Source organism: Leclercia sp. G3L (assembly GCF_021117075.1).
Classification (GTDB): domain Bacteria; phylum Pseudomonadota; class Gammaproteobacteria; order Enterobacterales; family Enterobacteriaceae; genus Enterobacter; species Enterobacter adecarboxylatus_C.
The window spans coordinates 286,061-401,403 of sequence record NZ_CP088265.1; the positions used below are offsets into that span (position 1 = coordinate 286,061).

Below are 115,343 nucleotides of genomic sequence, written 5' to 3' on the forward strand. Positions count from 1 at the left end.
CCAGGTACGGAGGGCAAGCATTCCCCAGAAGAAAGGAACGATGGTGAACAGCCCAAAACAGAGACGCAGTATTTTCGAATTACGCCATAGCGATGCAGAGCCGGGATAGAAGAGCACCAGCAGCAGCGCTACCAGCCACCATCCCAGCGAAAGCCAGAGCGAACCTGCGATTATCGGCTGATGAATATTGTGATGGTATTCCGGCAGCATAAAGAGCATCAGCGCCAGCATCAGGCCGCACAGCACCGCCAGCCATACCCGCTGAGAACGCGAGGTAAAGCCGCTAAGCTGCCCCCATTCCCACGCCGCCAGCATGCAAACGACCAGTGTGACAATAGCAAATCCCACCGGAGGCAGTAAAAACAGCGCCGCGATGACAACAGGTATTAAAACAAACGCGGAAATCAGGCGATACTTCAGCAAAAGCTACCCCCATCAGGCGTTGTCGCCACCAGGCTCGGTACCACCGAAACGACGCTCTCGATTAGCAAAGGCATGCAGCGCACCTTCAAAGTCTTGTTCATCAAAATCGGGCCAAAGAACATCTGTAAAGTAAAGTTCGGCGTAGGCAATTTGCCATAGCAAAAAGTTACTGATGCGATGTTCTCCCCCTGTCCTAATTACTAAATCCACGGGTGTCAGTTCACTCATGCAGATTTGCTGACTCAGCGCCTCTTCATCAATCTGGTCCGGCTGTAATAGCCCTTCCTGAACCTGTTCAGCCAAATGCCGTACACCCTGGACAATATCCCAACGTCCGCCATAATTCGCCGCGATATTGAGCGTTAAACCGGTATTTTGCCCGGTCAGCGCTTCCGCTTTACGAATGCGTTCCTGCAGACGTGAGTTAAAACGACTGGTATCCCCGATAATACGCAGGCGAACGTTGTGGCGGTGCAGGCTTTTTACTTCGCTGTCGAGCGCCCACACGAACAATTCCATCAACGCGCTAACTTCCTGCGCAGGTCGATTCCAGTTTTCACTGCTGAAAGCATAGAGCGTTAACGCGTCAATGCCGTTATTGGCGGCAAAAGAAACGGCGCGGCGAACAGATTTCGCCCCAGCTTTATGCCCAAAGGCTCGGATCTTCCCTTGTCTTTTCGCCCAGCGGCCATTGCCATCCATGATGATTGCGACATGACGACAGCCATGTGCTGGCAAGTTTTCGCTTATTGGTTGATTCGCAGACAACATAACGCGTTTTTGGTCCCTGAAAGGATTTAACGGTACTCAGGAATACTGAAGCCTTTACGTAAAAAAGCCGTGTCATACCACGGCTTACCTGACCACATAACGTCAACTACCCGCAATCAGGTGGCGCAGACTATATCACTGAAGCCCAACGCTAACAAATAGCATGACCACCCACGGCTGGATTATCACCAGCTTGCGAGGTGCGTCACCGCTTTTTGCGCCGTGAGCCTGGCTTTCGCATCGACGGTCAGCACATCATCCACACTTTGCGGCTCGCGCAAATCCATCGTCTCAAGAACAGACAGGTTCAGCGCAGCGATATCCGTAAAGCGGATCCGCTGTTCGAGGAAGGCGGCGACAGCAATTTCATTCGCCGCATTGAGGGCGGTAGTCGCCGCTTGTCCCTGCTCGAATGCCTCCATCGCCAGCTTCAGGCACGGATAGCGCTGATAATCTGGCGCACTGAACGTCAGCGCACTTAATTTGCAGAAGTCGAGCGGCTTAACGCCGGAGACCACGCGGTTTGGCCACGCCATCGTATGGGCGATAGGTGTACGCATATCGGGTTCGCCTAATTGCGCCATCACGCTGCCATCCCGATAACGGACCATGGAGTGGATCACCGACTGTGGGTGAATTAACACTTCCATCTGCGCTGCCGAGGCGTTAAACAACCAGCGGGCTTCAATGTATTCCAGACCTTTATTCATCATGGTGGCAGAATCCACGGAGATTTTACGCCCCATCGACCAGTTCGGATGACGACATGCCTGATCCGGGGTCATTGAGACCAGATCAGACAACGGCGTATCACGGAACGGGCCACCAGACCCGGTGAGCAAAATAGAAGAGACGCCATTCTGCTCCAGATCAGCGTACCCCAGGTTTTGCTGAAACGGTTGCGGTAAACTCTGAAAAATAGCGTTATGTTCGCTATCTACCGGCAAAAGTTGCGCGCCGCGCTGCTTTACCGCCTCCATAAACAGGCGTCCACAAGTCACCAGCGACTCTTTGTTGGCCAGCAACACCGTCTTCCCGGCATCGATCGCCGCCAGCGTTGGCAGCAGTCCTGCTGCGCCCACGATTGCCGCCATCACCTGGTCTACGTCATCCAGGGCGGCCATGTCGCAGGCAGCCCGTTGACCGCTTAATACCTCGGTCCGGCTGCCGTGCTCGGCCAGCAATGCTTTTACCTGGCGAGCACTCTCCTCGTCGTCCATAACCGCATAGCGTGGCGCAAACTCGAGACACTGCTCAACCATCCGCTGAACGTTTTTCCCGGCGACAAGCGCGGTCACGGTGTAGTGTTCAGGATTGTGGCGAACGACGTCGAGCGTGCTGCAACCGATGGAGCCGGTTGAGCCGAGGAGTGTTAATTGCTTCATGAATTATCCAGAAGTAGTGAAACCAGCAAAGCAAAACGCCGCCAGCAAAGCCCATCGGGCCTTCTGTACGGCGTTTTATCAGATTACGTCAGAAATCAGAACTGCATCAGTTCCGCTTCTTTTTCTGCCAGCGCCGCATCAAGTTTCTTGATTGCCGCATCGGTCAGTTTCTGCACGTCGTCCTGAGAACGGCGATCGTCATCTTCGCTGATCTCTTTGTCTTTCAGCAGCGCTTTCACTTTATCGTTCGCGTCACGGCGAACGTTACGCACGGCAACACGGCCCTGCTCTGCTTCACCACGTACCACTTTGATCAGATCTTTACGACGCTCTTCGGTCAGCGCAGGCAGTGGAACACGGATATCCGTGCCTGCGGAGCTTGGGTTCAGACCCAGATCGGATGCCATGATGGCTTTCTCAACGGCCGGGCCCATTGAACGATCGAAGACGTTAATTTTCAGCGTACGGGTATCTTCTACCGTCACCTGCGCCAGCTGACGCAGAGGGGTTGGCGTACCGTAGTATTCCACGACGATGCCATCCAGCAGGCTTGGAGAAGCACGGCCAGTACGAATTTTGCTGATTTGGGTTTTGAACGCTTCTACGCATTTGTCCATGCGTACTTCAGCATCTTTTCTGATGTCGTTAATCACGTTACGAATCCTTGGAAACTTGTCTCAGGCAGACTATCCACCAGCACATCGCTACAGGTGTGCTAAGTATAGTCGCGTTTAATTCATGACAACGCCAAAGGCGCGTCCAGGTAAGATATCACTACAAAGTAAAGCGGAATCTTACCTGTATTTATCGTCGACGGAAATTATTCCGTGATCAAAGTGCCTTCTTTTTCACCCATGACCACGCGACGCAGCGCGCCAGGCTTGTTCATGTTGAAGACACGGATCGGCAGTTTGTGGTCGCGAGCCAGCGTGAAGGCGGCAAGATCCATCACTTTCAGCTCTTTATCCAGCACTTCGCTGTAGGTCAGCTGATCGTACATGGTGGCAGCAGGATCTTTTGCCGGATCGGCAGTAAACACGCCATCTACTTTGGTCGCTTTCAGTACCACATCGGCTTCGATCTCAATACCACGCAGGCAGGCCGCGGAATCGGTGGTAAAGAACGGGTTACCCGTACCGGCGGAGAGGATCACCACGCGGTTGTTGCGCAGCAGGCTGATGGCTTCGGCCCAGCTGTAGTTATCGCACACGCCATTCAACGGAATAGCGGACATCAGGCGTGCATTCACATAGGCACGATGCAGTGCATCACGCATAGCCAGGCCATTCATGACCGTTGCCAGCATACCCATGTGGTCGCCCACCACGCGATTCATGCCTGCTTTTGCCAGACCCGCGCCACGGAAAAGGTTACCACCGCCAATGACTACGCCAACCTGGATGCCCAGTTCAACCAGTTCTTTGATTTCCTGCGCCATGCGGTCAAGGATGCTTGCGTCAATACCGAAGCCTTCCGACCCTTGCAGCGCTTCGCCACTCAGCTTAAGCAGAATGCGTTTGTAAACGGGTTTTGCATTGGTAGCCATATTTCTTTCCTGGGACTGTCAACGATTAAGATGGGGTTAATTCTGGCGACATGATATATCGCATCTCAACACAGACACTATAGGCGTCTGGCTGATTTACACATAACGTACACAAAAAGAAGCCGCCCTCAGGCGGCTTCTTTTCGCTGATTAAGACTGCTTGGACATTGCAGCAACTTCTGCTGCGAAGTCAGTCTCAACTTTCTCGATGCCTTCGCCCACTTCGAAGCGGATGAAGCCAGTTACGTCAGCGTTGTGCTCTTTCAGCAGCTGAGCAACAGTTTTGCTTGGATCCATAACGAAAGGCTGGCCAGTCAGAGAAACTTCGCCGGTGAATTTCTTCATGCGGCCTTCAACCATTTTCTCTGCGATTTCTTTTGGCTTGCCAGACTGCATGGCGATGTCCAGCTGAACCTGGTACTCTTTCTCTACAACTTCAGCAGACACGTCTTCTGGCTTAACGAATTCTGGCTTGCTTGCAGCGATGTGCATTGCCAGCTGTTTAACCAGCTCTTCGTCAGCGCCTTTAGCCGCAACCAGAACACCGATACGCGCGCCGTGCTGGTATGAACCCAGTACTTCGCCTTCCAGGGAAGAAACGCGACGGATGTTGATGTTCTCACCGATTTTAGCAACCAGGGCAACACGCTCTTCTTCGAACTGTGCTTTCAGAACTTCAACGTCGGTGATTTTGCCAGCAACAGCTGCGTCCAGAACTTTGTTAGCAAATGCCTGGAAACCGCCATCTTTAGCAACGAAGTCAGTCTGGCAGTTAACTTCCAGAATGATGCCGTAGGTGCCGTCGATCTTAGTGATGATCACGCCGTCAGCAGCAACGTTGCCTGCTTTCTTAGCTGCTTTGATCGCACCGGATTTACGCATGTTTTCGATTGCCAGCTCGATGTCGCCGTTCGCTTCAGTCAGCGCTTTTTTGCAATCCATCATGCCTGCGCCAGTACGCTCACGCAGCTCTTTTACCAGGGATGCGGTAATTTCAGCCATTCTTAAATCCTCGGGAGATGTGAACTGCCCGGCCAGAAGCCAAACAGTATAAATTGAAAAAAGGGGCCGATAATTGGCCCCTATTCATACACGGTACTAATAAGGGGTAGAACCTTATTATTCAGCTTCTACGAAGCTTTCTTCCGCCTGAGAAGCCAGATCCTGGGAACGGCCTTCACGAACGGTAGCAGCTACAGCGCTCAGGTACAGGCTAACAGCACGGATTGCATCGTCGTTACCCGGGATAACGAAGTCAACACCGTCCGGATCGGAGTTGGTATCAACGATTGCGAATACTGGGATACCCAGGTTGTTAGCTTCTTTGATTGCGATGTGCTCGTGGTCAGCATCGATAACGAACAGCGCGTCTGGCAGGCCGCCCATATCTTTGATACCGCCCAGGCTGTTTTCCAGCTTGTCCAGCTCACGAGTGCGCATCAGCGCTTCTTTTTTGGTCAGCTTTTCGAAAGTACCGTCCTGAGACTGGGTTTCCAGATCTTTCAGGCGCTTGATAGACTGACGAACGGTTTTCCAGTTAGTCAGCATACCGCCCAGCCAGCGATGGTTCACGAAGAACTGGTCGCAGCTGTTAGCAGCTTCTTTCACAGCTTCGCTTGCAGCGCGCTTAGTACCAACGAACAGAATCTTACCTTTACGGGAAGAGATCTTGTTCAGCTCAGCCAGGGCTTCGTTGAACATTGGTACAGTTTTCTCAAGGTTGATGATGTGAACTTTGTTACGTGCGCCGAAGATGAAAGGCTTCATTTTCGGGTTCCAGTAACGGGTCTGGTGACCGAAGTGAACACCAGCCTTGAGCATGTCGCGCATGGAAACAGTTGCCATGTTTTAAAACCTCTATTTAAAAGTTGGGGTTATGCCTCCACGTATCCCATATTACCGACCCCAAAGGGCACCCCGGAATATGTGCCGATACGTGTGTGTTGTTACACAAAGTGAGATTTGTCGCTCCCGTCCATCCTGTGTATCTGAAATGGATCGGAAGTCCGGCGCGCTTTATACCACAAAATGCTACCCGAAACCAACAATTGTTGGCGGTGTGTGCGGTGAAGGAATCTCAATTTGGCAGCATGTGCGCCAGACTGATACCATTGACAACACTTAGACTAGTATTGTCGAAAAAAACGACACTGATGGACAGATTACATGGCTATCTCTATTAAGACACCTGAAGAAATTGAAAAAATGCGCGTCGCCGGTCGTCTGGCCGCTGAAGTGCTGGAAATGATCGAGCCATTCGTCAAACCGGGCGTCAGCACCGGCGAGCTGGATCGCATCTGTAATGATTACATCGTGAACGAGCAGCAGGCAATCTCCGCTTGCCTTGGCTACCACGGCTTCCCGAAGTCAGTCTGCATCTCTATTAATGAAGTGGTCTGCCACGGTATCCCGGATGACGAAAAGCTGCTGAAAGATGGCGACATCGTTAACATCGACGTCACCGTCATTAAAGACGAGTACCACGGTGACACCTCTAAGATGTTCATCGTCGGCAAACCGACCATTCTGGGCGAGCGCCTGTGTAAAGTGACCCAGGAAAGCCTCTACCTGGCACTGAAGATGGTCAAGCCAGGCATTCGCCTGCGTACCCTCGGTGCGGCTATCCAGAAATTCGTTGAAGCAGAAGGTTTCTCCGTGGTGCGCGAATACTGCGGTCACGGTATTGGCCGCGTCTTCCATGAAGAGCCACAGGTTCTGCACTATGATGCAGACGACGGCGGCGTAGTGCTGCAGGCGGGCATGACCTTCACCATCGAGCCAATGGTCAACTCGGGCGACTACCGCATCCGTACCATGAAAGATGGCTGGACGGTGAAAACCAAAGACCGGAGCTTGTCTGCCCAGTATGAGCATACTATTGTGGTGACCGACAACGGCTGCGAAATTCTGACGTTACGCAAGGATGACACTATCCCGGCGATACTCTCGCAAGACGCATGATAAGAAGCCGGCAAATGCCGGCTTTTTTAATGGCTATCGTTTTTTCTTATGGGTGGCGCGCAATGAGTAACCTTTTACCCGAACAGTATGCCAATACGGCCCTCCCCACCCTGCCTGGCCAGCCGGATAACCCCGGCGTCTGGCCGACGGCCGAGCTGACCTGCGCCGGCATCAAAGCGCATATCGATACCTTCCAGCGCTGGCTGGGTGACACCTTTGACAGCGGGATCTCCGCTGAAGCGCTTATCGAAGCGCGTACGGAATTTATCGATCAGCTCCTGCAGCGCCTATGGATTGACTACGGTTTTGGTCAGCTGGGCGATGTGGCGCTGGTCGCAGTCGGCGGCTATGGCCGCGGCGAGCTGCATCCCCTTTCAGATATCGACCTGCTGATCCTGAGCCGGAAAAAGCTGCCTGACGAACAGGCGCAGAAGATCGGCGAGCTGCTCACCCTGCTGTGGGACGTTAAGCTTGAAATCGGCCACAGCGTGCGCACCCTGGAAGAGTGTCTGCTGGAGGGGTTATCCGATCTCACCGTCGCCACCAACCTGATTGAATCGCGCCTGCTGATTGGCGACGTGGCCCTGTTCCTTGAGCTGCAAAAGCACATCTTCAGCGACGGCTTCTGGCCCTCGGAGAAGTTCTTCGCCGCCAAGGTCGATGAGCAGCAGGTGCGCCACCAGCGCTACCACGGCACCAGCTATAACCTGGAGCCGGATATCAAAAGCAGCCCAGGCGGCCTGCGCGATATCCATACCCTGCAGTGGGTGGCCCGCCGCCATTTCGGCGCCACCTCGCTGGATGAGATGGTCGGTTTTGGTTTTCTCACCGAAGCCGAACGTACCGAGCTGAATGAGTGTCTGCATCTGCTGTGGCGCATCCGTTTTGCCCTGCATCTGGAAGTGACCCGCTACGATAACCGCCTGCTGTTTGACCGTCAGTTGAGCGTCGCCCAGCGCCTGCACTACAGCGGCGAGGGCAACGAGCCGGTCGAGCAGATGATGAAGGACTTCTTCCGCGTCACCCGTCGGGTGGGTGAACTGAATCAGATGCTGTTGCAGCTGTTCGACGAGGCGATCCTGGCTCTCACCGCGGATGAAAAACCGCGCCCGATAGATGATGAATTCCAGCTGCGCGGCACCTTAATCGATCTGCGCGACGAGACGCTGTTTATCCGTAAGCCGGAAGCGATCCTGCGCATGTTCTACGCCATGGTGCGTAACAGCACCATCACCGGGATCTACTCCACTACCCTGCGCCACCTGCGCCACGCCCGCCGCCATCTGACTCAGCCTTTGTGCTACATCCCGGAAGCACGGTCGCTGTTCCTGAGCATGTTGCGCCACCCTGGCGCGGTAAGCCGCGGGCTGCTGCCGATGCACCGTCACAGCGTGCTCTGGGCCTATATGCCGCAGTGGTCGCATATCGTCGGCCAGATGCAGTTTGACCTGTTCCATGCTTATACCGTTGACGAACACACCATCCGCGTAATGCTGAAGCTGGAAAGTTTCGCCCAGGAGGAGGTGCGCAGCCGTCACCCGCTCTGCGTTGAACTCTGGCCGCGCCTGACCAACCCGGAGCTGATCCTGATTGCCGCCCTGTTCCACGATATCGCCAAAGGGCGCGGCGGCGACCACTCAATCCTCGGCGCGGAAGACGTGCTGAAATTTGCCGAGCTGCATGGGCTCAATTCGCGCGAAACGCAGCTGGTGGCCTGGCTGGTTCGCCATCACCTGCTGATGTCGGTCACCGCTCAGCGGCGCGATATTCAGGATCCCGAGGTCATCAAACAGTTTGCCGAAGAGGTGCAGACCGAGAATCGCCTGCGTTTCCTGGTCTGCCTGACGGTGGCGGATATCTGTGCCACCAACGAGACGCTGTGGAACAGCTGGAAGCAGAGCCTGCTGCGCGAACTTTACTTCGCCACCGAGAAGCAGCTGCGTCGCGGCATGCAGAGCACGCCGGACATGCGCGAACGCGTGCGTCATCACCAGATGCAAGCCCTGGCGCTGTTGCGGATGGAGAATATAAATGAAGAGGCGCTGCATCTGATCTGGGCGCGCTGTCGCGCCAACTATTTTGTACGCCACAGCCCGAACCAGCTGGCCTGGCACGCCCGTCATCTGCTGCAGCACGATCTGACCAAACCGCTGATCCTGCTCAGCCCGCAGGCAACCCGCGGGGGAACGGAGATCTTTATCTGGAGCCCCGATCGCGCTTACCTGTTTGCCGCGGTCTGCGCCGAACTCGACAGACGTAACCTCAGCGTACACGACGCGCAAATCTTCACTACCCGCGACGGCATGGCGATGGATACCTTTATCGTGCTGGAACCGGACGGCAGTCCGCTGTCCGCGGATCGTCACGAGCCGATTCGCTACGGGCTGGAGCAGGCGATCACCCAGCACAGCTGGCAGCCACCGCAACCGCGTCGACAGCCGGCGAAACTGCGCCACTTTACCGTCGATACCGAGGTCAATTTCCTGCCGACGCATACCGACCGGAAATCCTTCCTCGAGCTGATCGCCCTTGACCAGCCAGGGCTGCTGGCCCGGGTCGGGCAGGTGTTTGCCGATCTGGGAATTTCGCTGCATGGGGCCAGAATTACAACCATTGGCGAGCGAGTAGAAGATTTATTTATAATCGCCACAGCCGACCGTCGTGGGCTTAATAATGCCCTGCAACAGGAAGTGCAACAACGGTTGACAGCAGCCCTCAATCCAAACGATAAAGGGTGATGTTTTTTTTTACCTGGAAAGAGTTGAACTATGCAGCAGTTACAGAACGTTATTGAGTCCGCTTTTGAGCGTCGCGCCGAAATTACTCCGGCAAATGTGGATACCGTGACCCGCGAGGCGGTCAATCAGGTGATTTCTCTGCTTGATTCCGGCGCGCTGCGTGTAGCCGAAAAGATCGACGGTCAGTGGGTCACTCACCAGTGGCTGAAGAAAGCGGTACTGCTCTCTTTCCGTATTAACGATAACCAGGTTATCGACGGTGCGGAAAGCCGCTACTTCGATAAAGTCCCGATGAAATTCGCTGATTACGACGAAGCGCGTTTCCAGAAAGAAGGTTTCCGCGTGGTGCCACCGGCAGCCGTTCGTCAGGGTGCGTTTATCGCCCGCAATACCGTGCTGATGCCATCCTACGTGAACATCGGCGCTTACGTTGATGAAGGCACCATGGTGGATACCTGGGCAACCGTGGGTTCCTGTGCGCAGATCGGTAAAAACGTACACCTCTCCGGCGGCGTGGGTATCGGTGGTGTTCTGGAGCCGCTGCAGGCGAACCCGACCATTATCGAAGACAACTGCTTCATCGGCGCGCGCTCCGAAGTGGTTGAAGGCGTGATCGTGGAAGAAGGCTCCGTGATCTCCATGGGCGTTTATATCGGCCAGAGCACCCGTATTTACGATCGCGAAACCGGCGAAGTGCATTACGGTCGCGTACCGGCGGGTTCCGTAGTGGTATCCGGTAACCTGCCATCAAAAGATGGCAAATACAGCCTGTACTGTGCGGTGATTGTCAAAAAAGTCGATGCAAAAACCCGCGGCAAAGTTGGCATCAACGAACTGCTGCGTACCATCGATTAATCGGGTATAACAAAAAGCGGGGGCAACCCCGCTTTTTTTATATCTCAGGGTGGCGAAAATAGATTTTTTCGTGAATTATTCATGGGTTATGTTGAGATCAAGGGTACCGCTATGTACGATAATCTGAAAAGTCTGGGCATTACTAATCCTGATGAAATTGACCGTTACAGCCTCCGTCAGGAAGCCAACAACGATATCCTGAAAATCTATTTCCACAAGGATAAGGGCGAGTTCTTCGCCAAGAGCGTGAAGTTCAAGTACCCGCGCCAGCGTAAAACTGTCGTTGCCGATGGCATCGGTCAGGGTTACAAAGAGGTGCAGGAGATCAGCCCGAATCTGCGCTATGTGATTGATGAGCTGGATCAGATTTGCCAGCGCGATCGCACTGAGGTGGATCTGAAGCGGAAGATCCTGGATGACCTGCGTCATCTGGAAAGCGTCGTTGCCCACAAGATCACGGAAATCGAAGCGGATCTTGAGAAGTTGACCCGTAACAAGTAATCCGTCGCTGTGTGCCGGGTGGCGGCTTCGCCTTACCCGGCCTACATTCGTGGTTTTGTAGGCCCGGTAAGCGCAGCGCCACCGGGCGATTCACTCACCGCTGCTCATCCAGTTGCAACGCCACATACAGCAACAGCCGGTCGTCAAAATTCCCCAGATCCAACCCCGTTAGCTCCGAAATACGGTTCAGGCGGTACTCCAGCGTATTGCGGTGAATAAAAAGTGCCTTTGACGTGGCCAGCGGCTGCACGTTATGACGGAACCACGCTTGCAGCGTACGCCGCAGCAGGCCGTTGTTATCCATCGCTTTCAGACGTACCAGCGGACGGGCTAGTTCGTTGGCCTGCCAGCCGCCGCGCAGGCTGTCCAGCAGCACCGGCAGCATCAGATCCTGATAAAAATAGCTGCGGTTTTCCGGCATACGCTGCTTGCCGACCATCATTGTGGTACGGGCCGTACGCCAGGAGCGGGCAATGCTGCCCGGGCCGGTAAAGTAGTTGCCTAATGCCACCCGGAAACGCAGCTGTCCGTTCTCTTTCATCCGCGCAATCAGCTGTTCCACGCGCCGACGGTGATCTTCCGCATCCCAGCGCCCAAACTGGTTTAACGCCGGTTTGAGTACCACCATCTCGGTCAGCGAGACGATCGCCACCAGGTTATTGCGCTCCGGCGTCGCCAGCGCGTTCTGCAGCTGCTGTAGCTCAACCATCGCGCTATCGACTCCGAGCTGACCACTGTCGACCTCAATCACCGCCACCACGCGGGGCTGGTTGAGATCGATGCCCAGCCGCTGCGCCCACTCGGTCAGCGCCGGGGTATGCTCTTCCGCCTGGATCAGGTTCATGACCAGCTCTTCACGCAGGCGGCTGTCCTGCGCCAGAAGGTGCATCAGGCGGGATTGTTCCAGCATCATTTCTGCCGTCATACAGACCAGCTCACCGTATTTGCGCAAGGACTCCGGCTCACCGGTCAGACCGATCACCCCGACAATCTCGCCTTCCAGACGCAGCGGCAGGTTGATCCCCTGGCGCACGCCATGCAGATGCCGCGCCACCGCGTCATCAATATCCACCACGCGCCCCTGAGAGAGCACCAGCAGCGCACCTTCGTGCAATTCCCCAATACGCTCGCGATCGCCACTGCCGATGATCCGGCCACGTGCGTCCATCACGTTGATATTGGTGTCGATGATGCGCATTGTTCGCGCCACGATATCCTGCGCCATTTTGGTATCAAGATGCCAGCCAGCCATGTCGCCCTCCTCTGAGCAGAGCTCAAGCATAAGGAAGATCAATCAGGGCCGCATTGTGCGAATGCACAAACTGTGAAGGAGAAGTATGGACTTGTGGAAAGGTTCACAGAAAGGAATGAAAAAGCCCCTGTTTCCAGACAGAAACAGGGGCAGAACAGATTACTGCATCAGCAGATAAAGAGAGGTGTCGCCACGCTGGATATTCAACGCCAGCACCGATGGTTTGCTGTCGAGAATTTTGCGCAGTTCAGCGATGTTCTTAACCGGCTGCTGGTTGGCGCCGATAATCACATCCCCTTTCTTCAGGCCAATACGGGCAGCCGGGCTGTTGGCTTTGACGTTATCCACAGATACGCCTTTATCCTGCCCTTTGTTACTCATATCCGCACCTTCGATACCGCTGAAGATGGTGCCGGCATCCACCTGGTTCTGGCTGCTCTGCTGCAGTTCCAGCTGCACGTTCACCGGTTTACCTTCACGCAGCAGACCCAGGCTCACTTTGCTGCCCACCGGCATAGAGCCGACTTCTGCACGCAGTGCCGCGAAGCTGCTCACCGGTTTGCCGTTCAGGGTAGTGATCACGTCCCCGGCCTTGATCCCCGCTTTCGCCGCGGAGGAGTTTGGCATCACCTGGCTGACAAAGGCGCCGCGCTGGGCATCAACCTTCATCGCTTTCGCCAGCTCGGAGTTCAGCTCGGTGCCGAGAATCCCCAGCTCGCCGCGTTTCACCTGGCCAAACTCGACCATCTGTGCGGTCAGGTTTTTCACCATGTTGCTTGGGATCGCAAAGCCAATCCCGATGTTGCCGCCGTCCGGGGCGAGGATCGCGGTGTTAATCCCGATCAGCTCACCGTTCAGGTTGACCAGCGCGCCACCGGAGTTACCGCGGTTTATCGCCGCATCGGTCTGGATAAAGTTTTCATAGTTTTCCGCATTCAGGCCGCTACGACCGAGGGCAGAAACGATACCGGAGGTCACCGTCTCACCCAGACCAAACGGGTTACCGATTGCCACGGTGTAATCCCCGACGCGCAGGGCATCAGAGTCGGCCAGCTTAATTGCCGTCAGGTTTTTTGGATCCTGAATCTGTATCAGCGCGATATCAGAGCGCGGATCCTTCCCGACGATTTTGGCATCAAGCTTGCGCCCGTCGCTCAGCTGAACCTTGATGCTGCTGGCATTGTCCACCACGTGGTTGTTGGTGACCACATAGCCTTTGGCCGCATCAATGATCACGCCGGAACCCAGCGCCATAAACTTCTGCTGCTGACCGCCGCCGTTGCCATCACCCGCCCCGCCCTGGCAGAACGGTGAGCTCTGGAACGGGGAACCTTCCTGGCAGAACGGCGAGTTATCACCGAAGAACTGCTGGAAGTTACGCGGCATGCGCGGCGTGTTGACGGTGGTGCTGCCTTCAACGTTGATACTCACTACCGACGGCATCACTTTTTCCAGCATCGGTGCCAGGCTTGGCATCTGTTGCGCAGTGGCTGCGGAAGAGACGGTCTCTGCTGCGCTGGCAGACAGAGGGGATAACGCTAAACCTAAACTCAGAGCCAGTGCACTCATTGCTAAAGTGGTTTTTTTCATGTTTCTTAATCTCGATTTACAGGTCACGCACAATTGCTGTGTATATCAGATTCGTTTCGACGCGCTTAGTTCCGGCATTAAGTTTCTGGAAAAAGTAAAAATTTATTGGCCGTCTTTACAAAACTCCGCCTTATTCCACCGCCATCAACTTGCGGTATTCATCCCAGGCATATAAGTCTGTCATTCCGCTGATATAGTCCTGAATCAGGCGACAGCGATAATAAAACTCCAGTACCGGCCAGTCTGGCTGCTGGCGATTAAATTTACTGACCGACTCAACATAAGCCAGCCGATGGCGCGGTGAAAGTTTGTGAAATAGCCGGGATTCAATCGGAAAACGGCGGACCCGCTCTTTTTCTACCAGTTCGCTGAACTCCTCGGCGGATAATTGCAGCAGTGGACGGTAGATCTCCAGCAGGCCGGTTATCACCCGATAGCCCTGTAATTCCAGCTGTTCGACCTCCGGATGGCTGAACACATGCCGCATGGCGACATTTTTATAGAGTTCAAGCAGTTGGCTAAAACTGCTGTCATCTTCCAGCAGCGCATGATTAAACTCGCCATGGTAAATTTGTTCAATGTTGTCGATAAAGCGCTCAGCCGCGTAGGGCACCAGTTTATTTAATGTATTGACGCGTAAATACATAAAGAACTGATCTTCGGTGCTACGACTGAGGGAATTGGAGCGCGATTTCTCCCAGGCGTTTTCGACAACCTGTGAGAACAAGGACCCTTTCTCGTGGTTACTCCAGGCATCATAAAGATGCTGATAAAGCCCCTCGACGCTGAATATTCTTTTTTCAACCGCATCTTCCAGATCGGCCACACAATAGGAAATATCGTCTGCCGCTTCCATAATCCAGGTCAATGGAAAACGGGCATACTGCGTGAGGGAAAGTTCCTGCCGGAGCCGCTCGATATACGCCTCTTCCGAGAAATAGTAGCCCGGTTTTTTCATTAAATAATTGTGCGTCGCGGGAGGTTCACCCTGCCACCAGGCGGGACGGGTATATTTCAGGATGCACCCTACCTGCGCCCAGGTAAGATTCATGCGCATCAGGGAGTGTACCAGACGGATGCCCTGCGCATTGCCTTCAAAATGACACAGATCCTGACGCACCTTGCGCCGCAGCCCGTTCAGGGTCTCTTCGCCATCACGCAGCCGCAGAGCCTGAACCACGCAGCGATCGTCGCTCAGCGGCTGGCTGGCGGCATCCGAGGGGAACAGGCGCTGGCGGAACCAGTCATTGATGGCCGCTTCGCCAAAATGACCAAAGGGGGGATTGCCGATGTCGTGCATCAGGCACGCCATCTCAACGATACTTTCGAACGGCCCGGTCAGCTCATCCAGCCCGTAGGTTTCCAGCAGGCGCTGCTCCTTGAGGCGGCTTAAGATCTCTTTGGCGATATAGCGCCCAACCTGCTGCACCTCCAGCGAATGGGTCAGGCGGGTGCGCACGGCGGCGTTGCGTTCGAGGGGAAAGACCTGCGTTTTTTGCTGCAGGCGGCGGATCGCCGGCGAGTTAACGATACGTCCGCGATCGCTTTCGAAAATCCGCAGGATCTCATGTTCGTTCTTGTTCCCCTGCGGAGAGCGGTACCGGCGATGCCAGTTAATTTTGGTGCGAAAATCGATTGGTGCCATATGCTCCCCCGCGTGAGAATGCGTTTCCCCTAAATCGCATGATAGACTATGCATCTTAACAAGGCACATCGCGAGTAAATCTATGAAAATCGGTATTATTGGAGCAATGGAAGAAGAAGTTACGCTGCTGCGTGACAAAATTGAGAACCGCCAGACCCTCTCTCTGGGTGGTTGCGAGATTTATACCGGCACGCTGAACGGTACAGAAGTTGCTCTGCTGAAATCCGGTATCGGTAAAGTCTCCGCCGCGCTGGGCGCTACCCTTCTGCTGGAGCGCTGCAAACCAGACGTGATCGTTAACACCGGCTCTGCGGGCGGCCTGGCGCCAACCCTGAAAGTGGGCGATATCGTGGTTTCTGACGAAGCGCGCTATCACGACGCCGATGTGACCGCCTTCGGTTACGAGTACGGCCAGCTCCCGGGCTGCCCCGCCGGTTTTAAAGCCGACGAAAAACTGGTTGCCGCTGCAGAACGCTGCATCGCGGAACTGAACCTTAACGCCGTGCGTGGCCTGATTGTCAGCGGCGATGCCTTTATCAATGGCTCCGTGAACCTGGCGAAAATCCGTCATAACTTCCCTCAGGCGATTGCCGTTGAGATGGAAGCAACCGCCATTGCCCACGTCTGCCATAACTTCAGCGTGCCCTTCGTGGTAGTTCGCGCCATCTCCGACGTCGCGGATCAGCAGTCTCACCTGAGCTTCGACGAGTTCCTCGTGGTCGCAGCCAAACAGTCCAGCCTGATGGTTGAGACCCTGGTGCAGAAACTGGCGCGTGGCTAAGCCGCTCCTCAGGGCGCTGCTGGCGCTGTTTCTGCTGACACCGGCGTGGCTTCTGGCCGCGCCGCGTGTTATCTCCCTCTCCCCAGCCAATACCGAGCTGGCCTTTGCCGCCGGGATCACCCCCGTCGGGGTCAGCAGCTTTTCCGACTATCCCCCTGAGGCGGCAAAGATTGAGCAGGTCGCTACCTGGCAAGGCATGAATGTCGAACGTATCGTCGCCCTGAAGCCCGATCTGGTGCTGGCCTGGCGCGGCGGTAATGCAGAACGTCAGGTGAACCAGCTGGCCTCGCTGGGGATAAAAGTGCAGTGGATCGATGCCACCAGCATTGAACAGGTCGCGCAGGCCCTTCGCGATCTCGCCCCCTGGAGCCCGACGCCAGACCAGGCCCGACAGGCCGCACAGCAGATGCTCAACGATTATGCAGCCTTAAAAGCCACCTACGCCACCCTGCCGAAAAAGCGGGTATTTATCCAGTTCGGCCAACAACCTCTGTTCACGACCAGCCAGGGCTCCCTGCAACATCAGGTCATTGAGCTCTGTGGCGGGGAAAACATTTTTGCCGCCAGCCGTGTTCCCTGGCCCCAGGTGAGCCGCGAGCAGGTTCTGGCTCGCCAGCCTCAGGCGATTGTGGTAGGCGGTTCGGCGGGCGATATTCCTAAAATAGAACAGTACTGGCAAAGCCAGCTAAAAATACCCGTGATTGCGCTGAACAGCGACTGGTTTGAGCGCGCAAGCCCGCGTATTATCCTCGCCGCAAAACAACTCTGCTCTGCGCTGTCGCAGAGCCACTCATTTTCCCGAGGATGATAATGCTCGTTTATTGGCTGGATATTCTTGGCACAGCCGTTTTTGCGATCTCCGGCGTTCTGCTGGCCGGTAAATTACGCATGGATCCGTTTGGCGTGCTGGTGTTAGGGGTGGTCACCGCCGTGGGCGGAGGGACGATCCGCGATATGGCGCTCGATCATGGCCCGGTATTCTGGGTCAAAGATCCTACCGATCTGGTGGTCGCTATGGTCACCTGTATGTTAACCATTATCCTCGTCCGTCAGCCGCGTCGCCTGCCGAAATGGCTGCTGCCGGTGCTGGATGCGGTTGGCCTCGCGGTGTTTGTCGGTATTGGCGTCAACAAAGCCTTTATGGCCGGCACCGGCCCGATGGTGGCGATCTGTATGGGAGTGGTCACCGGCGTGGGCGGCGGGATTATTCGCGATATTCTGGCGCGCGAAGTGCCGATGATCCTGAGAACGGAAATCTACGCCACGGCCTGCATTCTGGGTGGGATCGTTCACGCTACGGCCTGGTACACCTTTCACGTTCCGCTGGAACAGGCGGCGATGCTGGGAATGGTAGTTACTCTGGGGATCCGCCTGGCGGCAATCCGCTGGCACCTGAAGCTGCCAACCTTTGCGCTGGATGAGAATGGAAGATAGCGAACAGGCCCGGTAAGCGAAGCGCCACCGGGCATTACAGTCAAATGCTGAACGACGATCCACACCCGCAGGTGCTGGTTGCGTTCGGGTTGGTCACCACAAAGCGGGAACCTTCCAGACCTTCGGTGTAGTCCACCGCGCCGCCCACCAGATACTGCAGGCTCATCGGGTCAACGACCAGCGCGACGCCCTGCTTCTCAATGGTCATGTCGCCGTCGTTAACCTGATCGTCAAAGGTGAAACCATACTGGAAGCCGCTACAGCCGCCGCCCGTAATGTACACACGCAATTTCAGCGCCGGGTTGTCTTCATCGGCAATCAGGTCTTTTACTTTTTTGGCTGCTGCTTCGGTAAACTGCAACGGCAGCGCTACGTCATCACTCATCTTATGCTCCCATGAATACTGCTAGTGGGTAAAAATCACCCAATTCTTGTTGTCATTATCTAATACCCTGGTAATTCATTCAAGTATTCTGCTTCGCCAGGGTACGGGCAAGAATGGTGGAGTATAGCGGTTTTCCGCCGAGAAACTGGGCTAATAGTGTGGCCCCCAGGCAGGTAATGATCATTGGCAAAATGAGCTGGTAATTGTCGGTCATCTCCAGTACCAGCACGATGCCGGTCAGCGGCGCGCGCAGCGATGCCGCCAGTAGCGCCCCCATTCCGGCGATGGCAAAGGTGCCAGCCTCAAGATGATACGCCGGGAAACCTGCGGCAGCGGCCATGCCAAAGGCCGTACCCAGCAACGTGCCTAATGCCAGCATCGGGGCAAAAATGCCGCCAGGGGCGCCGGAAGAGAAGCAGAGTACGGTGGTGATGACCCGGGAGATAAACATAAACAGCAGCAGGCCGATGCTGAAATTACCCGCCGCCGCAATGGGGATCAGGCCAAAGCCACCGCCAGCCGCGTTGGGTTCGATAAAGCCCAGCACGCCGCACACGCCCCCGAGCAGGCCGCCCACCAGCACCCATTTGGTCGTATTGCCGCCGTGGATCCGCTGAAACATATCCTGAGCACGAATAATAAGGGCATTAAACAGCGGGCCTACAATGCCAAAAACCATGCCAAGGATCAGATACAGCCACAGCGTATTAACCGGCGCGTTGGTCAACTTGCCTACCTCAATGACCGCCCCTTCGCCATTGAAAAGCCGAAAGACAATGCTCGACATAATTACGCCGGTAAAGACCGCTTTAATCGAGATCAGGTTATAGCGAAACTGAGCGCGCATCTCTTCGATGATAAACAGGATCCCCGCCAGCGGGGCATTAAACGCGGCGGAAAGCCCCGCGGCGGCACCGGTTGCCAGCAACGTATGGCGTGCTTCCGCGCTGCGCATTTTGAACAGGTCGCTGACCATACGGCCAACGTTACCGCCCAGCTGTACGGTCGGCCCTTCCCGCCCGAGCACCATCCCCGCACCAAGCGTTCCCATCCCGCCGATAAACTTAACGGGAAGGACGCGCCACCAGCGGACCGGACGCAGCTCTTCGAGCGCCCCTTCTATCTCAGGGATCCCCGACCCGCCCGCTTCCGGAGCGAATCTACGCACCAGAAAATAACCGACCATCGCGAACAGGGCAGATAAACCAAGGGCCAGGATCCAGACCAGCCCTTCACGATCGGCATAACCCGCAACGGTGCCAATACGCCAGTTAAGCACGCCATTGACGGCCTTTTCGAATGCGACGCCTACCAGGCCCGCCAGGGTGCCGACAACGGCTGCGCCCAGCAAAATCGCCAGCGGTGTTTTATCGCGGTTGAGCAGCCGTCGGACGCTGATACGGTATCGCGCCCGCGCAAACTGTTGTTCTTCAAATGAGGGAGAATCTGCTTTCATTGCCTGTTATCTTTCGTCATACAAATAGCCGCAGGGATTTTACCAGAGACCGCCCAGCCGTCTCCTGAAAATTGCTTAACAATTGTTAATGCATTACCAGGGTAAAAATTTCATAACCTTCAACGAATCACTTAGAATAGTGGGCTTAATCATTTTATACGAGCCAGGAACGACGCCATGAGCAAGTCTGAAAACCTCTACAGTGCAGCCCGCGAGCTTATCCCTGGCGGTGTTAACTCCCCGGTCCGTGCCTTTACCGGCGTGGGCGGTACACCGCTGTTTATCGAACGTGCCGATGGCGCCTATCTGTACGATGTGGATGGCAAAGCCTATATCGATTATGTCGGCTCATGGGGCCCGATGGTGCTGGGCCACAACCACCCGGCGATCCGCAACGCGGTGATTGAAGCGGCGCAGCGCGGGTTAAGTTTCGGTGCACCGACCGAGATGGAAGTGAAAATGGCGGCGCTGGTGACCGAGCTGGTGCCGACCATGGATATGGTCCGCATGGTGAACTCCGGTACCGAAGCGACCATGAGCGCCATCCGTCTGGCTCGCGGTTTTACCGGCCGCGACAAAATCATCAAGTTCGAAGGCTGCTACCACGGCCACGCGGACTGCCTGCTGGTGAAAGCCGGTTCCGGCGCGCTAACTCTCGGCCAGCCGAACTCCCCGGGCGTGCCGGCAGACTTCGCGAAGCACACCCTGACCTGCACCTATAACGATCTCGATTCGGTGCGTGCGGCATTTGAACAATATCCGCAGGAGATCGCCTGCATCATCGTCGAACCGGTGGCAGGCAACATGAACTGCATTCCACCGCAGCCTGGCTTCCTGCAGGGGCTGCGTGCGCTGTGCGACGAGTTCGGCGCGCTGCTGATCATCGACGAAGTGATGACCGGTTTCCGCGTTGCCCTGGCGGGTGCGCAGGCGTATTACGACGTGGTGCCGGACCTGACCTGCCTGGGCAAAATCATCGGCGGCGGCATGCCGGTAGGCGCCTTTGGCGGCCGTAGAGAGGTGATGGACGCGCTGGCGCCAACCGGTCCGGTCTATCAGGCCGGTACGCTCTCCGGTAACCCGATTGCCATGGCGGCAGGTTTCGCCTGTCTGAACGAAGTAGCGCAGCCGGGTATCCATACCACCCTCACCGAGCGCACCACGCAGCTGGCAAACGGCCTGCTGGACGCGGCTGAAGACGCAGGTATTCCGCTGGTGGTAAACCACGTTGGCGGCATGTTTGGCATCTTCTTCACCGAAGCGAAAACCGTGACCCGCTATCAGGATGTGGTGAAGTGCGACGTTGAGCGCTTCAAGCGTTTCTTCCATCTGATGCTGGAGGAAGGTGTCTATCTTGCACCGTCAGCGTTTGAGGCAGGCTTTATGTCGGTCGCGCACAGCGAAGAGGATATCAACAACACCATAGACGCGGCGCGTCGGGTGTTTGCGAAGCTCTGATGACGTTGTTTGCCGGGTGGCGGCTTCGCCTTACCCGGCAAACAAAAATCTTCGGACCGTAGGCCGGGTAAGCGTTAGCGCCACCCGGCATTTTTTTACCGGCTCTGTTTCCGCAGCAGATAGATAAAGTACGGCGCACCGATAAAGGTGGAAAGCAGCCCCGCCGGGATCTGATACGGGAACAGCACCATCCGGCCGCACCAGTCGGCGAACACCAGCAGGATCCCCCCCGTTAGCGCCGACATCACAATGTGCGGCATCGTCCGGCGGAACCCCATCATCCGCGCGATATGCGGTGCCATCAGCCCAATAAAGCTCAGCGGACCAATCGTCAGGGTGGCAGTGGCCGTCAGCGATGCCGCCAGCAGCAGCAGGCCGATGCGCGAGGCGCTCAGCGCCATTCCCACCGAACGGGCAGTATCGCCCCCCAGCGGCAGCACCGTCAGCCAGCGACGGCACAGCGGCACCAGCGCCAGCAGGACAATCATCGCCAGCCCGGTGCTCACCACCTGTTCGGTGGTGGCGTTATAGGTTGATCCGGCAATCCAGGTCAGGATCTGCGCCATACGCGGATCGCCGCTGGCCTGCAGCATCATCAGCAGCATGGTGAAGGCGGTGCTCAGCGCCATCCCCGCCAGCAACATCCGGTGCGGCGAGAAGCCACCTCGTCCGGCGGCAATCATAATGATCAGCAGCGTGACCGCCGCACCGATACTGCCTGCGGGCATCAGCCAGCCGAAGGCATTACCCGGCACGAAAAAGAGCATCAGCACCACGCCGAACGCCGCCCCGGAGCTGATCCCCAGCACTTCCGGGCTCGCCATCGGGTTGCCGGTCAGTCGCTGGATAATGCACCCGGCGACCGCCAGCATCACCCCGGCAATCAGCGCGGCGAAAATACGCGGCGCGCGCCACGGCAGCAGCTCATCAAGCATCGCCCCGCTCGCCCAGTGCCAGCCCTCTGCATCCCGGCCAAACGCCAGCGCCGCAATCACCACCAGCAGCAGTACCGCGCCGCCCGCCAGGGCAAACCACAGCACGTGGTGACGCTCCGCCTGTACTTTATCTCCGGCGTTCATCGCCGGGGCACTCATGCTGCGCAGGCGCGGCAGCAGCCACAGCAGCAGCGGCGCACCGATCAGCGCGGTCACGGAACCGGTAGAGACTTCCATCCATACGCGCGTCAGCCAGAGGATCACCTGGTCAGAGAGCCAGAGGATCAGCGCACCAATCAGCGGGGCGAGGATCAGGCGGGAGAGCAAGCGCCGCGCGCCGAGCATTTTTGCCAGCAGCGGCGCGAACAGGCCGATAAACCCGATGATGCCCACCGCATTTACCAGCAGGGCACTGATGACAATCGCCAGCGTCAGCGCCGCCAGACGGGCCAGCGACAGCGCCAGGCCGAGATTGCGCGCCACGCCATCGTCAAGCCCCATCAGGGTCAGCGGGCGCAGCAGCAGCAGGGTCAGCAATACGCCGCCGAGCAGCTGCGGCCACAGGCGCTGAACGATGCTCCAGTCGGTCTGCGTCAGCGTCCCGGTGCTCCAGAGGAACATGCTCTGCAGCTGGTCGTGATGGAAAATCACTAAAAGCTGATTAACCGCCCCGCAGTAGAGGCTGACCACCAGGCCTGCCAGAATCAGCGTGACCGGCGAGAGGCGTTTACCCCAGGCCACGCCAAAGACAATCGCCCCCACCACGCAGGCGCCCACCAGCGCGGCAAACTGCGGTGCCAGTGCCCCCGGCAGCGCCCACAGGGTGATGATGGTCATCCCCAGCTGCGCCCCGGTTGCCACCCCCAGGGTGGTCGGTTCCGCCAGCGGGTTACGCAGCACCTGCTGGAAGAGCACACCCACCAGACCCAGCCCGGCACCCACCAGCAGTGAGATCGCCAGCCGCGGCAGCAGGCTGTAGTGGAACAGCATCTGTTGAATATTATCGATATCCGGGGCGACCAGCGCGCTGCCCCACTGGCTGCGCGGCAGCGCAATGTTCAGGTTCCACCAGGTTAAGCCCAGCGCAACGATCAGCAGCAGTGCCATTAGCAGCGCCGGGAAAAAGGCTATCCGTGACCTCATGCCTGGCCTCCCAATGCGCTATCCAGCACGCGGGCAAAGTGCATGGCCGACAGGGTCGCGCCGTAGAACCACACCGCCGGCACGCGCTTCACGCGCTGCTGGCGGGCAAAGGGCATCGCCTGCCACAGCGGCGTCGCCATCAAGGCCTGCATCTCGCGCTCGTTGCCGTGATCGAAGCACAGCACGTCCACATCGCGGAACATGGCCAGACGGTCGATACCGACGGCGGTGCTGCCCCAGAAGGTCATCTCCCCTTCCCAGGCGTTTTTAATCCCATAGCGATCGAGCACTTCCTGGAACAGACAGTTATTGCCAAACACCAGCATATGGCGGGCATCGAGCAGGGTCACCATCAGCAGCGGGCGATCGCCGCGGCCGGCAAAACGGGGTTTGTAGCTGTCAATCACGCTGTCGAAATGATCCAGATGCTCGCGGGCCGCCGCTTCCATATTCAGCAGCTGCGCCATCTCGCTTAAGGATTTGCGGGCGTTGGTGAGCGGTTTTTTGCCGTCGCTAAAGGCGAACCCGCGCCCCGGCGCAATCCGCGCCAGCTTCTCTTCCGACGGACCGTACCCGGCCGACCAGACCAGATAAGAAGGTTTCATCTGGGTGAGCAGTTCGAGGTTGGGCTCGGTACGCAGGCCAATGTCGATCACCGATTCCGGCAGGCGAGGCTCGTTTACCCACAGGGTGTAGTTAGGAATGTCGGCCACGCCGTAGGGGGTAACGCCGAGCGCCAGCAGCAGCTCGACCGGCAGCCACTCGAGGGCCACAATCCGATGGGGATCGACGGCGGCGGCATGCGCCGTGCCCATTTTCCACAGCAGCGGCGAAAGGGCCATCGCCGTCAACAGTCGACGACGGCTAATGTGTGTTAACTCAGGCATCAATAGACAAAGCTCACCGGTGCCGCTCCGGCAGGATGCGGCAGAATACCCATTGGAATTCCGTAAATATGTTCCAGCGTTTCACTGCGCATCAGCTCGGCTGGCGTGCCCTGGGCGATCATCTCGCCACCGCGCAGCGCCACCAGATAGTCGCAGTAACGCGCCGCCATGTTGATATCATGCAGCACCGCAATCACCGTGAGGCCGCGCTGCTGGCTTAAGCGATGCACCAGCGCCAGCACGTCCACCTGATGGGCAATGTCCAGCGCCGAGGTCGGCTCATCCAGCAGTAAACAACGGCTGTCCTGCGCCACCAGCATGGCAATCCACGCCCGCTGGCGCTCGCCGCCGGACAGGCTATCCACCAGACGATGAGCCAGCGGCTTTAAACCCACCAGCGCAATCGCCTCTTCCACTTTCTCGCGATCGGCTACGCCGAAGCGGCCCAATGCACCATGCCAGGGATAACGCCCTATCGCCACCAGTTCGCGGACGGTCATGCCCTCCGCCTGCGGCAGCTGCTGCGGCAGATAGGCCACCTTGCGGGCAAAGGCTTTGCTGTTCCAGCTCTCCAGCGGCTGTCCGTCGAGCAGAATATCCCCCTCGGACGGCGACTGATGGCGGCCAAGCATTTTCAGTAAGGTGGATTTGCCGGAGCCGTTATGGCCAATCAGGCCTGTCACCTGGCCTGCGGGAAAGGTCAGCGAAAGCGGATGCAGCAGCGTGCGTCCGGGAACGCGAAAGGAGACGCCATCAAGCGCAAAAGTGGTATCGGATTGCGGGTTGTTTTCCTGCATGTTAGCCAACTTAAGTAAAGAAAAGGGCACGAAAATCGTGCCCAAGTTTAAAGGTTAGAAGCGGAAGGTCGCGGTCGCAACAACCTGGCGTTCTGCACCCCAGAAGCAGCCATAGGTGTTGAAGCAGCTGGCGACGTATTCACGATCCAGCAGGTTGTTCACGTGCAGCGCCACGTTCGAGCCCGCCATACCAACACGCGCCAGATCGTAACGGACCAGCGCATCCATGACCGCATAGCTGCCCACCTTGAAGGAGTTCGCCGGATCGCCATAGCTGGAGCTGGAGAAGCGACCGCCGGTACCCAGGGTCAGGCCGGAGAGTGCGCCATCATAGAAGGTGTAATCACCCCACAGAGAGGCCATGTGCTCAGGCACCTGCGCTGGCGTGTTGCCTTTGTAGCTGGTGTCAGTGGTGTATTCCACGTCGGTATAGGTATAAGAACCGACCACGTTGACGCTGGCAGACAGGGCTGCTTTAGCTTCGATTTCCACACCACGGGCGCGGATCTCGCCGCCTTCAACCGAGAAGAACGAGCCCGCAGGATCGGCCATCAGGTTGTTGGTTTTGGTCAGCTGATACAGCGCACCGGTCAGAACGATCGGACGATCGTTCGGCACATACTTCACGCCCACTTCGTACTGCTTGCCTTTCGACGGGGCAAACGGCTTGCCTTGTGCGTCGGGCTGGGAAGACGGTTCAAAGGATTCGCTGTAGCTGAAGTAAGGGGTAATGCCGTTGTCGAACAGGTAGTTAACACCGCCACGCCAGGTGAACTGATTGTCATCACGCGACGCAGTGGTACCCGCAACACGGTTAATGGAGTCCTGTTCGGCCCAGTCGTAACGGCCGCCCAGGGTGACCAGCACTTTATCCCACTGCGCCTGATCCTGAACGTAGAGGCCAGTTTGCTTCTGCTTGTTCATCACCTGATAGGGTTCTAACGCCCCAGGATGCGCACCGAAATCAAAATCGGTGTATACCGGGTTGTAGAGATCCAACGGCGGGACGGAACCGTCATAGCCAAACCAGGAGTTGATGTCATTACGCATACGCATAAAGTCAACGCCGGTCAGCAGGGTATGGTCAACCTCACCGGTAGCGAATTTGCTCTGCAGCTGGGTATCCACGGTGAAGTTTTGCAGCTTCTCATCGTCAACGACATATCTACGTGCCAGGTAGTGGCCTTTGTCCGCAGGTGACAACGCATTACACAGGGCGTTGCCGCTGTTGGCCGCATCGGAGCAGACGCCGTAACCATATACGCTGTTCTGCGAGGTTTTGTTCTCGGCAAAACGCAGGTTCTGACGCACGGTGAAGGTGTCGTTAAACTCGTGATCGAAGCTATACCCGACCATTTTCTGGTTACGGGAATAGGTATTGTTTTTCGCCCCTTCGTTGAAGTCGGTCGACAGACGATCGCCGTTTGGCAGCGGATCAACCGTCCCCTCTTTTGGCAGCCAGCCGTAGTAACCGGTTTCCGGTTCGTTCTGGAAATAAGAGAGGAAGGTGAAGTTCGTTTTATCAGATGGACGCCATGAGAAGGACGGCGCAATGGTATAACGCTGCTCTTCCGCACGCTCCTGCTGGGCGTTGTTGGAACGCGCCAGGCCCGTCAGGCGATAAGAGTAGACGCCGTCATCATCCAGCGCATCGCTGAAGTCAAACCCGGTCTGGAACAGGCTGTCCGTTCCGACCTTGAACTGGATCTCTTTCAGCGGTTCTGTCAGCGGACGTTTGCTGACCATGTTCAGCAGGCCACCCGGGCTGCTTTTTCCGTACAGAACGGAGATCGGCCCGCGCATCACTTCCGCGCGCTCGATCATATAAGGATCAATTACCGCGTCGTTATAGAAGTTGCCCTGCATCTTCATGCCGTCGAGGTAGTTGTTCTGGCTTTGGCCATCGGCAGCAAAACCACGAATAATCAGGTAGTCATAGGTGTTAGACGCACCGCGGGTACCCACTGCCACCCCTGGCGTGTAGCTCAGTGCTTCTTTGACCGAGCGTGGCTGGTGCAGGGCCATCTCTTCTGCGGTTACCACGGAAATCGACTGCGGTACCTTCTCAATGGAGGTATCGGTCTTGGTCCCGGTGGCGGACTGGCGTGCCGCGATAGTCGCTGCAGGACCCCAGGCGCTCTCCTGCGGAGCAGGCGCTGCGGTTACGGTGATGGTTTCTTCTTTTTTAGGGGTGTCAGCAGCCTGGGCATAAGCAGACATGCCGCTAACCGCTGTGGCTACAACGACTGCGATTTTACGCAGCGAAGATTGCATTGGCTGAGCAGTTTTTGAAAGCGCCATTGGTATGTCTCTTTGAAAGAGTGAATGATAACGTAAACGAGAATTATTATTATGACCGCAGCATATTATGCGAAACGCAGACGGCATAGCAAGTGATATGCGGCCCTACAGGAATTGAGGGTATAAGAATTAAACAACGGAAAATGCAGGGTTAATAAACGGAGATTTTACTGTTGGAGGGATGTTTAATTGAGGTGAAAATCCCCCCTCCCGCAGGAGAGGGGATTTTGATTAGTTACCGCCGAACATATCCTTGATCCAGCCCGCGACGCCGTCACTGTCCTTCTTCTCATTCTGCTGCTGCGGCTGTTGCTGTTGCTGCGGCTGCTGCTGAGGAGAAGACTGCTCAAACGGGTTACCCGTCGGCTGCGGCGCTGGCGCCTGGCACAGGGAGTCCGGGTTGGTGGTCCAGACCGGAACGCTACGCATCCCGCCGCCACACACGAAGGTACCCGACTCATCCACGCCCATATCCACGATATCTTCCGGTGGCGTCAGGGTTAACGGAACCGGCGACTGGTTCGCCAGATAGCGCTGGTAAATCGACATCGCCCCGCTGGCGCCGTACAGTTTCGTCGGCTGGTTGTTGTCGCGGCCTACCCAGGTGATCACCACTTCACGTCCGTCGATGCCTGCAAACCAGGTATCGACGTTGTTGTTGGTGGTCCCGGTTTTACCCGCCAGATGCAGCCCCGGATACTTCGCGCCAAGCTGACGACCAGTTCCGCGCTGCACGACCTGCTGCATGGTCCACAGCGTCATGTAAGCTGCCTGCGCCGGAACGGCACGCTCCGCCTGCGGGAAGCTCTGGTACAGCGGGGTGCCATCTTCGGCAATCACCGAACGCAGCGCAGAGAGCGGCGCACGGTTACCGCCGCTGGCGATGGTCTGGAACGCCTGCGCCACTTCAATTGGCGTCAGGTTCAGGGCACCTAACAGCATGGCCGGCACCGGATGCAGCTGATCTTTCGGCACGCCCAGCTTCAGCCAGGTATCGGTGACCGCCGGCAGACCCAGCGCCATCCCGAGGTTGACCGTCGGCACGTTCATGGAACGCGTCAGGGCGTCCACCAGCATCACCTGGCCGCTGTACTGTTTGTCGTCGTTCTGCGGCGACCACACCTGGCCATTCGGCTGGCGCAGGGCAATCGGGGCATCGGCGATCCAGGTATTTAGTCGATACTGGTTCGGCTGGCTCAGGGCGGTGAGATAGGTCGCCGGTTTTGCCAGAGAACCGATCGAACGGCGTGCCTGCATGGCGCGGTTATAGCCCGCAAACTGCGGCTCTGCCCCGCCGACCATCGCCCGTACTTCGCCGCTCGTACGATCGACCACCACCATCGCGGTTTCCAGATCGCTCAGCTTACGCTGCTTTTTCAGGGCCGGAATGCCTTCCACCGCCGCTTTCTCTGCGGCGTCCTGCGCCACGGAGTCAAAGGTGGTGAAGATCTTCACGCCGGAGAGATCTTTAACCTTGTCGCCCAGTTTGGTCTGCAACTCCTGACGCACCATCTGCATAAAGGCAGGCTGCGGGGAGATCACGCCGCCGCGCGGCTGCACGCCTAACGGACGCGCGCTGAGCATGTCGTACAGCTCCTGGTCGATCACCTGCTGCTGTTGCAGCAGACGCAGGACCAGATTACGACGCTCCAGGGCCAGTTTCGGGTTACGCCACGGGTTGTAGATCGACGCCCCTTTCACCATGCCCACCAGCAGCGCCTGCTGGTCGAGACTCAGCTCTTCCACTGGACGGCCAAAGTAGTAGAGACTCGCCAGCGGGAAGCCGCGGATTTCATTGTCGCCGCTCTGCCCGAGGTAGACCTCGTTCATATACAGCTCAAGAATGCGATCTTTGCTGTAGCGGGCGTCCATCAATACCGCCATGTACGCTTCGTTGGCCTTACGCCAGTAAGAGCGTTCGCTGGAGAGGAACAGGTTCTTCACCAGCTGCTGGGTCAGGGTACTTGCCCCCTGCACCGTCCGTCCGGCGGTCAGGTTCGCCAGCACCGCACGACCGATGGAGTACAGGCTGACGCCATCATGCTCGTAGAAGTGACGGTCTTCGGTCGCCAGCAGGGTATCCACCAGCAGATCCGGGAAGCCGTTACGCGCGACGAACAGACGCTGCTCGCCGTTTGGCGAGGAGAGCATGGTGATCAGGCGCGGATCGAGACGGAAGAAACCGAACTGGCGGTTGTTATCCATGTTCTCGATGGTGTCGATATGATCGCCGTCGAAGGTCAGACGCGCGCGCACCTGCCCCTCTTTGCTGTCCGGGAAGTCAAACGGACGGCGGATCATCTCGATGCTTTTCGCCTGCACCGTAAACTCGCCGGGACGCGTCATCTTCGTCACCTGGCGGTACTGGGTGGCCTCCAGCAGTTTGACCATCTCGTTCTTGCTGATGGTCATTTCCGGCTCGAGGTTGACCATCCGGCCATACACTGCCGCAGGCAGCTGCCAGACTTTTCCGTCGATACGGCTACGGATCTTCTGATCCAGATAGACGCCGTAGATCGCCAGTAAAACGACGAAAACAATAAACAGCTTCAGCAGCAGCCAGAACCAGCCGCGCTTGCCACGAGGTTTACCTTTTTTGCCTTTTCCTTTACGTGGCACGGACGCTTCATCCTCATACTCATTATCAACGTCGTCATACTCCTCATCTCTGAGGCGACGACGGCCTGCCTTTTCTTTCGCCGGACGTGTAGGCTTTCCTTTACGTCCAATTGGCTCGCGGTCATTCCCCGCCATGCTCTCTCTCCGCAACTATCAGGCGCAAGGGCCCGATTCTCAGTTCTTCCCCCTGATGGAGGAAGAAGAAATCTCTCAAAGTTACCCTCTCAACGAGGGCTTTTGCCGGGTGGCGCTGCGCTTACCCGACCTACAACGGCTACGAATACTTCTTCGTGCGCCGGGTTGGCGCGGTATTCGCCGGATCGTCCGGCCAGACATGTTTGGGATAGCGCCCCTTCATCTCCTTTTGCACCTCGCGGTAGCTTCCGGCCCAGAAGGCACCCAGATCGCGGGTGATCTGCAGCGGACGCTGGGCCGGCGACAGCAGCTCCAGCACCAGCGGCACGCGGCCCTGGGCAATGGCAGGCGTGGTCGCCTCGCCAAACATCTCCTGCATCCGCACCGCCAGCGCCGGAGGATTATCCTCATGATAACGAATGGCTATCCGGCTGCCGGTGGGCACAGTGTAATGCCCCGGGAGCTCGGTATCCAGACGTTGGCGTAACGACCAGTCGGTTAAGTTCTGTAACGCCGCCTTAACATCCAGCGCCTTCAACGCGCGCAGGGAGTGTACGCCACTCATTTGCGGCAGTAACCAGTTTTCCAGATTTGCCAGCAGCGACGCTTCATCCACCGCCGGCCAGTCAAATTCCGGCAGCCATTGTGCTGCGCAGTGCAGGCGGATCCGGTACTGCTCCGCCTCAGGCGTCCAGTTCAGCACGCTGAGCCCTTTATCGCGAATGCCGTTGAGCATCGCCTGGTGCAACTCCTCTTCCGAGGGTTTCGCCAGCGGTTTGACGTTCACCGTCAGGCGACCAATCTGTGCCCGGCGAAAGGCCTTCAGCGTGCCCTGAGCATCATCCCATTCGACGGTGTCAGATTGTTCCACCAGGCCTGGGGCGGCGGCGATCAGGGCTTCAATGTCCACGGCTAAGCCCAACAAAATGCGGGCATCCGGGGACTGGCTGCCCTGCAACAGCAGCGGCGCAATTAACCACTGGTGGCGGGTCATGGCATCGTCGCTCTGCAGCATCGCCCCCATACCGTTCGCCAGCTGATAGCGCCCGTCAAGCCCGCGGCGGCGGGCAATCCGATCGGGAAACGCCTTTGCCAGCAGCGCGGGTACGCGGTCGCTGTCCGGGGCTCCACCCCGGCTGTTGAGCCGCGAACTTAACTGTCGGGCGCGCTGTTGCCACTCCGGCTGATTGCGGGAGAAGGCCTGGGCCAGATCGCAGCTGCCGCCTCGCGGGGGCTGTTCAAGGATAGCCGCCAGTTTTGCCGCCGTCGCAATTTCGTCTTCGCCCATGGCGCTGGCCAGCATCGCCGCCAGCCGCGGATCGTTGCCGAGCTTCGCCATCTTCTGACCAAAGGCGGTGAGTTGCTCCCCCGCCAGCGCCCCAAGCTGAGTTAACAGACGGCGGGCCGCAGCAAGGTTAGTCGCAGGCGGCAGATCCAGCCAGTTCAGCTGGGCGGGATCCCGGCAGCCCCACTGCAGTAGCTCCATCAGCAGGCCGCTGAGATCGCTTTGCAAAATTTCCGGCGTGCCCTGCGCCGCCGCGCGCTCGGCCTGCTCAAAGGGCGTCAGGTGCAGGCAGATACCTGGCTCCAGACGGCCGGCTCGTCCGGCCCGCTGGGTCATCGAGGCCTGGCTGACCCGCTGGGTGAGCAGGCGGGTCAGGCCGGTGCGCGGATCGAAATTCGCCACCCGCTCCTGGGCCGAATCTACCACCAGCCGGATGCCTTCGATGGTCAGGCTGGTTTCGGCGATGTTGGTCGCCAGCACCACTTTGCGCTTCCCTGCCGGGGCGGGCAGGATCGCCTTACGCTGCTCGGTCAGCGACAGCGCGCCATACAATGGGCAGAGCACCACGTCGTCGGCCACGCGACGGGCCAGCTGCTCCTGCACGCGCTGGATCTCGATCACCCCCGGCAAAAACAGCAGCAGCGAGCCGGACTCCTGGCGTAGCAGTTCGGCGGTAGCGACCGCCACCGCTTCGTCGAAACGCTGCTGGGTGGAGAGCGACTGATAGCGCCGCTCAACCGGAAAGGTGCGACCCTCAGAGACGATCGCAGGGGCCTCCGGCAGCAGACGCTGGAGCCGGTCATTATCCAGGGTCGCGGACATGATCAGCAGCCTGAGATCCTCGCGCAGCCCCTGCTGGACATCCAGCAGCAGCGCCAGAGCCAGATCCGCCTGCAGGCTGCGCTCGTGAAACTCATCGAGGATCACCAGCCCCACGCCGGTCAGCTCGGGATCCTGCTGCAGCATCCGGGTGAGGATCCCCTCGGTGACCACCTCCAGTCGGGTATTCGCTCCCACGCAGGTTTCGGCGCTCATCCGGTAGCCGACCGTTTCTCCCGGCTTTTCCCCCAGCAGATCCGCCAGCCGCTGCGCCACGTTGCGGGCAGCGATCCGTCGTGGTTCGAGCAGAATAATTTTGCCGTTAATCCCTCCCTGCGCCAGGATCTGCAGCGGTAGCCACGTCGATTTCCCGGCACCGGTAGGCGCAGTAAGCAGAACCTGGGGGGCGTGTTGTAACGCGAGGAGAAGTTCAGGAAGGACAGCGGCGACCGGCAACAGGGACACGAAAGGCTCCAGAGGGTTAACTTTAGACGGCGTACATTGTAGCATCGCCACAATTCATTACCGAGTACCCCGTATGTCTGAGTCGAAAAGGCTGTTTTTTGCCATTGAAATGCCTGCCCCGATCCAGCGCCAGATCGTGCGCTGGCGCGCCGACCATTTTGCCCCGGAAGCGGGCCGCCCGGTGGCCGGGGCCAACCTGCACCTGACGCTGGCGTTTTTAGGCGATGTCAGCGATGAGAAACGTCAGGCGCTGGCGGCGATGGCCGGACGCATCCGCCAGCCGGGGTTTACCCTGACGCTGGACGATGCCGGACAGTGGCTGCGCTCGCGGGTCGTCTGGCTCGGCACCCGCCAGCCGCCCCGGGGATTATTGCAGCTGGCTAACATGCTGCGGGCCCAGGCGGCGCGTAGCGGCTGTTACCAGAGCCCGCAGCCGTTTCATCCGCATATCACCCTGCTGCGCGATGCCAGCCACGCGGTGGCCATTCCGCCGCCGGGTTTTCAGTGGGCGTTTCCGGTGAATGAATTTGTGCTTTACGAGAGCCGTTTTGCCGGCGGGCGCACGCGCTATACGCCGCTCCAGCGCTGGCGGCTTACCGAATAACAAGGAATCTGTATGCAGTTTATCCCTGCCCTGCAACCCGCCACGCTCGTGCAACGCTACAAGCGTTTTCTGGCCGACGTGGTAACGCCGGAGGGCGTTGCCCTGACCCTGCACTGCCCGAATACCGGGGCGATGACCGGCTGCGCCACGCCCGGCGATACGGTGTGGTACTCCACCTCCGAAAATACCAAACGTAAATACCCCCATACCTGGGAAATAACCCAGACTGCCGACGGAGAATATATTTGCGTTAATACGCTGCGGGCAAACCAGTTGGTCAAAGAGGCGATTAGTCTGGATTTAATTCCAGAACTGCGCGGCTACAACGCCTTAAAAAGTGAAGTGAAATATGGTGCGGAAAACAGCAGAATCGACTTTATGTTGCAGGCAGAGGATCGACCCGAGTGCTATATTGAAGTGAAATCAGTGACGTTAGCTGACAGGGATTACGGCTACTTTCCGGATGCGGTCACGCTGCGAGGGCAGAAGCATCTTCGGGAGTTGATAAGTGTGGCGGCGGCAGGCAAGCGCGCCGTGCTGTTATTTGCGGTATTGCACAGCGCAATTGGACGATTTTCACCCGCCCGCCATATTGACCCTAAGTACGCGCAACTGTTGAATGAGGCACAAAAGCAGGGGGTAGAGGTTTTGGCTTATAAAGCGGAACTTTCTGCCGATAATATGACTCTGAGATCCGCTCTTCCCGTCACGTTATAAAAGGGGTTGAGTGTTGTTTATTAAGTGTTCTGGTCGTGTGCGCAAATACGCTTTTCCTCACAGGCTTGTCAAGTGTTACGTTTAGATAATTGCCATACGGAAAAGCATCTGCTATTTATAGCGGCCTGATTTTTCCCCCAACACGGGGATCGATAGTGCGTGTTAAGGAGAAGCAACATGCAAGAAGGGCAAAACCGTAAAACATCGTCCCTGAGTATTCTCGCCATCGCTGGGGTGGAGCCGTATCAAGAGAAGCCGGGCGAAGAGTATATGAACGAAGCCCAGCTGTCGCACTTCAAGCGAATTCTTGAAGCATGGCGTAATCAACTCAGGGATGAAGTCGATCGCACCGTTACTCATATGCAGGACGAAGCTGCTAACTTCCCGGATCCGGTAGACCGTGCCGCCCAGGAAGAAGAGTTCAGCCTTGAACTGCGTAACCGTGACCGCGAACGCAAACTGATTAAGAAGATTGAGAAGACGCTGAAAAAAGTCGAAGACGAAGATTTCGGCTTCTGCGAATCCTGCGGTGTCGAAATCGGTATTCGTCGTCTGGAAGCCCGTCCAACAGCCGACCTGTGCATCGACTGCAAAACGCTGGCAGAAATCCGCGAAAAACAGATGGCCGGTTAATCCCGACCCTGTCGTAACGCTATCACAGGCGGGAGTCTTCTCCCGCCTGATTACTTTCTGCGCTGTGTAATTATGCCTGTTGACTACATTGGGCGCTTCGCGCCATCCCCCTCTGGCGAACTGCATTTTGGCTCGCTCATTGCCGCCCTTGGCAGCTATCTGCAAGCCCGTGCCCGTCAGGGTATCTGGCGCGTGCGTATCGAAGATATTGACCCCCCGCGTGAAGTTCCCGGTGCAGCAGCGACCATTCTGCGTCAGCTGGAACATTACGGCCTGCACTGGGACGGCGAGGTGCTGTGGCAGTCCCAACGTCACGATGCCTATCGCGAACGTCTGGCCTGGCTCCACGCCCAGGGACTCTCTTACTACTGCACCTGCACCCGCGCGCGCATTCAGAGCGTCGGCGGGGTTTATGACGGCCATTGCCGCACGCTGCATCACGGCCCGGAAAACGCTGCGGTACGCGTGGTGCAACAGCATCCGGTCACCCGGTTTACCGATCGGTTGCAAGGCGAACTCCATGCCGATCCACGGCTGGCGGACGAGGATTTTATTATCAATCGCCGGGACGGGCTGTTTGCTTACAATCTGGCGGTCGTGGTGGACGATCATTTCCAGGGGATAAACGAAATTGTCCGCGGGGCCGATCTGATCGAACCTACCGTGCGGCAGATTTCGCTCTACCAGCTGTTTGGCTGGCCGGTGCCGGACTATATCCATTTGCCGCTGGTGGTGAATGAAAAAGGGATGAAACTCTCGAAACAGAATCATGCCCCGGCATTACCGACAGGCGATCCTCGCCCTGTTCTTATCAATGCTTTACAATTTCTAAACCAGGATGTAACACATGAGTGGCAGGATCTGCGAACCGAAGAATTACTGGAAAAAGCGGTGGCCCAGTGGTCGCTAAACCGCGTGCCGAAAATCGGTGATGCTGCCAACTTACTGATTTAGTGTATGATGGTGTTTTTGAGGTGCTCCAGTGGCTTCTGTTTCTATCAGCTGTCCCTCCTGTTCAGCTACTGACGGGGTGGTGCGTAACGGCAAAAGCACTGCCGGACATCAGCGCTATCTCTGCTCTCACTGCCGTAAAACATGGCAACTGCAGTTCACTTACACCGCTTCTCAACCCGGTACGCACCAGAAAATCATTGATATGGCCATGAATGGCGTTGGATGCCGGGCAACCGCCCGCATTATGGGCGTTGGCCTCAACACGATTTTACGTCACTTAAAAAACTCAGGCCGCAGTCGGTAACCTCGCGCATACAGCCGGGCAGTGACGTCATCGTCTGCGCGGAAATGGACGAACAGTGGGGCTATGTCGGGGCTAAATCGCGCCAGCGCTGGCTGTTTTACGCGTATGACAGGCTCCGGAAGACGGTTGTTGCGCACGTATTCGGTGAACGCACTATGGCGACGCTGGGGCGTCTTATGAGCCTGCTGTCACCCTTTGACGTGGTGATATGGATGACGGATGGCTGGCCGCTGTATGAATCCCGCCTGAAGGGAAAGCTGCACGTAATCAGCAAGCGATATACGCAGCGAATTGAGCGGCATAACCTGAATCTGAGGCAGCACCTGGCACGGCTGGGACGGAAGTCGCTGTCGTTCTCAAAATCGGTGGAGCTGCATGACAAAGTCATCGGGCATTATCTGAACATAAAACACTATCAATAAGTTGGAGTCATTACCCGAAAATCCAGCATTCTCAAATGCGTCTCGCTGAGCTATGATTAGCCGCTATTTTTTGTCCTGAATTCTGAAACACACACTACCGAGGTGTATTATTTTTACCCGAGTCGCTAATTTTTGCCGTAAGGTGCTGAGCCGCGATGAGAGCATGGCGGATGACGTCATTGTTCAAAATACGATGTCGGTTATTCCGCGCGAGCAGCATGCTATTTCCCGCAAAGATATCAGTGAAAACGCCCTGAAAGTCCTTTATCGCCTGAATAAAGCCGGCTATGAGGCGTATCTCGTTGGTGGCGGGGTGCGTGACTTACTGTTGGGCAAAAAGCCAAAAGATTTTGACGTGACCACCAGCGCCACGCCTGAGCAGGTGCGTAAATTATTCCGCAACTGCCGCCTGGTCGGTCGTCGCTTCCGTCTCGCCCACGTCATGTTTGGGCCTGAGATCATCGAAGTGGCAACCTTCCGTGGTCATCACGAAGGCACGCCATCAGACCGTACGACCTCTCAACAGGGTCAGAACGGCATGCTGCTGCGTGACAACATCTTTGGCTCTATCGAAGAAGATGCCCAACGTCGCGATTTCACCATTAACAGCCTCTATTACAGCGTGGCTGACTTTACCGTCCGCGATTTCGTGGGTGGGGTACCGGATCTGAAAGCCGGTGTGATCCGCCTGATCGGCAACCCGGAAACGCGCTACCGTGAAGATCCGGTGCGTATGCTGCGCGCCGTGCGTTTTGCCGCCAAGCTGGATATGCAGATCAGTCCCGAGACCGCCGAGCCGATCCCGCGCCTGGCGACGCTGATCAACGATGTGCCGCCGGCGCGTCTGTTTGAAGAGGCGCTGAAGCTGCTGCAGGCCGGCCACGGTTTTGCTACCTATCAGCTGCTGCGCGAATACAGCCTGTTCCAGCCCCTGTTCCCGACCATCACGCGTAACTTCACCGAAAAAGGTGACAGCGCGATGGAACGCATCATCGATCAGGTGCTGAAGAATACCGATAACCGCATTCAGAACGATATGCGCGTTAACCCGGCGTTCCTGTTTGCCGCGATGTTCTGGTATCCGCTGCTGGAAACGGCGCAGAAGATTGCCCAGGAAAGCGGCCTTGCCTATTACGATGCCTTCGCCTTAGCCGCCAATGACGTGCTGGATGAAGCCTGCCGCTCGCTGGCGATCCCGAAACGCATTACCACGCTGGTGCGTGATATCTGGCAGCTTCAGCTGCGGATGTCCCGTCGTCAGGGTAAACGCGCCTGGAAGTTAATGGAGCATCCAAAATTCCGTGCGGCTTACGATCTGATGGCCCTGCGTGCCGAAGCGGAAAACAACCGCGAGCTGCAGCTTCTGGTGCAGTGGTGGGGTGAGTTCCAGGTTTCTGCACCGCCGGCGCAGAAAGACATGCTGGGCGATCTGGACGAAGAGCCGGCACCGCGTCGCCGTCACCGTCGTCCACGCAAGCGCGCCCCGCGTCGCGAAGGCGCGGCATGACGCTGGCGTATATCGCCATCGGCAGCAACCTGGCTTCTCCGCTGGAGCAGGTCAATGCTGCCGTCCAGGCGCTGGGCGATATCCCGCAGACACGCGTTGTCGCCCTCTCCTCGTTTTACCGCACGCCTCCGCTGGGCCCCCAGGATCAACCCGACTACCTGAATGCTGCTATCGCGCTCGACACGGCGCTCAACGCCGAGGCGCTGCTGGACAACACTCAGCGCATCGAGTTGCAGCAGGGTCGCGTGCGCAAAGAAGAGCGCTGGGGACCGCGCACCCTCGACCTGGACATCATGCTGTTTGGTGATGCGGTGATTAACACCGAGCGCCTGACGGTGCCGCATTACGACATGAAGCGCCGCGGCTTTATGCTCTGGCCGCTGTTCGAAATTGCCCCTGACCTGATCTTCCCCGATGGCGAAAGCCTGAGCGCCCTGCTGGCGCAGCTTAACGCCGAAAAACCTGCCCGCTGGTAACAGCAAAATTTTATTGATTAACCACAAAATATTTGTGGTTAACCGGTTGCCTAAAATCATTGTTCCCTCGAATGTTACTGTTAGAATGCGCAAAGATTCGCTTTGGGCTATCAGGAAACAGTATGAAACCAACCACCATCGCCACCTTGCAGAAATGCAAACAGGACAAGCAGCGCTTCGCCACTATTACGGCCTATGACTACAGCTTCGCCAAACTCTTTGCCGAAGAGGGTATTAACGTCATGCTGGTGGGCGACTCGTTAGGGATGACGGTCCAGGGACATGACTCCACTCTGCCGGTGACGGTAGAGGATATTGCTTACCACACCCGGGCGGTGCGTCGCGGGGCCCCCGCCTGCCTGCTGCTCGCCGATCTGCCGTTTATGGCTTACGCCACGCCGGAACAGGCGTTTGAGAATGCCGCCACGGTGATGCGCGCCGGGGCCAACATGGTCAAAGTGGAAGGCGGCGCCTGGCTGATCGACACCGTACGCATGCTCACCGAGCGCGCGGTGCCGGTCTGCGGCCATCTGGGGTTAACCCCGCAGTCGGTCAATATCTTTGGCGGCTATAAGGTGCAGGGGCGCGGTGACGCCGCCCAGACGCTGTTTGATGATGCGCGGGCTTTAGAAGCCGCGGGCGCGCAGCTGCTGGTGCTGGAGTGTGTGCCTGTCGCGCTGGCGAAACGTATCACCGAGGCCCTCTCCATTCCGGTGATCGGCATTGGGGCCGGTAACGTCACCGACGGCCAGATCCTGGTGATGCACGATGCGTTTGGGATCACCGGTGGGCATATCCCGAAATTTGCGAAGAATTTCCTTAGCGACGCAGGCGACATGCGCGGCGCGGTCAGGCAGTATATTGCCGACGTTGAATCGGGTGTTTACCCGGGTGAAGAACACAGTTTCCAGTAAGGAGTCTTGTTGTGCTAATCATTGAAACCCTGCCGCTGCTGCGCCAGCACATCCGCCGCTTGCGCCAGGAAGGTAAACGTATCGCGCTGGTACCCACCATGGGCAACCTGCATGATGGCCATATGAAGCTGGTGGACGAAGCCAAAGCCCGCGCCGATGTGGTGGTGGTGAGTATTTTCGTTAACCCGATGCAGTTCGACCGTGCTGACGACCTGGCGCGCTACCCGCGTACGCTGCAGGAAGACTGCGAGAAGCTGAAAAAGCACCAGGTCGATTTCGTCTTCTCCCCTGCCCCGAATGATGTCTATCCGAAAGGCACGGAAGAGACGACCTTTGTCGACGTGCCGGGTATCTCCACCATGCTGGAAGGGGCCAGCCGTCCGGGTCATTTCCGCGGCGTCTCCACCATCGTCAGCAAGCTGTTTAACCTGGTGCAGCCGGATATCGCCTGCTTCGGTGAGAAAGATTTCCAGCAGCTGGCGCTGATCCGCAAAATGGTGGCCGACATGGGCTACGACATCGATATCGTTGGCGTGCCGATCGTGCGGGCCAAAGACGGCCTGGCGCTGAGCTCGCGCAACGGCTACCTCACCGCCGACCAGCGTAAAATCGCCCCGGGTCTGTATAAGGTGATGAGCACCATGGCGACCCAGCTGAAAAACAAAGAGCTGAGCAGCGAAGAGATCGTGGCCCTGGCGGAACAGGCGTTGAACGATAAGGGATTGCGTGCTGACGATGTGCAGATCCGCGATGCCGACACCCTGCTGGCGCTCTCCACTGACAGCAAGCGGGCGGTGATTCTGGTCGCCGCATGGCTCGGCCAGGCGCGACTTATCGATAACACAGTAGTTGAACTGGCTCAGTAAGTACTGAGCATATCCATGCTAACGGATTAGTTTTCTTCAGCCCCTTCTTCGGGAGGGGATACGACAAAGAGTTAAGGTAACGTCATGATTCGCAAAATGCTGCAAGGTAAGCTTCACCGTGTGAAGGTCACGCAGGCCGATCTGCATTATGAAGGCTCCTGCGCGATCGATCAGGATTTTCTCGACGCAGCGGGTATTCTTGAAAACGAAGCCATTGATATCTGGAACGTGAGTAACGGCAATCGTTTCTCAACCTATGCTATCGCGGCTGAACGCGGTTCTAAAATTATCTCCGTCAACGGTGCGGCAGCGCATTGTGCCAACGTGGGTGATATCGTCATCATCGCCAGCTTTGTCATGATGTCCGATGAAGAAGCGCGCCGCTGGCAGCCTAAAGTCGCCTACTTTGAAGGTGACAACGACATGAAACGTACCGCGAAGGCGATTCCGGTTCAGGTCGCCTGATGCTAACGCCCGGAATTGCCTGAACATCAGGCAATTCCACTTTTTTTTCCTCTCTTTTTACTCTCGTTATTCCTCTTCTCCCCCTCGCGGCTGCCTTACTATTTTCCCCATTCATACACCTCTCTTAATGCGATGCCGTTGATTACCGCCGGGAGCCCTCATGCCACTGTTTATTTCCCCGTTCAGCAAAAGCGTATGCGCCCTGACGTTAGCTATCGCCGCCTGCACCTCCTGGCAGGCCAGCGCGGATATTGTGATTTCCGGCACCCGGATTATTTACCCGCAGGCGGCGAAAGACGTCACCGTCAATCTGCAAAACCGGGGCGATAAGCCGCTGCTGGTGCAGTCCTGGCTTGATGATGGCCGCGATACGGTCGATCCCCAGCAAATTAAGTTGCCGTTTATTATTACCCCACCGGTCAGTCGCGTGGATCCACAGAAGGGGCAGGCCATCCGCATTACCTGGCTCGGCCAGACCATGCCAAAAGACCGGGAATCCCTGCTGTGGTTTAACGTTCTCGAAGTCCCGCCGAAAGCGAAAAATGACGGCGATCGGAGCCGCTTGCAGCTGGCCTTCCGCACGCGCATCAAGCTCTTCTTCCGCCCCGACGGGCTGGCGGGCTCCCCTGCTGACGCCCTCAAGCAGCTGAGCTGGCAGATGAAGCGCGAAGCGAAGGGCTCGTATCTGGTCGCCAGCAATAACACGCCGTGGAATATCTCGCTGGCCAGCGCCAGCTTCGCCGCAGCAGGCAAAAACCTGGCGGTGGAGAGCCACTCCATCAAACCCTTCTCCCGCGAAGAGATGAAGATCGGCGGCGCGACGACGGCCACTTCCGGCACGGTGAAATGGGTGGCGATTAATGATTTCGGCGGCACGGAAGAACATCAGTCAGCCGTGAATTAATCCCTGCTTATCCGCACCTCAGGATACGGACATCCTTGATATGAACAGGCGTTTCTCCTTTATCTGCTTATCGATTTGCGCGGCGATCTCCGTCAGCGCGCAGGCCCGGGATGATGTCGAATTTAACGAGCAGTTTCTGTTTAATACCGGCAGCAAAATCGACGTAAGCCGCTATTCCCGGGGCAACCCGGTGATGCCCGGAGAGTATCGCACCGCAATCCGCGTCAACGGCGTGGCGAAAATGACCACCGCCGTGGTGTTTAACGATAACGGCACCCCGCAGGCCAGCCCCTGCCTGACCTTGCCGCTGCTGAAACAGCTGGATCTACAGACCGCGCAGCTGACAGACGATGGCAGGTGTGTGGATATGGAGAAAGCGTATCCCGGCTCCTCGGTGGCGTTCGATACGGCGACCCAGTCCCTTGATCTTACGATTGCGCAGGTCGACCTGGTCAGGCGCCCGCCGGGCTACGTTGACGCTTCGCGCTGGGATGCCGGTATTCCCGTCGGCCTGCTGGCATACGATCTCAACGCCTGGCACAGCCAGAATCCACAGTCAACGCAGGATACGGCCTACGCGGGGCTCCGCTACGGCTTTAACCTCGGCGCATGGCGGTTCCGTTCCCGCGGCAATGCCAACTGGGACAGGGAAACCGGCTCGCGCTATGCCCAGCAGGATATCTACCTGCAGCGGGATATCATCCCCCTGAAAGCCCAGATGCTGGTGGGGGACTCTTATACCCGGGGCGATGCTTTTGATTCCGTCTCCCTGCGAGGGGTGCGTCTCTACAACGATGACCGGATGCTGCCCAACGGCTTATCCAGCTATTCCCCGACGATCCGCGGCGTAGCCAACAGCAACGCCAAAGTCACGGTAACGCAAAGCGGGAATACCATCTACCAGACCACGGTACCGCCCGGTGCCTTCGAGATTAACGATCTCAACACCACCGGGTACGGTAACGATCTGAACGTCACCATCACCGAGGCGGACGGCAGCCAGCACGCCTTTTCGGTGCCCTATTCGTCGGTGGCGCAGATGTTGCGCCCGGGATTTGCCCGCTGGGATACCGGCGCAGGGCAGTTGAAGGACGATACCCTGCATGACAAGCCGCAGCTGGCCTATGGCGATATCTATTACGGGCTCAACAATACTTTCACCGGTTACACCGGGGCGCAGTATCTGGATGTAGGCTTTTATGCCCTCCTCGCCGGGCTGGCAATGAATACCCGCATGGGGGCGTATGCTCTGGATATCACCCGGTCCCGGGCGCAGATCGCTGACCTGCCCGCCATGGAGGGGCAACGGTATCGTCTGTCGTATAACAAAACGGTAAGTGAAACCCAGACCTCCCTTAACCTCTCCGCCAGCCGGTATGCCAGTGAAAAATATCTGAGCCTGTACGATGCCGCCGAACTGCATGAACGAATGACCTATCGGGACGAGCGCGAAGACATCCACGCCCTGCAACGCATGAAGAACCAGCTCCAGGCCAACATTAACCAACCCCTGAAAACCCGGACCACCGATCTCGGTTCGCTGTACGTCAACGGCAGCTGGCAAAGCTACTGGAACGCCAGCGGCACGACCTCCAGCTATTCGATGGGCTACAGCAATACGTTTCGCTACGGCAGTTACACCGTTTCGCTGCAGCGCACCTATGACGACACCGGCAGACAGGACGACAGCCTCTATCTGAGCGTCAGCCTGCCGTTTGATTCGCTGCCGGGCAGTCATCATCGCCCGGGGGGCTTTTCCAGCCTGAATATCGGGATGAATTCCGACTTCAAAGGCAGCAATGGACTCAATATGACCGCCAACGGCAGCTCTGCTGACAACCGTCTGAGCTATAGCGTCACCACCACTGCTAACCAGAGCCCGGACAGCAACCTGAGCCAGATCAGTACCTACGGCAGCTACAACAGCGCCTGGGGCCCGCTTGGCATCTCCGCATCGACCAGCAGCGATCGCAGCCAGCAGTACTCCGCTACCTACAGCGGCGGCATGCTGCTCCACGCCGGGGGCCTGACCTTAACGCCGGGCAGCCCGGGAGAGGCCGACGCGCTGGCGCTGGTGAAAGCCAGTGGCGCGACGGGCGCGAGGTTGACCAACGGCAACGCTGAGATTGGAACGTCTGGCTATGCCGTGCTGCCGTATCTCTCGGCGTACAAAGAGAACCGCATCACTCTCGACACCAGCACGCTGACAGCTGACGTTGAAGTGAAAAACAACAGCACGGTGGCAATTCCGCGCAGCGGCGCCGTCGTGATGGTTGATTTTGCCACCAATCAGGGACGTTCGGCGGTGCTGGAGTTACAGCGTGATGACCAGGGGTTTATTCCCCTCGGGGCTGAGGTTTTTAATCAAAAAGGAGAAGAAATTGGCACAGTCGGACAGGCTGGCCAGGCCTATGTCAGAGGTATCGAAAAGAGTGGAACGCTGCGCGTGGTATGGGGCGCAGGCAAAGAAAGCACCTGTACCGTGCGTTATCGAATGGATTCTGGCGCTCAGAAGGTGGGACTGACCACGATTTTGAACAACCAGATATGTCACCTATAGATGGAACAAACATCATGACTATCTTTTTAAACAAACTCCCCCGGCAGGCGATGTGCTCTGCCGCCCTGCTCCTTATCTGCAGCAGCTACGCTCAGGCGGCGGATAACCTGGATGTCACTTTTAGCGCGAATATTCGCGAAACCACCTGCGATATCAAAATTGATGGCGGTACCGGAGACGGCACCAGCAATACCATCACGCTGGGTACCGACGGCAAAGCCCGGGTCGACGATATTGCCAACGGGGCGGTGAAATTTCCCTTCAGGCTGGTGATCACAGAATGCCCGTCCAGCCTGACCGCGCTGAAAACCGTGGTCAGCGGCACGGCGTCGGATGTCAAAACCGCGCTGGACAACAGCGTTACGGTGCCTGAAGGCGGAGCGAGTAACGTAGCCCTCACCATTTCCCGCGCCGACGCCCCTGAAGCGCCGTTTGAAATTAACGCTACCGATGACAGTAAACGCCTGGTCTGGACAAGCAGTGAAATCAACAGCAAGGAAGTTGACCTGCTGGCTACGCTGATCGAAACCAAAACTGACGGCGCCATGACCGGACAGTTCTCGACGCAGGCGACCTTTAATTTTACCTATGAATAACCCTGCAGAGTAAGGAAACAAGGATGAAAAACAACACTGCAATTCTCGCGTTGGCCCTCGCTGGTGGGTTATTTTCCGCGTTTTCCAACGCGGCCATCACCGGCACTAGCTCGCTGAGCGCCACCTTTGTCTCCACCGTTGTACCGGGAACCTGTACGGCAAACGTGACGGATGCCGCGGGTGCAGAGGCAACGGAGATTAAATTTAACGACGTATTTAAATCCGATCTGATTAACAAGAGCCGTACTGAAGCCTTCAACGTCGTTCTGAGCGAGTGTTCGGGAGTGCGTACCGCGCAGGTCACGGCGATGGCAGGTGCTGGCGGCGACTGCTCGACCTCCACCAGCGATAATTTTGGCGCAACCCATGCCACGGCATTCGAGCTCTGGAAGGGCGACGTGGATAACGGCATCCGTCTGAGCTGTAAAACCCGACAGTTACAAAAGGTGGTGATTGCCGACGGCGGCGCCAGTCTGGCGATGAACGCCCGTATTGTGATTGCCGATGACAAAACCATCGACGATGTGACGCCCGGCGATGCCTCATCGCTGATCACCTTCCTGGTGGAATACCAGTAAATCTGTGCGCAGGGCAAATCTGCCCTGCGCCCTGCCGTAAGAAAAAGAGAGATCGGTGTGAGAGCCTTGCTTATTTTACTCGCCGGGTTGTTCGTCCTGCTGTTGACCCGTCCGGCGCTGGCTGACATGAGTTGCTACATCAATGAAGACGCGGCGGGGGCTTACGCAGTGGGCAACTCACCGCTTATGGTGCTGGAGCCGGGCAGAGTCACTACACCAACCCGTCTGAACGCTACCTACACCTTTGTTATCCCCTTCAGGGGGGGGAATCCGCTGGGGTGTAAAACGCTTGAGCCCTGGGACAACGCGGTGCATTTCATTACCGACGCCGGCGCCAGCCTGGACACCCGCTACACCACGCCTGAAGGCTATGCCCTGATCAAGACGACCATTCCGGGGATCGATTTTACCCTCGAGCTGACCTGCTATACCGCCGACGGCTGTGGCAACAGCGGCGATCATCCCGACCTGTCGCTGTTTCTGAAAGGCGGCAACGGTTCGGAAGATGTTTTCCCCTCCATCAGCAGCGGGTACCCGTGGGAAAGCGCCGATGCCCAGTGGCGGCTGAAGATGACGATGTGGGTAACGCCTGATTTCCGGCCGCAAAAGGGCGTACCGAACGGATTTTCCCTGAACGGTACGCTGGCACGTTTTCAGATTGGGGGAACCACCCAGCCGGTCATCACCTTTGTGGCCTCATCCAGCACCCTGAATTTCACCGTTCCTGCCAGTAGTTGTGCATTAGGCGTCGCGCAGGGCAGCAACGTCAGCAATAACAACGTGGCGCTCGGGGACTATTTTTTAAGCGACGTGAAGCAGGAGATGACGCGAGAAATTCCGTTCTCACTGACGCTCGAGAACTGCTATACCGCGAAGCTGTCGGTGAAGATGACTACCGCGTATCTCTCTGCCGACAATGAACTGCTGGGAAAAAGCAGCGGCAGCGCCAGCGGGATGGGGGTAAAGGTGACCAATACCGATAAAAACCTCAGCATGATGCCGGACGGTTCAAACAGCGCAGTTTACGATCGCAGCAATGACTGGTCAGCCCAGGAGAACCTCAGCTTTTCGGCGCAGCTGAAAAAGGATGGTCAGACGCTCAAAGCGGGCGATTTTAACGCCGCCGCCACCTTTACACTCGATTATGAGTAGCCCTAACCCCGCGGCTGGTTGCTGATCAGCCGCGACATCCTCTCCAGCGAATCGGTGCGCAGGACATAGAGCCGTTTTAACAGAAACGGATTATCCCCCGGCTTTACTTTGCCCTGCACCGTGGTCACTGCCAGGTGAAAACCGGCGTCGTTAGCCGCTTTTACCGCGATGTCGTTATAGCCGCCGAACGGATAAGAGAGATACAACACGTGCGGATTAAACTGCGCCAGCGCCCGGCGGGAGTGTTTAAAATCCATCAACACGTTGTGGTAGCTGCGGCTCAGCAGGATTGGATGGCGGTTGTTATCCACCCGATGCAGGAAATGGGTGTGCGACTGCACGTCAAAGACATCCTGGATCTCACGCAGCTCGGAAATGCTCATAAACTGCAGCGTCTTCGGATCCCATTTCAGCGGGTGGGCTTTGATCCGCGAGGAGATAATGAATGCCGTGGCGTGAAAGCCGTACTGCTTCAGGATCGGCCAGGCGTAGCGGCTGACTGACTTCAGGCCGTCGTCAAAGGTGATGACCACCGCGCGCGCCGGCAGATTCATCTTGTTGCGTACATAGCCTTCCAGCTGGTACATCGTCAGCGTGGTGTAACCCTGATCGCGTAGCCAGGCCATCTGGTTATTGAAGGCGCGCACGCTGGTGGTGGTGGAGGTATGGCGATAGCGGGTGTTCTCTTCGTCCCGCAGGATATGGTGATAGGTCAGCACCGGCAGGCCATTATCCTCCTGCGCGTCCAGGCTACTGACCCAGGCCAGGCGGTTGGCGATGCGGATCTGGTACCAGGTCTGATTAAGTCGATCCTTTAGCTTACTGAGGATCGGGTAGCGCAGATTGTCTGTCAGGATGCCGAACGGGGCGCTGCCGGCATTGGGGGCATTGTAGACCGGCGTATCCTTCCAGGTGATCAGGTTCTGGTTGCTGAGCGGCTTGTTCAGATCTCCGAGGCTGTCCTCCACGCGCTGCTTTCCCTGCACCTCGCCCAGATGCTCTTTGTCGATAAAGCCGGTGCCAAAGCCAAAGCGAAACTCATAGTAATCCGCCGCGGTGGGCACCACTGCAATAATCTGCCCGGCGCGCACGTTGCCGACGGTGACGACTTTGTTACCCACCTGCGCCCAGATGGCGGCATCTTCGGTGGTTTGCATATAGCGAGGCGGGAGCCCTTGCTGGCTGAGCAGACTGGCAGACACGCCGCCGGAGACCAGCAGCAGAAGCAGGAAAAAAATACGCGAGAGCATAGGGATTTATTCAGTACGAAAAACGGACGTCATTGTAACAAAAGCGCCAGCAATACCAATGCCTAATATTTCTCCGGGCTATGGAGCAGGACAAAGGGCGGGTTTTTCTGCTGCTGATGCCACAGGCTGCTGACCTGCGGCGCGCCACGGGCAACGATGGTGTCGCGAAAGCCGATGCTGTCGGTCATCTCCCGCAGAGGATACATCATCTCCAGCAATGGATAGCTGATGCCGGAGATCACCTCGCAATTGTCGTGCTTGTGGCTGAGCAGTGCCGCCGCACGATAGGGCGCCGCGCCGGAGATATCGGTCAGGAAGATCACCCCGTCACCGCTGTCGACATGATGCTGGGCATCGCACAGCATGCGGCTGAGCATATTGACGCTTAATCCGCGCCAGAAATTAACCACCTGGCACTGCACCAGCGGCCCAAACCGGACGGCGAGCTTCTCCGCCATCTCCTGCGCATGTTCATCATGGCACGTGATCACCCAACCCAGCATCGTCATCTCTCCTCAGAAAGGGGTAGTCTAGCGGGGACAGGGGAATGAGGGGGTGATGGTGGTCAATAAACCGGCCCGGCAGCAGGACGCCGCCGGGCCTGAGGATCAGCTGCGCAGTCCGCGTCCGCGCTGGATCAGGTTCCAGCACAGCAGGTAGAAGGCAACGATGAAGATCACCAGCACGCCGACGGTGGTTGCCAGCGGCACGTCGGAAATGCCGAGGAAGCCAAAGCGGAAGCCGCTGATCATATAGACGATCGGGTTCAGGTGTGACAGCCCCTGCCAGAACGGCGGCAGCAGCGTCAGGGAGTAGAACACCCCGCCGAGGTAGGTCAGCGGCGTCAGAACGAAGGTCGGGATCAGGCTGATATCGTCAAAGGTTTTGGCGAATACCGCATTCAGCAGACCAGCCAGCGAGAACAGGACCGCCGTCAGCAGCAGCGTCAGGCCGACAAACAGCCAGGAGTGCACCTGGAACGGCACAAAGAACAGAGAAATGGCCGTTACCAGCACGCCGACGCACAGGCCGCGCGCCACGCCACCGCCGACGTAGCCGGCAATGATAACGTGGGTGGGCACCGGGGCCACCAGCAGCTCTTCAATGTTGCGCTGGAACTTGGCGCTGAAGAACGACGACGCCACGTTGGCATAGGCGTTGGTGATCACCGCCATCATAATCAGGCCAGGCACGATAAACTGCATATAGGTGAAGCCGTGCATCTCACCGATCCGCGAGCCAATCAGGTTGCCGAAGATAATAAAGTAGAGGGTCATGGTGATCACCGGCGGCACCAGGGTCTGGATCCAGATGCGCATGAAGCGGTTGATCTCTTTGGCCCAGATACTTTTCAGCGCCACCCAGTAAAGCTGCATCATGCGCGATCTCCTTGTTTCTCATGGACCAGGGAGACGAACAGCTCTTCCAGTCGGTTTGCTTTATTACGCATACTTAATACCTGAATCCCCTGCTGGCTCAGCTGGCTGAAGACGCTGTTGATCCCCTGCTCGCGCAGGACTTCCACTTCCAGCGTTGAGGTATCCACCAGACGGTACTGATAACCTTCCAGCTTCGGCAGCGCGCTTTTCGCCGCCAGATCGAGGATGAAGGTTTCGGATTTCAGCTTGGAGAGCAGGCTCTTCATCGAAGTGTTCTCCACCAGCTCGCCGTGCTGAATGATACCGATATTACGGCACAGCATCTCCGCCTCTTCCAGATAGTGAGTGGTCAGGATAATGGTGGTGCCTTTGTCGTTTAAATCCTTCAAAAAGCCCCACATCGAGCGGCGAAGTTCGATATCCACCCCGGCGGTCGGTTCATCCAGAATCAGCAGTTTTGGTTCGTGCATTAACGCCCGAGCGATCATCAGGCGACGCTTCATCCCGCCGGACAACATCCGCGCACGTTCGTTGCGTTTTTCCCACAGATCGAGCTGCTTAAGATATTTTTCGCTGCGCTCAACCGCCTCTTTACGCTCCACGCCGTAATAGCCCGCCTGGTTGACCACAATCTGCTGCACGGTCTCAAACGGGTTGAAGTTAAACTCCTGCGGCACCAGCCCCAGCTGGCGTTTGGCGTTCACCACGTCCTTTTCCAGGTCGTAGCCGAAGACTTTTACATGGCCGGAGGATTTATTCACCAGCGAGCTAATAATCCCGATGGTGGTGGACTTACCTGCCCCGTTGGGCCCCAGAAGCGCATAAAAATCACCGGCTTCGACTTTAAGATCTATGCCGCGCAGTGCCTGGACACCACCCGGATAGGTTTTTTTAAGCTGCTCGAGCTCCAGTGCAATGGTCATGAAATAGAGTTACCTATAGTGCTGACACGCGAAGTGTTGTTTTAAAAAAAATCGAGTTGCCCTATATTAGCGCAACGCATTAACCCGGTTACAGGCCGTTTATCTCCATGAATGACATAGATACACTCATCAGCAATAACGCACTATGGTCAAAGATGCTGCTGGAGGAAGATTCCGGATTTTTTGAGAAACTGTCTCAGGCGCAGAAACCACGCTTTCTCTGGATTGGATGCTCCGACAGCCGCGTTCCCGCTGAACGTCTGACTGGCCTCGAACCGGGCGAACTCTTTGTTCACCGTAACGTCGCGAACCTGGTGATCCACACCGACCTGAACTGCCTGTCCGTAGTGCAGTATGCGGTCGACGTGCTGGAAGTGGAACACATCATTATTTGCGGTCACTACGGCTGCGGCGGCGTTCAGGCGGCGGTCGAGAACACGGAACTGGGTCTGATCGACAACTGGCTGCTGCACATTCGTGATATCTGGTTCAAACATAGCTCACTGCTGGGGCAAATGCCGCAGGAGCGTCGCCTGGATACCCTCTGTGAACTGAACGTGATGGAGCAGGTGTACAACCTCGGCCACTCCACCATTATGCAGTCGGCCTGGAAACGCGGGCAGAAAGTGACGATCCACGGCTGGGCGTATGGCATTCACGACGGCCTGCTGCGCGATCTGGAAGTGACCGCCACCAACCGGGAAACCCTGGAGCAGCGCTACCGTCGGGGCGTCTCAAACCTGACCCAGAAGCACGAAAATCACAAATAAGCCTGTAAAAAAGCCGGGTGGCGGCGTCGCCTTACCCGGCCTACAAAAGTGCGGTCCATAGGCCCGGTAAGCGTAGCGCCACCGGGCAATACCCACCTTAATTTACTCGTCCAGCAGCACCACTTTGCCGACATACGGGAGATGACGATAGCGCTGAGCATAGTCAATGCCGTAGCCCACCACGAATTCGTCCGGAATTGAGAAACCGACATACTCCACGGGAACCTGAACTTCACGGCGGGTCGGTTTGTCCAGCAGGGTACAGATCGCCAGCGATTTTGGTCCACGCAGGCTGAGAATTTCGCGCACCTTCGACAGGGTGTTACCGGAGTCGATGATGTCTTCAACAATCAGAACATCTTTGCCGCGAATGTCTTCATCCAGGTCTTTGAGAATTTTCACATCACGAGTGGTCGACATACCGCTGCCATAGCTGGAGGCGGTCATAAAATCGACTTCATGGGAGACCTGCACTTCGCGGCAGAGATCGGCCATAAACATGAAGGAACCGCGTAACAGACCCACCAGCACCATCTCGCTGCCGCTGTCTTTATAGTGTTCGGTGATCTGACGACCGAGTTCGGCGATACGCGCTTTGATCTCCGCTTCCGGGATCATCACTTCAACAGTATGTTTCATTTTACTAACCGTATGTTTTTATAACGAATTTCTCAATGCCGATGGCTTCACGTCCGGCATCGCTACATAAGCCCTGAAGTATACCAGCAAATAGATCCTCCTGGCGCATCTGTTCATAAAAGCCAGATTTGTGATTCCGATCACACTTGTTAAGTCCTATACTTAATTGCTATCAAAAAATTAACAAACTTAAAGAGTACTTTTTATGGCGGAAACAAAAGTTCAACATTCACGGTTACTCGTGAAGCTAACAGCGCTGTTCGCAGCCCTGTGCGGGCTCTACCTGTTAATAGGTGGAGTCTGGCTGGTAGCCATTGGTGGTTCCTGGTACTACCCCATTGCTGGCGTAGTCATGTTAGGTGTCGCCCTGATGTTATGGCGCAGTAAACAATCAGCACTGTGGCTTTATGCCGCCTTACTGCTTGCCACGATGATCTGGGGCGTCTGGGAGGTCGGCTTTGACTTCTGGGCTCTGACCCCGCGCAGCGATATCCTGGTCTTCTTCGGTATCTGGCTGATCCTGCCCTTCGTCTGGCGTCGCCTGTTCGTGCGCTCCGGCGGTGCCGTTACCGCGCTGGTCGTGGCGCTGCTGATCAGCGGCGGGATCCTGACCTGGGCTGGCTTTAACGATCCGCAGGAGGTGAAAGGCACGCTGAATGCCGACGCCACCCCTGCCGCACCGATTTCCGAAGTGGCAAATGCCGACTGGCCTGCCTATGGTCGTAATCAGGAAGGCCAACGCTACTCCCCGCTGAAGCAGATCAATGCCGATAACGTGCATAAGCTGAAAGAGGCCTGGGTATTCCGTACCGGCGACCTGAAGCAACCCAACGATCCGGGCGAACTGACCAACGAAGTGACGCCGATTAAAGTGGGCAACATGCTTTACCTCTGTACGGCTCACCAGCGTCTGTTCGCGCTGGATGCGGCCACCGGTAAAGAGAAGTGGCACTTCGATCCGCAGCTGAAGACCAATAACTCGTTCCAGCACGTGACCTGCCGTGGTGTCTCTTACCACGAAGCACGCGCTGATAACGCCAGTCCGGAAGTGATCGCCGACTGTCCGCGCCGCATTATGCTGCCGGTCAACGACGGTCGTCTGTTTGCCATCAACGCCGAAACCGGCAAGCTGTGCGAAACCTTTGCCAACAAAGGCGTGCTGAATCTGCAGACCAACATGCCGGATCAGACTCCGGGTCTGTATGAGCCAACCTCGCCGCCAATCATCACTGACAGAACCATCGTGATTGCCGGTTCGGTAACGGATAACTTCTCCGTGCGCGAAACCTCCGGCGTTATCCGCGGTTTTGACGTCAACACCGGTAAACTGCTGTGGGCCTTTGATCCGGGCGCGAAAGATCCAAACGCCATCCCGTCGGATGAACACACCTTTACCTTCAACTCGCCGAACTCCTGGGCACCAGCGGCCTATGACGCGAAGCTGGACCTGGTCTACCTGCCGATGGGCGTGACCACACCAGATATCTGGGGTGGTAACCGTACGCCGGAACAGGAACGTTATGCCAGCTCTGTCCTGGCGCTGAACGCAACCACCGGTAAACTGGCGTGGAGCTACCAGACCGTTCATCACGATCTGTGGGATATGGATATGCCGTCCCAGCCGACGCTGGCGGACATCAACGTTAACGGCCAGACCGTACCGGTGATCTACGCCCCGGCGAAAACCGGCAATATCTTCGTGCTGGATCGTCGTAACGGCCAATTGGTCGTGCCGGCGCCGGAAAAACCGGTTCCGCAGGGCGCAGCGAAAGGCGACTACGTCACCAAAACCCAGCCGTTCTCGGATCTGAGCTTCCGTCCGAAGAAAGACCTCAGTGGGGCAGACATGTGGGGCGCCACGATGTTTGACCAGCTGGTGTGTCGCGTGATGTTCCACCAGATGCGCTATGAAGGCATCTTCACACCACCGTCCGAGCAGGGCACACTGGTCTTCCCGGGTAACCTGGGGATGTTCGAATGGGGCGGTATCTCCGTGGATCCGAACCGTCAGGTGGCGATTGCCAACCCGATGGCGCTGCCGTTTGTCTCGAAGCTGATCCCACGCGGTCCGGGCAACCCAATGGAGCAGCCGAAAGACGCGCAGGGTACCGGTACCGAATCCGGTATTCAGCCGCAGTACGGCGTGCCGTACGGCGTGACGCTGAACCCGTTCCTCTCTCCGTTTGGCCTGCCGTGTAAACAGCCTGCCTGGGGTTATATCTCCGCGCTGGATCTGAAAACCAATCAGGTCGTATGGAAAAAACGTATTGGTACGCCACAGGACAGCATGCCGTTCCCGATGCCGATCCCGGTGCCGTTCAATATGGGTATGCCGATGCTGGGTGGCCCAATCTCCACCGCCGGTAACGTGCTGTTTATTGGTGCAACTGCCGATAACTACCTGCGCGCGTACAACATGAGCAACGGTGAGAAACTGTGGCAGGGTCGTCTGCCAGCCGGTGGACAAGCCACGCCAATGACCTATGAGGCCAATGGTAAGCAGTTTGTGGTGATCTCCGCAGGTGGTCACGGTTCGTTTGGCACGAAGATGGGCGACTATATTGTTGCCTACGCGTTGCCTGACGAGAAATAAAAGCAAAACGGCAACGAAAGTTGCCGTTTTTAGAACTGTAGGCCGGGTAAGGCGTAGGCGCCACCCGGCTTTTTTACACCGTAAATCCGAGCATCATCCCCGTATCTTCATGCTCTAACAGATGGCAGTGCGCCATATAGGCATACTCTTTCGGCGCGTCATGATCGAACTTCACTAATACCTCGCTCACCCCGCCCTCAACGCGCACCGTATCCTTCCAGCCCGCGCGATGCACCGCAGGCGCTTTACCGTTTTCCGTCAGGATGCGGAACTGGGTGCCGTGAATATGGAACGGATGCAGCATCATGTCCCCTTCCCCCGAGATCGTCCAACGCTCATACCGCCCTTTCGCGGCCGCGAACTGCGGCGTGTGCATATCGAAGGCTTTGCCGTTAATTCGGTTGCCGTTACGGAAGTCGAACCCATGCATGCTGTGATCCATCCCGCCCATATTGCCATGATCCATCTGGCCGTGATCCATCCCCGCCATGGCCTGATGGCCGTACTTCTTCATTAAGGCCTGCATGCCCATCATGTCGAGCATCGGATCCATCGACAGCTGCAGTTTCCGCTGGGTCAGCCCCTCCAGCGACGGCAGAGCCGGCATGCTGGTCAACGTATCCGGCAACTCGCCGGAAGCCGTCACCAGCAGCGGCTGAATGCGCAACACCGGCTGCGGCTTATCGAACGGCGCCACCGCCATTCCCATCTGGCTGACCGGCAGGGTCATAAGGTCAAACGCCTTACCGTCGCTGATATCCACCAGCACCTCAAAACGCTCGCCCATCAGCATCGGCAGCTCGGTCACTTTCACCGGCTCAGCCAGTAGCCCTCCGTCGCTGGCGACCACGTACAGCGGGCGTTTATCGCTGGCGGCAAAGTTAAGCGAGCGCGCATTACAACCGTTGAGCAGGCGCAGGCGTAGCCAGCCTTTCGGGGCATTATGCTGCGGGTAGATCGCGCCGTTGGTCAGCAGCGTATCGCCAAACCAGCCCACCGCGGCGCTCATCACATCCAGCTGATAGTCAATCTGCCCGTCAGCGGCGAACTTTTTGTCCTGGACGATCACCGGCACATCGTCGATGCCCCACTGCTTTGGCAGGCGCAGCAGGCGGCTTTCGTCATCCTCAATCAGCACCAGCCCGGCGAGCCCCATCGCCACCTGATGCCCGGTTTTTCCGTGCTGATGAGGATGGAACCAGCAGGTCGCCGCCCGCTGCTCCGGGGTGAAGGTCACCGTTCTCTGGCCGCCGGGTTTGATGATGCCGTGCGGGCCCCCGTCCACCTCGCCCGGCACTTCCAGACCATGCCAGTGGACGGTGGTCTCTTCATTAAGGGTGTTGTGAATATTAACGGTTAACGCTTTTCCCTTGCGTAGCTGAATGGCCGGGCCCAGCAGATTGCCGTTGTAGCCCCAGGTGGTGGCGTTGTGCGGTCCGAAGGTCGTTTTGCCCGCCTGCACCACCAGCTTCACCTGATTACGCGCATCGGGGGTGAGTAAATTGGGGATTGGCAGAACGGGATGCTCAGCGGCAAAAGCAGCTCGGCTCCACAGCGGTAACGCACTGGCGACACCCAGTGCGGCAGAATATTTTAAAAAATCACGGCGTTGCATGTTCATCTCCTTATTCGCAGCAGGCGATGCCATGAGCATAAACCCTCCCCTTGCCGGAAGGTCAAGAAAAGCGGAAATAATAAAGATCGTCGCACCGGCGGGAAGTGTGCTAACGTTGAATTTCCGTGACGTATTGGTAGAAGCAATGAAGACGTTTTTCCGAACAATCCTGTTCAGCACCCTGATGATAAGTTGCGCAAACAGCTATGCGCTGAGTGAAAATGAAGCCGAAGACATGGCGGATTTAACGGCGGTGTTTGTATTTCTGAAAAACGACTGTGGCTACCAGAATTTACCTAACGGTCAGATTCGTCGCGCGCTGGTCTTCTTTGCTCAGCAGAACCAGTGGGATCTGAGCAACTACGACAGTTTCGATATGAAAACCCTCGGTGAAGACAGCTACCGCGATCTCAGCGGCATCGGCATTCCCACGGCAAAAAAATGTAAAGCCCTGGCTCGCGACTCGCTGAGCCTGCTCGCCTACGTTAAGTAACTCCCCTCCCGATGCCCTTTTGCTGAATTGATGACCGTGCAACCACGGTCATTGTTAGCTATGATGTTTCGCCCGTTTTAACCGGGTGTTAACAAAGGAGGTATCATCCCATGGCCGAAAAGACATTGTGGCACGAAACGCTGCATGACCAGTTTGGACAGTACTTTGCCATTGATAACGTGCTCTATCACGAGAAAACCGATCATCAGGATCTGATCATTTTCGAAAACGCGGCCTTTGGCCGGGTGATGGCGCTCGATGGTGTGGTGCAAACCACCGAGCGTGATGAATTCATTTATCACGAGATGATGACCCATGTACCATTGCTGGCCCACGGCAATGCGAAACATGTGCTGATCATCGGCGGCGGCGACGGCGCTATGCTGCGTGAAGTGTCCCGCCACAAAACGATTGAAAGCATCACCATGGTAGAGATTGACGCCGGTGTGGTCTCCTTCTGCCGCCAGTATCTGCCCAATCACAATGCCGGAAGCTACGACGATCCGCGCTTCACGCTTGTGATCGACGACGGCGTCAATTTTGTTAACCAGACGACGCAAACCTTCGATGTGATCATCTCCGACTGCACCGATCCGATTGGGCCGGGTGAGAGCCTGTTTACCTCTGCGTTCTATGAGGGCTGCAAACGCTGTCTGAACCCCGGCGGCGTCTTTGTCGCCCAGAACGGCGTCTGCTTCCTGCAGCAGGATGAGGCCCTCGACAGCCACCGTAAGCTGAGCCATTACTTTACCGACGTGAGCTTCTATCAGGCGGCGATCCCGACCTACTACGGCGGCGTGATGACCTTTGCCTGGGCGACGGATAATGAAGCCCTGCGTCATCTCTCTACCGGCATTATTCAGGCGCGCTTCCAGCACGCCAATCTGACCTGCCGTTATTACAACCCGGCCGTCCATACCGCAGCCTTTGCTTTGCCGCAATATTTGCAAGACGCTCTGAGGGGGTGAATGAATTGAAAAAGCTGAAACTGCATGGCTTTAACAACCTGACCAAAAGCCTGAGTTTTTGTATTTACGATATCTGCTATGTGAAAACGGCGGAAGAGCGCGATGGTTATATCGCCTATATCGATGAACTCTATAACGCCAACCGACTGACCGAGATCCTGTCAGAAACCTGCTCTATTATCGGCGCCAATATCCTGAACATCGCCCGTCAGGATTATGAGCCCCAGGGTGCCAGCGTCACTATTCTGGTCAGCGAAGAGCCGGTTGACCCCACGCTTATCGATAACACCGAGCACCCGGGCCCACTGCCGGAAGCGGTGGTGGCCCATCTCGATAAGAGCCATATCTGCGTGCACACTTACCCGGAGAGTCACCCGGAAGGCGGGCTATGTACTTTCCGTGCCGATATTGAAGTGTCGACCTGCGGTGTGATTTCGCCCCTCAACGCGCTGAATTACTTAATTCATCAACTTGAGTCCGACATCGTAACCATTGATTACCGCGTGCGCGGCTTTACCCGTGATATCAACGGCATGAAGCACTTTATCGATCATGAAATTAACTCGATTCAGAACTTCATGTCTGAGGACATGAAATCGCTGTATGACATGGTGGATGTGAACGTCTATCAGGAAAATATCTTCCATACCAAAATGCTGCTGAAGGAGTTCGACCTGAAGCACTATATGTTCCACACAAAGCCGGAAGATTTAAGCGAAGACGAGCGCAAGGTCATTACCGATCTGCTGTGGAAAGAGATGCGCGAAATTTACTACGGCCGCAACATTACGACCGTATAAGATGCGTCCGGAGCAGGGAGGCTCCGGATATTACTTCTGTTTCATGAAATCGCGGTAGGCCGCCACCACCTGAAGAAAGTCTTCCACGCCGCACAGCGACAGGCTCTCTTCATCGTAGTAGTTCATCCCCTCTTCCATCTCGTCACCGGAAAACTCCAGCAGGTTGGCGCGCACCATCACCTCTTCGCCATCCATCCACAGCGTGTATTCATGCCCGGTGCGTTGCCAGGATCGTTCACTGCCTTTAATCGCGCGCGCAGCCTGTTCCACTTCATCGAGCAGGCTCAGGTTCTCTTTCACTTCCTCATTGAACCAGTGACCGACCACCTCGTGGCCCATCGACATACGCACTTTCACCACCCCGGTGATATCACGCAGAAATTCGTAATCCATAGTATTTTCCTCTGCAAAGCCCTTGAAGTAATTATCGCAGCACAGGGGAAGAAAAAAAGCGGAACGCGTGGAAGGAATGAAAATAAAAAACCCACCGCGGTTGCGATGGGTCTTGTAGGCCCGGTAAGCGTAGCGCCACCGGGCATTCAGACGGGTGCGGTGATTATACTGCTGTCTGGAAGATCACCCCGTCAGCCTTCTCGGTGTACTGAGAGAGCTGATCGAAGTTCAGATAGCGATAGGTATCTACCGCGGTCTTATCTACCTGCGCCACAAAGGTCTGGTACTCTTCCGGCGTTGGCAGCTTGCCAATCAGCGCCGCAACTGCCGCCAGCTCCGCAGAGGCCAGGTAGACGTTTGCACCGGTACCTAAACGGTTCGGGAAGTTACGGGTTGAGGTGGAAACCACAGTCGCACCGTCAGCCACGCGCGCCTGGTTGCCCATACACAGGGAACAGCCAGGGATTTCGATACGCGCCCCGCTCTTACCGAACACGCTGTAGTAGCCCTCTTCGGTCAGCTGAGCCGCGTCCATACGGGTTGGCGGTGCCACCCACAGACGGGTCGGCAGCTGGCCTTTGTGGGTATCCAGCAGTTTACCGGCAGCACGGAAGTGACCGATGTTGGTCATACAGGAACCGATGAACACTTCGTCGATCTTGTCGCCCTGGACGTCAGAGAGCAGACGCGCGTCGTCTGGATCGTTCGGTGCACACAGGATTGGCTCTTTGATGTCGGCCAGATCGATGTCGATAACCGCCGCGTATTCTGCGTCAGCATCGGCTTCCAGCAGCTGTGGATCCGCCAGCCATTTCTCCATGCCCTGAATACGACGCTCCAGGGTACGACGGTCGCCGTAGCCTTCAGCGATCATCCACTTCAGCAGCACGATGTTGGAGGTCAGGTACTCTTCGATTGGCGCCTGGTTCAGCTTGATGGTACAGCCCGCAGCGGAACGCTCAGCGGAGGCATCGGTCAGTTCGAACGCCTGCTCCACTTTCAGATCCGGCAGACCTTCAATCTCGAGGATGCGGCCAGAGAAGATGTTTTTCTTACCTTTCTTCTCAACGGTCAGCAGGCCCTGTTTGATGGCATACAGCGGAATGGCATGAACCAGGTCGCGCAGGGTGATGCCCGGCTGCATTTTACCTTTGAAACGCACCAGTACGGATTCCGGCATGTCCAGCGGCATCACGCCGGTTGCAGCGGCAAAGGCCACCAGACCAGAGCCCGCCGGGAAGGAGATCCCAATCGGGAAACGGGTGTGGGAGTCACCACCGGTACCGACGGTATCCGGCAGCAGCATGCGGTTCAGCCAGGAGTGGATCACGCCGTCGCCTGGACGCAGGGAGACACCGCCACGGTTCATAATGAAGTCCGGCAGCGTGTGGTGCGTGGTAACGTCAACCGGCTTCGGATAGGCCGCGGTGTGGCAGAAGGACTGCATCACCAGGTCAGAGGAGAAGCCCAGGCACGCCAGGTCTTTCAGTTCGTCACGGGTCATTGGACCGGTGGTATCCTGAGAGCCCACGGAGGTCATCTTCGGCTCGCAGTAAGCACCCGGACGGATACCGGCTACGCCGCATGCGCGACCCACCATTTTTTGCGCCAGAGAGTAACCACGGTTGCTTTCCGCAACGTCTTTCGCCTGACGGAATACGTCGCTGTGCGGCAGACCCAGCGCTTCACGCGCCTTGGTGGTCAGGCCGCGACCGATGATCAGCGGGATACGGCCACCGGCACGCACTTCGTCGATCAGCACGTCGGTTTTCAGCTCAAAGCTTGCCAGCAGTTCGTTGGTTTCGTGGTTGCGCACTTCGCCTTTGAACGGGTACACGTCAATCACGTCGCCCATGTTCAGGTTATTCACGTCAACTTCGATTGGCAGTGCGCCAGCATCTTCCATGGTGTTGAAGAAGATAGGGGCAATTTTGCCGCCGAGGCACAGACCGCCGCCGCGCTTGTTCGGCACGTGAGGGATGTCATCGCCCATAAACCACAGCACGGAGTTGGTCGCGGATTTACGGGAAGAACCGGTACCGACGACGTCACCGACGTAGGCCAGCGGGAAACCTTTCTGCTGCAGCGCTTCGATCTGCTTGATCGGGCCTACGGCACCCGGCTGATCCGGCTCAATGCCTTCACGGGCGTTTTTCAGCATCGCCAGGGCGTGCAGTGGGATATCCGGGCGTGACCAGGCATCCGGCGCCGGAGAGAGGTCATCGGTGTTGGTTTCGCCGGTCACCTTGAAGACGGTGACGGTCATTTTTTCCGCCAGCGCAGGGCGGCTCAGGAACCATTCAGCGTCAGCCCAGGACTGCATGACCTGCTTCGCGTAGGTATTGCCCGCTTTCGCTTTCTCTTCGACGTCATAGAAGTTATCGAACATCAGCAGCGTATGGGACAGGGCTTTGGCGGCAATCGGCGCCAGCGTATCGCTGTCCAGCGCATCAATCAGCGGATGAATGTTATAACCACCCTGCATGGTGCCGAGCAGTTCAATCGCTTTTTCAGGGGTAACCAGTGGGGAGGTTGCGTCGCCTTTGGCAATCGCAGCAAGGAAACCGGCTTTGACGTAGGCGGCTTCATCGACGCCTGGCGGTACACGGTTGATCAACAGATCTAACAGGAATTCTTCTTCGCCTTGTGGCGGATTCTTCAGCAGCTCGACGAGCCCAGCCATCTGGGTAGCATCTAAGGGTTTCGGTACAATCCCCTCGGCGGCACGTTCTGCTACGTGCTTACGGTATTCTTCTAGCACGACGGTTCTCCTCGCTCTCATTGTCATATGCGGCCGGCGTTCTCTTCACGCTCCTGTGAGACAGCAGTTTGTAGGGTAAATGCCCGATACCGCGTCGGGCAGCATAGCAGGATTTTCACACAGTGTTAATCCGTTTACAAAAAAGCAACATTAAATTGTTTGCTGAATCGTTAAGCATGGTATAGCGGCGAGGCGGGAAGAATTTTCTCCGCAAAAAAGCAGCTTGCGAGTGTCTTTTGAAACCCCAACGGATTCTGCGTCATCGGATATAATCTGTGTAATAACTGCTCACACTCTTTTCCCGACTCTATAAAACGGTTCCCTGTTTAAGTCAAAAAAGGATTACCCGGCGGCCTATACTCGCGTCAACGCCTTACGGCCTCGCTCTCGTCGGAGTCTTATTATGAAGTTGCCCCTTAAGCCACATCTGCTTGCTCTCCTGTGTAGCGCCGGGCTGTTAGCCGCCTCAGGCGTTGTCTACGTTAATAGCCGCGCACCGGATACCCTCACTCAGCCACCGCCACCCGTACAGCCCGCGCCGACAGCGCAAACCGCCCCGGCGGCTGTACCTCAGGTGCCGGTGGCCTACACCGCAGCGCAAATCGATCAGTGGGTTGCCCCGGTTGCCCTCTACCCGGACGCGCTGCTGTCGCAAGTGTTGATGGCCGCCACCTATCCGGCGAATGTGATCCAGGCGGCCCAGTGGTCGCGGGATAATCCCCGCATGCAGGGGGATGCGGCGGTGCAGGCCGTCGCGGGGCAGCCCTGGGATCCGAGCGTGAAATCGCTGGTCGCCTTCCCGCAGCTGATGTCGCTGATGGGGGAAAATCCGCCCTGGGTGCAGAATCTCGGCGACGCGTTTCTTGCCCAGCCGAAGGATGTGATGGACTCCGTTCAGCGCTTACGCCTGCTGGCGCAGCAGACCGGCGCGCTGCAGTCCACGCCGCAGCAGACGGTGACGACGGTGGCGAAAACCGAACCACCAAAAGCCTCTGCTTCGACCTCAACCTCAACGTCGACATCATCTCCTGCCCCGACGGTCATCAAGATTGAATCCGCCGATCCGCAGGTAGTGTACGTCCCGACCTACAACCCCAGCACGGTTTACGGCACCTGGCCGAACACCAGTTACCCACCGGTCTATCTGCCGCCGCCTCCGGGGGAGCAGTTCACCGACAGCCTGGTCAAAGGGCTGGGCTTCAGCCTCGGGGTCGCCACGACCTACGCCATCTTCAGCAATATCGACTGGGATGACGATGATGACTGGGATCACGACCATCATGGGGGCGATCACCACGGTGGCTATTCGCGTAATGGCGATAACAACATCAACATCAACGTGGATAACTTCAATAAAATCAGTGGCGCGCGACTGGATGCCAACCGCGGCTGGCAGCACAACCCGGCCTATCGCGGCGGCGTGTCCTACGCCACCAGCCAGCTGAATAACCGCTATCCGCAGAACAACACCGCCGTGCGCCGGACCGCCAATACCAGCCTCAGGGCCACAACGCCGCAAAGTACGGTTAATCGCGACGCCCAGCGCCAGGCGGCAATGACCCAGATGGAGCGTTCAACGGGCAAAAATCTGTCCCAGACGGCGCGTCCGGCCACCCGTGACGGGCAGCGTCAGGCGGCAAACCAGCAGCTGAACCAGATCTCCCGGCGCGATAACTACCGGGGATACGACAGCGATCGCCCGCATACCGCAAAACGGGAAAGCAATACCCAGCGTACGGCGACACGTCATGAGACCGCCCGCAAGACGCAGCCGCAACAGCGCAGCGAGCAGACCCGGCAGCGGGCAACGCAGACGCACCAGCGGGCCAACGCCCTCAGCGGCAACGACAGCCGCTCGGCCAACTGGCAGGCGCAGCAGCAGCGTGGGATGCAGAGCCGTCAGCAGTCGGCCCGCAATCTGGAACAGCGCAGCGGCGGCAGAGCCCAGATGTCTGAACGCCGGGGCGGCGGTGAACACCGTGAACTACGTCATCGTTAAGGGAGACGACAATGAAAAGTAAATTACTTAGCGCAATGATGCTGTTCATGGTATCGACCGGCGTCTTTGCCCAACAGCATTTCAGCACGCCCGAACAGGCAACCGATGCGCTGGCGAAGGCGATTAACGAGCAGAACGACAAAGAGCTCGGCAACCTGCTCGGCGAGGACTGGCGCACCTTTTTACCGTCCGATGGCGTTGACCCGGAAGCGGTGGATCGCTTTAAGCGCGACTGGCAGGTGAACCATCACACGGTGATCGACGGCGACATGGCCTGGCTCACCGTGGGCGAGTACCACTGGCAGCTGCCAATCCCGGTGGTGAAACGCGCCGAGGGCTGGCAGTTCGATATGCAGGAAGCCAAAGAGGAGATCCTCAACCGCGAAGTGGGCCGCAACGAGCTGGCCGCCATCGAGGCGCTGCACGCTTACGTGGATGCGCAGGAGAGCTATTACGCCCTCACCACCCAGTATGCGCAGAAAATTGTCAGCAGCGAGGGTAAAAAAGACGGGCTCTACTGGCCGGTGAAACCCGGTGAAACGCCCAGCCCGCTCGGCCCGGCCTTCAGCCCGAAAGAGCCGGGTCAGGGGTATCACGGCTACCATTTCCGCATCCTGCCGGACAGCAAATCAGGCTTTGCGATGATCGCCTGGCCGGTGAGCTACGGCGAGACCGGAGTGATGAGCTTTATGATTAACGGCGACGATCGGGTGTGGCAGGCCAATCTGGGCGAGAAGTCAGCGGAGGAAGCGAAAGCGATGCCGACCTTTAACCCGGGCGATGGCTGGCAACTGGTGGCGCAGTAGGTTTTGCAGGATAAAAAAAAGCGGCTCGAGAGCCGCTTTTTTCATGCCGGAAGAAAATTACTTCTTCTTCGCTTTCGCGTTTGGCAGGTCGGTGATGCTGCCTTCGAACACTTCTGCCGCCAGGCCAACAGACTCGTGCAGAGTCGGGTGAGCGTGGATGGTCAGCGCGATGTCTTCAGCGTCACAGCCCATTTCGATCGCCAGACCGATCTCACCCAGCAGCTCGCCGCCGTTGGTGCCGACAATCGCACCACCGATCACACGGTGAGTCTCTTTGTCGAAGATCAGTTTGGTCATACCGTCTGCGCAGTCGGAAGCGATAGCACGGCCAGAAGCAGCCCACGGGAAGGTGGCGGTTTCGTAGCTGATGCCTTTCTCTTTCGCTTCTTTCTCGGTCAGACCCACCCAGGCAACTTCTGGCTCGGTGTAAGCGATAGATGGGATCACTTTCGGATCGAAGTAGTGCTTCATGCCGGCAATAACTTCTGCGGCAACGTGGCCTTCGTGAACACCTTTGTGCGCCAGCATTGGCTGACCGACGATATCGCCGATAGCAAAGATGTGCGGCACGTTGGTGCGCAGCTGCTTGTCAACGCGGATGAAGCCACGGTCGTCAACTTCCACGCCCGCTGCGCCTGCTTCCAGGTTTTTACCGTTCGGCACACGGCCGATAGCCACCAGCACGGCGTCGTAACGCTGTGGCTCGGATGGGGCTTTTTTGCCTTCCATGGAAACGTAAATACCGTCTTCTTTCGCTTCAACGGCAGTCACTTTGGTTTCCAGCATCAGGTTGAACTTCTTGCTGATGCGTTTGGTGAAGACTTTAACGATGTCTTTGTCAGCAGCCGGGATAACCTGGTCAAACATTTCAACCACGTCAATCTGTGAACCCAGCGCATGGTATACGGTGCCCATTTCCAGACCGATGATACCGCCACCCATAACCAGCAGGCGTTCAGGAACGGTTTTCAGCTCCAGCGCATCGGTGGAGTCCCACACGCGTGGATCTTCATGTGGAATGAATGGCAGTTCGATCGGACGGGAGCCCGCCGCGATGATCGCGTTGTCGAAGTTGATCACGGTTTTGCCGTTTTCGCCTTCCACTTCCAGGGTGTTTGCCCCGGTAAATTTACCCAGACCGTTTACCACTTTCACTTTACGGCCTTTGGCCATACCGGCCAGACCGCCGGTCAGCTGAGTGATAACTTTCTCTTTCCAGGTACGAATCTTGTCGATATCGGTTTTCGGCTCGCCGAAGACGATACCGTGTTCAGCCAGCGCTTTGGCTTCTTCGATAACTTTGGCTACGTGCAGCAGCGCTTTAGAAGGGATACAGCCGACGTTCAGACAAACACCACCGAGGGTGTTGTAACGTTCTACGATGACGGTTTCCAGACCTAAATCCGCTGCACGGAATGCTGCGGAATAACCTGCCGGGCCTGCCCCAAGTACTACGACCTGAGTTTTGATTTCTGTGCTCATCATGACCTCTTAATTTATACCCGTCGTCCACCGGGTCGTTCTATCCGCTCGCATTTTACAAAATTGTTAACAATTTTGAAACAACAAACGGCTCACGAATTTTTGCTTTCGCCAATAAACTCACGAACTGCATGAGATTACCAGAAAAAAGCCGGCCGTCAGGCCGGCTCTTCGATTACATCACCAGGCGGCGAATGTCGCTCAGGGTGTTGTTGATGATGGTAATGAAGCGCGCACCATCAGCACCGTCGATCACGCGGTGGTCGAAGGAGAGAGAAATCGGCATCATCAGACGCGGCATAAACTCTTTACCATTCCACACCGGCTCCATCGCAGACTTGGAGACACCGAGGATCGCCACTTCCGGCGCGTTCACGATCGGCGCGAAGTGGGTGGTGCCCAGGCCGCCGATGCTGGAGATAGTGAAGCAGCCGCCCTGCATTTCGCCGGCAGTCAGCTTACCATCACGCGCTTTCTTGGAGATCACGGTCAGTTCACGGGACAGCTCAGTGATGCTCTTCTTGTTCACGTCTTTGAAGACCGGAACAACCAGACCATTTGGCGTATCAACCGCAACACCGATGTTGATGTATTTCTTCAGCGTCAGCTTCTGGCCGTCTTCGGACAGGGAGCTGTTGAAGCGTGGCATCTGCTCAAGCGCCGCAGCAACAGCTTTCATGATGAAGACCACTGGGGTGAATTTCACGTCCAGTTTACGCTTCTCAGCTTCGGCGTTCTGCTGTTTACGGAACGCTTCCAGATCGGTGATATCAGTTTTATCGAAGTGAGTAACATGCGGGATCATCACCCAGTTACGGCTCAGGTTCGCACCAGAGATCTTCTGGATACGGCCCAGTTCCACTTCTTCGATTTCGCCGAACTTGCTGAAGTCCACTTTCGGCCATGGCAGCATGCCCGGGATACCGCCACCGGTGGCTGCAGCAGGTGCAGCTTCGGCGCGTTTCACCGCGTCTTTCACGTAAGCCTGAACGTCTTCGCGCAGGATACGACCTTTCCGGCCGGTGCCTTTCACTTTCGCCAGGTTTACACCAAATTCGCGCGCCAGGCGACGAATCAGCGGAGTCGCGTGGACGTAAGCGTCATTTTCAGCGAACTCAGATTTGCCTTCCGCTTTCGCAGCTGGTGCCGCAGGTTTAGCAGCCTGAGCCGGTGCAGCAGCAGGTGCCGGAGCGGCAGCGGCAGCCGGAGCCGCAGCAGGCGCAGCGCCTTCCACTTCGAAGACCATAATCAGGGAGCCGGTAGACACTTTGTCGCCGGTGCTGATTTTGATCTCTTTAACGGTACCCGCGAACGGCGCAGGCACTTCCATAGAAGCTTTGTCGCCTTCAACGGTGATCAGTGACTGTTCAGCAGCGACTTTGTCGCCCACTTTCACCATCACTTCGGTCACTTCAACTTCGTCACCGCCGATGTCCGGTACGTTAACGTCTTTCGCACCGCCAGCCGCAGCTGGAGCAGCAGCCGGTGCCGGAGCAGCAGCCTGAGCCGGGGCAGTAGCAGGCGCTGCGCCTGCCACTTCGAAGACCATGATCAGGGAGCCGGTAGACACTTTGTCGCCGGTGTTGATCTTGATCTCTTTAACGGTACCCGCGAACGGCGCCGGGACTTCCATAGAGGCTTTGTCGCCTTCTACGGTGATCAGAGACTGCTCGGCCGCAACGGTATCGCCTACTTTCACCAGGATCTCAGTGACTTCAACTTCGTCACCGCCGATGTCAGGCACGTTGACTTCTTTCGCGCTCGCGGCAGCTGCTGGAGCAGCGGCGGCCGGAGCGGCTTCTTTCTTCTCTTCCTGCGCAGGTGCAGCAGCTGCTGCACCGTCGGCGGAATCGAAAATCATGATCAGTTTGCCAGTCTCGGTTTTATCGCCAACAGAGACTTTGATCTCTTTAACGATGCCAGCCTGTGGAGACGGGACTTCCATAGAGGCTTTGTCGCCTTCTACGGTGATCAGCGACTGTTCAGCTTCAACTTTGTCGCCTGGTTTGACCAGGATCTCGGTGATTTCAACTTCATCAGCCCCGATGTCCGGTACATTGATTTCGATAGCCATTATTCTTTTACCTCTTACGCCAGACGCGGGTTAACTTTTTCTGCATCGATGTTGAATTTGGTAATTGCATCCGCAACCACTTTCTTATCGATTTCGCCACGTTTAGCCAGTTCGCCCAGTGCTGCTACAACCACGTAAGAAGCATCAACTTCGAAGTGGTGACGCAGGTTTTCGCGGCTGTCTGAACGACCGAAGCCGTCAGTACCCAGAACGCGATAGTCATCAGCTGGTACGTAAGTACGAACCTGCTCAGCGAACAGTTTCATATAGTCAGTAGAAGCCACCGCTGGCGCGTCGTTCATCACCTGAGCGATGTACGGAACGCGTGGGGTTTCCATTGGGTGCAGCATGTTCCAGCGCTCACAATCCTGGCCATCACGTGCCAGTTCGGTGAAGGAGGTTACGCTGTAAACGTCAGAACCTACGCCGTAGTCGTTCGCCAGGATCTGTGCTGCTTCACGGACGTGACGCAGGATAGAGCCGGAGCCCAGCAGCTGAACTTTACCTTTGCTACCTGCAACGGTTTCGAGTTTGTAGATACCTTTACGGATACCTTCCTCGGCACCTGCTGGCATGGCCGGCATGTGGTAGTTTTCGTTCAGGGTGGTGATGTAGTAGTAAATGTTCTCTTGCGCTTCACCGTACATACGGGTCAGACCGTCATGCATGATGACTGCCACTTCGTACGCGTACGACGGGTCGTAAGAGATACAGTTAGGGATAGTCAGAGACTGAATGTGGCTGTGACCATCTTCGTGCTGCAGACCTTCACCGTTCAGGGTCGTACGACCGGAAGTACCACCTACCAGGAAGCCGCGAGCCTGTTGGTCGCCAGCCTGCCAGCACAGGTCACCGATACGCTGGAAACCGAACATGGAGTAGTAGATGTAGAACGGGATCATCGGCAGGTTGTTAGTGCTGTAAGAGGTCGCAGCAGCCAGCCAGGATGCGCCTGCACCCAGCTCGTTGATACCTTCCTGCAGGATCTGACCTTTCTCGTCTTCTTTGTAGTATGCAACCTGCTCGCGGTCCTGCGGGGTGTACTGCTGACCGTTCGGGCTGTAGATACCGATCTGACGGAACAGACCTTCCATACCGAAGGTACGCGCTTCGTCAGCAATGATTGGAACCAGACGATCTTTGATCGACTTGTTCTTCAGCATCACGTTCAGGGCACGCACGAAGGCGATAGTGGTGGAGATCTCTTTGTTCTGCTCTTCCAGCAGCTGAGAGAAGTCTTCCAGCGCTGGCAGTTCCAGTTTCTCAGTGAAGTTCACCTGACGGGACGGCAGGTAGCCGTTCAGTTTCTGACGCTGAGCGTGCAGATAGGTGTGCTCTTCGGAACCTTCAGGGAAGGTGATGTAAGAGAGGTTTTCAACCTGCTCGTCGGTCACTGGAACGTTGAAACGGTCGCGGATATAACGCACGCCGTCCATGTTCATTTTCTTAACCTGGTGCGCGATGTTTTTACCTTCGGCAGTGTCACCCATGCCATAACCTTTAACGGTATGAGCCAGGATTACAGTTGCTTTGCCTTTGGTTTCCTGCGCTTTTTTCAGTGCAGCGTAGACTTTCTTCGGATCGTGACCACCACGGTTCAGGGCCCAGATCTGATCGTCAGTCCAGTCTGCAACCAGCGCTGCGGTCTCAGGGTATTTACCGAAGAAGTGCTCACGTACGTAGGCACCGTCTTTGGATTTGAAGGTCTGGTAGTCGCCGTCAACGGTTTCCTGCATCAGCTGAAGCAGCTTACCGCTGGTGTCTTTACGCAGCAGCTCATCCCAACGACCGCCCCACATGACTTTAATCACGTTCCAGCCAGCACCTGCGAAGATGCCTTCCAGTTCGTTGATGATCTTGCCGTTACCGGTTACCGGACCATCCAGACGCTGCAGGTTACAGTTGATGATGAAGCACAGGTTGTCCAGCTTCTCACGGGTCGCGATGGTGATCGCACCTTTAGATTCTGGCTCATCCATTTCGCCGTCGCCCAGGAAGGCGTAAACGGTCTGCTGAGAGGTGTCTTTCAGACCACGGTGTTCCAGATATTTCAGGAATTTAGCCTGGTAGATCGCACCGATTGGACCCAGACCCATGGATACGGTCGGGAACTGCCAGAATTCTGGCATCAGTTTCGGGTGCGGATAAGAAGACAGGCCTTTACCGTGAACTTCCTGACGGAAGTTGTTCATCTGCTCTTCAGTCAGACGACCTTCCAGGAACGCACGTGCGTAGACGCCCGGAGAGATGTGGCCCTGGAAGTACACCAGGTCGCCGCCGTCTTTCTCGGTGCGCGCGCGGAAGAAGTGGTTGAAGCACACTTCATAAACGGTTGCAGAAGACTGGAAGGAAGCCATGTGGCCGCCCAGCTCCAGATCTTTTTTGGACGCGCGCAGAACGGTCATGATGGCGTTCCAGCGAATTGCAGAACGGATGCGGCGTTCCAGATCTAGATTGCCCGGGTATTCCGGTTCGTCTTCGACGGCAATCGTGTTTACGTAGTTATTAGCCCCTGCACCTGCAGCTACTTTCACGCCACCTTTGCGGGCTTCAGAAAGCATCTGTTCAATCAGATACTGAGCGCGCTCAACACCTTCTTCACGGATGACCGATTCGATCGCCTGTTGCCAGTCGCGAGTTTCGATCGGATCCACGTCATTTTGGAGACGTTCTGACATGGGGGTATTCCTTATCTATCTAATACGTTGATTTGTCTGGAACCTGTCCCATTGTATTCTTGGGCAAGAACACAATAAGACAGGTTCTGCGTTTAGTTGCCGCGCTCTAAAAAACTGGCGCTTAATCCTTTCGTTGCTGTATGCGGCGCAGTGAACGTTCTCTACGACTCTGTTCACGGCTGCGGTCCAGCAAGATTTCCTCAATGAAAGCCAGGTGACGGTGCGACGCTTCACGCGCCTGCTCCGGCTCCCCGGCCATTATCGCCTCGAATACACGAGTGCGATGGTTGCTGACCAGCGGGAGCATCTCCCGACGGGCATACAACAATTCAAAATTCTGACGAACGTTCTGGGCAAGCATTGGCTCCATGCAGCGTAGCAGATGGAGGAGCACCACGTTGTGGGCTGCTTCAGTGACGGCAATTTGATACTGGACGACGGCGTCGGACTCGGCGTCGAGATCGCCGGACTGTTGGGCCCGTTCAATGGCCTGATGGAGTTCGCGAATGCGTTCACGATCTTCATCATTGCTGCGCAGCGCCGCGTAATAAGCCGCGATGCCTTCCAGCGCGTGACGGGTCTCAAGCAGATCGAACTGGGATTCTGGGTGGTCGGAGAGCAGCTCCACTAACGGGTCGCTGAAACTCTGCCACAGGCTGTTTTGCACAAAGGTTCCGCCACCCTGGCGACGAAGCAGTAAGCCCTTGGCTTCGAGACGTTGGATCGCCTCACGCAGCGAGGGACGGGAAACGTCGAACTGTTTAGCCAGTTCGCGTTCAGGTGGCAGTTTTTCACCGGGGCGCAGGGTCCCCTCAAGGATCAAAAACTCCAGCTGCTGCTCAATCACATCGGATAATTTTGGTTGGCGAATTTTGCTGTAGGCCATATTCCCTGTCTTACGCCTTTTTGCCCGGAGTCAATTGGTCTTACCAATTTCATATTCGTATCGCTAAAGTAACAAAGTATTCACCTTCTGTCCATATTGGTTTTGACCGAAATCAGTAAACCCTGCTTATTTTAACAACCTTACAGAAATAACGTTTCAAAAATGTAACTCTGCACAAATGAATTGATTACTCCCAAAGAGGCAGTTTTAACTTTATCGAAACGGGGAAAAGTGCGATCTGAACCGATTTAGCGGAGCAAAAAGTGAAAAACTGCCCACTTATGGAGCATTTTTATTCTATAGGTTGATAAAGGGACTTAAACGGGACGATTTACAAATGCTTTCTTTTTATTCGAACTCGCTTTCTCCTCGCATAAAGCAGGTGCATTCGCCGTCGCTTAACACTATTCTTCCGAATACGGAAGACACATCCGGTTTTTTCAGCCAATTGAACCGTAAACTAATAAATACATGAAATGGAATTTCATAATTACACACGCCAGAGCGTGAACATAACAACCACACACGAGGTTTCATAATGGATGGTCAACAGCACGGCGATCAGCTGAAGCGCGGCCTTAAAAACCGCCATATTCAGCTTATTGCTCTCGGTGGCGCTATCGGTACCGGCCTGTTTCTGGGCAGCGCATCGGTTATTCAGTCTGCCGGTCCGGGAATTATTCTGGGTTACGCCATTGCCGGTTTTATCGCCTTTCTTATTATGCGTCAGCTGGGTGAAATGGTGGTCGAAGAGCCGGTAGCCGGTTCCTTCAGCCATTTTGCCTATAAATACTGGGGCAGCTTTGCCGGATTCGCGTCCGGCTGGAACTACTGGGTGCTGTATGTGCTGGTGGCGATGGCGGAACTGACCGCGGTCGGTAAATACGTCCAGTTCTGGTGGCCTGAGATCCCGACCTGGGTCTCCGCGGCGGTCTTCTTCGTGGTGATCAACGCCATTAACCTCACCAACGTGAAAGTGTTCGGTGAGATGGAGTTCTGGTTCGCCATTATTAAAGTTATCGCGGTTGTGGCGATGATCCTGTTTGGCGGCTGGCTGCTGTTCAGCGGCAACGGCGGTCCGCAGGCCAGCGTGAGCAACCTCTGGGATCAGGGCGGCTTCCTGCCGCACGGTATGACCGGTCTGGTCATGATGATGGCGATCATTATGTTCTCCTTCGGTGGTCTGGAGCTGGTGGGTATCACCGCCGCTGAAGCAGACAACCCGGAGCAGAGCATCCCGAAAGCGACCAACCAGGTGATCTACCGTATCCTGATCTTCTATGTGGGCTCGCTGGCCGTGCTGCTTTCCCTGCTGCCGTGGACCCGCGTCACCGCTGACACCAGCCCGTTTGTCCTGATCTTCCACGAGCTGGGCGACACCTTCGTGGCTAACGCCCTGAACGTAGTGGTACTGACCGCGGCGCTGTCGGTCTATAACAGCTGCGTTTACTGCAACAGCCGTATGCTGTTCGGCCTGGCCCAGCAGGGCAACGCCCCGAAAGCGCTGCTCAATGTCGATAAGCGTGGCGTGCCGGTTAACACCATTATCGTGTCGGCGGTTGTGACAGCGCTGTGCGTGCTGATCAACTACCTGGCACCGGAATCGGCCTTCGGCCTGCTGATGGCGCTGGTGGTTTCCGCCCTGGTAATCAACTGGGCGATGATTAGCCTGGCACACATGAAATTCCGTCGTGCGAAGCAGCAGCAGGGCGTGAAAACGCGCTTCCCTGCCCTGCTCTACCCGCTGGGTAACTGGGTCTGTCTGCTCTTCATGGCGGCGGTGCTGATTATCATGCTGATGACCCCGGGCATGGCGATTTCGGTCTACCTGATCCCGGTCTGGATTATCATCCTCGGCGTCGGCTATATGTTTAAAGAGAAAAATGCCAAAGCCGTAAAAGCGCATTAATGTTCTACCCCTCTGCGTCCCGCCGGACGCAGAGGGTTGTTACCTTCCTCACACTTTCCCGTCTACAGCCATTTTATCCATATCACCGACGTTAAACTGCAACGCATATTTTGCTTTGGTAGCGAATAATTCTCTCCATACCGTAACTCGGAGAATCGTCGATGGATAACAATAAACTGTCAGTAAAAGAAAAGATCGGCTATGGAATGGGGGATGCCGGATGCAATATCATCTTTGGCGCCATCATGTTGTTTGTTAACTATTTTTATACGGATATTTTCGGCCTGGCCCCGGCGCTGGTGGGCGTGCTGCTGCTCTCCGTACGCGTCATCGATGCCGTTACCGACCCGATTATGGGCGCCATTGCCGATCGTACCCGCAGTAAGTATGGGCGTTTTCGTCCATGGCTTTTATGGATCGCCTTCCCCTATGCGCTGTTCAGCATCCTGATGTTTACCACCCCGGACTGGACCTACAACAGCAAAGTTATCTATGCCTTTGTTACCTACTTCCTGCTCTCTCTGACCTATACGGCCATCAATATTCCTTACTGCTCGCTGGGCGGCGTGATCACCAACGATCCGAAAGAGCGCGTGGCCTGTCAGTCCTACCGCTTCGTGATGGTCGGCATCGCCACGCTGCTGCTGTCGCTGACGCTGCTGCCGATGGCCGACTGGTTCGGCGGCGAGGACAAAGCTAAAGGCTACCAGATGGCGATGACCGTGCTGGCGCTGATTGGCACCTGCATGTTCCTGTTCAGCTTCTCTACCGTGCGCGAGCGCGTGCGTCCGGCGGTGCAAACCAATGACGAACTGAAAAACGATCTGAAAGACGTGTGGAAGAACGACCAGTGGGTCCGCATTCTGCTGCTGACCCTGTGCAACGTCTGCCCGGGCTTTATCCGCATGGCGGCAACCATGTATTACGTCACCTGGGTCATGGGCCAGAGCACCCACTTCGCTACCCTGTTTATAAGCCTGGGCGTGGTGGGCATGATGCTCGGCAGCGTGCTGGCAAAAGTGCTGACCGACCGCTGGTGTAAGCTGAAGGTCTTCTTCTGGACCAACATCGCCCTGGCGATTTTCTCCTGCGCCTTCTACTTCTTCGACCCGCAAGCCACCGTGACCATTGTGGTGCTCTACTTCCTGCTGAACATCCTGCACCAGATCCCGTCTCCGCTGCACTGGTCGCTGATGGCCGACGTGGATGACTACGGCGAATGGAAAACCGGTAAACGCATCACCGGGATCAGCTTCTCCGGCAACATCTTCTTCCTCAAGCTGGGGCTGGCGATTGCCGGGGCGATGGTGGGCTTCCTGCTCTCCTGGTACGGTTACGACGCGGGTGCAAAAGCGCAAAGCGCGGACGCCATCAACGGCATCGTGCTGCTCTTTACCGTGATTCCTGGCGTCGGGTACCTCATTACCGCGGGCGTGGTTCGTCTGCTGAAGGTCGATCGCGAAACCATGAAGCAGATTCAGGAAGACCTGGAAAAACGCCGGAACAACTATCGCGAGCTGAACGATTTTCAGGAACTCAAAGCCGCTGAGACTAAATAAGGAAAGCCGAATGCAAACCTGGCCAAACCCGTTTATTGAACAACGTGCTGACCCGTACATTCTTCATCATGAAGGGCAATACTACTTTATTGCCTCGGTGCCGGAATACGACCGGCTGGCGATCCGTCGCGCCAACACGCTGGAAGGGTTACGCAGCGCCGATGAAGTGGTGGTCTGGCGCAAGCCGGCCACCGGCCCAATGAGTCAGCTGATCTGGGCCCCGGAACTGCACAGCATTGACGGCAAGTGGTACATCTATTTTGCCGCGACGCACACCCAGGCACTGGATAAGCTCGGGATGTTCCAGCACCGGATGTTCGCCCTGGAGTGTACCGACAGCGACCCGCTCACCGGCACCTGGGTCGAGAAAGGGCAGATCGAAACCCCGTTCGATACCTTTGCGCTGGATGCGACCACCTTTGTTCACCAGGGGAAACGCTGGTACCTCTGGGCGCAAAAAGCCCCGGATATCACCGGTAACTCGAACCTGTACCTGTGCGAAATGGAGAATCCCTGGACGCTAAAAGGCAAGCCGGTAATGCTCAGTAAACCAGAGTATGACTGGGAGTGCCGTGGGTTCTGGGTCAACGAAGGCCCGGCGGTGCTGTTCCACGGCGAGCGGTTGTTTATCAGCTACTCCGCCAGCGCCACGGATGAAAACTACTGCATGGGGCTGCTGTGGATCGACCTCAATGCCGACCCGCAGAACCCGGAGAACTGGCATAAATCGCCGCAGCCGGTGTTCACCACCAGCTACGAAAATCGCCAGTACGGCCCGGGGCACAACAGCTTTACCCAAACACCGGACGGCGAAGACGTGCTGATTTACCATGCACGTAATTACACCGAAATCGAGGGCGACCCGCTCTACGATCCGAACCGCCACACCCGCCTGAAACTGATTCGCTGGAATGAAAACGGGATGCCTGAATTTGGCATCCCGTCAGCGGATACAGTGTAAGACCTGCGGCACGCTGGTTTAGATCAGCGTGCCGTAAATCGTCAGCAGCGCCACAATCACCACCACCACAAAAGAGGTTTTCTTGGCCATTGAAACGGCTGCTTTCGGCGTTTCGATCTTATCGGTATGCGGCTCACGCGCCAGGGAGAACTGCGCCAGACGCGTTAACACCAGATACTGCGAGGTATGGCGATCCCCCAGCGAGGCGAACCATGCCGGCAGGGCTTTCTCGCCATGTCCAATCAGGGCATAAACCACCCCGAACAGCCGCACCGGCAGCCAGTCCAGCACGTGCAGAATGGCGTCGATGCCGGACTGCAACCGCTCGTGCGGGGTCAAGTAGCGCGCCAGCCAGCTCTGCCAGGCGCGTAAAAACGCATAGCCCATCAGCAGAACCGGGCCCCACGCGCCGCCCACCACAAACCAGAACAGCGGTGCCAGATAGAAGCGGAAGTTAATCCACAGCAACGCGTTCTGCAGCTCGCGTAAAAATTCGCGTTCGTTGCACTCCGGCGGGACGCCGTGGATCAGGGTCAGCTCGCTGGCCATCGCCCCGCGGGCATGGGTATCATTGTTAGTTGCTGCCTTCAGGTAGGCATGGTAGTGCAGACGCACCTTGCCCGCGCCAATGCAGAGGACGCCGAGCAGGATCCACACCACCAGCAGCGGCACATTAAAGAAGAGGCCATACAGCGAACGCAGCAGCAGGAACACGACAAGCATCACCCCCGCCGTCATCAGCAGGGTGCGGATCATGGAAAAATGGCGGATGCGGCGAAACAGCACTTCCATCCGGTGATCCAGATGCCAGTGCTCGCCCAGCTTGAACAAACGCTCAGCAATCATCACCAGCAGCATGGTAAATAACGTCATGTCATCTCCTTATCTGACAGGGCGGTAAGCAGTGTGTTGAATCTTTGCCAGTCAAATGCCGGGCCAGGATCGGTCTTGCGCTGCGGCGCAATATCGCTGTGCCCGGTCACGTTGTGGGCGATACCCGGGTAGAGGCTAATGAGGGTGCGCGTCACCGCGGCCAGCTGCTGATACTGCGCATCGGTGTAAGGCAGTGTATCCGTTCCTTCCAGCTCGATGCCGATAGAGAAGTCATTGCAGCGTTCACGCCCCTGATATTGAGACACGCCGGCATGCCAGGCTCGTTTATCGAAGGGAACATACTGGACGATTTCACCGTCACGGCGAATCAGACAATGGGCAGAAACGCGCAGGTGGGCGATCTCCGCAAAAAAGGGGTGAGCATCGGGATCGATTGTCCCGGTGAATAGCGCGTCAATCCACGGGCCGCCAAACTCGCCAGGCGGCAGGCTGATGTTATGCACTACCAGCAGCGACGGGATCTCATCCTCCGGACGGCAATCGTGGTGTGGCGAAGGAACACGCCGTGCATCTGCCAGCCAGCCATGTTCTGAGTGCATGCAGGATCTCCTTATATATGGTGCTGATTCCCGGTTCAGAGTAGCATGTTTCAATCTTATGATTCGTTACCAATTTGGAGTTTTAACATGCCGCCTCGCCGCTACAACCCCGACCACAGACGTAACGTACTGCTGGAACGTATTAATCTCGATATTCCGGTAAGCGTCGCCAATGCGCTACGCGAAGATCTGGGTGGAGACGTTAATGCTGACAACGACATTACCGCCCAACTGCTGGCGGAAGATGCCCGTTCCCATGCGGTCGTGATCACCCGTGAGGACGGTGTTTTCTGTGGTAAACGTTGGGTGGAGGAAGTCTTTATTCAGCTGGCCGGTGACGGTGTGAAGGTGACGTGGCATGTCGAGGATGGCGACAGCATCAACGCTAATCAGCCGCTGTTTGAGCTTGAGGGCTCATCACGCGTCCTGCTGACCGGTGAACGCACCGCGCTGAACTTTGTTCAGACGCTCTCAGGCGTCGCCAGCGAAGCACGCCGCTATGTCGACCTGCTGGAAGGGACAAATACCCAGCTGCTGGATACGCGTAAAACGCTGCCGGGCCTGCGTACCGCCCTGAAATATGCCGTGCTGTGCGGCGGCGGTGCCAACCATCGTCTGGGGTTGTCCGATGCGTTTCTGATCAAAGAGAACCACATTATTGCCTCTGGCTCCGTACGCCAGGCCGTGGAAAAAGCCTTCTGGCTGCACCCGGATGTGCCGGTTGAAGTGGAAGTGGAGAACCTGCAGGAGCTGGACGATGCGCTGAAAGCCGGTGCCGACATCATCATGCTGGATAACTTCAAAACCGAAGAGATGCGTGAAGCGGTGAAACGCACCAACGGCCAGGCCCGTCTGGAGGTTTCCGGTAACGTGACGCACGAAACCTTACGCGAGTTTGCCGAAACCGGCGTCGATTTCATCTCCGTTGGCGCCCTGACCAAACACATTCGCGCCCTCGATCTGTCGATGCGCTTTCGCTAAGTGACAGAAAGCCCGGTCTGCACAGGCCGGGCAAGCCCGATTTACGACCCGCCCCGCAAATCTGCTGCATTGTTCTGTAACGCGCGCACATCCCGCTGAATCACGCTTCACGAATCAATTTTTACCCCTCGCCCCCGGTCTGACCCGATGCCACAGTAGCGTGCATCTACATAAGGAGCGACCCATGGAAAGACAAAAAGGATTTACCCTCATCGAATTAATGGTAGTCATCGGCATCGTGGCTATCCTCAGCGCGATTGGCATTCCGGCTTACCAGAACTACCTGAGAAAAGCTGCCCTCACCGATATGCTGCAAACCTTTATGCCCTACCGTACCGCAGTCGAACTCTGCGCCCTCGATCATGGCGGGACAGAGAGCTGCGATGCTGGCGTCAACGGTATTCCCTCCCCGGCGACCAGCCGCTATGTCTCCGGGATGAGCATCGCCAAAGGCGTCGTCACTCTGACCGGACAGGAGAGTCTCAACGGTCTCGATGTAGTGATGACCCCGCAGTGGGATAACGGCAACGGCATTACCGGCTGGAAACGTCTCTGCACCGTGGGCGAGGACAGCGCGCTGAAGCAGGCCTGCGAAGAGGTGTTCCGCTTTACGGCCGAGCAGGAGAGCGAGCAATGAATGCCGATCGCTTAACGGCCCTCTGTCGGCGCCACAACGCCCTGCTGCTGACCTGCGCCCCGGACCGGATCAATATTGCAGTGGTCGACAACCCACCGCCCGAACTGCTGGAAGCGTTACGTTTCGCGACGCAGAAAAGAATCGATATCGAATGCTGGACCGCCGAGCGCATGGAAAAGCACCAGCAAACCAGCCAGGAGGCGCATCTGCCCGTGGTCGCCACCTCGACGCGTTCCGCCATCGAAACACTCAACCACACCCTGACCCAGGCGCTGAGCCAGCGGGCGTCGGATATTCATATTGAGCCCGCCGAAGAGAGCTGGCAGATCCGGTTACGCATTGACGGCGTGCTCTACCCGCAACAACCGCTCCCGGCCGAACTGGGCACAACGCTTATCGCCAGGCTGAAAGTGCTGGGCAACCTGGATATCGCAGAGCGTCGCTTACCTCAGGACGGGCAATTCACGGTCGAGCTTTCGGGCTCCCCGGTCTCGTTTCGTATTGCCACGCTCCCGTGTCGCAGCGGCGAAAAGATCGTGCTGCGGCTTCTGCAACAGGAGCAACAGGCGCTACGGCTTGAGCAACTGGGGATGAGTGAAACCCAACAGCGGCTATTCGCCAGCGCGCTGCAAAAATCGCAGGGGCTGATCCTGGTGACCGGCCCCACCGGTAGCGGCAAAACCGTCACCCTCTACAGCGCATTGCAGTCCCGGAACACACCTAAGGTGAACATCTGCAGCGTTGAAGACCCGGTCGAAATTCCGCTGGACGGGCTGAATCAAACGCCCATCAATCCCCGGGCGGGGTTAACCTTCCAGAGCGTGCTGCGGGCGTTTTTGCGCCAGGATCCTGACATCATTATGGTGGGTGAAATACGCGATGGCGAAACGGCGGAGATCGCCATCAACGCCGCGCAGACAGGCCATCTGGTATTGTCAACGCTGCATACTAACTCCACCGCGGAGACGCTGGTGCGCCTGCAACAGATGGGCGTGGCGCGCTGGATGATCTCCTCGGCGCTGTCAATGGTGATCGCCCAGCGGCTGGTGCGCCGACTGTGCCCACACTGTCGTACAGAGATGCACCGGGATACACCACTACCCCAGGCGCTATGGCCTCGCCCTTTGCCGCACTGGCAGCCGGTGGGCTGCGACCGCTGCTATCACGGCTTTTATGGCCGGGTAGCAATCTTCGAGGTAATGGTGATCACTCGTGAACTGCGTACTGCCATCGCCAACGGAGCACCGGTCGAAGAGATCGAAAAGCTGGCCAGGCAGGCGGGCATGGTCACGCTGTTTGAGCATGGCTGTATGGCGGTAGAGCAAGGCCACACCACGCTCGGGGAACTGGTGCAGATGCTGGGCGAATCGGATGGCAGGTAATCAACTCTGGCGCTGGCGGGCACTCAGCCAGCAGGGGGAGCAACAGACAGGCGCGCTCTGGGCCCCCGACAAACAAACGGCGTGGAGCGTCCTGTTAGGTCGGGATCTTTTTCCTCTTGAGCTCAAACGAAGCCTGCAGCAAGCGCGCTGGCAGGCGCAACATCGCTACGAGGCGATCCACCAGCTGGCGACGTTGCTGCAGGCGGGCTTAACGCTCTCGGCAGGTCTGACGCTTCTGGCGCAGCAGCACCCTGCCCGACAGTGGCAGGCGCTGCTGCAAAGCGTAGCTGACGATCTCAGCGCCGGGTGCGCCTTTTCTGATGCCCTGAGAAAATGGCCGCATGTCTTCCCTCCCCTCTATATTTCGATGATGAAAACCGGGGAGCTGACCGGTAAGCTCGTTGAGTGTTGTCGTCAGCTGGCGCAACAGCAAAAAACGCAGCAACAGCTCAGCGCGAAGGTCAAAAAGGCGCTGCGCTATCCGCTGATTATTCTTGCCCTGGCCGTCGCCGTGGTGCTGGCGATGGTGACTATGGTGCTGCCGGAATTTGCCGCGATCTACAAAACCTTCAATACGCCCTTACCTGCTCTGACCCGGGCCGTGATGGCGCTGGCAACCACGCTTCAGGAGTGGGGGGCGGGGCTGATGCTAAGTCTGCTGACGGCGGCATCTGGACTGGTATTTATTCGCCGTAACCGCCGATGGCAGCGCCTCATACAGCGTCTGCTGCTGAGCAGTCCGGTGATTGGCCCGCTGATCCGTGGGCAAAAGCTCAGCCAGATTTTTACCGTTCTGTCACTCACACAGCAGGCAGGCATCACCTTTCTACAGGGGCTGGAAAGTACGGAGGAGACCCTAACGTGCCCCTTCTGGCAGGAGAAACTACAGACGATACGCCATCGCGTTATGCAGGGTGCGCCCATCTGGTCAGCCCTGAATGAAGCCGAGATATTTACACCGCTCTGTATTCAGCTCGTGCGTACCGGCGAATCGTCAGGGGCGCTGGATACCATGCTGAGTAATCTGGCACAGCATCATAATGAACAGACTTTTCAGCAGGCCGACAATCTGGCCTCGCTGCTGGAGCCGCTGCTGTTAATTGTGACGGGGTTAATTATCGGCACGCTGGTGGTCGCGATGTACCTGCCGATCTTTCATTTGGGGGATGCGATGAGTGCGGGATAACGCTGGCACGAAACGCGCCAGCGAGAGAGCATTAGAGGCTGTTGAAAATGCGGTTTTCTTGTTCCTGTACGCGGATAAAGGTAGTGCGCTTGGTCAGCTCTTTCAGACGGGATGCGCCCACATAGGTGCATGCAGAGCGCAGGCCACCGAGAATGTCACGCGCGGTATTCTCAACCGGGCCGCGCAGTGGCAGCTTGACGGTTTTACCTTCTGCCGCACGATACTGAGCAACACCGCCTACGTGACGGTTCATCGCCGATTCAGAGCTCATGCCGTAGAAGAGCATGAATTTTTCACCGTTTTCATCAACAACGGTACCGCCGCTCTCTTCGTGACCCGCCAGCATCCCGCCAAGCATCACGAAGTCTGCGCCGCCGCCGAAGGCTTTCGCCACGTCACCCGGCATGGTGCAACCGCCGTCGCTGATGATCTGGCCGCCGAGGCCATGGGCTGCATCAGCACACTCGATCACCGCAGAGAGCTGCGGATAGCCAACACCGGTTTTCACGCGGGTGGTGCAGACAGAACCCGGGCCAATGCCCACCTTAACGATATCTGCCCCGGACAGGATCAGCTCTTCACACATTTCACCGGTAACCACGTTACCCGCAATAATGGTTTTGGTCGGCCAGGCCTGACGCGCTTTGCTGACGAACTGCACGAAATGCTCAGAGTAACCATTCGCGACATCAATGCAGATGAAGTTCAGGTTCGGGTTAGCGACCAGGATCTGTTTCGTTTTTTCGAAATCGGCGTCAGAGGTGCCGGTGGATACCATCACGTGCTTGAGAATGGTTTCAGATACGGAGCCTGCAAACGCATTCCACTCTTCAACGCTGTAGTGCTTGTGCACGGCGGTCAGAATATCGAAGGAGGCCAGTGCTTTAGCCATCGCAAAAGTCCCAACCGTATCCATATTGGCGGCGATAACAGGTACGCCAGACCAGGTCTGACCGGAATGCTTAAAGGTGAATTCACGTTCAAGTTCAACGTCGGAGCGACTTTTCAGAGTAGAACGTTTAGGGCGGATAAGTACGTCTTTGAAACCTAACTTCAGATCTTCTTCGATACGCATTTGCGGATTCCTGGGGTACTGGGGTAAATGTCGAAAAACGAAACACACAACTCCAGTGACGCTATCATACGCACTAATACCTGTTGCGCAAGACTGCGAAAATCACTTTTTTTACGCTACAATCCTATAAATTTACCTGGTAAAAAGTCCGTAAGCAGCGCTTAACCTTTGCTGCCAAAAGATTAAATCTTAAGCAATTGATATCAATAATGAATATTTCCCAGGATTTTAATTAATGGGGTACATCGTTGCGTTAACGGGGGGCATTGGCAGTGGCAAGAGCACTGTGGCCGACGCCTTCTCTCGTCTGGGTGTCACGATTATTGATGCCGACATCATTGCTCGCCAGGTGGTAGAGCCCGGTACACCGGCATTACGTGCTATCGCAGAACATTTCGGCCACGACACCATCGCGCCTGACGGTACCCTTAACCGTCGGATGCTGCGCGAACGCATTTTCTCGCATCCTGAAGAAAAAGCCTGGCTTAACGCCCTCCTCCATCCGCTGATACAGCAGGAGACACAGAGGCAGATCTCTCAGGCGACCTCACCTTATGTTCTCTGGGTTGTACCGCTTCTGGTGGAAAATAAGCTCCATGAGAAAGCTGACCGGGTACTGGTGGTGGATGTCTCTCCGGCAACCCAAATTCAGCGCACCATCGCCCGCGATAATGTCGCGCGCGAACATGCCGAACAAATTCTTGCCGCGCAGGCCACGCGTGAAGCGCGCCTTGCCGTCGCGGATGATGTTATTGATAATAACGGCGCACCGGATGCCATTGCCTCCGATGTTGCCCGCCTGCATCAGCACTACCTGGCGCAGGCTGTTTTACAGGAAAAAGCATAATGCACACCCACGTTCTTTTTGAGCATCCGCTCAATGAAAAAATGCGTACCTGGCTGCGCATCGAGTTTTTAATCCAGCAGCTTTCAGGCCTCCTTCCGGTACACGACCACACCACGGCGCTGCATTTTTTCCGTAACGTAAGCGACCTGCTGGATGTGCTAGAGCGCGGCGAAGTCCGCACTGAATTACTGAAAGAGCTGGAGCGTCAGCAGCGTAAATTACAGGCCTGGGCCGAAGTCCCCGGTGTGGATAATAGCCGCATCGACAGCCTGCGCCAGCAGCTGAAACACCACAGCACGGTGTTGATGGCTGCGCCGCGTATCGGCCAGTTTCTGCGTGAAGATCGTCTGGTGGCGCTGGTTCGTCAGCGCCTGAGCATTCCTGGCGGCTGCTGCAGTTTCGATTTACCGACCTTACATATCTGGCTGCATATGCCGCAGGAGCAGCGCGATGTCCAGGTACAAAGCTGGCTCGGCAGCCTTGAGCCGCTGACGCAGGCGTTGTCGCTGATCCTTGATTTGATTCGCAACTCCGCACCGTTCCGCAAGCAAACCAGCCTGAACGGTTTTTATCAGGATAACGGCGAGGATGCAGATCTGCTGCGCCTGCAGCTGACCCTTGCCGATCAGCTTTATCCGCAAATTTCAGGTCACAAGAGCCGCTTTGCGATTCGTTTCATGCCGCTCGACAGTGAACATGGTCTGGTGCCGGAACGTCTCGACTTTGAGCTGGCGTGTTGTTAAGGAGTCATGATGTCTGATGTTACCACCGTGAACTGTCCCACCTGTGGGAAGCCCGTTATCTGGGGCGAGCAGAGTCCTTTCCGTCCTTTTTGCTGCAAACGTTGCCAGCTGATCGATCTCGGTGAATGGGCTGCGGAAGAGAAACGCATTCCGAGCGAAGGCGGCCTCTCTGACAGCGATGACTGGAGCGAAAGCCAGCAGTAACAATAACAGCCTGCTGGCGTTTCGCCGGGCAGGCTTACAGGTTGCCCACTAACCGGGCAATAACAGGCGCATTTGCCGGCGGGAACTTGTCGGCATCCTCTGCGCTCAGTGCAACCCAGTTTCCAGGCTGCCCCTCTTTACCCCACGGCTCGCCTTCCCAGCTTTCCACCAGCCAGAACCATAGCGTGATATGCCGATCGGGGAATGCATATTCCAGTTTATCGAACAGGGTCGCTCCCAGCGGGGTGATCCCCACCTCTTCCTGAAGTTCGCGGATCAGCGCCTGTTCCGGCGTTTCGCCAGACTCGATCTTTCCGCCAGGAAACTCCCACTTATTCGCCATGTGCGCATCGGCTGCACGTTGGGTAATAAAGATGTGGTTATCGGAATTGCGAATGATCCCGACAGCGATTTGCAGTGTTTTCATTGTCTTGATTCCATAAAAAAGGCGCAGATATCTGCGCCTTTTCAGTTGGTTTAATGCTTAGCTCAGACGGCCATGGCACTGTTTGTATTTTTTACCGGAACCACATGGGCACGGATCGTTACGACCGACCTTACGCTCACCGGCCTGTGCGGCGATCGCGGCCGCAGCGGCTTCTTCATCGTCCTGATGGCTAAGCTGCTGCATCTGGGCCAGACGTTCAGCCTCTTCACGGCGCTGCTGTTCCATCTCTTCAACTTCTTCCGGCATACGCACCTGCACCTTGCTCAGGGTGCTGATCACTTCATATTTCAGCGATTCAAGCATTGAGGCAAACATGGCGAAGGATTCGCGCTTGTACTCCTGCTTCGGATCTTTTTGCGCATAGCCGCGCAGATGGATCCCCTGGCGCAGATAGTCCATCGCCGCCAGGTGCTCTTTCCACAGGGAGTCTAGCGTTTGCAGCATCACGCCTTTCTCGAAGTGACGCATCATCTCAGCGCCGACCACTTCTTCTTTACGCTGATAAACCTCAATGGCGGTCGCAAAAATACGCTCGCGTAGGGTCTCTTCATGCAGCTCCGGCTCTTTATCCAGCCACTCCTGGATAGGCAGATCCAGGTCAAAGTCGTTCTTCAGACGCGCCTGCAGGCCTTCGATATCCCACATTTCTTCCAGAGATTGCGGAGGAATGTGGCCATCGAGAGTCGCCTTAAAGACGTCTTCGCGGATGCTGTTGATGGTTTCGCTCACATCGCTTACATCCAGCAGTTCGTTACGCTGGGTGTAGATAGCGCGACGCTGATCGTTGGCCACGTCATCGTACTCAAGCAGCTGCTTACGAATATCGAAGTTACGGCTTTCCACCTTACGCTGGGCGTTAGCGATGGCTTTGGTCACCCATGGGTGCTCAATCGCTTCGCCCGGTTTCATGCCCAGTTTACGCATCATGCCTGACACACGGTCAGAGGCGAAAATACGCATCAGCGCATCTTCCATCGACAGGTAGAAGCGAGATGAACCGGCATCACCCTGACGACCCGCACGACCACGCAGCTGGTTGTCGATACGGCGGGACTCATGACGTTCAGTACCGATGATGTGCAGACCGCCCGCGGCCAGGACGGCATCGTGGCGAACCTGCCAGTCGGCTTTGATCTGTGCGATCTGTTCCGGGGTTGGGTCTTCCAGCGCGGCCACTTCTGCCTGCCAGCTACCGCCCAGCATAATATCGGTACCACGACCCGCCATGTTGGTGGCGATGGTCACGGCTGACGGGTAACCCGCCTGAGCAACGATATCCGCCTCTTTGGCGTGGAACTTGGCGTTCAGAACGTTGTGTTTGATACCGGCTTTGGTCAGCTCTTCGGACACCACTTCCGATTTTTCGATGGAGATAGTACCCACCAGAACCGGCTGGCCCGCGGCGGTACGATCGCGAATATCTTCGATGATGGCCTGAATTTTCTCCGCTTCGGTCATGTAGACCAGGTCCGGCATATCCTTACGAATCATCGGACGGTTGGTTGGAACCACCACGGTATCCAGCTTGTAGATAGAGCTGAATTCAAAGGCTTCAGTATCCGCCGTACCGGTCATCCCCGCCAGCTTCTCGTACAGACGGAAGTAGTTCTGGAAGGTAATGGAGGCCAGAGTCTGGTTCTCGTTCTGGATATCGACGTTCTCTTTGGCTTCAACCGCCTGATGCAGACCATCGGACCAGCGGCGACCCTGCATGGTACGGCCGGTGTGTTCGTCGACGATAATGACTTCGCCATCTTTGACGATGTAGTCCACGTCACGGGTGAAGAGCACGTGTGCGCGCAACGCTGCGGTCACGTGGTGCATCAGCATGATATTGCTCGGGGAGTAGAGCGACTCACCCTCTTCCATAATACCCTGGGCAACCAGCAGCTCTTCGATCTGAACCAGACCACGCTCGGTCAGGTTCACCTGACGGGCTTTCTCGTCCACCGAGAAGTGGCCTTCACCCTGGAAGGTGTCAGAGTCTTCTTTTTCCTGACGGATCAGGTGCGGAATGATTTTGTCGACTTTGCGATACATCTCGGAGCTGTCTTCAGCCGGGCCGGAGATGATCAGCGGGGTACGCGCTTCATCGATCAGAATGGAGTCAACCTCATCCACCAGCGCATAGTGCAGTTTACGCTGGACGCGCTCTTCCGGGCTGAATGCCATGTTATCGCGCAGGTAGTCAAAACCGTATTCGTTGTTGGTGCCGTAAGTGATATCCGCGCCGTAGGCTTCGCGTTTCGCCGGAGCCGGCAGGCCTGACATGTTGATCCCGACGCTCATGCCGAGGAATTCGAACAGCGGGCGGTTGTTTTCGGCGTCACGCTGCGCCAGATAGTCGTTGACGGTCACGACGTGTACGCCTTTGCCGGACAGGGCGTTCAGGTAAGCCGGCAGGGTCGCGGTCAGGGTTTTACCTTCACCTGTACGCATCTCGGCGATGCAGCGGTCGTTCAGGACCATACCGCCCAGCAGCTGCACGTCGAAGTGACGCATGCCGAACACGCGCTTACTCGCTTCACGAACGACGGCAAAGGCTTCAGGGATCAGGCTTTCAACGGTTTCGCCTTTTTCGAGGCGGGCACGGAATTCGGCGGTTTTGCCTTTCAGCTCGTCATCAGAGAGCTTTTCCATCGCCGGCTCAAGACCATTGATGACGCTGACAGCTTTGCGCATGCGGCGCAAAGTACGATCGTTACGACTACCGAAAACTTTAGTTAGTAATTTGATTAACATAATAAATTCTCAAACGCCCCATTATGGGCAGTTAAATTAAGGTATTGAAAAGGGTTAATTTAGCTGAGGCGTTGAGGTCCGGCGCGGATGCCCTGTACCTGGCTAATCCAGGCCGACACGGAGAAAGCGGAAGGGGGATAAAATGCGGTAAGAGCTACCTGACGAACAATGACCGGCGGCTCGCTCTGCTGGGTAAGCAGTGAGTTGAGCGTATCCAGCAGCGCCAGATGGTGCGCCTGAACCGGTAACGTCTCTTCAACAGCAGGCAACGCCTGCGGTGCCATGGCGAAAGAGAGATGGCGAATAACGGTGCGGATAGCGTGTTGATGCCAGTAATCTACCGTGTAATTCGGTCGGCGGTTCGCTTCCAGCAGGGCAAGGTTAGTGAAATTAACCCGCGTGGTAAGATCTTGTCGGGAGGTGGCGGTCTTCGCAGGATTAGCCGCTTCGGCATTGCTGCTGAGCGCGGGCAGGCCAAAACTCGCCGCGACCATCCCCAGAAGGAGATGCGGCCAGAAGTAACGTCTGCCAAATTGTCGCCAGCGCGTCAGAATTCCGCTCAATTGCCCCACCACAAGTAAGTAAGCCTTAAGACTCACCGTATGATTTTTATATTTTCGCGCCCAGATATTACCACTAAAGCTACTTCACAGCAGCAGTAATGAGGCACCGCAGAGGTTAAAAATGGTGATGAAATCAGCAAACGCGCCATTGACTACGGCAATTCAGAAAGGACAAAAACAAAAACGACTGGTCTTGCTGGCCGGAGAGAGTGCCAGGTCAACCAGTCGAATTTAGATAACGGGATCTGCCGTTACGCCAGAACCGTGCTCGGTGCTTTGAACGCCAGTGGCAGTTCAGCTTCGTCTTCGAAGGTCACATATTCCCAGGCTTCCTGTTTTGCCAGAACAGCCTGCAACAGTTTGTTGTTCAGAGCGTGACCGGATTTATACGCGGTAAACGCACCAATAATATTGTGACCACACATGAACAGGTCCCCAATCGCATCCAGCATTTTGTGACGAACGAATTCATCTTCAAAACGCAGGCCGTCTTCGTTCAGTACGCGATAATCGTCAACAACGATGGCACAATCGAAGCTGCCGCCCAGGCACAGGCCGCGGGACTGCAGATATTCGATATCACGCATGAAACCAAAAGTACGTGCACGACTGATCTGACGCATAAACGCATCAGCAGAGAAGTTCATCGCATAGCGCTGGGTGCTGGAATCAATCGCCGGATGGTTGAAGTCGATGGTGAAATCCAACGAAAAACCATTAAACGGCTTGAATTCAGCCCATTTGTCGCCATCCTGGACACGAACGGTCTCTTTGATACGCACAAATTTCTTCGCACTGTTCAGTTCTTCAATGCCGGCATCCAGCAACAGATAAACGAACGGTGCAGCGCTGCCATCCATAATCGGGATTTCTGGCGCATCGACTTCAACAACGATGTTGTCGATACCCAGACCCGCCAGGGCGGCATTCAGGTGCTCTACGGTAGAGATCCGCACGTCATGCTCGTTCACCAGGCAAGTACAGAGCATAGTATCACGCACAGATTTGGCATCAGCCGGGAAATCTACCGGTGGATTCAAGTCGGTGCGACGATAGATGACCCCGGTATTGGCCGGCGCAGGGCGCAACGTCAGTGTGACTTTCTTGCCGGTATGCAAACCGACACCTGTCGCCTGAACGATACGTTTTAATGTCCTTTGTTTGATCATCGTATAATCTCGCCAAGTTACTTATCCAACCGAGAGTGTATATCACTATCGGGCGGCCAGTTTAGCACAAAGAGCGTAAATTCCCTAATTCCAGCTAATTCTTAATCAGCTTGCTTACGCAGGAACGCAGGGATATCCAGATAATCCGGCTCTTTCTGGGTCTGTGTTGTGTTGTCATTAACCACTTTCGCGGCCGGTTTCTGCTCTTGCGTCAACGGTGCCATACCGTGCGGCTGGTAGCGATCCATCACCGGCTGCTGAGCAGGTTTGTTGGTCACCAGGGTGATCTCAGGACGTTTGTCCATGCCGATACCGGTAGCAACAACGGTTACGCGCAGTTCATCGTTCATTTCCGGATCAAGGGACGTACCGATTACCACGGTGGCATTGTCGGATGCGAACGCACGGATAGTGTTACCCACGGTTTCGAACTCATCCAGACGCAGGTCGAAGCCGGCGGTAATGTTGACCAGCACGCCGCGCGCGCCAGACAGATCGATATCTTCCAGCAGCGGAGAAGAGATCGCCATTTCAGCGGCTTCTTCTGCACGATCTTCACCTTTCGCTACGCCGGAGCCCATCATCGCGTAACCCATTTCGGACATCACGGTGCGCACGTCAGCAAAGTCGACGTTCATCAGACCCGGACGGGTAATCAGCTCTGCGATACCCTGCACTGCGCCTTTCAGCACATCGTTTGCGGCGCCAAAAGCGTCCAGCAGAGAGATGCCACGGCCCAGCACTTTCAGCAGCTTGTCGTTCGGGATAGTGATCAGCGAGTCCACGTGTTTTGAGAGCTCGGTGATACCCTGCTCGGCAAACGCCATACGCTTCTTGCCTTCAAAGTTGAAAGGCTTAGTCACGACGGCAACCGTCAGGATACCTAAATCTTTAGCGACTTCCGCAACCACTGGCGCAGCACCGGTTCCGGTACCACCGCCCATGCCCGCGGCGATAAACACCATGTCTGCACCATCAAGCGCAGCACGCAGCGCTTCACGATCTTCTTCTGCAGCATTACGACCGACTTCCGGGTTTGCCCCAGCGCCCAGCCCTTTGGTAATGCCGCCACCGATTTGGATCGTCTGGCCAACCGCCGTCTTACGCAGTGCCTGCGCATCGGTGTTCACCGCGAAGAACTCTACACCTTCGATGCGCTCGCGCACCATGTGTTCTACAGCATTACCGCCGCCGCCACCGACGCCGATGACTTTAATCACCGCGTCGTTGGTCAGTTCCATAGGTTCAAACATAGTTTCTCTCCGTTTTGTGCCTGTCGCCCGAAACCGTTAATTCTCGCCGGTCTCTTACTAAAATTAAAATTCTTTTCGCAGCCAGGTATTGATTCGCTTGAACCACGAACCTACCGACGCGCGTTTTTCTACTTCTGCTTCGCCACTGAGATGCGTTTCTTTCCCGTAATGAAGCAAGCCCACTGCCGTTGAGTAATACGGCTCCTGAGCATAATCCGTCAGACCGGTGATGTTCAGCGGTGCACCGATGCGCACCTGCGTATGGAACACGCGCTGAGCACAGGCCGCAAGACCTTCAATTTGCGCCGCGCCGCCGGTTAATACAATCCCCGCCGCAAGATGGTGTTTGACACCCTGCTGGCGAAGCTGTTCCTGTAACTGCAAAATCTCTTCGTTGACCAGGTTGAGCAGCTCGGTATAACGCGGCTCAATGACCTCAGCTAACGTCTGGCGCTGCAGGCTGCGCGGTGGACGTCCACCGACGCTTGGCACTTCAACGCTCTCATCTTTGCCCACAATGGAGCCCAGCGCACAACCGTGGCGCACTTTAATTGCCTCTGCATCGCTGGGAGGCGTGCCGAAGGCGTAGGCGATATCGCTGGTCACCACGTTCCCCGCATAAGGGATAACTTTGGTGTGGCGCAGCGCACCGCCGGTATAGACGGCCATGTCCATGGTACCACCACCGATATCCACCACACAGACGCCCAGTTCACGTTCGTCTTCGGTCAGCACAGAATAACTTGCCGCCAGACCGGCGAAAATCAGTTGGTCAACTTTAAGACCACAACGTTCCACGGCTTTGACAATGTTCTTCGCCATATCGTTGTGACATGTGATCAAGTGCACTTTTGCCTGCATACGTACCCCGGAAAGTCCTACCGGGTTTTTGATCCCTTCCTGGTAGTCGATCGCATACTCCTGCGGAATCACATGCAGGACGCGATGCTCATCGCGAACGCGTACAGACTTCGCAGTATGCACGACGTTTTCGACGTCTTCCTGCGAGACTTCTTCTTCTGAGATCGGCACCATGCCAATCTCGTTCTGGCAGCTGATATGCTTGCCAGAGAGCGCCAGATACACGGAGGAAATCTGGCAATCTGCCATCAATTCGGCCTGATCGATGGCGCGCTGAACGCATTTCACCACCGATTCGAGGTCATTTACCCCACCTTTATCCATACCACGAGACGGGCAGCTGCCCACACCAATGATATTGACCATACCGTCGGGCAGAACTTCCCCTACTAAAGCGGCAACCTTCGCAGTGCCAATCTCCAGTCCTACAACCAGTTTTCTGTCCGTCGCCTTGATCATTGTTATTCTGCCTGTACCTGAGCCTGATTCTGTTGCTGATTAGGTTCCTCAGCCGGCGCCGGGCTCCACCCGACCGATGCGCCTGAGTCATAGCGCAAATCAACGTAGCTAATCCTTTTGCCTTCAGCCTGCGCCTGTTGCTGCAGAACGGGATAAAGTTCTACAAAACGGGCCAGACGCTTCATCGTGTCACCCCGGCCAAGATTCAGCTTAATGTCGTTCGTCAGCGTCAACTGCCAGGACCGACGCGCCGTCATCGCGGCTTGTTTCAGGGTAAAACGATCTTTAGCCAGCACCTGCCCCATGTTACGGAAGCCTTCCAGCACTTCGTTTTCGCTGCCTTCCGGACCATACAACATGGGTAAATTTTGCTTGCTGACACGATCGGCCGGGACGCTGAAAGAAATACCATCTACGTCAACCATATGCTGATCATTCCAACGCGCAATGGGTACATATTCAACCAGATGAATCTTCAATTCATCCGGCCACTGCTTTCTGACGCTCGCCTGTTTAATCCATGGCAAACGCTCAATCTGGCTCTGGATAATATTCACATCCTGCGTCATGAAGGTGCCGGGCGAGCCTAATGCCAGAATCGACTGCCGGATATCATCATTACGCGTGTAGTGACGGTCACCCGTTACCACCAGTTTCGACAGAGGCAGACGTTGTGCATCTTCCATCCAGCCGAGCACCATCCAGCCGCTGACAAACACCGTACACAGCACGGCAAGCAGGAAGGTAATCCCTGCAAGACGCGTTCCATTACTCCGCCGTGAAGAGGAATACTCTTCTTCTTCGTCACGGTTTCGCGTGTTCAGCGCAGCCTGAGACATATCAGCCCGCCTGGTCCAGAATGCGAACCACTAACTGCGAGAAGCTCATCCCTGCCTGGCGCGCCGCCATTGGCACCAGGCTATGACTGGTCATACCCGGTGAAGTATTGGCTTCCAGCAGATAAAACTGTCCATCGCTATCCTGCATCACGTCGATTCTTCCCCAGCCACGGCAGCCAAGTACTTGCCAGGCTTTAAGCACCAGAGCGTTTAAAATGGCCTCACGCTCCGCTTCCAGACCACTTGGGCAGAAATATTGCGTCTCATCAGAGAGATACTTCGCCTCATAATCATAGAAGGTTCCGGCTGGTTGGATACGAATTGACGGTAAAATTTCTTCACCAAGCATCGCAACGGTAAATTCCGGTCCGCTTAGCCATTTTTCAATCAGAACTTCTTCATCATGTTGAAATGCCAGCGCTAATGCAGATGATATATCGCCTGCTTCGTCAACTTTAGACATTCCTACGCTTGAGCCTTCGCGGCTCGGCTTAACGATTACCGGTAATCCCAGCGCAGCGATACGATCCGCGACGCTGGCGTCAAGACCCTGCTCAAATTCACGACGGGTCAGTGCCACCCACGGCGCAACCGGTAAACCAGCCCCTTGCCACAGCAGTTTGCTGCGCAGCTTATCCATGGAGATGGCCGAAGCCATCACGCCACTGCCGGTATAAGGCAGGCCGATAATGTCCAGCAAGCCCTGCAGCGTACCGTCTTCACCACCGCGACCGTGCAGCGCGATAAAGACTTTAGCAAAACCCATCTCTTTCAGGCGCGTCACGTCAGTCTCTTTCGGATCGACCAGGTGCGCATTAACGCCGCCTTCGCGAAGCCCTGCCAGTACCGCAGCACCGGAATTCAGAGAAACTTCGCGCTCAGCAGAGGTACCGCCAGACAGGACCGCAATCTTATCAGCCATGACGCTCTTCCTCCGAAATTTGCGGCGTAAGTTTGATTTCAGCCAGCGTACGGGCGATCTTGCCGATATTTCCGGCACCCTGCACCAGAATCAAATCATTGCCGGTCAACACCGGAGCAAGCATCGCTGCCGCCTGGGCATGATCGGAGACCAGAATCGGGTCGATCTTGCCGCGACCACGAATGGTGCGACACAAAGAACGACTGTCTGCCCCCGGAATCGCCGCTTCACCTGCCGAGTAAACATCCAACATCAGCAGGGCATCAACCTGTGACAGCACGTTAGCGAAATCGTCGTACAGGTCACGCGTACGGGTATAACGGTGTGGCTGGAACAGCATAACCAGATTTTTATCCGGCCAGCCCGCGCGCGCCGCTTTGATCGTTGCATCCACTTCGGTCGGGTGATGACCGTAGTCATCAACCAGCATCGCGGTCCCGCTTTTCCCGTTAACGTTTTCCAGCGGGAACTCGCCAAGAAAATCGAAACGACGGCCGGTTCCCTGGAAGCTTTCCAGCGCCCGCAGAATGGCCTCGTCTTCAATACCCTCTTCTGTTGCTACCGCAACGGCGGCCGCGGCGTTCAGGGCGTTGTGACGGCCTGGCGCATTAAGCGTCACCTGCAGCAGCTCTTTGTCCTGACGCGCCAGGGTGAAATGCCCCTGCGCACCGATCTGTTTGTAATTTTCCACACGGACGTCGGCATCTTCGCTGAAACCGTAGGTGGTGATCTGACGACCAACACGCGGCAGCAGCTCGCGGATCACCGCATCGTCAACACACATCACCGCCCGTCCATAAAACGGCAGATTGTGGAGAAAGTTTATAAATGTTTGCTTTAAATTTTCGAAGTCGCCCTGGTAGGTATCCATATGGTCGGCTTCGATGTTGGTGACAATCGCCACCATCGGTTGCAGATGCAGGAAGGACGCGTCACTTTCATCTGCTTCGGCGATCAGATAACGGCTATTGCCGAGGCGCGCGTGCACCCCTGCAGCTTTCACCAGGCCGCCATTAACGAAGGTCGGATCGAGGCCCGCTTCGGCATAAATGCTGGAGACCATCGCCGTGGTGGTGGTTTTACCGTGAGTCCCGGCAATGGCGATGCCGTGACGAAAACGCATCAGCTCGGCCAGCATCTCCGCGCGGCGGATCACCGGGATACGCGCTTCGTGTGCGGCAACGATTTCCGGGTTGTCGGCAGAGATGGCGCTGGAGACCACAACCACGCTGGCATCAAGGACGTTTTCCGGGCGATGGTTAAAATAGATGGTCGCGCCAAGCGACGCCAACTGTTGCGTAACAGGGTTCGGCGCCAGATCCGAACCGCTGATCTGGTAGCCTTCATTCGCCAGCACTTCGGCAATACCGCCCATACCGGCGCCGCCGATGCCAACAAAGTGAATGTGCCGGACGCGACGCATCTCGGGCACGATTGAACGCAGTTTCGCCAGTTGTTGTGTATTCATTCTCTAAACGCCATCGACTACTTCAAAAATTCGTGCAGCGCAACACGCGCTGCGAGGGTTAAACCTGGGCTGCCAGGCTCACTTCTTTCGCCACCCGTTCCGTTGCATCCGGGATCGCTGCGGCACGTGCGTGCTGCGCCATCTCCAGTAATGTCTCCCGGTTCCAGCCCGCCAGGGTGGTGGCGACCGCGTCTGCGGTAAACTGCGGCTGTTCAAAAATTTTCGCGGCGCCGGCTTTCTCAAGCGGCAACGCATTCCAGTACTGCTGACGATCTTTGTGCTGGAACGGCACAAACAGCGCCGGTAAGCCTGCGGCGGCAATTTCGCTCACCGTCAGCGCGCCGGAGCGGCAGACCACGACATCGGCCCAGGCATACGCCGCCGCCATGTCGTCGATAAATTCAGTCACTTTATGCTGCGGCTGGCCCGCGTCGGCATACGCCTGCTCCACCGTCTGCTGACCGCCCTTCCCGCTTTGATGCCAGATGGTCACCGCGTCGCCGAGCTTCGCCGCCACCTGCGGCAGCGTCTGGTTCAGAATGCGTGCCCCCTGAGAGCCACCCACTACCAGCACGCGCACCGGGCCTTCGCGCCCGATAAGGCGCTCCTGCGGCAACGGCAGCGCCAGCACATCTACACGCACCGGGTTACCCACCACATCTGCCTTCGGAAACGCGCCAGGGAAGGCCTGCATCACTTTACTGGCGATGCGGGAGAGCCACTTGTTGGTCAGACCCGCAATGCCGTTCTGCTCGTGCAGCACAACCGGGATACCCAGCGACCACGCCGCCAGCCCGCCAGGACCAGAGACATACCCCCCCATCCCCAGCACCACGTCCGGCTTAAAGCGCTTCATAATCGCCCGCGCCTGACGCCAGGCGTTAAAAATACGCACCGGCGCCAGCAGCAGAGCTTTAACACCCTTGCCGCGCAGGCCGGAGATATGGATAAAGTCGATCTCAATCCCGTGCTTCGGCACCAGATCGGCCTCCATGCGGTCTGCGGTTCCCAGCCAGCGTACCTGCCAGCCCTGATCCATTAAATGGTGCGCAACCGCCAGTCCCGGGAACACATGTCCACCGGTACCGCCCGCCATCACCATTAACCGCTTCGGTTGATTCATCGTGAACCTCGTGTAAACGCCTGGGCATTTTCCAGACGCGTTTCATAATCTATGCGCAGCAAAAACATAATGGCGGTCGACATGATCAGCAGACTCGAACCACCGTAACTGATTAACGGCAACGTCAGACCTTTGGTTGGCAGCATACCTGCTGCGGCACCGACGTTAACTAAAGCCTGAAAACTGAACCAGATACCGATTGAACAGGCTAAAAAACCCGAGAACCGGTGGTCGATAACCAGTGCTTTCCGGCCGATCGACATCGCACGGAAAGCGACGAAGAATACCATTAAAAGTGCCAATACCACACCGATATAACCCAGTTCTTCCCCGATGATGGAGAAGATGAAGTCGGTGTGCGCCTCGGGTAAATACTCCAGTTTTTGCACTGAGTTCCCCAGGCCCTGGCCCCACACTTCACCGCGGCCAAATGCCATCAGTGACTGGGTCAGCTGATAGCCGCTGCCGAAGGGATCTTCCCAAGGGTTCCAGAAAGAGGTTACACGGCGGATACGGTACGGCTCGGCAAGGATCAGCAGCACCACTGCTGAAATCCCCATCCCGATGATGGCGATGAACTGCCAGAGTTTCGCCCCCGCCAGGAACAGCATCGCAAGGGTGGTGACGAACAGCACCACCACGGTACCGAGGTCAGGCTGGGCCAGCAGCAGAACCGCCAGCACCAGGATTACGCCCATCGGTTTTAAGAAGCCGCGCAGGTTGTTACGGACTTCATCCACCTTACGCACCAGATAGTTGGCGAGATAGCAGAACAGCGACAGCTTGGTGAATTCCGCAGGCTGAATACGCAGCGGACCAAAGGCAATCCAGCGCGATGCCCCGTTCACCGAGCTCCCGACCACCAGTACAATCAGCAGCATCGCGATCGAAGCGATCAACATAGCGGTACTGTGCCGCTGCCAGAAGGCCATCGGCAGACGTAGCGTTACCATCGCCAGACAGAACGCCAGAATGATGTACAGCCCGTCACGCTTGGCAAACAGGAAGGGATCGTTAGCCAGACGCTGTCCGACGGGCATCGAGGCCGAGGTGACCATAATAAAGCCAATCGCCGCCAGCCCCAGCGTGAGCCAGAGCAGCATGCGGTCGTACATCACCAGGCTATCGGAATCTTTATCCCGGGAGCCCATGACCCAGCCTTTTAACGCCGACGAGATCCACACCAGGATGCCAAATCCTGGCAGGCGCGGCATTCTCAGGCGAGGGAGAGAGAAGCGCATCAGCCTAACTCCTTCGCCAGGCGGGTGAAGAGATCGCCACGCTGCTCGAAATTCTTGAACTGATCGAGGCTGGCACAGGCCGGAGAAAGCAGCACCATGTCACCGGGCTTCACGCGCGGAGCAATCAGCCGCATCGCCTGCTCCATGGTGTCGGTTTGCTTAGCGATCTCCGGACGCAGCGCCGCCAGTTCGGCACCGTCCCTGCCAAAGCAGTAAAGATGCACGTTATCACCGCTGAGATACTGTTTCAGCGAAGAGAAATCGGCAGATTTGCCGTCGCCGCCCAGCAGCAGATGCAGGGTACCGTCAACGTGCAGGCCATTCAGCGCCGCTTCGGTACTGCCGACGTTGGTGGCTTTTGAATCATTGATCCAGCGTACGCCGTTATGCTCCAGCGCCAGCTGGAAACGATGCGCCAGGCCGCTGAAGGTGGTCAGGGCTTTCAGGCTGGTGGCGCGCGGCAGACCGGCGGCATCCGCCAGCGCCAGTGCGGCAAGCGCATTGGTGTAGTTATGCTGACCCGTCAGGTGCATCTCTTTTACGTTCAGCACTTTCTCACCCTTCGCCCGCAGCCAGGTTTCGCCCTGCTGACGGTTCAGGTGATAGTCGCCCATGTTGATGCCAAAGCTCACGCAGCGCTCGTCCGCCCCGCGTACCGGCATGGTCAGCGCATCATCGGCATTCACCACGCAAACGCGGGCATTTTCATAGATACGCAGCTTGGCGGCACGGTACTGCTGCAGACCAAACGGATAGCGATCCATATGATCTTCGGTGACGTTGAGGATGGTTGCCGCCACCGCCTGCAGGCTTGAGGTGGTTTCCAGCTGGAAGCTGGAGAGCTCAAGGATATACAGCTCGCGGGCCGCATCGAGCAGCATCAATGCCGGCAGACCGATATTACCGCCTACGCCTGCATTAACCCCTGCCGCTTTCGCCATTTCACCGACCAGGCTGGTGACGGTACTTTTCCCGTTGGAACCAGTAATAGCAACGATCGGCGCCTGAGCCTCACGGCAGAACAGTTCGATATCGCCGACAATCTCGACGCCCGCGTCCGCCGCGGCGCTCAATGCCGGGTGGGCCAGGGCGATGCCCGGGCTGGCGACAATCAGATCGGCGGTATTGAGCCACTCTTCATTCAGACCACCAAGGTGGCGTTCGACCTGCTCCGGCAGTTTATCCAGACCAGGCGGAGAGACACGCGTATCCATCACCCGAGGCGTAACGCCCCGCGCGAGGAAAAAGTCCACGCAGGAGAGGCCGGTTAAGCCTAACCCGATGATAACGACTTTTTTACCCTGGTAATCTGCCATGATTAACGTACCTTCAGCGTTGCCAGGCCAATCAGCACCAGCATCAGCGAAATAATCCAGAAGCGCACGATAACGCGCGGTTCCGGCCAGCCTTTCAGTTCATAGTGGTGATGGATTGGCGCCATCCGGAAGATGCGCTGTCCGCGCAGCTTGAAGGAGCCTACCTGCAGGATCACCGACAGGGTTTCAACCACAAATACACCGCCCATGATCACCAGCAGGAACTCCTGACGCAGCAATACGGCAATAATGCCCAGCGCGCCGCCCAGTGCCAGTGAACCGACGTCACCCATAAAGACCTGCGCCGGGTAAGTGTTAAACCACAGGAAGCCTAAGCCCGCGCCGACAATCGCCGTACAGACGATCACCAGCTCACCGGCGTGGCGCAGGTACGGGATGTGCAGGTAGCTGGCGAAGTTCATGTTACCGGTCGCCCATGCCACCAGCGCAAAGCCGCCGGCAACAAAGACGGTTGGCATAATGGCCAGGCCGTCCAGGCCGTCGGTCAGGTTCACCGCATTGCCGGTCCCGACAATCACGAAATAGGCCAGCAGGATGTAGAAGATGCCCAGTTGCGGCATCACATCTTTAAAGAACGGCACTACCAGCTCGGTCGCCGGGGTGTCTTTACCCACCAGATAGAGCGCAAACGCGACGCCAAGCGCAATCACCGACATCCAGAAATACTTCCAGCGGGCGATGAGCCCTTTAGTGTCTTTACGCACCACTTTGCGGTAGTCATCGACAAAACCGATGATGCCATAGCCCACCAGCACAACCAGTACGCACCAGACATACGGGTTTGACGGGTAAGCCCACAGCAGCACCGACACCACAATCGCGGTGAGGATCATAATGCCGCCCATGGTTGGCGTGCCGCGCTTACTGAAGTGTGATTCCGGACCGTCGTTACGCACAACCTGACCGAAAGAGAGTTTTTGCAGACGGGCAATCATGCGCGGGCCCATCCACAAGGAGATGAACAACGCAGTCAGCAGGCTGACGATGGCGCGAAACGTCAAATAGGAAAAGACGTTAAAGCCGGAATAATATTTGACCAAATGCTCGGCCAGCCAAACTAACATGTCCCATTCTCCTGTAAAGCGTGCACAACCTCTTCCATGGCGGCACTGCGTGAACCTTTCACTAAAACTGTCACAATTTGTTGTTCTTCAACCAGGGCCTTAAGGCGGGCGATCAACGCCGCTTTATCGGCAAAATGCTCACCGACGCCGCTGGCCTGGCTGATATTTTTACTGAGATGACCGGCGCTTAACACGCGATCGATACCGGAGGCTTTCGCCGCTTCACCCACCTGGAGATGACAGGCTTCGCTCTCATCGCCCAGTTCGGCCATATCGCCCACCACCATCACGCGATAACCCGGCATCTCTGACAGCACCTGTACCGCAGCGGTCATGGAGCCGACATTAGCGTTATAGGAGTCATCCAACAGCAGTTTGTTTTCCGCCAGCGGGATCGGGAACAGGCGTCCGGGAACAGCTTTCAGGTTTGCCAGCCCGGTTTTGATCGCCGACAGTGGTGCGCCAACGGCCATCGCCAGCGCGGTGGCGGCCAGGGCATTGGCAATATTGTGACGACCCGGCAGCGGCAGCAGTACATCCACATCACCCGTTGGGGTCTGTAGCGTAAATTCGGTGCCGTGGGAGGTCACATGAACGTTGGTGGCGGTAAAGTCGCTATTGGCAGCATTAGGTGAGAAGCGCCAGGTTTTGCGATCCCCGATGACGCTTTTCCAGTTCAGCCAGTCGTTGTTGTCGGCATTCATGATAGCGATGCCGTTGACCGGCAGGCCGGTGTAGATCTCGCCCTTCGCTTTCGCCACACCTTCCAGTGAGCCAAAACCTTCGAGATGCGCCGCGGCAAGGTTATTCACCAGCGCCGCTTCCGGCTGCGTCAGGCTCACGGTCCAGGCGATTTCGCCCTGGTGATTAGCACCCAGTTCGATCACCGCATATTCATGCTCGCGATTCAGACGCAGGAGCGTCATCGGCACGCCGATATCGTTATTCAGATTGCCTGCGGTATAAAGCGTGTTGCCACACTGGCTGAGGATCGCAGCGGTCATCTCCTTAACGGAGGTTTTACCGGACGAGCCGGTCAGCGCCACAATGCGCGCCGGAACCTGCTGGCGAACCCATGCTGCCAGCTCACCAAAGGCCAGGCGGGTATCTTTTACCACCGCCTGCGGCAGGTCGATATCCAGTTTACGGCTCACTAGCAGCGCACCCGCGCCTGCTGCTTTCGCCTGCCCGGCAAAGTCGTGCGCATCAAAACGCTCACCCTTCAGCGCCACAAAAAGGCAGCCGGGGGTGATTTTACGCGTGTCGGTGGTGACCGCATCGAAGGTCAGCTCGCCGCTGACGTCAGCGCCCAGGATAGTGGCCAGCTGGCTTAGCGTTACGCTAATCATGCCACCACTCCCAGCAGACGCGCCGCGGTCACACGGTCGGAGTAGTCCAGACGGTTGGTGCCGACGATCTGATAATCTTCATGGCCTTTACCGGCCAGAAGCACCACGTCGTTCTCACCGGCCTGCATAATGGCGTTGGTCACCGCTTCGGCGCGCCCCTCCACAACGCGGGCACGCCCGGCATCGAGCATCCCGGCCAGAATGTCGTTGATAATGGCGCGCGGCTCTTCGGTACGCGGGTTGTCATCTGTTACCACGGCGATATCGGCGAACTGCTCGGCAATGGCACCCATCAGCGGGCGTTTGCCTTTGTCGCGATCGCCGCCGCAGCCAAAGACGCACCACAGCTTACCGGCACAGTGCAGGCGAGCCGCTTCCAGCGCTTTCTCCAGCGCATCCGGCGTGTGGGCGTAATCCACCACCACGGTAGGTTTGCCTGGGGCGGTGAACACTTCCATCCGTCCGCAAACCGGTTGCAGACGCGCGGAGGTGCTGAGCAGATCCGCCAGTGGATAACCCAGCGCCAGCAAGGTGGCGAGAGCCAGCAGCATGTTGCTGACGTTGAACGCCCCCATCAGACGGCTTTCGATTTCGCCCTCACCCCAGCTCGATGCAAAACGGATAGTCGCACCGCTGTCGTGATAGATAACCTCGGTGGCTTTCAACCAGCGGCCGTGGCAGTTCGGATTGATATGGTCGGCCATGGAGACCGCTACGGCATCCGGCAGCTTAGCCAGCCAACGGCGGCCTACTTCGTCATCGGCATTAATGATCGCCTGACCGAAGTGGTGCGTGGCATACAGCTGCCATTTCGCCGCTTCGTAGTTGTCCATGTCGCCATGGTAGTCGAGATGGTCCCGGCTCAGGTTAGTGAACACGGAGGCGGCAAATTTCAGCGCCGCGACACGGTGCTGGACCAGCCCGTGAGAAGAGACTTCCATTGCCGCGAAGGTTGCGCCCTGCCCGGCCAGACCGGCCAGTACATGCTGCACGTCGACGGCGGAGCCGGTAGTGTTTTCCGTTGGGTTGACTTTGCCCAGCAGGCCGTTACCCACGGTGCCCATTACCGCGCTGGTTTCACCCAGCAGCTGCGCCCACTGCGCCATCAGCTGCGTGGTGGTGGTTTTACCGTTGGTGCCGGTTACGCCAACCAGGCGCAACTGGTCTGAAGGTTCGTTATAAAAACGCCCCGCCAGCGCGGAGAGACGTTCGGTTAACTGGCTGAGATAGATGACCGGCACGCCATGCATTTCACGGATTTCACCATCCGCGGCTTCATCTTTTGCCTCAGCAATAATGGCAGCTACACCTTGCGCTATCGCCTGCGGGATATACCGACGCCCGTCCGCCTGATGACCTACTACTGCCACAAAAAGATCGCCCGAGGCAGCCACACGGCTGTCGAGTACCATCTCTCGCAGTACTCGCGCAGGTAAACCCGATACCCACGGAGCAAGAAGGTCGCGCAAATTACGATCTGCCACCTGTTCCCTCGCCTTGATTAATTACAAATTCACTTTTCTCGCCCGTTGTCAGCGCATCCGGCTCGATGTTCATGGTGCGCAATACGCCGCCCATGATGGCACCGAAGACCGGCGCGGAAACGGCGCCACCGTAGTATTTACCCGCTTGTGGATCGTTGATAACTACCACCAGCGCAAAACGCGGATTGCTCGCAGGCGCCACGCCTGCGGTGTAAGCAATGTATTTATTGATGTAGCGGCCATCTGGCCCGACTTTTTTCGCGGTACCGGTTTTAATCGCGATGCGATAGCCTTTGATCGCCGCCTTCACGCCGCCGCCGCCGGGCAGGGCCACGCTTTCCATCATGTGCACGACGGTGCGGACGATCGATTCCGGGAAGATACGCTCACCGGGCACCGGCGGATCGACTTTGGTGATCGACAGCGGGCGATAGACGCCATAGCTGCCAATCGTTGCATAGACACGCGCTAACTGTAACGGCGTTACCATTAGCCCGTAGCCGAAAGAGAAGGTGGCCCTCTCTATGTCAGACCACCGTTGTTTTTGAGGATATAAGCCACTGCGTTCTCCGACCAACCCCAAATTGGTCGCCTTTCCGAGTCCAAAACGTGAGTAAGTTTCTACCAACGCTGAGGACGGCATCGCTAACGCCAGCTTAGAAACGCCGACGTTACTCGACTTCTGTAGAACCCCGGTGAGGGTCAATTCGCTGTAACGCGCCACGTCTTTGATTTCGTGGCCGTTGATTCGGTAAGGCACCGTGTTAAGCACGGTATTTTCATTGACGATGCCGCGCTGCAGGGCCGTCATCACCACCATCGGTTTAACCGTTGATCCCGGCTCGAAGACGTCGGTGATCGAACGGTTACGCATAGCGTCTTTGGCCGTTCCGGCAAAGTTATTCGGGTTATACGAAGGACTGCTGGCCATCGCCAGCACTTCACCGGTGCTGACGTCCACCAGTACCGCGCTGCCCGATTCCGCCTTGTTAAAGGCCACGGCGTTGTTCAGCTCACGATAGACCAGCGCCTGTAGACGCTCGTCAATGCTCAGCGCCAGGTTATGCGCCGCCTGGCTGTCGGTTGAAGAGATATCTTCAATGACGCGGCCATAGCGGTCTTTACGCACCACACGCTCGCCCGGCTGGCCGGTCAGCCATTTATCGAAGCTCTTCTCAACGCCTTCAATGCCCTGGCTATCGACGTTGGTAAAGCCGATAAGGTGCGCGGTCACTTCCCCGGACGGGTAGTAGCGACGCGACTCTTCGCGCAGATGAATGCCGGGCAGCTTCAGCTTTTTGATGTAGTCGGCCATGTCAGGGTTAACCTGACGCGCCAGATAGATAAAGCGCCCTCTCGGGTTGGCATTGACGCGGGCTGCAAGCTGATCGAGAGGCATTTTCAGCGCGTCAGAGAGGGCTTTCCAGCGGTTATCGAGGGAGATCCCGCCAGCGTCATGCAGCTCTTTAGGATCCGCCCAGATCGCTTTCACCGGCACGCTGACCGCCAGTGGGCGACCGGAACGGTCGGTGATCAGCCCACGCGAGGTCGAGACCTCCTGCACGCGCAGGGAACGCATGTCGCCCTGACGCACCAGCATATCGGGGGCAATGATTTGCAGCCACGCCACACGTCCCAGCAGGAAACCCAGCGCCAGTAAAATACAGCCGCAAAGCAACGCAAAACGCCAGCTGATAAAGCTGGCCTGTTCTTCCTGACGTTTTGGTTTTAGCGCCTTCGCCGCCGATTTCATGCGTCGCGTTTTCCCTTATTTTTGTACTACGATATTTTCCTGAGAAGGATCAACATGCTGCATCTGCAGCTTTTCCGTTGCGATCCGTTCAACCCGGCTATGATCGCCGAGCGCATTTTCTTCGAGGATCAAATTTCGCCACTCGATATCCAGCGCATCACGTTCCAGCACCAGCTGTTCGCGCTGCGCCGTTAACAAACGGGTATGGTGTGCGGTGGTCACCACGGTGACCGCCGACACGATAATGCAAATGAAGAGGCACAGTGGCAGCTTGCCGAAACGCAGCAGGTCGTCCCAGATGACGCCCGGCAAAGCATGACGCTCGGTGCTGCCTAACGTCTCTTTCACCTTGCTGAGGGTGTCTGCCACTCTGCCGATCATGCACTGGTCCTTTCTGCGATGCGCAGCACTGAACTACGGGCGCGCGGGTTCTCTTCCACTTCCGCTTCGCCCGGCATTAACTTACCTAAGGCGCGCAGCTGACGGCCGCCCAGTTTTTTGAGCTGTTCTTCCGTCATCGGTAGCCCCGCCGGCACCTGCGGACCACGGCTTTGCTCGCGCATAAAGCGCTTCACAATGCGGTCTTCCAGCGAGTGGAAGCTGATCACCGACAAACGGCCACCCGGGGCCAACACGCCAAGCGAGCTTTTCAGCGCCTGCTCGATCTCGTCGAGCTCGCTGTTCACCCAGATACGAATTGCCTGGAAGGTGCGGGTCGCCGGGTGTTTGTATTTGTCCTTCACCGGCGTTGCCGCGGCGATCACTTCCGCCAGCTCTTTGGTGCGGGTCATGGGTTCGATGCGGTTACGCTCAACGATGGCGCGGGCAATACGTTTGCCAAAGCGCTCTTCTCCGAAGGTTTTGATTACCCAGGCGATATCTGCTTCTTCTGCCGTTTGCAGCCACTCGGCGGCGGACTGGCCGCGCGTCGGATCCATACGCATATCCAGCGGGCCATCGCGCATAAAGGAGAAGCCGCGTTCAGCATCGTCAAGCTGCGGTGAGGAGACGCCAAGATCGAGGAGGATCCCGTCAATCTTACCGGTTAAATCGCGCTCGCTGACGTACTCAGCCAGCGCGGAGAAAGGTCCATGTACGATGGAAAAGCGTGAGTCATCGATGGTTTTCGCCACGGCGATAGCCTGCGGATCGCGATCGATTGCCAGCAAACGGCCGTCCGCGCCCAGTTGGGAGAGGATCAAACGTGAGTGGCCACCCCGGCCAAAAGTGCCATCAATATAGATGCCATCAGGACGAATATTCAGGCCGTTGACGGCCTCATCCAGTAGCACCGTCGTATGTTTATAATTTTCCATCATATTTATAGAGACAAATCCTGCAATCGTTCCGACAATGTTGCGGAATCGGACTGCTCAGCGTCGATATCTTCCTTGACCCGTTGATACCAGGCCGTTTCATCCCACAGTTCAAACTTATTGAACTGTCCGACCAGCATCACTTCTTTTGTCAGACCGGCATGCTGCCGCAGCACGGGCGCAATCAATAAACGCCCCGCGCTGTCCATCTGACATTCACTGGCATGTCCCAATAACAGCCGCTGCACGCGGCGTTCCTGCGGGTTCATGCTCGACAGTCGAGACAGCTTTTGCTCAATGATTTCCCATTCAGGCAAGGGGTAAAGCAACAGGCAGGCGTGGTTGATGTCAATGGTGCAGACCATTTGACCAGAAGCGCTCTCGTTCAGCTGGTCGCGATATCGGGTTGGTACCGACAAACGCCCTTTGCTGTCGAGATTGACTAACGTCGCTCCACGGAACATGCCAGTCTCACCCCTCCTCACCACTTTAACCCACAAATTCCCACTTAAGGGAGTTTACGGAGCGATGGAAAAGCTTGTCAAGCCAGGACTTCCGCGACATCTGTCTAAATGTCACTGATTTACGAATGGAAGTTAACCCGACTATTAACTGCACAACTGGCGCGGCAAAATTAACGTGATGAATATTTGTGAGAAAAAACGCGAATATGCATACCCGTCTTAAAAACCACTCATATCATCGCAGGGAAATATAAAGTGTCAGTTTGCGACGCGGGCGGCATTTTAAGCCATATTGCGGGGGGATAACAGCGCCAGATTCACTGCGGGCGCGAACCCGCTGGCGGGCAGGGGTATGCTGACAAATCCTGAAGGAAAAATGGCTGATAATTCAGCACTGACGTTCGGTTATGTAACAAAATAATACAATTCCCTGCACTTATGATAATAAAATAAGCATGAAACGAAGTTTTAAACAGTAAAGGGAATTAAAAAGCGTAGCAGGCAAAGATTTTAAAGGAATTATCTTAAAAAGACTGTGGGAATTAATACGTTGATTGCAGATAAGAAATTCAGGGCAGCTTCCGCTGCCCTGATGTCATTACGCGCGGCTTAAGATTCCGCGACGATAAAGATTACGACGGATGCGCGTGAGCCCCGGTTTCGGCTTACGCGGCTCATCGAGGCTCGCCAGCACAATTTCCAGCACCCGCTCGGCCACGTCGCGATGACGCTGCGCAACGGCCAGCACCGGGCACTGCAGGAAATCGAGCAGCTCATGATCGCCAAAAGTGGCAATCGCCAGATCGGACGGCAGCTTGCCTTCACGACGCAGCGTCACGTCCATGACCCCCTGCAACAGCGCAAACGAGGTGGTGAACAGGGCCTGCGGCATCGGATGCGTCTCCAGCCACTTTTCGAACAGTTGGGCCGAGGCTTCACGCTCATAGCTGTTGGCATAGAGGTAGTCGACTTCACGAGGATCGTCTTTCCAGGCAGTGCGGAACCCCTGCTCGCGCAGGAAACTCACGGAGAGTTCAGGCAGTGCCCCCAGGTAAAGGACGTTTTCTGCCGGGAATGTGCGCAGCTCTGCCGCCAGCATTTCAGCATCGTCCTGATCCGCACCCACCACGCTGGTGAAATGCTCGCGGTCTAACGCACGGTCGAGGGCGACAATCGGAAACGCATCATTGGCCCAACGCTGATAGAAAGGATGCTCAGGGGGTAACGAGGTAGAAACAATAATGGCATCAACCTGGCGTTGCAGCAGATGCTCAATGCAGCGCATCTCATTATCGGGCTGGTCTTCCGAACAGGCGATCAGCAGTTGATAGCCGCGCTGACGAGCCTGGCGCTCCAGGTAGTTTGCGATCCGGGTGTAGCTGGTGTTTTCCAGATCCGGGATCACCAGACCGATCGAACGGGTACGCCCGGCACGTAAACCGGCCGCGACGGCGTTCGGATGGTAGTTATGTTCTCGAACCACTGCCATGACTTTCTCAACGGTCTTATCGCTGACGCGATACTGCTTCGCTTTACCGTTAATCACATAGCTTGCCGTCGTTCGCGACACACCGGCTAGCCTGGCGATTTCATCCAGTTTCACAATTGCCCCTTAAAAAAAAGAAAAGAGTCCATGACCTCGTCAGGGTTATGGCTAAATCTTGTAACATCTAAGCGCAGAATAGCCTGTCCGGCAACCGCTTTTGTCGGTACAGCGACATCGGCGCACAAAAAAAAGCCCGGTCATTCATACCGGGCAAGCTAGAGGCGAACCTTTTATGCTTAACGCATCACTTTGTCACCGCGGGAAAGTCCCACGACGCCTGAACGCGCCACTTCAACAATTTTGGCGACATCCCGCACCGAGGCGAGGAAGGCGTCCAGTTTATCGCTGGTGCCGGCCAGCTGAACGGTATAGATAGAGGGAGTGACGTCAATGATCTGCCCGCGGAAAATGTCCGCATTGCGTTTCACCTCTTCCCGCCCGTAACCGGTGGCCTGAATTTTTACCAGCATGATCTCACGTTCAACGTAAGCCCCCTGCCCCAGCTCGCTGACGCGTAACACATCAACCAGTTTGTGCAGTTGCTTTTCGATCTGCTCCAGCACCTTTGCATCCCCAACCGTCTGGATGGTCATGCGGGAGAGTGTGGGATCGTCCGTCGGGGCGACCGTCAGGCTTTCGATGTTATAGCCACGCTGTGCGAAGAGCCCAATTACGCGCGACAGCGCGCCGGACTCGTTTTCCAGTAATACAGATAATATCCGGCGCATATCAGGTTCTCTCCGTTTTGCTTAGCCACATTTCATCCATACCGCCGCCGCGAATATGCATCGGATAGACATGCTCGGTGCCATCAACCACGACATCGACAAACACCAGGCGGTTATTGTTGACGTGTTCAAGGGCTTCGCTGAGCTTCGCTTCCAGCTGTGCCGGATCGCTGATGCGCATGCCAATATGTCCGTAGGCTTCGGCCAGACGGACAAAATCAGGCAGTGACTTCATATACGATTGTGAATGGCGGCCGGAATAGATCATGTCCTGCCACTGCTTCACCATGCCCAGATAACCGTTATTCAGGTTGAGCACCAGCACCGGCAGGTCGTACTGCAGTGCGGTGGAGAGTTCCTGAATGTTCATCTGAATACTGCCATCGCCGGTCACGCAGACCACCGTTTCATTCGGTAACGCCAGCTTCACGCCAAGCGCGGCTGGCAGGCCAAAGCCCATGGTGCCGAGACCGCCGGAATTGATCCAACGGCGTGGCTTATCAAACGGGTAGTAAAGGGCAGCAAACATCTGGTGCTGACCCACATCCGAGGTCACGTACGCCTCGCCTTTTGTCAGTCGCCAGATGGTTTCAATTACCGCCTGTGGCTTGATGCTCTCGCTTTGGGTGTCATATTTCAGACACTGACGCGCGCGCCACTGCTCAATCTGCAGCCACCAGTCGCGGATCTCATCGAGCGGCTGAACATTGCTCTCCAGCGCCAGTAGCTCGAGCATCTGTTCCAGGACCTGACGCGCGTCGCCAACAATAGGCACATCTGCCGGGACGGTTTTGGAAATCGAGGTCGGATCGATGTCAATGTGCAGCACCGTGGCGTCAGGACAATACTTCGCCAGGTTGTTGGTTGTGCGATCGTCAAAGCGCACCCCTACGGCAAAAATGACGTCGGAATTGTGCATCGTCATATTGGCTTCGTAGGTGCCGTGCATGCCGAGCATGCCGAGCGCCTGACGGTGGGTGGCAGGAAAAGCGCCTAAGCCCATTAATGAAGAGGCCACCGGCAGATTCAGTTTTTCGATAAGCGCGCGCAGCTGCGTTTCGCACTTCGCGTTCACCGCTCCGCCGCCGACATACACCACCGGTTTTTTAGCGGCGATCAGGGTTTGCAACGCGCGTTTGATCTGACCCTTATGCCCCTGAGTGGTGGGGTTGTAAGAGCGCATGCTGACCGACTCCGGCCAGACGTAAGGCAGTTTGTTCGCCGGATTAAGAATATCTTTAGGCAGGTCAACCACCACCGGACCCGGACGCCCGCTCGCGGCCAGCCAGAAGGCTTTCTTCAATACGCCGGGGATATCCTCTGTCTGTTTGACCAGAAAACTGTGTTTCACCACCGGACGGGAGATGCCGACCATATCGCACTCCTGAAAGGCATCGTAGCCAATCAGCGATGTCGCCACCTGACCGGAAAGCACCACCATCGGAATGGAGTCCATGTACGCAGTGGCGATACCCGTAATGGCGTTGGTCGCGCCTGGGCCGGATGTCACCAGCACCACGCCAACCTCTCCTGTCGCGCGCGCCAGTCCGTCGGCCATATGTACGGCAGCTTGCTCATGACGCACCAGAACGTGATCGATACCGCCAACGGTATGTAGCGCATCGTAAATATCGAGGACCGCGCCCCCGGGGTAACCGAACACTTGCTTCACGCCCTGATCGATTAACGATCGGACGACCATTTCGGCGCCAGATAACATCTCCATGATTAGCCTCCAGGCTTATCGTTTCAGACGGACAGGAGAAATATGCACTGAGCCGTCTTTTTTGTCAGGGTCACCCCTGGCGTTTTTTTATTGTGCAGAGTGACAGTTACCATAACCGCTCGCCGGAAGGCAGGCAATTAGCAAACCTGCGCGGGCACATAAACGCGAAAGAAGAATTATGAGGTATTAATATTTGTTATGGATAAATCAACTACGATAACGAAGAGCCGTGAGCATTCATCATTTAAAAAGGGAAAGGTGCAGTAATTCATGCAATTTTACGGCCCGGAAGCGGCAGTGAAAAAAACATCAACAGAATAAAATTTCAGTAATAAAAAGAAAGTCAGGATAAATAACAACAACCGTGCGATTTATCCTGAGGTTGATTAGCGGCGGCAGACGCTCACCAGCAGCTCTTCCATCCACTGATGGCCTTTATCGCGCCCGGCAGCTTCGTGCCAGGAGAGATAGCACGTACGCGAGTTAAGATTCAAAGGTAACGGTAATATCCGTAGATTCAGCGGCTCGGCAAATTCTTCCACCAGCCAGCGCGGCGCGATAGCAACCAGCTGCGTTTGCGAAACGATATTTAATACGCTGACCATTGCCATCCCCTGATACGCTACGCAGGCCTGTTTATCCGGAGTGTCGTACCACGGTTGGCTAAAGGAAGCGTAGCGATCGAGGGCGACAACGGCATGCTGTTCGCGATAAATATCGCTCTCCAGCAGTGTGCCATGCAGGCGTGGGTGTGTTTTGCTGGTTACCAGCACCATTTCATCTTTGAATAACGGCACGCAGGAAAATTCCGGCCGGCGGAACTCTTCATAGCCAATGACAAACTCGGTTTCCTGATAACGCAGCTGATGTTCCGTATTCTGGTTAAGGGAAGACTTAAACACCAGGTGTATATTAGGTGCGACCTGTTCAACCTTATTATAAATAAGCGAGGTCAGGTAATTATCGAGAGGGCTGCAAACGCACAAATGGAAAATACGCTCGCTGCTGGAGGAATCAAACCCTGACCCCGGCAGTTCATTCTGCACGAGCTGCAAGGCCTGACGCACCGATGCAAACAGCTGAAATGCACGCGCCGTAGGCTGGATCCCGCGGCCATAGCGCACAAACAATTCATCGTTAAACATTACCTTAAGCCTGGCAACGGCATTACTGACGGCGGGCTGTGACATCCCCAGCGATTGGGCGGCGCGCGTGATATTTTGCTCCTGCATCACCGCATCAAATACCGTTAACAGATTCAGATCCACCGTACGGAGCTGTGGTTTTGCCCCATCGAATGCTGCCGGTTTTTCAATTTTTTCTTCAGACATATCCTGCTCCACTGTCACGCTAAACTCCCTTTACTCGTCAGCAACAATCATTTTTAAAAATATGATTTATCACGCATATAAAACAAGAAAAAGAGAAATGTTACAAATTAGGAATATATAAATACCCGTCAGCCGTGACAGGGGTACGGAATAAAATATAAAAACATGTTCAGATAAGGAAAAAGCATATCCACAAGCTAATAATTCGAATGAAACCATAAATCACACAAATAAACAACATGGTGTTTAGTTAAGGATTATTTAAGTTTTAATGAAATATTAATAGCAACTTAATTTAAAACTTTAACACTTTATTATCACTAACATTACCTTCGCATACTTTATGCGCTTAGCATCAGGCTAAGATAATGAAAGTTAACGCATTCAAAAGGCCGCTCTATTGTTTCTAAAGTTTGAACAATTGCAATCAAGTATATTCAAATAATTCTGTCGATGTATTCAGCATCATCCTACAGACGAACAAAATTGTCAGACAGGGAAAAACCAGCACAATAAGCTAATTTCGTGGATGGCGGTCGGAAGGGCAAATGACGGTTTTCACCTCACAGGGGTTGACATCAAACCCTGTATCCAGTACCACTAAAAGCATATCTTATTTATCTGGGGCATGATTCATGATTCGCAGCATTCGTTTCACCGGTCTACTACTACTAAACGCATCCACTGTGCGCGGTAGACTGGCGGGCGAAATTCAGCATTGAATCGTTCTCTGGTTAAGACAAAAAACCCGCGCCACTGCGCGGGTTTTTTTATGCTCGTAGCAAGGCGCCCAAATTCAGACAAGGACCTAACCCATGAGCCAGCAAGTCATTATTTTCGATACGACCTTACGTGATGGTGAACAGGCATTACAGGCAAGCCTGAGCGTGAAAGAGAAATTGCAGATTGCTCTGGCCCTTGAACGTATGGGCGTAGACGTAATGGAGGTAGGCTTCCCGGTCTCTTCTCCGGGTGATTTTGAATCCGTTCAGACCATTGCCCGTACCATCAAAAACAGCCGTGTATGCGCTCTGGCGCGCTGCGTCGAGAAAGACATTGATGTGGCGGCTGAGTCGCTGAAAGTTGCTGAAGCCTTCCGCATTCATACCTTTATTGCTACCTCGCCAATGCATATCGCCACCAAGCTGCGCAGTACGCTGGATGAGGTGATTGAGCGCTCCATCTATATGGTGAAACGCGCCCGTAACTATACCGACGACGTTGAGTTCTCCTGTGAAGACGCAGGCCGTACGCCGATTGAAGATTTGGCCCGCGTGGTTGAGGCGGCCATCCGTGCCGGCGCCACCACCATCAATATTCCTGACACCGTCGGCTACACCATGCCGTTCGAGTTCTCCAATATCATTTCCGGGCTGTATGAGCGCGTGCCGAACATTGATAAAGCGATTATCTCCGTTCACACCCATGACGATTTAGGCCTGGCGGTCGGTAACGCCATCGCGGCCGTCCATGCCGGCGCGCGTCAGGTTGAAGGCGCCATGAACGGCATCGGTGAGCGCGCAGGCAACTGTTCGCTGGAAGAAGTGATTATGGCGATCAAGGTTCGCAAAGACATCATGAACGTGCAGACCCGCATTAATCACCACGAAATCTGGCGCACCAGCCAGACCGTCAGCCAGATCTGTAACATGCCGGTTCCTGCGAACAAAGCCATTGTCGGCACCGGTGCCTTCGCCCACTCCTCCGGTATCCACCAGGACGGCGTGCTGAAGAACCGCGAAAACTACGAGATCATGACCCCGGAATCCATCGGTCTGAACCAGGTGCAGTTGAACCTGACCTCCCGCTCTGGCCGTGCCGCGGTAAAACATCGCATGGAAGAGATGGGTTATAAAGAGACCGACTACAACATGGATCACCTCTACGACGCCTTCCTGAAGCTGGCTGATAAGAAAGGTCAGGTCTTCGATTACGATCTGGAAGCGCTGGCGTTTATCAACAAGCAGCAGGAAGAGCCAGAGCATTTCCGTCTGGACTACTTCAGCGTGCAGTCAGGTTCAAGTGATATCGCCACCGCCTCCGTCAAGCTGGCCTGTGGCGACGAGATCAAAGCCGAAGCCGCCAACGGCAACGGTCCGGTCGATGCCATCTACCAGGCGATTAACCGCGTTACCGAGTACGACGTTGAACTGGTGAAGTATGACCTGACGGCTAAGGGCCAGGGCAAAAACGCGCTGGGCCAGGTCGATATCGTGGTCAATTATAACGGCCGCCGCTTCCACGGCGTGGGCCTGGCGACCGATATCGTCGAGTCCTCCGCCAAAGCGATGGTTCACGTGCTGAACAACATCTGGCGCGCCGCTGAAGTGGAAAAAGAGTTGCAACGCAAGGCTCAGAATAAAGAGAACAATAAGGAAACCGTGTAATGTCGAAGAATTACCATATTGCTGTGTTACCGGGCGACGGAATTGGCCCCGAAGTTATGGCACAGGCGCTGAAGGTTCTGGAAGCTATCCGCACCCGTTTTGCGATGAAGATTACCACCAGCCACTACGATGTTGGCGGTATCGCAATTGATAATCACGGCACGCCGTTGCCGCAGGCGACCGTGACCGGCTGTGAGAATGCCGACGCGGTACTGTTTGGCTCCGTGGGTGGTCCGAAATGGGAACACCTGCCGCCGGCCGAACAGCCAGAGCGCGGCGCGCTGCTGCCGTTACGTAAACATTTCAAACTGTTCAGTAACCTGCGTCCGGCGAAGCTGTACCAGGGACTGGAAGAGTTCTGTCCGCTGCGCGCCGACATCGCGGCGAACGGTTTCGACATCCTGTGTGTCCGCGAGCTGACTGGCGGCATTTACTTTGGTCAGCCAAAAGGCCGCGAAGGCAGTGGTCAGCACGAAAAAGCCTTTGATACCGAGGTCTATCACCGTTTTGAGATCGAACGAATCGCCCGTATCGCGTTCGAATCTGCCCGCAAGCGCGGCCATAAAGTGACCTCGATCGATAAAGCGAACGTGCTGCAATCCTCGATCCTGTGGCGTGAAATCGTCAACGAAATCGCCCGGGAATACCCGGACGTGCAGCTGTCGCATATGTATATCGACAATGCCACCATGCAGCTGATTAAAGATCCGTCCCAGTTCGACGTGCTGCTGTGCTCCAACCTGTTCGGTGACATTCTCTCTGACGAGTGCGCGATGATCACCGGCTCGATGGGGATGTTGCCATCCGCCAGCCTGAATGAAGAAGGGTTTGGCCTGTACGAACCGGCAGGCGGTTCAGCACCGGATATCGCGGGCAAGAACATTGCTAACCCGATTGCGCAGATCCTGTCCCTCGCGCTGTTGCTGCGCTACAGCCTGGATGCCAACGACGCGGCGACGGCGATTGAAAACGCCATTAACCGTGCGCTGGAAGAAGGCATTCGCACCGGTGATTTGGCCCGTGGCGCTGCTGCTGTTACTACCGATGAAATGGGTGACATCATCGCCCGCTATGTCGCTGAAGGGGTGTAATCATGGCGAAGACGTTGTATGAAAAGTTGTTTGATGCGCACGTAGTCTTCGAAGCGCCAAACGAAACCCCACTGCTCTATATTGACCGTCATCTGGTGCACGAAGTGACCTCACCGCAGGCGTTTGACGGCCTGCGCGCGCACCATCGCCCGGTGCGTCAGCCAGGCAAAACCTTTGCGACGATGGACCATAACGTCTCGACGCAGACCAAAGACATCAACGCCTCCGGTGAGATGGCGCGCATTCAGATGCAGGAGCTGATTAAGAACTGCAACGAATTTGGCGTTGAACTGTACGATCTGAATCACCCGTATCAGGGCATTGTCCACGTGATGGGCCCAGAGCAGGGCATCACCCTGCCGGGGATGACCATCGTCTGCGGTGACTCCCACACCGCTACCCACGGTGCCTTTGGTGCACTGGCGTTCGGGATCGGCACCTCAGAAGTAGAACACGTGCTGGCGACGCAGACCCTGAAGCAGGGCCGCGCGAAGACCATGAAAATTGAAGTTACTGGCCAGGCCGCACCGGGCATCACCGCCAAAGACATCGTGCTGGCGATCATCGGTAAAACCGGCAGCGCCGGCGGCACCGGCCATGTGGTGGAGTTCTGCGGCAGCGCGATCCAGGCCCTGAGCATGGAAGGTCGTATGACCCTCTGCAACATGGCCATTGAGATGGGCGCAAAAGCCGGTCTGGTTGCCCCGGACGAGATCACCTTCGCGTATGTGAAGGATCGTCTGCATGCCCCCAAAGGCCAGCACTACGACGATGCGGTCGCTTACTGGAAAACCCTGAAAACGGACGAAGGCGCGCAGTTTGACACCGTGGTGACCCTGCAGGCCGAAGCCATCGCGCCGCAGGTGACCTGGGGGACTAACCCGGGCCAGGTGATCTCCGTTAACGACAGCATTCCTGACCCGGCCTCGTTCGCCGATCCGGTTGAGCGCGCCAGCGCAGAGAAAGCGCTGGCCTATATGGGCCTGAAACCGGGCGTGTCTTTGACCGACGTGGCGATTGATAAAGTGTTTATC

Annotated in this window: 100 protein-coding genes (2 of these 100 running past the window's edge); 44 read left to right on the plus strand and 56 right to left on the minus strand. The window is 56.5% G+C overall.

Annotation, left to right across the window (positions count from 1 at the left end):
* The 7 genes from cdsA to rpsB all read right to left on the minus strand — a co-directional run.
* Window positions 1-423, minus strand: the start of a protein-coding gene (gene cdsA / locus LRS40_RS02825) for a phosphatidate cytidylyltransferase (protein WP_231313039.1). 435 nt of this gene lie to the left of the window's left edge; the window shows 423 of its 858 coding nt (coding positions 1-423); its start codon is at window positions 421-423; the stop codon falls past the left edge of the window.
* Window positions 424-435: 12 nt separating this feature from the next.
* Window positions 436-1,194: a (2E,6E)-farnesyl-diphosphate-specific ditrans,polycis-undecaprenyl-diphosphate synthase gene (gene ispU / locus LRS40_RS02830; RefSeq protein WP_142488298.1), complete on the minus strand. Its 759-nt coding sequence runs from the start codon at window positions 1,192-1,194 to the stop codon at window positions 436-438.
* A gap of 185 nt (window positions 1,195-1,379) precedes the next feature.
* The gene (gene ispC, locus LRS40_RS02835) at window positions 1,380-2,579 is read right to left on the minus strand and encodes a 1-deoxy-D-xylulose-5-phosphate reductoisomerase (RefSeq protein WP_231313040.1); all 1,200 of its coding nucleotides are present in this window, start codon (window positions 2,577-2,579) and stop codon (window positions 1,380-1,382) included.
* 95 nt (window positions 2,580-2,674) lie between these two features.
* The gene (gene frr, locus LRS40_RS02840) at window positions 2,675-3,232 is read right to left on the minus strand and encodes a ribosome recycling factor (RefSeq protein ID WP_032616614.1); all 558 of its coding nucleotides are present in this window, start codon (window positions 3,230-3,232) and stop codon (window positions 2,675-2,677) included.
* 167 nt (window positions 3,233-3,399) lie between these two features.
* A complete protein-coding gene (gene pyrH, locus LRS40_RS02845; protein WP_032616613.1) occupies window positions 3,400-4,125 on the minus strand; it encodes a UMP kinase in 726 nt (241 codons plus the stop codon).
* A gap of 150 nt (window positions 4,126-4,275) precedes the next feature.
* Window positions 4,276-5,127 (minus strand): translation elongation factor Ts, encoded by an 852-nt coding sequence (gene tsf / locus LRS40_RS02850; RefSeq protein ID WP_142488296.1) that lies wholly within the window; start codon window positions 5,125-5,127, stop codon window positions 4,276-4,278.
* Between the two features lie 117 nt (window positions 5,128-5,244).
* On the minus strand, window positions 5,245-5,970 hold the full coding sequence (rpsB, locus tag LRS40_RS02855) for a 30S ribosomal protein S2 (RefSeq protein ID WP_032616611.1): 726 nt from the start codon (window positions 5,968-5,970) through the stop codon (window positions 5,245-5,247).
* 321 nt (window positions 5,971-6,291) lie between these two features.
* On the opposite strand from rpsB, the gene map reads away from it, so the two are divergent.
* The 4 genes from map to LRS40_RS02875 all read left to right on the plus strand — a co-directional run bounded on the left by map (window position 6,292) and on the right by LRS40_RS02875 (window position 11,180).
* Entirely contained in the window at window positions 6,292-7,086 is a 795-nt protein-coding gene (gene map, locus LRS40_RS02860) for a type I methionyl aminopeptidase (RefSeq protein WP_142488295.1), read from the plus strand.
* 62 nt (window positions 7,087-7,148) lie between these two features.
* The gene (gene glnD, locus LRS40_RS02865; protein WP_142488294.1) at window positions 7,149-9,824 is read left to right on the plus strand and encodes a bifunctional uridylyltransferase/uridylyl-removing protein GlnD; all 2,676 of its coding nucleotides are present in this window, start codon (window positions 7,149-7,151) and stop codon (window positions 9,822-9,824) included.
* A 30-nt stretch (window positions 9,825-9,854) separates the two neighbouring features.
* Entirely contained in the window at window positions 9,855-10,679 is an 825-nt protein-coding gene (gene dapD / locus LRS40_RS02870; RefSeq protein ID WP_008501915.1) for a 2,3,4,5-tetrahydropyridine-2,6-dicarboxylate N-succinyltransferase, read from the plus strand.
* Window positions 10,680-10,790: 111 nt separating this feature from the next.
* A complete protein-coding gene (locus tag LRS40_RS02875) occupies window positions 10,791-11,180 on the plus strand; it encodes a DUF3461 family protein (RefSeq protein ID WP_032616607.1) in 390 nt (129 codons plus the stop codon).
* 94 nt (window positions 11,181-11,274) lie between these two features.
* Here LRS40_RS02875 and cdaR read toward each other — a convergent pair whose 3' ends face one another.
* From cdaR to dgt, 3 genes are all read right to left on the minus strand, one after another.
* Window positions 11,275-12,432: a DNA-binding transcriptional regulator CdaR gene (cdaR, locus tag LRS40_RS02880; RefSeq protein ID WP_039030313.1), complete on the minus strand. Its 1,158-nt coding sequence runs from the start codon at window positions 12,430-12,432 to the stop codon at window positions 11,275-11,277.
* Between the two features lie 159 nt (window positions 12,433-12,591).
* Window positions 12,592-14,022, minus strand: coding sequence for a serine endoprotease DegP (gene degP / locus LRS40_RS02885; protein ID WP_142488293.1), 1,431 nt, complete (start codon window positions 14,020-14,022; stop codon window positions 12,592-12,594).
* 130 nt (window positions 14,023-14,152) lie between these two features.
* Complete coding sequence (dgt, locus tag LRS40_RS02890) at window positions 14,153-15,667, minus strand: dGTPase (RefSeq protein WP_231313041.1); 1,515 nt, start codon at window positions 15,665-15,667, stop codon at window positions 14,153-14,155.
* 82 nt (window positions 15,668-15,749) lie between these two features.
* Between dgt and mtnN the strand changes: the two genes are divergently transcribed.
* From mtnN to LRS40_RS02905, 3 genes are read left to right on the plus strand one after another with little or no spacing between them, the layout of a single operon-like run.
* Entirely contained in the window at window positions 15,750-16,448 is a 699-nt protein-coding gene (mtnN, locus tag LRS40_RS02895) for a 5'-methylthioadenosine/S-adenosylhomocysteine nucleosidase (protein ID WP_231313042.1), read from the plus strand.
* A complete protein-coding gene (gene btuF / locus LRS40_RS02900) occupies window positions 16,441-17,256 on the plus strand; it encodes a vitamin B12 ABC transporter substrate-binding protein BtuF (RefSeq protein ID WP_142488290.1) in 816 nt (271 codons plus the stop codon). Before mtnN ends, btuF begins: the two co-directional genes overlap by 8 nt.
* A gap of 2 nt (window positions 17,257-17,258) precedes the next feature.
* The gene (locus tag LRS40_RS02905) at window positions 17,259-17,882 is read left to right on the plus strand and encodes a TRIC cation channel family protein (protein ID WP_142488289.1); all 624 of its coding nucleotides are present in this window, start codon (window positions 17,259-17,261) and stop codon (window positions 17,880-17,882) included.
* A 40-nt stretch (window positions 17,883-17,922) separates the two neighbouring features.
* Here LRS40_RS02905 and erpA read toward each other — a convergent pair whose 3' ends face one another.
* Window positions 17,923-18,267 (minus strand): iron-sulfur cluster insertion protein ErpA, encoded by a 345-nt coding sequence (erpA, locus tag LRS40_RS02910; protein ID WP_142488288.1) that lies wholly within the window; start codon window positions 18,265-18,267, stop codon window positions 17,923-17,925.
* A 79-nt stretch (window positions 18,268-18,346) separates the two neighbouring features.
* The gene (gene clcA / locus LRS40_RS02915; protein WP_231313043.1) at window positions 18,347-19,723 is read right to left on the minus strand and encodes a H(+)/Cl(-) exchange transporter ClcA; all 1,377 of its coding nucleotides are present in this window, start codon (window positions 19,721-19,723) and stop codon (window positions 18,347-18,349) included.
* A 177-nt stretch (window positions 19,724-19,900) separates the two neighbouring features.
* Between clcA and hemL the strand changes: the two genes are divergently transcribed.
* Window positions 19,901-21,181: a glutamate-1-semialdehyde 2,1-aminomutase gene (hemL, locus tag LRS40_RS02920; RefSeq protein ID WP_142488286.1), complete on the plus strand. Its 1,281-nt coding sequence runs from the start codon at window positions 19,901-19,903 to the stop codon at window positions 21,179-21,181.
* Window positions 21,182-21,276: 95 nt separating this feature from the next.
* On the opposite strand, the gene fhuB is transcribed toward hemL, so the two are convergent.
* The 6 genes from fhuB to hrpB form a co-directional block, all read right to left on the minus strand.
* Window positions 21,277-23,259, minus strand: coding sequence for a Fe(3+)-hydroxamate ABC transporter permease FhuB (fhuB, locus tag LRS40_RS02925; protein WP_142488285.1), 1,983 nt, complete (start codon window positions 23,257-23,259; stop codon window positions 21,277-21,279).
* Window positions 23,256-24,146 (minus strand): Fe(3+)-hydroxamate ABC transporter substrate-binding protein FhuD, encoded by an 891-nt coding sequence (fhuD, locus tag LRS40_RS02930; RefSeq protein WP_231313044.1) that lies wholly within the window; start codon window positions 24,144-24,146, stop codon window positions 23,256-23,258. The genes fhuB and fhuD overlap by 4 nt, the downstream gene beginning before the upstream one ends.
* Window positions 24,146-24,943 (minus strand): Fe3+-hydroxamate ABC transporter ATP-binding protein FhuC, encoded by a 798-nt coding sequence (gene fhuC / locus LRS40_RS02935; RefSeq protein ID WP_142488283.1) that lies wholly within the window; start codon window positions 24,941-24,943, stop codon window positions 24,146-24,148. Before fhuC ends, fhuD begins: the two co-directional genes overlap by 1 nt.
* 54 nt (window positions 24,944-24,997) lie before the next feature.
* Window positions 24,998-27,244, minus strand: a complete 2,247-nt coding sequence (gene fhuA, locus LRS40_RS02940) for a ferrichrome porin FhuA (RefSeq protein ID WP_231313045.1) — start codon at window positions 27,242-27,244, stop codon at window positions 24,998-25,000.
* 231 nt (window positions 27,245-27,475) lie between these two features.
* Window positions 27,476-29,998 (minus strand): bifunctional glycosyl transferase/transpeptidase, encoded by a 2,523-nt coding sequence (mrcB, locus tag LRS40_RS02945; protein WP_231313046.1) that lies wholly within the window; start codon window positions 29,996-29,998, stop codon window positions 27,476-27,478.
* Window positions 29,999-30,137: 139 nt separating this feature from the next.
* Complete coding sequence (gene hrpB / locus LRS40_RS02950; protein ID WP_231313047.1) at window positions 30,138-32,567, minus strand: ATP-dependent helicase HrpB; 2,430 nt, start codon at window positions 32,565-32,567, stop codon at window positions 30,138-30,140.
* Between the two features lie 73 nt (window positions 32,568-32,640).
* Between hrpB and thpR the strand changes: the two genes are divergently transcribed.
* The 15 genes from thpR (at window position 32,641) to LRS40_RS03025 (ending at window position 46,219) form a co-directional block, all read left to right on the plus strand.
* Window positions 32,641-33,171, plus strand: a complete 531-nt coding sequence (gene thpR / locus LRS40_RS02955; protein ID WP_156262933.1) for an RNA 2',3'-cyclic phosphodiesterase — start codon at window positions 32,641-32,643, stop codon at window positions 33,169-33,171.
* 12 nt (window positions 33,172-33,183) lie between these two features.
* Window positions 33,184-33,888, plus strand: coding sequence for a DNA/RNA nuclease SfsA (gene sfsA, locus LRS40_RS02960; RefSeq protein WP_142488278.1), 705 nt, complete (start codon window positions 33,184-33,186; stop codon window positions 33,886-33,888).
* A gap of 177 nt (window positions 33,889-34,065) precedes the next feature.
* Window positions 34,066-34,521 (plus strand): RNA polymerase-binding protein DksA, encoded by a 456-nt coding sequence (gene dksA / locus LRS40_RS02965; RefSeq protein WP_012016093.1) that lies wholly within the window; start codon window positions 34,066-34,068, stop codon window positions 34,519-34,521.
* Window positions 34,522-34,593: 72 nt separating this feature from the next.
* Window positions 34,594-35,475: a tRNA glutamyl-Q(34) synthetase GluQRS gene (gluQRS, locus tag LRS40_RS02970; RefSeq protein ID WP_231313048.1), complete on the plus strand. Its 882-nt coding sequence runs from the start codon at window positions 34,594-34,596 to the stop codon at window positions 35,473-35,475.
* A 28-nt stretch (window positions 35,476-35,503) separates the two neighbouring features.
* Window positions 35,504-36,201, plus strand: a protein-coding gene (locus LRS40_RS02975) for an IS1-like element IS1A family transposase (protein WP_103215986.1) whose coding sequence is annotated in 2 segments (ribosomal slippage) — window positions 35,504-35,753 and window positions 35,753-36,201 — 699 coding nt in all. Because the reading frame shifts where the segments join, the coding sequence is not laid out codon by codon here.
* Between the two features lie 109 nt (window positions 36,202-36,310).
* Window positions 36,311-37,708 (plus strand): polynucleotide adenylyltransferase PcnB, encoded by a 1,398-nt coding sequence (pcnB, locus tag LRS40_RS02980; protein ID WP_221888537.1) that lies wholly within the window; start codon window positions 36,311-36,313, stop codon window positions 37,706-37,708.
* Window positions 37,705-38,184: a 2-amino-4-hydroxy-6-hydroxymethyldihydropteridine diphosphokinase gene (gene folK, locus LRS40_RS02985; RefSeq protein ID WP_231313049.1), complete on the plus strand. Its 480-nt coding sequence runs from the start codon at window positions 37,705-37,707 to the stop codon at window positions 38,182-38,184. The genes pcnB and folK overlap by 4 nt, the downstream gene beginning before the upstream one ends.
* A gap of 122 nt (window positions 38,185-38,306) precedes the next feature.
* Window positions 38,307-39,098, plus strand: coding sequence for a 3-methyl-2-oxobutanoate hydroxymethyltransferase (panB, locus tag LRS40_RS02990; protein WP_231313050.1), 792 nt, complete (start codon window positions 38,307-38,309; stop codon window positions 39,096-39,098).
* Window positions 39,099-39,109: 11 nt separating this feature from the next.
* Window positions 39,110-39,964: a pantoate--beta-alanine ligase gene (panC, locus tag LRS40_RS02995; RefSeq protein ID WP_231313051.1), complete on the plus strand. Its 855-nt coding sequence runs from the start codon at window positions 39,110-39,112 to the stop codon at window positions 39,962-39,964.
* Between the two features lie 84 nt (window positions 39,965-40,048).
* Window positions 40,049-40,429, plus strand: coding sequence for an aspartate 1-decarboxylase (panD, locus tag LRS40_RS03000; RefSeq protein WP_032616579.1), 381 nt, complete (start codon window positions 40,049-40,051; stop codon window positions 40,427-40,429).
* 160 nt (window positions 40,430-40,589) lie between these two features.
* Complete coding sequence (locus LRS40_RS03005; protein ID WP_231313052.1) at window positions 40,590-41,333, plus strand: fimbrial chaperone; 744 nt, start codon at window positions 40,590-40,592, stop codon at window positions 41,331-41,333.
* A gap of 40 nt (window positions 41,334-41,373) precedes the next feature.
* On the plus strand, window positions 41,374-43,893 hold the full coding sequence (locus LRS40_RS03010) for an outer membrane usher protein (protein WP_231313053.1): 2,520 nt from the start codon (window positions 41,374-41,376) through the stop codon (window positions 43,891-43,893).
* Between the two features lie 14 nt (window positions 43,894-43,907).
* A complete protein-coding gene (locus LRS40_RS03015) occupies window positions 43,908-44,489 on the plus strand; it encodes a fimbrial protein (protein ID WP_231313054.1) in 582 nt (193 codons plus the stop codon).
* 23 nt (window positions 44,490-44,512) lie between these two features.
* Window positions 44,513-45,067 (plus strand): fimbrial protein, encoded by a 555-nt coding sequence (locus LRS40_RS03020; protein ID WP_231313055.1) that lies wholly within the window; start codon window positions 44,513-44,515, stop codon window positions 45,065-45,067.
* 66 nt (window positions 45,068-45,133) lie between these two features.
* The gene (locus LRS40_RS03025; protein ID WP_231313056.1) at window positions 45,134-46,219 is read left to right on the plus strand and encodes a fimbrial protein; all 1,086 of its coding nucleotides are present in this window, start codon (window positions 45,134-45,136) and stop codon (window positions 46,217-46,219) included.
* A gap of 2 nt (window positions 46,220-46,221) precedes the next feature.
* Here the strand turns inward: LRS40_RS03025 and LRS40_RS03030 are convergent, their stop codons facing one another.
* From LRS40_RS03030 to LRS40_RS03045, 4 genes are all read right to left on the minus strand, one after another.
* On the minus strand, window positions 46,222-47,469 hold the full coding sequence (locus tag LRS40_RS03030) for a polysaccharide deacetylase family protein (protein WP_231313057.1): 1,248 nt from the start codon (window positions 47,467-47,469) through the stop codon (window positions 46,222-46,224).
* Between the two features lie 62 nt (window positions 47,470-47,531).
* On the minus strand, window positions 47,532-47,972 hold the full coding sequence (locus LRS40_RS03035; protein ID WP_231313058.1) for a PTS sugar transporter subunit IIA: 441 nt from the start codon (window positions 47,970-47,972) through the stop codon (window positions 47,532-47,534).
* A 105-nt stretch (window positions 47,973-48,077) separates the two neighbouring features.
* Window positions 48,078-48,848 carry an ABC transporter permease gene (locus tag LRS40_RS03040; protein WP_032616576.1) on the minus strand — a complete coding sequence of 257 codons (771 nt, stop codon included), beginning with the start codon at window positions 48,846-48,848 and terminating at the stop codon, window positions 48,078-48,080.
* Entirely contained in the window at window positions 48,845-49,771 is a 927-nt protein-coding gene (locus LRS40_RS03045; RefSeq protein ID WP_106994272.1) for an ABC transporter ATP-binding protein, read from the minus strand. The genes LRS40_RS03040 and LRS40_RS03045 overlap by 4 nt, the downstream gene beginning before the upstream one ends.
* A 107-nt stretch (window positions 49,772-49,878) precedes the next feature.
* Here LRS40_RS03045 and can point away from each other — a divergent pair, with 107 nt between their 5' ends.
* The gene (gene can / locus LRS40_RS03050) at window positions 49,879-50,541 is read left to right on the plus strand and encodes a carbonate dehydratase (RefSeq protein WP_142488267.1); all 663 of its coding nucleotides are present in this window, start codon (window positions 49,879-49,881) and stop codon (window positions 50,539-50,541) included.
* A gap of 102 nt (window positions 50,542-50,643) precedes the next feature.
* On the opposite strand, the gene hpt is transcribed toward can, so the two are convergent.
* On the minus strand, window positions 50,644-51,180 hold the full coding sequence (gene hpt / locus LRS40_RS03055; RefSeq protein WP_142488266.1) for a hypoxanthine phosphoribosyltransferase: 537 nt from the start codon (window positions 51,178-51,180) through the stop codon (window positions 50,644-50,646).
* A gap of 205 nt (window positions 51,181-51,385) precedes the next feature.
* Here hpt and LRS40_RS03060 point away from each other — a divergent pair, with 205 nt between their 5' ends.
* Window positions 51,386-53,773, plus strand: a complete 2,388-nt coding sequence (locus LRS40_RS03060; RefSeq protein ID WP_231313059.1) for a glucose/quinate/shikimate family membrane-bound PQQ-dependent dehydrogenase — start codon at window positions 51,386-51,388, stop codon at window positions 53,771-53,773.
* A 73-nt stretch (window positions 53,774-53,846) separates the two neighbouring features.
* Here LRS40_RS03060 and cueO read toward each other — a convergent pair whose 3' ends face one another.
* Window positions 53,847-55,388, minus strand: coding sequence for a multicopper oxidase CueO (gene cueO, locus LRS40_RS03065; RefSeq protein ID WP_231313060.1), 1,542 nt, complete (start codon window positions 55,386-55,388; stop codon window positions 53,847-53,849).
* 145 nt (window positions 55,389-55,533) lie between these two features.
* Here cueO and LRS40_RS03070 point away from each other — a divergent pair, with 145 nt between their 5' ends.
* The 3 genes from LRS40_RS03070 to speD all read left to right on the plus strand — a co-directional run bounded on the left by LRS40_RS03070 (window position 55,534) and on the right by speD (window position 57,649).
* Window positions 55,534-55,881, plus strand: coding sequence for a YacC family pilotin-like protein (locus LRS40_RS03070; RefSeq protein WP_103178301.1), 348 nt, complete (start codon window positions 55,534-55,536; stop codon window positions 55,879-55,881).
* A 110-nt stretch (window positions 55,882-55,991) separates the two neighbouring features.
* Entirely contained in the window at window positions 55,992-56,849 is an 858-nt protein-coding gene (speE, locus tag LRS40_RS03075) for a polyamine aminopropyltransferase (RefSeq protein WP_231313061.1), read from the plus strand.
* Between the two features lie 5 nt (window positions 56,850-56,854).
* Window positions 56,855-57,649 (plus strand): adenosylmethionine decarboxylase, encoded by a 795-nt coding sequence (speD, locus tag LRS40_RS03080; RefSeq protein WP_142488262.1) that lies wholly within the window; start codon window positions 56,855-56,857, stop codon window positions 57,647-57,649.
* Between the two features lie 30 nt (window positions 57,650-57,679).
* Here the strand turns inward: speD and yacL are convergent, their stop codons facing one another.
* Window positions 57,680-58,042, minus strand: a complete 363-nt coding sequence (gene yacL, locus LRS40_RS03085; protein ID WP_231313062.1) for a protein YacL — start codon at window positions 58,040-58,042, stop codon at window positions 57,680-57,682.
* Window positions 58,043-58,205: 163 nt separating this feature from the next.
* On the minus strand, window positions 58,206-60,803 hold the full coding sequence (acnB, locus tag LRS40_RS03090) for a bifunctional aconitate hydratase 2/2-methylisocitrate dehydratase (protein ID WP_142488260.1): 2,598 nt from the start codon (window positions 60,801-60,803) through the stop codon (window positions 58,206-58,208).
* A 403-nt stretch (window positions 60,804-61,206) separates the two neighbouring features.
* On the opposite strand from acnB, the gene LRS40_RS03095 reads away from it, so the two are divergent.
* Both LRS40_RS03095 and LRS40_RS03100 read left to right on the plus strand, forming a co-directional pair.
* Entirely contained in the window at window positions 61,207-62,802 is a 1,596-nt protein-coding gene (locus tag LRS40_RS03095; protein WP_231313063.1) for a DUF3300 domain-containing protein, read from the plus strand.
* Window positions 62,803-62,813: 11 nt separating this feature from the next.
* On the plus strand, window positions 62,814-63,608 hold the full coding sequence (locus LRS40_RS03100) for a DUF2950 family protein (RefSeq protein ID WP_231313064.1): 795 nt from the start codon (window positions 62,814-62,816) through the stop codon (window positions 63,606-63,608).
* Between the two features lie 57 nt (window positions 63,609-63,665).
* Here the strand turns inward: LRS40_RS03100 and lpdA are convergent, their stop codons facing one another.
* The 4 genes from lpdA to pdhR all read right to left on the minus strand — a co-directional run bounded on the left by lpdA (window position 63,666) and on the right by pdhR (window position 70,728).
* Complete coding sequence (gene lpdA / locus LRS40_RS03105) at window positions 63,666-65,090, minus strand: dihydrolipoyl dehydrogenase (protein ID WP_156262921.1); 1,425 nt, start codon at window positions 65,088-65,090, stop codon at window positions 63,666-63,668.
* 175 nt (window positions 65,091-65,265) lie between these two features.
* Window positions 65,266-67,164, minus strand: coding sequence for a pyruvate dehydrogenase complex dihydrolipoyllysine-residue acetyltransferase (gene aceF, locus LRS40_RS03110; RefSeq protein ID WP_231313065.1), 1,899 nt, complete (start codon window positions 67,162-67,164; stop codon window positions 65,266-65,268).
* Window positions 67,165-67,178: 14 nt separating this feature from the next.
* Window positions 67,179-69,842, minus strand: coding sequence for a pyruvate dehydrogenase (acetyl-transferring), homodimeric type (gene aceE, locus LRS40_RS03115; protein ID WP_142488255.1), 2,664 nt, complete (start codon window positions 69,840-69,842; stop codon window positions 67,179-67,181).
* 121 nt (window positions 69,843-69,963) lie between these two features.
* On the minus strand, window positions 69,964-70,728 hold the full coding sequence (gene pdhR / locus LRS40_RS03120) for a pyruvate dehydrogenase complex transcriptional repressor PdhR (RefSeq protein WP_103947083.1): 765 nt from the start codon (window positions 70,726-70,728) through the stop codon (window positions 69,964-69,966).
* Window positions 70,729-71,266: 538 nt separating this feature from the next.
* Between pdhR and aroP the strand changes: the two genes are divergently transcribed.
* The 3 genes from aroP (at window position 71,267) to LRS40_RS03135 (ending at window position 75,157) form a co-directional block, all read left to right on the plus strand.
* Window positions 71,267-72,637 (plus strand): aromatic amino acid transporter AroP, encoded by a 1,371-nt coding sequence (aroP, locus tag LRS40_RS03125; protein WP_142488254.1) that lies wholly within the window; start codon window positions 71,267-71,269, stop codon window positions 72,635-72,637.
* A gap of 161 nt (window positions 72,638-72,798) precedes the next feature.
* Window positions 72,799-74,196, plus strand: coding sequence for a glycoside-pentoside-hexuronide (GPH):cation symporter (locus LRS40_RS03130; RefSeq protein ID WP_142488253.1), 1,398 nt, complete (start codon window positions 72,799-72,801; stop codon window positions 74,194-74,196).
* A 10-nt stretch (window positions 74,197-74,206) separates the two neighbouring features.
* On the plus strand, window positions 74,207-75,157 hold the full coding sequence (locus LRS40_RS03135; RefSeq protein ID WP_231313066.1) for a family 43 glycosylhydrolase: 951 nt from the start codon (window positions 74,207-74,209) through the stop codon (window positions 75,155-75,157).
* Between the two features lie 18 nt (window positions 75,158-75,175).
* Here the strand turns inward: LRS40_RS03135 and ampE are convergent, their stop codons facing one another.
* Window positions 75,176-76,030 carry a beta-lactamase regulator AmpE gene (gene ampE / locus LRS40_RS03140; RefSeq protein ID WP_231313067.1) on the minus strand — a complete coding sequence of 285 codons (855 nt, stop codon included), beginning with the start codon at window positions 76,028-76,030 and terminating at the stop codon, window positions 75,176-75,178.
* Complete coding sequence (gene ampD / locus LRS40_RS03145) at window positions 76,027-76,590, minus strand: 1,6-anhydro-N-acetylmuramyl-L-alanine amidase AmpD (RefSeq protein WP_142488250.1); 564 nt, start codon at window positions 76,588-76,590, stop codon at window positions 76,027-76,029. The genes ampE and ampD overlap by 4 nt, the downstream gene beginning before the upstream one ends.
* An 87-nt stretch (window positions 76,591-76,677) precedes the next feature.
* Between ampD and nadC the strand changes: the two genes are divergently transcribed.
* The 4 genes from nadC to hofC all read left to right on the plus strand — a co-directional run bounded on the left by nadC (window position 76,678) and on the right by hofC (window position 80,776).
* Window positions 76,678-77,571, plus strand: a complete 894-nt coding sequence (gene nadC / locus LRS40_RS03150; protein ID WP_142488249.1) for a carboxylating nicotinate-nucleotide diphosphorylase — start codon at window positions 76,678-76,680, stop codon at window positions 77,569-77,571.
* Between the two features lie 184 nt (window positions 77,572-77,755).
* On the plus strand, window positions 77,756-78,208 hold the full coding sequence (gene ppdD, locus LRS40_RS03155; protein WP_142488248.1) for a prepilin peptidase-dependent pilin: 453 nt from the start codon (window positions 77,756-77,758) through the stop codon (window positions 78,206-78,208).
* Complete coding sequence (gspE, locus tag LRS40_RS03160) at window positions 78,205-79,590, plus strand: type II secretion system protein GspE (RefSeq protein WP_142488247.1); 1,386 nt, start codon at window positions 78,205-78,207, stop codon at window positions 79,588-79,590. Before ppdD ends, gspE begins: the two co-directional genes overlap by 4 nt.
* Entirely contained in the window at window positions 79,580-80,776 is a 1,197-nt protein-coding gene (gene hofC, locus LRS40_RS03165; RefSeq protein ID WP_231313068.1) for a protein transport protein HofC, read from the plus strand. Before gspE ends, hofC begins: the two co-directional genes overlap by 11 nt.
* Window positions 80,777-80,807: 31 nt before the next feature.
* Here hofC and LRS40_RS03170 read toward each other — a convergent pair whose 3' ends face one another.
* The gene (locus LRS40_RS03170; protein ID WP_142488245.1) at window positions 80,808-81,851 is read right to left on the minus strand and encodes a GMP reductase; all 1,044 of its coding nucleotides are present in this window, start codon (window positions 81,849-81,851) and stop codon (window positions 80,808-80,810) included.
* A gap of 235 nt (window positions 81,852-82,086) precedes the next feature.
* On the opposite strand from LRS40_RS03170, the gene coaE reads away from it, so the two are divergent.
* The 3 genes from coaE to yacG are packed head-to-tail and all read left to right on the plus strand — an operon-like array spanning window position 82,087 to window position 83,645.
* A complete protein-coding gene (coaE, locus tag LRS40_RS03175; protein WP_231313069.1) occupies window positions 82,087-82,698 on the plus strand; it encodes a dephospho-CoA kinase in 612 nt (203 codons plus the stop codon).
* Complete coding sequence (zapD, locus tag LRS40_RS03180; RefSeq protein WP_156262916.1) at window positions 82,698-83,441, plus strand: cell division protein ZapD; 744 nt, start codon at window positions 82,698-82,700, stop codon at window positions 83,439-83,441. The genes coaE and zapD overlap by 1 nt, the downstream gene beginning before the upstream one ends.
* Window positions 83,442-83,450: 9 nt before the next feature.
* Window positions 83,451-83,645 carry a DNA gyrase inhibitor YacG gene (gene yacG / locus LRS40_RS03185; protein WP_142488242.1) on the plus strand — a complete coding sequence of 65 codons (195 nt, stop codon included), beginning with the start codon at window positions 83,451-83,453 and terminating at the stop codon, window positions 83,643-83,645.
* Window positions 83,646-83,679: 34 nt separating this feature from the next.
* On the opposite strand, the gene mutT is transcribed toward yacG, so the two are convergent.
* From mutT to leuO, 23 genes are all read right to left on the minus strand, one after another.
* Window positions 83,680-84,072: an 8-oxo-dGTP diphosphatase MutT gene (gene mutT / locus LRS40_RS03190; RefSeq protein WP_156262915.1), complete on the minus strand. Its 393-nt coding sequence runs from the start codon at window positions 84,070-84,072 to the stop codon at window positions 83,680-83,682.
* A gap of 57 nt (window positions 84,073-84,129) precedes the next feature.
* Window positions 84,130-86,835 carry a preprotein translocase subunit SecA gene (gene secA, locus LRS40_RS03195; protein ID WP_142488240.1) on the minus strand — a complete coding sequence of 902 codons (2,706 nt, stop codon included), beginning with the start codon at window positions 86,833-86,835 and terminating at the stop codon, window positions 84,130-84,132.
* Between the two features lie 59 nt (window positions 86,836-86,894).
* Window positions 86,895-87,398, minus strand: a complete 504-nt coding sequence (gene secM, locus LRS40_RS03200) for a secA translation cis-regulator SecM (protein ID WP_146145525.1) — start codon at window positions 87,396-87,398, stop codon at window positions 86,895-86,897.
* A 251-nt stretch (window positions 87,399-87,649) separates the two neighbouring features.
* On the minus strand, window positions 87,650-88,567 hold the full coding sequence (gene lpxC, locus LRS40_RS03205; protein ID WP_142488238.1) for a UDP-3-O-acyl-N-acetylglucosamine deacetylase: 918 nt from the start codon (window positions 88,565-88,567) through the stop codon (window positions 87,650-87,652).
* Between the two features lie 101 nt (window positions 88,568-88,668).
* Window positions 88,669-89,820 (minus strand): cell division protein FtsZ, encoded by a 1,152-nt coding sequence (gene ftsZ, locus LRS40_RS03210; RefSeq protein WP_142488237.1) that lies wholly within the window; start codon window positions 89,818-89,820, stop codon window positions 88,669-88,671.
* Window positions 89,821-89,883: 63 nt separating this feature from the next.
* On the minus strand, window positions 89,884-91,140 hold the full coding sequence (ftsA, locus tag LRS40_RS03215; RefSeq protein WP_032616543.1) for a cell division protein FtsA: 1,257 nt from the start codon (window positions 91,138-91,140) through the stop codon (window positions 89,884-89,886).
* 2 nt (window positions 91,141-91,142) lie between these two features.
* The gene (gene ftsQ / locus LRS40_RS03220) at window positions 91,143-91,979 is read right to left on the minus strand and encodes a cell division protein FtsQ (RefSeq protein WP_231313070.1); all 837 of its coding nucleotides are present in this window, start codon (window positions 91,977-91,979) and stop codon (window positions 91,143-91,145) included.
* A 1-nt stretch (window position 91,980) separates the two neighbouring features.
* A complete protein-coding gene (locus tag LRS40_RS03225) occupies window positions 91,981-92,901 on the minus strand; it encodes a D-alanine--D-alanine ligase (RefSeq protein WP_231313071.1) in 921 nt (306 codons plus the stop codon).
* Window positions 92,894-94,369 carry a UDP-N-acetylmuramate--L-alanine ligase gene (murC, locus tag LRS40_RS03230; protein ID WP_142488234.1) on the minus strand — a complete coding sequence of 492 codons (1,476 nt, stop codon included), beginning with the start codon at window positions 94,367-94,369 and terminating at the stop codon, window positions 92,894-92,896. The genes LRS40_RS03225 and murC overlap by 8 nt, the downstream gene beginning before the upstream one ends.
* Window positions 94,370-94,427: 58 nt before the next feature.
* On the minus strand, window positions 94,428-95,492 hold the full coding sequence (gene murG, locus LRS40_RS03235) for an undecaprenyldiphospho-muramoylpentapeptide beta-N-acetylglucosaminyltransferase (RefSeq protein ID WP_156262911.1): 1,065 nt from the start codon (window positions 95,490-95,492) through the stop codon (window positions 94,428-94,430).
* Window positions 95,489-96,733, minus strand: a complete 1,245-nt coding sequence (gene ftsW, locus LRS40_RS03240) for a cell division protein FtsW (RefSeq protein ID WP_142488232.1) — start codon at window positions 96,731-96,733, stop codon at window positions 95,489-95,491. The genes murG and ftsW overlap by 4 nt, the downstream gene beginning before the upstream one ends.
* On the minus strand, window positions 96,733-98,049 hold the full coding sequence (murD, locus tag LRS40_RS03245) for a UDP-N-acetylmuramoyl-L-alanine--D-glutamate ligase (protein ID WP_231313072.1): 1,317 nt from the start codon (window positions 98,047-98,049) through the stop codon (window positions 96,733-96,735). Before murD ends, ftsW begins: the two co-directional genes overlap by 1 nt.
* 2 nt (window positions 98,050-98,051) lie before the next feature.
* Window positions 98,052-99,134 (minus strand): phospho-N-acetylmuramoyl-pentapeptide-transferase, encoded by a 1,083-nt coding sequence (gene mraY, locus LRS40_RS03250; protein ID WP_142488230.1) that lies wholly within the window; start codon window positions 99,132-99,134, stop codon window positions 98,052-98,054.
* Window positions 99,128-100,483, minus strand: a complete 1,356-nt coding sequence (gene murF / locus LRS40_RS03255; RefSeq protein ID WP_231313073.1) for a UDP-N-acetylmuramoyl-tripeptide--D-alanyl-D-alanine ligase — start codon at window positions 100,481-100,483, stop codon at window positions 99,128-99,130. Before murF ends, mraY begins: the two co-directional genes overlap by 7 nt.
* Window positions 100,480-101,967 carry a UDP-N-acetylmuramoyl-L-alanyl-D-glutamate--2,6-diaminopimelate ligase gene (gene murE, locus LRS40_RS03260; protein WP_231313074.1) on the minus strand — a complete coding sequence of 496 codons (1,488 nt, stop codon included), beginning with the start codon at window positions 101,965-101,967 and terminating at the stop codon, window positions 100,480-100,482. The genes murF and murE overlap by 4 nt, the downstream gene beginning before the upstream one ends.
* The gene (locus tag LRS40_RS03265; RefSeq protein WP_231313075.1) at window positions 101,954-103,720 is read right to left on the minus strand and encodes a peptidoglycan glycosyltransferase FtsI; all 1,767 of its coding nucleotides are present in this window, start codon (window positions 103,718-103,720) and stop codon (window positions 101,954-101,956) included. The genes murE and LRS40_RS03265 overlap by 14 nt, the downstream gene beginning before the upstream one ends.
* 15 nt (window positions 103,721-103,735) lie before the next feature.
* Window positions 103,736-104,101 (minus strand): cell division protein FtsL, encoded by a 366-nt coding sequence (ftsL, locus tag LRS40_RS03270; protein ID WP_142488227.1) that lies wholly within the window; start codon window positions 104,099-104,101, stop codon window positions 103,736-103,738.
* Window positions 104,098-105,039: a 16S rRNA (cytosine(1402)-N(4))-methyltransferase RsmH gene (gene rsmH, locus LRS40_RS03275; protein ID WP_142488226.1), complete on the minus strand. Its 942-nt coding sequence runs from the start codon at window positions 105,037-105,039 to the stop codon at window positions 104,098-104,100. Before rsmH ends, ftsL begins: the two co-directional genes overlap by 4 nt.
* Window positions 105,040-105,041: 2 nt before the next feature.
* The gene (gene mraZ, locus LRS40_RS03280; protein WP_103178262.1) at window positions 105,042-105,500 is read right to left on the minus strand and encodes a division/cell wall cluster transcriptional repressor MraZ; all 459 of its coding nucleotides are present in this window, start codon (window positions 105,498-105,500) and stop codon (window positions 105,042-105,044) included.
* Between the two features lie 598 nt (window positions 105,501-106,098).
* Complete coding sequence (cra, locus tag LRS40_RS03285; RefSeq protein ID WP_142488225.1) at window positions 106,099-107,103, minus strand: catabolite repressor/activator; 1,005 nt, start codon at window positions 107,101-107,103, stop codon at window positions 106,099-106,101.
* A 179-nt stretch (window positions 107,104-107,282) separates the two neighbouring features.
* A complete protein-coding gene (ilvN, locus tag LRS40_RS03290) occupies window positions 107,283-107,774 on the minus strand; it encodes an acetolactate synthase small subunit (protein ID WP_032616525.1) in 492 nt (163 codons plus the stop codon).
* Between the two features lies 1 nt (window position 107,775).
* The gene (gene ilvI / locus LRS40_RS03295; RefSeq protein WP_142488224.1) at window positions 107,776-109,500 is read right to left on the minus strand and encodes an acetolactate synthase 3 large subunit; all 1,725 of its coding nucleotides are present in this window, start codon (window positions 109,498-109,500) and stop codon (window positions 107,776-107,778) included.
* A 386-nt stretch (window positions 109,501-109,886) separates the two neighbouring features.
* Window positions 109,887-110,831, minus strand: a complete 945-nt coding sequence (leuO, locus tag LRS40_RS03300; RefSeq protein WP_142488223.1) for a transcriptional regulator LeuO — start codon at window positions 110,829-110,831, stop codon at window positions 109,887-109,889.
* A gap of 635 nt (window positions 110,832-111,466) precedes the next feature.
* Here leuO and leuL point away from each other — a divergent pair.
* The 4 genes from leuL to leuC form a co-directional block, all read left to right on the plus strand.
* A complete protein-coding gene (gene leuL / locus LRS40_RS24740) occupies window positions 111,467-111,553 on the plus strand; it encodes a leu operon leader peptide (protein WP_142490058.1) in 87 nt (28 codons plus the stop codon).
* Between the two features lie 93 nt (window positions 111,554-111,646).
* Window positions 111,647-113,218, plus strand: a complete 1,572-nt coding sequence (gene leuA / locus LRS40_RS03305; protein WP_142488222.1) for a 2-isopropylmalate synthase — start codon at window positions 111,647-111,649, stop codon at window positions 113,216-113,218.
* Window positions 113,218-114,309 (plus strand): 3-isopropylmalate dehydrogenase, encoded by a 1,092-nt coding sequence (gene leuB / locus LRS40_RS03310; RefSeq protein ID WP_059308730.1) that lies wholly within the window; start codon window positions 113,218-113,220, stop codon window positions 114,307-114,309. Before leuA ends, leuB begins: the two co-directional genes overlap by 1 nt.
* A gap of 2 nt (window positions 114,310-114,311) precedes the next feature.
* A protein-coding gene (gene leuC / locus LRS40_RS03315) for a 3-isopropylmalate dehydratase large subunit (RefSeq protein WP_156262907.1) crosses the window boundary here: on the plus strand, window positions 114,312-115,343 show its 5' portion. The gene runs 369 nt beyond the window's last position; the window shows 1,032 of its 1,401 coding nt (coding positions 1-1,032); its start codon is at window positions 114,312-114,314; its stop codon lies beyond the right edge, outside the window.

Bases quoted from the DNA above. Each gene is read 5' to 3' on its own strand.
- leuL (WP_142490058.1), top strand. From the start codon at position 111,467: ATGATTCGCAGCATTCGTTTCACCGGTCTACTACTACTAAACGCATCC.
- LRS40_RS03265 (WP_231313075.1), bottom strand. From the start codon at position 103,720: ATGAAATCGGCGGCGAAGGCGCTAAAACCAAAACGTCAGGAAGAACAG.
- yacL (WP_231313062.1), bottom strand. From the start codon at position 58,042: ATGGATTACGAATTTCTGCGTGATATCACCGGGGTGGTGAAAGTGCGT.
- LRS40_RS03045 (WP_106994272.1), bottom strand. From the start codon at position 49,771: ATGACCATTGCACTGGAGCTCGAGCAGCTTAAAAAAACCTATCCGGGT.
- mraZ (WP_103178262.1), bottom strand. From the start codon at position 105,500: ATGTTCCGTGGAGCGACGTTAGTCAATCTCGACAGCAAAGGGCGTTTG.
- secA (WP_142488240.1), bottom strand. From the start codon at position 86,835: ATGTTAATCAAATTACTAACTAAAGTTTTCGGTAGTCGTAACGATCGT.
- ftsW (WP_142488232.1), bottom strand. From the start codon at position 96,733: ATGCGCTTCTCTCTCCCTCGCCTGAGAATGCCGCGCCTGCCAGGATTT.
- mraY (WP_142488230.1), bottom strand. From the start codon at position 99,134: ATGTTAGTTTGGCTGGCCGAGCATTTGGTCAAATATTATTCCGGCTTT.
- LRS40_RS03130 (WP_142488253.1), top strand. From the start codon at position 72,799: ATGGATAACAATAAACTGTCAGTAAAAGAAAAGATCGGCTATGGAATG.
- ftsZ (WP_142488237.1), bottom strand. From the start codon at position 89,820: ATGTTTGAACCTATGGAACTGACCAACGACGCGGTGATTAAAGTCATC.
- ilvI (WP_142488224.1), bottom strand. From the start codon at position 109,500: ATGGAGATGTTATCTGGCGCCGAAATGGTCGTCCGATCGTTAATCGAT.
- mtnN (WP_231313042.1), top strand. From the start codon at position 15,750: ATGAAAATCGGTATTATTGGAGCAATGGAAGAAGAAGTTACGCTGCTG.
- LRS40_RS03135 (WP_231313066.1), top strand. From the start codon at position 74,207: ATGCAAACCTGGCCAAACCCGTTTATTGAACAACGTGCTGACCCGTAC.
- mutT (WP_156262915.1), bottom strand. From the start codon at position 84,072: ATGAAAACACTGCAAATCGCTGTCGGGATCATTCGCAATTCCGATAAC.
- erpA (WP_142488288.1), bottom strand. From the start codon at position 18,267: ATGAGTGATGACGTAGCGCTGCCGTTGCAGTTTACCGAAGCAGCAGCC.
- fhuD (WP_231313044.1), bottom strand. From the start codon at position 24,146: ATGCCTGAGTTAACACACATTAGCCGTCGTCGACTGTTGACGGCGATG.
- LRS40_RS03100 (WP_231313064.1), top strand. From the start codon at position 62,814: ATGAAAAGTAAATTACTTAGCGCAATGATGCTGTTCATGGTATCGACC.
- glnD (WP_142488294.1), top strand. From the start codon at position 7,149: ATGAGTAACCTTTTACCCGAACAGTATGCCAATACGGCCCTCCCCACC.
- ispC (WP_231313040.1), bottom strand. From the start codon at position 2,579: ATGAAGCAATTAACACTCCTCGGCTCAACCGGCTCCATCGGTTGCAGC.
- LRS40_RS02875 (WP_032616607.1), top strand. From the start codon at position 10,791: ATGTACGATAATCTGAAAAGTCTGGGCATTACTAATCCTGATGAAATT.
- yacG (WP_142488242.1), top strand. From the start codon at position 83,451: ATGTCTGATGTTACCACCGTGAACTGTCCCACCTGTGGGAAGCCCGTT.
- murF (WP_231313073.1), bottom strand. From the start codon at position 100,483: ATGATTAGCGTAACGCTAAGCCAGCTGGCCACTATCCTGGGCGCTGAC.
- LRS40_RS03225 (WP_231313071.1), bottom strand. From the start codon at position 92,901: ATGGCTGATAAGATTGCGGTCCTGTCTGGCGGTACCTCTGCTGAGCGC.
- mrcB (WP_231313046.1), bottom strand. From the start codon at position 29,998: ATGGCGGGGAATGACCGCGAGCCAATTGGACGTAAAGGAAAGCCTACA.
- panD (WP_032616579.1), top strand. From the start codon at position 40,049: ATGATTCGCAAAATGCTGCAAGGTAAGCTTCACCGTGTGAAGGTCACG.
- hpt (WP_142488266.1), bottom strand. From the start codon at position 51,180: ATGAAACATACTGTTGAAGTGATGATCCCGGAAGCGGAGATCAAAGCG.
- can (WP_142488267.1), top strand. From the start codon at position 49,879: ATGAATGACATAGATACACTCATCAGCAATAACGCACTATGGTCAAAG.
- LRS40_RS03010 (WP_231313053.1), top strand. From the start codon at position 41,374: ATGAACAGGCGTTTCTCCTTTATCTGCTTATCGATTTGCGCGGCGATC.
- LRS40_RS03020 (WP_231313055.1), top strand. From the start codon at position 44,513: ATGAAAAACAACACTGCAATTCTCGCGTTGGCCCTCGCTGGTGGGTTA.
- murG (WP_156262911.1), bottom strand. From the start codon at position 95,492: ATGAATCAACCGAAGCGGTTAATGGTGATGGCGGGCGGTACCGGTGGA.
- lpxC (WP_142488238.1), bottom strand. From the start codon at position 88,567: ATGATCAAACAAAGGACATTAAAACGTATCGTTCAGGCGACAGGTGTC.
- speE (WP_231313061.1), top strand. From the start codon at position 55,992: ATGGCCGAAAAGACATTGTGGCACGAAACGCTGCATGACCAGTTTGGA.
- aroP (WP_142488254.1), top strand. From the start codon at position 71,267: ATGGATGGTCAACAGCACGGCGATCAGCTGAAGCGCGGCCTTAAAAAC.
- ampE (WP_231313067.1), bottom strand. From the start codon at position 76,030: ATGACGTTATTTACCATGCTGCTGGTGATGATTGCTGAGCGTTTGTTC.
- leuO (WP_142488223.1), bottom strand. From the start codon at position 110,831: ATGTCTGAAGAAAAAATTGAAAAACCGGCAGCATTCGATGGGGCAAAA.
- fhuA (WP_231313045.1), bottom strand. From the start codon at position 27,244: ATGGCGCTTTCAAAAACTGCTCAGCCAATGCAATCTTCGCTGCGTAAA.
- fhuC (WP_142488283.1), bottom strand. From the start codon at position 24,943: ATGCAGGAAAACAACCCGCAATCCGATACCACTTTTGCGCTTGATGGC.
- zapD (WP_156262916.1), top strand. From the start codon at position 82,698: ATGCACACCCACGTTCTTTTTGAGCATCCGCTCAATGAAAAAATGCGT.
- cueO (WP_231313060.1), bottom strand. From the start codon at position 55,388: ATGCAACGCCGTGATTTTTTAAAATATTCTGCCGCACTGGGTGTCGCC.
- ftsQ (WP_231313070.1), bottom strand. From the start codon at position 91,979: ATGTCTCAGGCTGCGCTGAACACGCGAAACCGTGACGAAGAAGAAGAG.
- dksA (WP_012016093.1), top strand. From the start codon at position 34,066: ATGCAAGAAGGGCAAAACCGTAAAACATCGTCCCTGAGTATTCTCGCC.
- hemL (WP_142488286.1), top strand. From the start codon at position 19,901: ATGAGCAAGTCTGAAAACCTCTACAGTGCAGCCCGCGAGCTTATCCCT.
- lpdA (WP_156262921.1), bottom strand. From the start codon at position 65,090: ATGAGCACAGAAATCAAAACTCAGGTCGTAGTACTTGGGGCAGGCCCG.
- degP (WP_142488293.1), bottom strand. From the start codon at position 14,022: ATGAAAAAAACCACTTTAGCAATGAGTGCACTGGCTCTGAGTTTAGGT.
- pdhR (WP_103947083.1), bottom strand. From the start codon at position 70,728: ATGGCCTACAGCAAAATTCGCCAACCAAAATTATCCGATGTGATTGAG.
- leuA (WP_142488222.1), top strand. From the start codon at position 111,647: ATGAGCCAGCAAGTCATTATTTTCGATACGACCTTACGTGATGGTGAA.
- gspE (WP_142488247.1), top strand. From the start codon at position 78,205: ATGAATGCCGATCGCTTAACGGCCCTCTGTCGGCGCCACAACGCCCTG.
- rsmH (WP_142488226.1), bottom strand. From the start codon at position 105,039: ATGATGGAAAATTATAAACATACGACGGTGCTACTGGATGAGGCCGTC.
- leuB (WP_059308730.1), top strand. From the start codon at position 113,218: ATGTCGAAGAATTACCATATTGCTGTGTTACCGGGCGACGGAATTGGC.
- ppdD (WP_142488248.1), top strand. From the start codon at position 77,756: ATGGAAAGACAAAAAGGATTTACCCTCATCGAATTAATGGTAGTCATC.
- LRS40_RS03015 (WP_231313054.1), top strand. From the start codon at position 43,908: ATGACTATCTTTTTAAACAAACTCCCCCGGCAGGCGATGTGCTCTGCC.
- dapD (WP_008501915.1), top strand. From the start codon at position 9,855: ATGCAGCAGTTACAGAACGTTATTGAGTCCGCTTTTGAGCGTCGCGCC.
- pyrH (WP_032616613.1), bottom strand. From the start codon at position 4,125: ATGGCTACCAATGCAAAACCCGTTTACAAACGCATTCTGCTTAAGCTG.
- ilvN (WP_032616525.1), bottom strand. From the start codon at position 107,774: ATGCGCCGGATATTATCTGTATTACTGGAAAACGAGTCCGGCGCGCTG.
- murD (WP_231313072.1), bottom strand. From the start codon at position 98,049: ATGGCAGATTACCAGGGTAAAAAAGTCGTTATCATCGGGTTAGGCTTA.
- hofC (WP_231313068.1), top strand. From the start codon at position 79,580: ATGGCAGGTAATCAACTCTGGCGCTGGCGGGCACTCAGCCAGCAGGGG.
- tsf (WP_142488296.1), bottom strand. From the start codon at position 5,127: ATGGCTGAAATTACCGCATCCCTGGTAAAAGAGCTGCGTGAGCGTACT.
- coaE (WP_231313069.1), top strand. From the start codon at position 82,087: ATGGGGTACATCGTTGCGTTAACGGGGGGCATTGGCAGTGGCAAGAGC.
- LRS40_RS03035 (WP_231313058.1), bottom strand. From the start codon at position 47,972: ATGCTGGGTTGGGTGATCACGTGCCATGATGAACATGCGCAGGAGATG.
- ampD (WP_142488250.1), bottom strand. From the start codon at position 76,590: ATGCACTCAGAACATGGCTGGCTGGCAGATGCACGGCGTGTTCCTTCG.
- ispU (WP_142488298.1), bottom strand. From the start codon at position 1,194: ATGTTGTCTGCGAATCAACCAATAAGCGAAAACTTGCCAGCACATGGC.
- LRS40_RS03170 (WP_142488245.1), bottom strand. From the start codon at position 81,851: ATGCGTATCGAAGAAGATCTGAAGTTAGGTTTCAAAGACGTACTTATC.
- ftsA (WP_032616543.1), bottom strand. From the start codon at position 91,140: ATGATCAAGGCGACGGACAGAAAACTGGTTGTAGGACTGGAGATTGGC.
- dgt (WP_231313041.1), bottom strand. From the start codon at position 15,667: ATGGCACCAATCGATTTTCGCACCAAAATTAACTGGCATCGCCGGTAC.
- aceE (WP_142488255.1), bottom strand. From the start codon at position 69,842: ATGTCAGAACGTCTCCAAAATGACGTGGATCCGATCGAAACTCGCGAC.
- nadC (WP_142488249.1), top strand. From the start codon at position 76,678: ATGCCGCCTCGCCGCTACAACCCCGACCACAGACGTAACGTACTGCTG.
- folK (WP_231313049.1), top strand. From the start codon at position 37,705: ATGACGCTGGCGTATATCGCCATCGGCAGCAACCTGGCTTCTCCGCTG.
- LRS40_RS03060 (WP_231313059.1), top strand. From the start codon at position 51,386: ATGGCGGAAACAAAAGTTCAACATTCACGGTTACTCGTGAAGCTAACA.
- clcA (WP_231313043.1), bottom strand. From the start codon at position 19,723: ATGAAAGCAGATTCTCCCTCATTTGAAGAACAACAGTTTGCGCGGGCG.
- LRS40_RS03030 (WP_231313057.1), bottom strand. From the start codon at position 47,469: ATGCTCTCGCGTATTTTTTTCCTGCTTCTGCTGCTGGTCTCCGGCGGC.
- murC (WP_142488234.1), bottom strand. From the start codon at position 94,369: ATGAATACACAACAACTGGCGAAACTGCGTTCAATCGTGCCCGAGATG.
- gluQRS (WP_231313048.1), top strand. From the start codon at position 34,594: ATGCCTGTTGACTACATTGGGCGCTTCGCGCCATCCCCCTCTGGCGAA.
- LRS40_RS03040 (WP_032616576.1), bottom strand. From the start codon at position 48,848: ATGATGCAGCTTTACTGGGTGGCGCTGAAAAGTATCTGGGCCAAAGAG.
- LRS40_RS03070 (WP_103178301.1), top strand. From the start codon at position 55,534: ATGAAGACGTTTTTCCGAACAATCCTGTTCAGCACCCTGATGATAAGT.
- ftsL (WP_142488227.1), bottom strand. From the start codon at position 104,101: ATGATCGGCAGAGTGGCAGACACCCTCAGCAAGGTGAAAGAGACGTTA.
- aceF (WP_231313065.1), bottom strand. From the start codon at position 67,164: ATGGCTATCGAAATCAATGTACCGGACATCGGGGCTGATGAAGTTGAA.
- map (WP_142488295.1), top strand. From the start codon at position 6,292: ATGGCTATCTCTATTAAGACACCTGAAGAAATTGAAAAAATGCGCGTC.
- thpR (WP_156262933.1), top strand. From the start codon at position 32,641: ATGTCTGAGTCGAAAAGGCTGTTTTTTGCCATTGAAATGCCTGCCCCG.
- LRS40_RS02905 (WP_142488289.1), top strand. From the start codon at position 17,259: ATGCTCGTTTATTGGCTGGATATTCTTGGCACAGCCGTTTTTGCGATC.
- cdaR (WP_039030313.1), bottom strand. From the start codon at position 12,432: ATGGCTGGCTGGCATCTTGATACCAAAATGGCGCAGGATATCGTGGCG.
- rpsB (WP_032616611.1), bottom strand. From the start codon at position 5,970: ATGGCAACTGTTTCCATGCGCGACATGCTCAAGGCTGGTGTTCACTTC.
- LRS40_RS03005 (WP_231313052.1), top strand. From the start codon at position 40,590: ATGCCACTGTTTATTTCCCCGTTCAGCAAAAGCGTATGCGCCCTGACG.
- sfsA (WP_142488278.1), top strand. From the start codon at position 33,184: ATGCAGTTTATCCCTGCCCTGCAACCCGCCACGCTCGTGCAACGCTAC.
- panB (WP_231313050.1), top strand. From the start codon at position 38,307: ATGAAACCAACCACCATCGCCACCTTGCAGAAATGCAAACAGGACAAG.
- LRS40_RS03095 (WP_231313063.1), top strand. From the start codon at position 61,207: ATGAAGTTGCCCCTTAAGCCACATCTGCTTGCTCTCCTGTGTAGCGCC.
- fhuB (WP_142488285.1), bottom strand. From the start codon at position 23,259: ATGAGGTCACGGATAGCCTTTTTCCCGGCGCTGCTAATGGCACTGCTG.